The sequence below is a fragment of the Brevundimonas sp. genome, assembly GCF_044336875.1.
Classification (GTDB): Bacteria; Pseudomonadota; Alphaproteobacteria; order Caulobacterales; family Caulobacteraceae; genus Brevundimonas.
In genome coordinates, this window is sequence record NZ_JBIIOP010000013.1 from 1 (window position 1) to 91127 (window position 91127).

Below are 91127 nucleotides of genomic sequence, written 5' to 3' on the forward strand. Positions count from 1 at the left end.
GAGCCGCTTACGCCGTCAGGCGCTTGCGGCCCTTGGCGCGACGGCGCGCAACAATCTTCTGGCCGTTCTTGGTGGCCATCCGGCTGCGGAAGCCGTGACGGCGCTTGCGCACGAGTCGCGACGGCTGATAGGTCCGCTTCACGGTCGGCTCCTGACGTTAAAAGGTTGGGCGACGGGGCAAGAGGCGTCCGCCGCAGGAAGGGCGGGCGTATAAGTCGCATGTCCGCGCGAGTCAACGCTCGGACGGCAATTCGGGGATCAAGGCCAGATGGCGAAACGAACGGCGAAGGAATGGGGCCTGCGGCTGCTGCCGCTCGCGGCCATCGCCGGCCTGGTGGCCGCCTTCTTCGCCCTGGGCTGGAACCGCTATCTGTCGATGGACCTGATCCGCGAGCACGGACTGAACCTTCAGGCCTATGCGCGCGAACACTGGTGGATCGCCCTGGCCGGTTTCGTCGCCGTCTACGCCCTGGCCACCGCCTCGACCATTCCCGGCCCCGTCTTCCTGACCCTGCTGGGCGGGATGATGTTCGGCCCCTATGTCGGCGCCCTGGCCCAGTCGACCGGCGCCACCATCGGCTCGGTCGTCATCTATATGGTCTATCGCACCTCGATCGGGACCTGGCTGCGCGCCAAGTTCGAGGCCGACGCCGGCTTCATGGACCGTCTGGCCAAGGGGATCGACCGCAACGCCTTCACCACGCTTCTGACCCTTCGCATCATCCCCAGCGTGCCCTTCGTCCTGGTCAACGCCACGGCGGGGATGATGGCGGTGCCCCTGCGGCCCTATGTCATCGCCACCTTCGTCGGCCTGCTGCCGTCCACCTTCATCTACACCTGGATCGGGTCGCAGCTGGGCGATCTGCTGCGGGCGGGGGTGCGGCCGGACCTGCCGCTGCTGCTGCACCAGTTCTTCTGGCCGCTGATGGGGGTGGTCTTCCTGTCCCTGCTGCTGCCCATCGGCATCAAACTGTTCCAGATGATCCGCGCCCGGCGCGGCGTGGGGGCGGCGCCGGCATGAGCGCGCTGTTCGACAAGGCGGCCGCGGCGCTGAAACTGTCGCCCGAGGGGATCGAGACCTGGCGCGAGCGGCTGCAGCCCCGCGCGCCCGACGGGCTGTCGTCGCGGCTGCTGCTGCTGACCGTAGCCTTCACCCTGGCGGTGGAGGGGCTGATCATGGCCCCCAATCTGGCGGCCTTCCACGAACGCTGGCTACGGGATCGGTTGCAGGCCGCCGAACTGGCCTCGGTGGGGGTCGAGGCCCTGCCCTATAGCGCGGTCGAGGACGATACGGCGGCGGAGCTGATGCGGATCGGCGGGGTCCAGGCCGTGGCCCTGACCGAACAGGGGGTGCGGCGGCTGTTGCTGCAGGCCCCCAATCTGCCGCGCGCGCCCGAACTGATCGACCTGCGCCAGAGGAACGACTGGGCCCGCCTGACCGACCCCTGGCGCACCCTGTTCGGCCACCCCGACCGGTCGCTGCGGGTCCAGGCCAAGCCGCGCTATCGGTCCGGCGACTTCATCGAGATCGTCACCCCGGCCCAGCCGCTGAAGCTGGAGCTGAAGGCCTTCCTGCTGAACAGCCTTCTGGTGTCCCTGCTGGTGTCCCTGACGGCCGGGGCGCTGCTCTATGGTGGTCTGGCCCTCCTGGTGCTGCGCCCGCTGCGCCGGGTGACCCGGTCGATGGAGCGGTTCGCCGCCGACCCCGAGAGCGAGGCCGAGGCCCCGTCCGACCGTCACGACGAGATCGGCCGCGTCGAGCGCGAACTGTCGCGGATGCAGGAGGAGGTGCGTCAATCCCTGCGCTCGCGCGCCCGTCTGGTGGCCCTGGGCGAGGCGGTGGCCAAGATCAATCACGACCTGCGCAACATGCTGACCTCGGCCCAGATGGCGTCGGAGCGGCTGGCGACCTCGGCCGACCCCCAGGTGGCCAAGGCCCTGCCCCGGCTGGAGCGGGCGCTGAGCCGCGCCGCCAGCCTGTCGCGCAATGTGCTGGAATACGGCAAGAGCGAGGAGCCGGCGCCGCAGAAGACCCGCGTGGTCCTGACCAGCGCCCTGAGCCTGGCGGCCGAGGACGCGGGGCTGGAGCCGGACGGCGTCAAGCTGGTCAAACAGATCCCGGCCCGGTTCGCGGTCGAGGCCGACCCGGACCAGCTGTATCGCATCTTGGTCAATCTGATGCGCAACGCCCGTCAGGCGATCGAGGCCGACGGCGGACGTCCGCCCGAGCGGCGCGGCAAGGGTGCGATCACGGTCAGCGCCTTCGGCGAGGACGGCCTGTGCGTCGTCCGCATCGCCGATGACGGGCCGGGCATTCCGCCGCGCCTGGCCGAACGGCTGTTCGAACCCTTCGTCAGCTCCAAGAGTTCGGACGGCACCGGCCTGGGCCTGACCATCTCGCGCGAGCTGGCGGCCCTGCACGGCGGTGACCTGCGGCTGGTCCCCGGCGAAGGGACGGGCGCGGTGTTCGAACTGCGCCTGCCCGCCTAGGGCCTATTCCAGCCCGTCGTCCGAGACGACGAACGGTCGGTTCTCGGCCTTGGCCTGGGCGGCGAGTTCGTCCTGGACCAGATGCCAGCGCCGCAGCCGTTCATAATCGATGGCGTGTTCGGGCGAGGCGTCCAGCCAGTGGCGGAAATCCTCGATCTGCAGCTTGGCGTTGGGTGCGGCCGTATCGGGCAGGGCCGGGACGTTCGGCAACTGGCGCGCGACCTCGGCGGGGATGGGGAAGTCGCCGGACGTGGTGGTGAGGATCATGGCGTCTGCTCGGTGGCGGGGGCGTCGGAGAGGTCCAGACCATGCCGCGAAGCCAGGCCGCGCGCCACCTTTTCGTTGATGCGGCGTTATTGCGGTCCGGACCGCGACATGGCCAAGGTTCGGCAGGACAGGTCTTGACCCGAGGAGAGCCGCATGGACAGCCGTGTTTCGCTGGCCGCCGTACTGCTGGTTGCGAGCGCCGTTGCGACCCAGGCATTCGCCCAGACGGGGGGACAGACGGCGGGACAGACGGGGGGCCAGGCCGCGCCCTATGCTGCGCCGGACCCCTATCGTGACCAGAGGGCGTTGCCCGATCCCGATGATCCGGCGGCGCGCGAGGCGTTGGAGCGGGCGCGCGGCGAGGCCTATCACCGGGCCGACGACGCGAAACAGACCGAGGACGAGCTGCGGACAACCCGGGCGCTGAACGCCGAGATCGCGGCCCAGAACGGCCTGGCCGATCAGGCCGATGCGGCGGCGCGGCTGGAGCACGACGCGGCCCTGGCCCGCTATCAGATCGAGGTGCGCCAGGGCGAGGAAAGGGCGCGGGCGGACGCCGAGGCGACCCGCGCGGCCCAGGATCAGTACGACCGCGACTACGCCGCCTGGCGCGAGCGGGTGCGGCTCTGCCAGTCGGGGGTGCGGACGGCCTGCGCGCCTCCCGCACCGCGATAAGCCGACGTCGAGCTGAAACCTTCGATGGATCGGACGGTTGTCTCTGGCGAACCCCAGCGCAAGAGAGACACAATGGCCGAAACCACAGCCAATATCGACGCGACCAAACGCTTCGGCGAGATCGTCAACACCGGCGCCCTTGACGCCTTTCACGAGGTGGTCGCCGAAGGCTGCGTCGATAATGACCCCGCACCGGGTCAGGGCGCGGGGCCGGAAGGCTTCAAGGCCTTCTTCACCGAGATGCGGCAGGCCTTCCCGGACCTGAAGGTGGAACCCAAGACCCTGGTCAGCGAGGGCGACCAGGTCGCCTTCGCCTATACGCTGACGGGCACCCATAAGGGCGACTTCCAGGGCGTGGCCCCGACCGGCAGGGCCGTCGAGATTCGCGGCCTGCAGATCGGCCGGTTCGAGGACGGCAAGATGGTCGAACGCTGGGGTAGCTCCGACGAGCTTGGCATCCTCAAACAGATCGGCGCCGCACCGCTTTAGAACGGCGCCCCTGGTCGCGGCTCAGCCCGCGACCAGGCTCATGTCGCGGCGGGCCATCATCCGGTCGAACTCGGTCCAGACGCCGTCGGCGCCGTGCCAGTTCCCCTGCGTCGCCGCCTTGGAATATTCGGTGGCGCGGGCCTCGAAGAAGTTGGCGTGTTCGACGCCCGACAGCAGCGACTGCAGCCAGGGCAGGGGGTTCTCGGTCACGCCATAGACTTCCGGCAGCTTCAGCTGGCGCAGGCGCCAGTCGGCGATGAAGCGGATGTATTGCTTGATGTCCTCGGGCGTCATGCCCTGGACCGAGCCCATTTCGAAGGCCAGGTCGATGAACTTGTCTTCCATGTTCACCACGGTCTTGCAGCAGTCGACGATGTCGTCGGCCACGGTCTTGGTGACGGCGCCCGTCTCCTTGTTGAAGGCGTGGTACAGCTTGATGATGCCCTCGCAGTGCAGGCTCTCGTCGCGCACCGACCAGGACACGATCTGGCCCATGCCCTTCATCTTGTTCTGGCGCGGGAAGTTCATCAGCATCGCGAACGAGGCGAACAGCTGCACCCCTTCCGAGAAGCCGCCGAACATGGCCAGGGTCCGGCAGATGTCGGCGTCGGAATCCACGCCGAACTGGCCCATGTAGTCATGCTTGTCGCGCATGGCCTCGTATTCCATGAAGGCGCCGAACTCGCTCTCGGGCATGCCGATGGTCTCGAGCAGCAGGGCGTAGGCCGCGATATGGATGGTCTCCATATTGCCGAAGGCGGCCAGCATCATCTTCACCTCGGTCGGTTTGAACACCCGGCCGTAGCGCTCCATGTAGTTGTCCTGAACCTCGATGTCCGCCTGGGTGAAGAAGCGGAAGATCTGGGTCAGCAGATTGCGTTCGCCGTCGTTCAGGGTCGAGGCCCAGTCCTTGACGTCCTCGCCCAGCGGCACCTCTTCCGGCATCCAGTGGACCTGCTGCTGCTTCTTCCACATGTCGAAGGCCCACGGATACCGGAACGGCTTGTAGGCGGCGGACGGGGTCAGAAGACCTGCGCGCTCGGGGAGGATGATCGGGGTGATGGCGTTCATCGAACTGGACCTGAGAGAGCGATTCCGGAGAGGGGTTCACCATGCGACTCGGCGGTCCCGGCGCCAAGTCGTAATTCACCTATATGGTGATCACATTTTGTCCTACCCGCTAGATGTTGTGGTTCTGCCTCAGGAAATTGGGGACGGGTCTGGGGATGGACCCATCTTGCCGGCTTGGCCGGAGACCGGCAGCGATTCAGACGCGGGCGCGTTGGCCCTGGGCAGGAGACGACATTCGAGGAGCGTGGAATGAGCTTCACCGTCTATGGCGCGGCGGGGTCGGGATCGGTTCCGGTCGAGGCGACCCTGACCCTGTTGGGCCTGGCCTTCACCGTGGTCGAGGCCCCGACCTGGGAGGGAGACGCCGAGCGGGACAAGGTGGCGCCGGTCAATCCGATGCGGCAGCTGCCGGCCCTGGTCACGCCGGAGGGCGAGGTGCTTACCGAGAGCGCCGCCATACTGATCTGGCTGGCGGACCGTCACCATCCCGCGCGACGGGCCGAGGCCGGCCTGGCGCCGGCGCCCGACGACGCCTGGCGCGGCCAGTTCCTGCGCTGGATGTGTTTCGTGCCGGCGGCCATCTATTCGATGTACTGGGTGCGGGACGCGCCGTCGCGACTGGCGGGCGAGGACGCCGGGGACCAGGCGCGTCTGCTGAAACGGACCGAGGACCGGATCCTGGAGTGCTGGGCGACGATGGACGGACAGGTCGAGCCGGGCCGCTTCCTGCTGGGCGACACCCTGACGGTGCTGGACCTGTATGTGGCGGTCGTCAGCCGCTGGGGGCCGAGGCGCGGTCGTTTCTATCGCGCCGCGCCGAAGATGGCCGAGGTGGTGAAACGGGTCGACGCCCTGCCGGCCCTGCAGGACTTCTGGGCCGAACGCTACCCGTTCGAGACGGGATGGGAGGGGTGAGCATTCGCTCATTCGATAGAATTTCTCTCCACTCGCGACAGCAAACTTGACCCTGGCGATGGATTGACCCGCCGCATCTCCGCCCTGATATGGCCATGACCGCGAGGCGATCCCCCCCTGACCGCGCGGTCGGAGACGACGATGCCCATAGTCCTGCCATATTCGACCCTTTCGCAGGTCGACGGACGATGTAGCGGCTGAGGCCGCTCTCCAGGCCCCCCGTCAGATCCATCCCCATGCCGGACGCCCAGCGCGCCGGCCCGCGCGCTTGTTCGCGCCAAGAACAAACATCAGGAAATCTCTCAATGCGCTCCTCCCTGCGGACGGCTTCGCCCGTCCTTCTCGCCACCGTCTCCGCTGTCGCCCTGCTGGGCGCCGCACCAGCCTTCGCCCAGGACGTCCCGTCGGTCGACGAGGCCACGACGGTGGACGAAATCGTCGTCACCGGCACTCGCGTCGCCAATCGCTCGCGCCTGGACACCCTGGCGCCCGTCGACGTGATCACCGCCCAGAACCTGCAGAACCGGGGCACGACCGAGTTCGCCGCCGCCCTGGCCCAGACCGTGCCGTCCCTGACCTTCCCGCGTCCGTCGGCCAATGACGGCAGCGACTCGATCCGGCCGGCGACCCTGCGCGGTCTGTCGCCCGACCAGACCCTGGTGCTGGTCAACGGCACGCGCCGCCACGCCTCGGCCCTGGTCAACACCAACGGCGTCGTCGGGCGCGGCTCGGCCGCCGTCGATCTGAACACCATCCCGACCGTGGCCCTGGACCGGGTCGAGGTGCTGCGCGACGGGGCCTCGGCCCAGTACGGCTCGGACGCCATCGCCGGGGTAGTGAACCTGCGGCTGAAGGAGGCCTCCAGCGGCGGCGGCGCCAATGTCACCTACGGCCAGTATCTGACCACGGTGGAGACGGCGCGCGGCGAGCGTGACGAACAGGACGGCGGCACGGTGACGGCCTCGGCCTGGCAGGGCTTTTCTCTGGGCGACGACGGCTTCCTGACCCTGTCGGCCGAATATCTGAACCGGGAATCGACCAACCGGTCCGACTATGATCCCCGCGCCGCCGCCAATGGCGCGATCACCGCCCGTTTCGGCGATCCTGACGTCGAACAGTGGACGGTCTTCGCCAACGCCGGCAAGGGGCTGGGGAACGGCTGGGAAGCCTATGGCTGGGCCGGCTATCAGGACCGCGACAGCGAAGGCGCGGCCTTCCCGCGCCTGTCGGACAACATCAACAACGTCACGGCCGTCTATCCGAACGGCTTCCTGCCCAAGGTCGCCGTCAATTCGCAGGACGCGTCCCTGGCCGGCGGCCTGCGCGGCGAGATCGCCGGATGGGACGCCGACTTCAGCCTGGTCTACGGCCGCAACGCCCTGGACTTCCGGACCGAGGACACGCTGAACTCGACCTACGGGGCGGCCTCGCCGACCAGTTTCGATTCCGGCAGCCTGATCTACGACCAACTGGTGCTGGGCGCCGACTTCAGCCGCCAGTTCGAGGCCGGTCTGGCCGGTGGTCCGCTGAATCTGGCCTGGGGCCTGGAGCAACGCTGGGAGAACTACCAGATCGAGGCGGGACAGCCGGAAAGCTACAATCGCGGGCCGCTGGGGGCGAACACCGCCCTGACCGGCGGGGCCCAGGGTTTCCCCGGCTTCCAGCCCTCGAACGAGGTGGACGTCGATCGCGACAATTTCGCCGCCTATGCCGATATCGAACTGCCGATCACCGACAAGCTGACGGTGGCCGGGGCGGTGCGGTTCGAGGACTATTCCGACTTCGGCGACACCCAGACCGGCAAGCTGTCGGCCCGCTATGACTTCACGCCCAATTTCGCCCTGCGCGGCTCGGTCTCGACCGGCTTCCGGGCGCCGTCGCTGCAGCAGTCCTATTTCACCTCGACCTCGTCGGTGATCCAGGACGGCGCCGTGGTGGAGACCGGCACCTTCCCGTCGGTCAGCCCGGTCGGGACGGCCCTGGGCGGACGGCCGCTGAAGCCCGAGACCTCGACCAACTATTCGCTGGGGGCCGTGGTGCGGCTGGGCGGCTTCGACCTGACCGTCGACGCCTACAAGATCGACATCGACGACCAGATCGTCCTGTCGGAGCTGATCCGCGACCCCGCCCTGCTGACGCCGCTGGGCGTGCAGGCGGCGCGCTTCTTCCTGAACGGGGTCTCGACCTCGACGGAAGGGGTGGATGTCGTGGGCCGCTATCGTCTGCCGACCGAGACCGTGGGGGACTTCGACTTCACCGTGGCCGCCAACTTCAACGACGTGTCGCTGGACACCGGCCTGTCGAACACCCTGTTCGGCCGCCAGCGCATCCTGACCGTCGAACAGGGGACGCCGGACACCAAGGTCTCGGCCGCCGCCGACTGGCGTCTGCAGAAGTGGGGCGCGACGCTGCGGGCCACCTATTACGGCGACGTGCTGCAGCCGGGCTCGACGCCGGCGAATGATTACAGCACCGGCGACAAGACGGTGGTCGATCTGGAGGGCCGCTATCAGCTGACCGATCGGGTCGGCCTGGCCCTGGGGGTGGACAATCTGTTCGACGAATATCCCGACGCGACGCCAGCGACGCTGAACTCGAACGGGGTGCTGGGCTATCCCTATAATTCGCCCTTCGGCTTCAACGGGCGGTTCGCCTACGCCCGGGTCAACCTGACCTGGTGATCGGTCGGGACTGAGGGAGACAAGGGCCGCGGGGCTTGCGCCGCGGCCCCTTTTTCAGGCGGCCCTTTTTCAGGCGGCTTGGGCTTCGTCCGCGCGGTCGGCGGCGGCGTCGAGGGCGGCGTTGATGGCGTCGTAAAGCCGGGCCTGGGTGACCGGTTTGGCCAGGTGGGCGTCCATGCCGGCGGCGATGCAGCGCGCGGCGTCCTCGGGCATGGCCTCGGCGGTGACGGCCAGTATGGCGGTCTCGGCGGCCGGGCCGTCCATGGCGCGGATGGCGCGGGTGGCGGCGACGCCGTCCATCACCGGCATGCGCACGTCCATCAGCACCAGATCGAAGTTGGCCGAGGCCACCGCGTTCACGGCCTCCTGGCCGTCGCAGGCCTCGACGGTCTCGCAGTCGGCGGCCTGGAGCATGATGCGCAGAAGGTCGCGATTGGACGGATGGTCGTCGACGATCAGAACCCGCATCCGACGTTCCTCCAGCGGCGCCGACCGGCTCGCCCCGGCGATCTCGACCGGCTCGGCGGGGATGTCGACGGTGAAGGTCGTGCCCTTCCACGGGGCGCTTTCCACGGCGACGGCGCCGCCCAGGCGGTCGATGTGGCTCTTGGCCAGGGCCAGGCCCACCCCGGCGCCCTCATGGACGCGGCTGGTGGTGGCGTCGGCCTGTTCGAACAGGCTGAATATGCCGGCCAGGACGTCTTCGGTCATGCCGCAACCGGTGTCGCTGATGGTGAAGCGAAGCCGCTCTCCGATCCGGTCCGCCTCGATCCGCACGCCGCCCTTGCCGGTGAATTTCACGGCGTTGGCGCCGAGGTGATGCAGGATCTGGCGCAGGCGGCGGCCGTCGGTCAGGACCTGGCCCTCGGCGGCGGGCGTCACGGTCACGGCGAAGTCCAGTCCGCGGACGGTCGCCCATTCGCGGGCGGGGCCCACGGCCTCCTCGATCAGGGCCCGGACATCGACGGGCTTCAACGCCACCTCGTCTCCGCCGCGCGAGACCTCCAGCAGGTCCTCGATCAGGCGCAGCATCGCCTCGCCGCACTGGTGCACGGCCTCGACCTGGCGCAGGCCCTCGACGTCCAGACCCGGACGGCGCGACAGCAGGTCGGCGTAGCCGGTGATGCCGGTCAGCGGGGTGCGCATCTCGTGGCTCATCAGGGCCAGGAAGCGGGACTTGGCGGCGTCGGCCTTTTCGGCGCGGGCCTGGGCGGCGAGGGCGGATTCGGTCCGGGCGCGCAGGCGGGCGACCAGGCGGCGACGCTCGGTCGACATGGTGGTGATCGGCAGGGCCGTGCCCACCACCGCCAGCAGGAACAGGTGGAAGACGTTCATCTGGCGCATCACCGTGGGGATGGCGTCCAGGGCCGTGTCGGGCCTCAGCACGGTCAGGGTCACGGGGCCGTGGCCGGTGACGGTGGCGGCTCCGCCGATCAGGGCGATCAGGATGACGGCCCCGGCGGTCCAGGGCGGCGACAGGCGGAAGGCCAGCAGGATCAGGGGCGGGAAGACGATGAACAATATGGGCGCCAGGGTCTGGCCGAAGGCCCAGGCGGAGGCGACGACCAGCAGACCGACCAGGGCGGCGAACTCGCCGCGCGAGGCGTGGGCGTCGTCGCGGAAACGGTGGTTGCGCGCGAGCAGCAGCAGGGTCGGCGTGACGATCATCATCGCCAGCAGTTCCATGTCGAACAGGTGGTGCATGCGGAAGCTCAGCGTGCCCGGGGGCATGCGGCCCGCCAGTATGGCGATCAGGCCGGCCAGGGCCGTGCTGACGGCGACGGCGGGGACCACGGCGCCGACGGCGAAGCGGAACAGCCGGCCCGGGCGGCGCATGTCCAGGGCGGCGCCGCACAGGCGGCGCGCCAGGACGACGGCGACGGCGACCTGCAGCAGGTTCAGCGCGACATTGGTGACGGCGAAGACGCCGGGGTCGCCGCGGATGATGTTGCTGACCAGATTGATGGCGACGCAGGCGGCCAGGACGCCCATCGCCTTGTGTCGATGCAGTTGCAGCAGGGCGGCCAGAAGTATGGCGTTGGCGGGCCACATGATGGTGGCGTGCAGCACCGAGACGCTCCACTGGCCGAAGATCTGGGCGGCGACGAAGAGCAGCACATAGGCCCAGGCCGGCGGACCCGCCGCCTGACCCGCGTCATGGCGGAAAAACCGCCAGCGCCCACGTCCCAAAGTCTTTCTGACTTTCCCCATGGCCGCAGGGTGGAGCCCAGGTCTTAAGAATCCCGTTCTGTGACAACTAGGTAGAATTCCGGAGACCTCCGTCTGAGGAACCCTCGCCGGGGCGCGTCGTTTTCCTGCCCTCGCCATGGAGGGCGAACCCATGTCCGACGTCATCGCCGAACCGACCTTCGAGCCCCCGCCCGACGCCCTGGCCTTCTACGAGGAGAGCCTGCGACTGCTGAAGGAGAGCGGCATCCCCTTCCTGCTGTCGGGCACCTATGCGGTCACGGCCTATACGGGCATCCGTCGTCCGACCAAGGATCTGGACGTCTTCTGCAAGCCCGGCGACTACCCCCGGATCCTGGCCTTCTTCCAGGCGCGCGGCTACCGGACCGACGTCGAGGACGAGCGCTGGATCGCCAAGGTCTGGAAGGACGAGAAACACTTCTTCGACGTCATCTTCGCCATGTCCAACGGCACCATCGCCGTGTCCGACAGCTGGTTCAGCGAGGATGCGATCACCGTCTACGGCCATGAGGTGAAGATCACCCCGCCCACGGCCCTGATCCTGTCCAAGGTCTTCATCCAGGACCGTTATCGCTACGACGGGGCCGACGTGAACCACGTCATCCTGAAACAGTCGGACGCCATCGACTGGAAGAGCCTGCTGGACCAGATGGACCTCTACTGGGAGGTGCTGGCCAGCCATCTGCTCAACTTCCGCTTCGCCTATCCGACCGAGCGCGATCGGGTGCCGCGCTGGCTGATGGAGGAGCTGACCCAGAGGCTGACGGCCCAGATCGACCTGCCCGCGCCGCGCGTGAAAGTGTGTCGCGGCCGGCTGTTCAGCCCGCGCGACTATGTCGCCGACGTCGCCGAATGGGGCTTCGGCGACGTGGTCGGCAAGGGGCTGGAAGAGCGCCACGACCCGGTTCACTGAACGCCCGGCTCGCTGACCAAAGGAACATCCCATGGCCGATGACCCCCAGACTCCCCAGCCCGGTCTCGACGCCGGCCCCGCCCGGAAGATGCGCGTCGCCGCCGTCGGCGACCTGCATGTCGGCGAGACGTCCCAGCGGCCCTACGCCGAACTGTTCGAACGGGTGTCCGACGACGCCGACGTCCTGTGCCTGTGCGGCGACCTGACCAACTACGGCAAGACGCCCGAGGTCGAGCGGCTGCTCGAGGATCTGCGTCTGTGCAAGATTCCGATGGTCGGGGTGCTGGGCAATCACGAGCACGAATGCGGCCAGCCCGAACACGTCACCCAGATGCTGTGCGACGCCGGGGTGCAGATGCTGACGGGCCAGGCCTATGAGATCGACGGGGTCGGCTTCGCCGGCGGCAAGGGCTTCGTCGGCGGTTTCGGCCGCTATATGCTCAGCTCGTTCGGCGAGGACTCGATCAAGCGGTTCGTGCAGGAGGCGGTGGAGGACGCCAACGCCATCGAGAACTCGATCCGGATGCTGCGCACCGAAAGGTCGGTCGTGCTGCTGCACTATGCGCCGGTGGTCGAGACGGTGATGGGCGAACCGCCCGAGATCCACGCCTTCCTGGGCTCGTCGCGTCTCGCCGAGACCATCGACCGCTACGACAATGTCAGCCTGGTCGTGCACGGCCACGCCCATCGCGGCGGCGCGGAGGGGCGGACCAACAGGGGCGTGCCCGTCTACAATGTCGCCCTGCCGGTTCTGCGGACCCTGGGCGACACGCCCTATCGGGTTTTCGAGGTCTGAGGGAACACGGCGGACCGGTTTCGCGTTACAACCCGCTTGTGCGGCGCCATGGCCGCCCTGTCCGGAGTATCTCCCCGATGCGTCTTCTGTCTTCCGCCGCGGCCGCCGCCGTTCTCGCCTTCGCCGCCCCCGCCCTGGCCCAGGAAACCGTCCCGCCGGCCCCGCCGGCCCAGGCGCCCGCCGCCGCCCCGGCCGAGGCCCCGAAGAGCCCGGAAGAGGCCGCTCTGGAAGCCAAGGGTCAGGCCTTCGAGGCCCAGATCGAACAGATGAGCGCCGAGTTGCAGGCCGTCGTCGAGGACGACAGCAAGGACGCGGCCGCCAAGACCGCCGAGACCAACACCGTCATCGACCGCTATGCGCCGGCCATGACCACCTTCGGCGGCGAGGTCGAAGCCTTCCTGAAGGCCGAGTCCGAAAAGCCCGAGAACGCAGAGAAGAAGGACCAGATGCTCGCCGCTGCGACTACCGTGGGCGAGCGGATCCGCAGCATGCCCGACCAGATTCGCGCCGGCGTTCAGCAGGCCATCGCCGCCCAGGCCGCCGCCCCGGCGGCCGCAGCGCCGGCCGAGGCTCCGGCGACGCCGCAGTAGGGCCGCCCGCGCCTTACCGCGATTTCACTTGAGACGGGGCGGCGTTGGGCGGAGTTTGCACGGGTCATCAACGGGGACTGTTCCCATGATCCGCGCGCTCAGCCTCACCGCCGCCCTGGCGCTTCTGCCCCTGTCCTCCGCGCTCGCCCAGGACGCGGCGCCCGGCCCGCATTCCGCCGAGGCCAGGCTGGAGGCCGCCTCGCAATCCTTCGAGGCGCGGATGGAGACCTTCGGGTCGCGCGCCGAAGCCATTTCCGCGGACGAGAGCCTGAGCGAGAGCGAACGCGGTCGCCGCGTCGCCGCCCTCTGGTCCGAATATGCGCCGGATGTGGCCGCCTTCACCGCCGAGGCCGCCAGACAGGCTTCCGAGATCGCCGCCGCCGCGCTGAAGGACATCGATATCGACGCCCTGGTCGCCGACGCCCTGAACGACCCCGAGGTCCAGCGGGCGATGGAGGAGGGCATGCAGCAGGGCATAGCCGCCGGAACCGGCATCGCCCGCAACAGCGCCTGGACCAATCCCGACCCTGAACAGCTCGAAACCTACGGCCTGATCGCCCAGTACGCCCTCGACCAGGCCGAGCAAGCGGTCGCCCAGGACGAGCAGGCGCCGGAACCGCCGGAAGCCCCCGAACCGCCCGAGGCCCCGGAACGCCCGACCGCTTGATGGCTTGACCGTCGGGCGGATCGCAGCGACACGACGCCGCATGACCGCCCTGCCTGTCGATCCGCACCTCTACACCACCTTCCTGGGCGTGATGGCGGTCATGGCGATCACGCCCGGACCCGCGAACCTGTTCGCGGTCGCCACGGGTGTCGAGAAAGGCCGCGCCTCGGCCCTGATCGGGGTCGTCGGCATGAACTGCGCCACCCTGGTCTGGTTCGGCGCCGCCGCCCTGGGCCTGGGCGCCCTGGTCAAGGCCTTCCCCCAGGCCTTCAAGATCATCGCCGTCCTGGGCGCCCTCTATGTCGCCTGGCTGGGCTTCAAGGCCTTGCGCGGGGCCTTCAGCACCGCCGCCGATCCGGAAAAGGTCGTGGTGCGCAAGGGCCGCAGCGCCTTCGTCGACGGCTTTGCGGTCCAGATCGCCAACCCCAAGGCCATATTGTTCTTCACCGCCGTCCTGCCGCCCTTCGTCGATGTGAACCGGCCGGTCGCGTCGCAGATGGCCCTGTTCGCCGTCGCCGCCATCGGCATGGATATGATGTCGATGAGCGCCTACGCCCTGTCCGGCGCAGCCCTGTCGCGCCGGATGCAGCAGTCCCGGTTCCGGCGCGGTTTCGGGGTCTTCGTCGGCATCCTGTTGATGGCCGCCGCCGTATTGATTGTATCGAGGCTCTAGACGCGGCTCAGCTTCTTCCTAGATTGGCAGGGAACGTGGCCGTTCATGCGCCGTTCAGCCGCCAGCGCGCCCCCATGGGGCGATCAAGGAGTTGATTTCATGAAAGCCCTCCCACTCAAGGCCCTGGCGATGACCATGGTCGCGGGACTGGCCCTGGCCGCCTGCGCCACCGCCACCCCCTATCAGCCCGCCGGCCTGAACGGCCAGCGCGGCGGCTATGCCGAACAGCGGGTCGAGGACAATCGTTACCGCGTCAGCTTTTCCGGCAATTCGGTGACCTCGCGCGAACAGGTCGAGATGGGCCTGTTGCTGCGTTCGGCCGAACTGACGGTAGAGAGCGGCTACGACTGGTTCGCCACGGTCAACCGGGCCACCGACCGCGACACCCGCTACGTCGGCTCGCCGGATCCGTTCGGTCCGCGCTATGGTTTCTACAGCCCCTACTGGGGTCCGTCGTGGCGCTATTATCGCGGCGGCTTCTGGAGCCCGTGGGATCGCTGGGGCAGCCCCTGGGGCGCGGACGATTTCGACGTGCGCCAGATCGACCGGTTCGAAGCCACGTCCGAGATCATCCTGGGACGCGGCCCCAAGCCGGCCAACGACCCCAACGCCTTCGACGCCCGCGAAGTGGTCCAAAACCTCGGCGCGCGCGTGACGCGGCCGGCGGCCTGAGATCAGGTCTCCCGATAGCCGAACCGGCGCTCGGGAGATTCCGCCTCCATCTGCTGGAAACGGGTCGGACTGACGCCTGCGAAGAGACGGAAGTCCCGCCTCAGATGATGGTCGTCGTAGTAGCCGGCGCCTAGCGCCGCCTCCAACCAGTCCTGTTCCGGCCGCTGGTTGCGCAGTCGGATAAGGGCGTCAAAGCGGGCGATGCGGGCGAAAAGCTTGGGCGACACCCCGAGCCTTCCGCCAAAATCACGCCGCATCTGGCGCGGGCTGAGGCCGGCGTTCGACGCCAATCGGTCCAGACCGGCCTCGGGTCGAACAATCAGGCGACTGGCGACCCAATCGACAGCCAGAACTGGCCGGTCGCGCCGCGTCCACAACCGGCCCAGATAGGATTCCGCCGCCTGAATCATGGTCGTCGGGTCGTCCGCATCCTCGATCCTGTGCAACAGCTCGGCGAAGTCGGGCGGGAAGACCGCCTGAGCGTCGACATCCCCGTCAGTCAGTTCCTCCAGCGACAGGCCGATCAGCCGGTACAGCGCGCCCGGCTCGAATTCGATCTGATAGACGCTGAAGTCGCCACCGCCCTGACGCCAGGTCAGGGTCGTCGGCTGTCCGATCACCACGGCTCTGGGTTTGATGCGCGGCGTCGGATCGAGCGGCGACCACAACGTCTCCGGATCGCGCACATAGAAGGCCAGGGCCGCAGCGGGACGGGGCCAATAGGGTTTGACGGGCGTCGCGCCGCCTTCGTCGCCTTGAGAGGCGAAACGTAGTCGAATGACCTGGTGACGCCGGATCAGACCCGCCAGGGCGGGATGAGGCGGGACGAAATGAAAATGCGCCGTCATCTCCTCCCCCTGGACTGGGCCCGCTGCAAGCGGACCGGCCATCATTCCACCGGAAGCGGCGGGCCGACAACCCGCATCCCATGCGCCGAGAACAAGGCCTGGGCCGCCTCCGGCGTGGGCGGACCGGCGCCCATACCCGCCTGGTCACGAAAGAAAGCCTCCATGTCGCCGGCGGGCGTGAACATGAAGACCAGCCGCCCTCGCTCGCTCAACTGGGCGAAGGCGTGAGGCACGCCGCGCGGCAGGAAGATGGTGTCGCCGGCGACCAGACGGCGGCGCTCCTCTCCGACCTGGAACAGGTACTCGCCCTCGCGGACATAGAAGATCTCGTCCTGGTCCTCGTGCAGGTGCAGCGGCGGGCCGCCCTTTACGGCCCCCTCGTATTCGAACAGCGAGAACCGTCCGGCGGTGTCGGCGGCCGAGACCTTCACCGTATTGAGACTGGCGCCGAACAGGACGACCGGCGCCTGTCCCCGGTCCTGGCCGGCGGGGACGACGAAACCTTTCGAAGACCGGGCGTCGGCCTTGGCGGGACTGGTCGCGAAGATCAGGCCCAAGTTAAGCATCAGGGCCGAGGCGGCCCGGCGTGTGGCGGTCATGGTTCATTCCTCCGTCGAGGGAGGCATGATTACCGCCGTCCGGTCAGGGCCGGTGGTAAGGAACGGTCAGCCGATCCGCGGCGCCTTCAGACGGCGCTTGTTCGAATGGGTCTGCGGCGCTGCGCCCAGGTTCTCGGGCAGTTCGCCCTTGAAATAGTAGCGTTGCCAGGCCTCCTTGGCGGCGTCGGGGTCGCCGCCGGCCAGGCGCTGGTTGAAGTCGGTGCGGGCGCGGTTCCAGGCCTCGAACTGGCCCTTCATCACCGGATTGGATTCCAGGGTGCGGATCACCGGCTGGAACTGCTCGACCTTCTTGTGCTCGATCAGATTGATGAAGCAGAAGGGCTCGCCCTTCTCGAACCTGATCCGGCCCGGCCGGGTGAAGATCCAGTTCATCGTGAAGGGGAAGGGCAGCCAGTCGGTCTCGATCAGGCCGACCAGCGGCTGGATTCCGTCCTTCACATGATTGGGCGACCCCGAGCACATCATCCCCCAGCCGGGCGGCGTGCGGAACAGATACTGGGGGTGAAGGGTCAGGACGCCGCGCGAGAAGTGCGAGGTGACGAAATGGTCCAGATCGTGCTGGGGCCGGTCCGGGGTGATGACGATGTCTTCCTGGCGCGGGCCGCCGTTCCATTCGGCCGAGAAGGCGAACGGGCACAGGATTTCCCACCCCGTGGTGTTGGCCATGTTCAGCGGCAGGCAGCGATAGGGGTGGCGACTGATGAAGGCGTCCATCCAGTCGCGCGACTGACGACCAGGCACCAGATCCGGCGGCCGGGCCGACATCGGATAGCATTCCAGTTCCGGCGGGCGTGTCTTGACGGTATCGACCATGGAATCCCTCCTAACGCCCGAAACCCCACGGCTCAACCATGACGACCGAACCCGCCTTCAACCGTGATCGCCTGACCGCCTGGCTGGTCGAGCACGGGGTGGATCACGTCACCCACGACCACCCGGCCGTCTTCCGCGTCGAGGAGGGGCTGGAGCTGAAGGCCGACCTGCCCGGCGCCCATACCAAGAACCTGTTCCTGAAGGACCACAAGGGCCGGCTGTGGCTGATCTCGGCGCGTCAGGACACGGTGATCGACCTGAAGCGGGCGGCGGGGGCCATGGGCTCGGGGCGGCTGTCGTTCGGCAACGAGGCCCTGATGTTCGAGACCCTGGGGGTTCGCCCCGGATCGGTCACGGCCCTGGGCCTGATCAACGACCTGGATCGACGCGTGACCTTCGTGCTGGACCGGCGGCTGTGGGAGGCGGAGACGGTCAACTTCCACCCCCTGACCAATACGGCGACCACTGCTCTGGATCAGGCGGCGTTCCGGCAGGTGCTGGAGTTGCTGGGGCGTGAGCCTGTCGTGGTGGATTTCGAGGCACTGGCGGAGTGAAGCTTGGAGCGGTCCTAGCCGCTCGACAGAGCAAACCTGCCGATCCACAGTCGCAGAAATCTGACTTCGAAGACGGGGGGATCTGTCGTGAGACGAGTCTACGGGATCGGAATCGCTGCGGCCGTGCTCCTGACCGCTGCCCTCGCCGCCAAACTGGTCGGTTCGGTCGTCGTGCTGGATCCAGACCAGAAGGCTGCGTCTGCTCGTTTGGTCACGAGCGATGGTCGGGCTCAACCGCTTCATCGCCTGCCCGGCAACCGATTTTACGCCGTTCCCCGGCTGGAAGGGACCGTCGAAGTGCGCTGCCGAAACGGTGAGGCCGGCCTTGGCGGCTATGTCACCCCGCATGTGGCGACACGGGTCAGCATCCAGCCAGGCGACGGATGTCGTCTGATCGAGATCAGTTGATGGGTGCTGCGCCCCTTTCCGTAGTTTGTTTGATCCGTCCGAAGCGGCGAAAGCGGGCCTGCGCCGTTTTATGCGCTTGATGCCGACGCATCCCGACGCCATCTGAACCGTTGAACCTGACCGACCTCTGCACGGACCCCGCCATGACTCTGCTCGATCCGACCCTGTCCCCCGACCTCTCCGGCGATCTGATCAAGGAGGGCACGGACGCCTCCTTCATGACCGACGTGATCGAGGCGTCGAAAACCCAGCCGGTGATCGTCGACTTCTGGGCCACCTGGTGCGGGCCGTGCCGGACCCTGGGCCCGGCGCTGGAGAAGGCCGTGCGCGCCGCCAAGGGCTCGGTGAAGATGGTCAAGATCGACGTCGACGCCAACCCGGCCTATGCGGGCCAGCTGCGGGTCCAGTCGATCCCGACCGTCTACGCCTTCGTCGACGGTCAGCCGGTCGACGGCTTCCAGGGCGCCATTCCCGACAGCCAGATCAAGGCCTTCATCGACAAGCTGACCGGCGGTCAGGGCGGCTCTACCGAGACGGCCCAGCTGCTGGAGCTGGGCGAGGAATCCCTGGGGCTGAACGACTTCGGCGGCGCGGCCCAGGCCTTCGCCCACGTCCTGTCGATCGAGCCCGAGAACGAGAAGGCCATCGCCGGCATGGCGCGGGTCTATCTGGCGGGCGGCGACGCCGAACAGGCGACCCAGACCATCGCCATGGCCCCCCAGGACTCCAAGGAGCCTGCGGTGCAGAGCGTGCGCGCCCAACTGGCCCTGGCGGCCAAGGCCCCCTCCGGCGCCTCGGCCGAACTGGAGGCCAGGGTCGCGGCCGATCCGAACGATCACCAGGCGCGGTTCGATCTCGCCGAGGCCCAGAGCGCGTCCGGCGACTTCAAGGGCGCGGTCGACAATCTGCTGCACATCATCAAGGCCGACCGCGAGTGGAACGAACAGGCGGCGCGCAAACAGTTGCTGGTCATCTTCGAGGCGGCGGGCGTCAGTTCCGACGTGGCCAAGGACGGCCGCCGCCGCCTGTCGTCGATCCTGTTTTCTTAATAAGACCAACCGGGCCTGAAGTAGCGCCAGGCGCGATAGGTCCACGGAAACGGCCTCAAGTAGCGCCAGGCGCGATAGGCCCACGGAAACGGCCTCAAACAGCCCGAAGGGCGACAGGCCAAGGAGAAAAGATGCCCCAGGGCTATGTCAGGGCGCTCGACCTGCCGCAGGTGATCCCGGTGTTTCCGCTGGGCGGGGCCATCATCCTGCCGCGCGGACAGTTGCCGTTGAACATCTTCGAGCCGCGCTATCTGAACATGGTGGACGACGCCATGGCGGGCGACCGGATCATCGGCCTGGTCCAGCCCACGGGCGGGGTTCCGGCCCTGCCGGGCCTGTCGCCGGTCGGCTGCGCCGGGCGGATCACCAGTTTCGCCGAGACTTCGGACGGGCGGTATCTGATCACCCTGACCGGGGTGTCGCGATTCCGCATCGCCGCCGAACTGCCGTCCAAATCGCCCTATCGTCAGGTGCGCGCCGCCTTCGAGGCCTATGAGTCCGACCTGGCCCCGCCGCCGGAGGAGCCGGACTTCGACCGCCACGCCTTCCTCGACGCCCTGCGGGTCTATATGGCCCACCGGGCGCTGGACATCGACTGGGACACGGCCGAGACCGCCCCGATGGAGGCCCTGGTCAACAGTCTGTCGATGGCCCTGCCGTTCGAGCCGGCCGAGAAACAGGCCCTGCTGGAGGCCATGGGCATGATGCAGCGCGCCGAGGCCCTGACCGCCCTCCTGCGCATCGACGCCGCCGACGCCGGTGACGACGCCGCGCCCTCCATGCAATAAGCGGCCACGCTTTCAGGAAAACGCCATGAGTGACGCCTTCAATACGCCGGTCTCCGTCGATCCCCGCCTGCTCGAGGTGCTGGTCTGCCCGGTCACGCGCGGCAAGCTGACCTATGACCGCGACGCCAACGAACTGATCTCGGCCGGCGCCAAGCTGGCCTATCCGATCCGCGAGGGCGTGCCGATCATGCTGGCCGAGGAAGCCCGTCAGCTGGGCTGATCGCCCACCCCTCACGACACCAAACATCCTGGCCCCGGGCGCTGCGCGCCCATCGGGCCTCAAGTAGCGCGAAGCGCGATAGGCCCAAGAACAATGTCCCTGAAAGTCGCCATCCAGATGGACCCGATCGAGGCGGTCAACATCGCCTCGGACACCACCTTCCTGATGGCCGAGACGGCGCAGGCGCGGGGCCACAGCCTGTGGGTCTACGACTTCCGCACCCTGGCGCTGGAAGAGGGCCGCCTCTATTGCCGCGCCCGCCCGGTGACGGTGCGGCGCACGGTCGGCGACCATGTGACCTTCGGCGACGAGGCGCGTCTGGACCTGGGCAAGGACGTGGACGTGATCCTGATGCGTCAGGATCCGCCTTTCGACATGGCCTATGTCACCGCCACCTATCTGCTGGAGACGGTCCACCCGACGACCCTGGTGGTCAACGACCCGGCCGAGGTGCGGTCTGCGCCCGAGAAACTGCTGGTCACCCGCTTCCCCGACCTGACCCCGCCGACCCTGATCACCTCCGATCCGGTGCAGCTGGCCGACTTCCACCGCCGTCACGGCGAGGTGGTGCTGAAGCCCCTGCACGGCGCCGCCGGCTCGGGCGTGGTGCGGCTGAAGGCCGATGATCCGAACCTGGACGCTCTGGTCGAGATCCACGCCATGGGCTCGCGCGATCCTCTGGTGATCCAGAAATTCATCCCGGCCGTGTCCAAGGGCGACAAGCGGATCATCCTGATCGACGGCGAGCCGGTCGGCGCCATCAACCGCATCCCGGCCAAGGACCAGGTGCGCTCGAACCTGCGGGTCGGGGGCACGGCGGCGCCGGTCGAACTGACCCCGCGCGACCTGGAGATCTGCAAGGCCATCGGCCCGACCCTGAAGGCACGCGGCCTGATCTTCGTCGGCATCGACGTGATCGGCGACTGGATGACCGAGATCAACGTCACCTCGCCCACCGGCGCCCAGCAGCTGAAACAATTCACCGGTATCGACGCCACGGCCCTGATGTGGGACGTCATCGAGAAGAAGCGCGCCGGCTGAGAGGCGCATCAGCAGGGGGATTTCCATGAGGTTCGCCATCGCGGTTCCGGCCGCCGCCGTCGCATCCTGTCTCGCGTTCGCCTCGAACGCGCTCGCCCAGTCCGGGGACGCGCCGCCGCGGCGTCCCTCCGTCGCCGCGCTCGAACAGGTCATCGCCACCCGCACGCCGGAAACCCGTGTCGAAACGCCCGATCAGGACCGGATCACCGCGCGGCGCATCGACATCGTCGACGAGAACGGGGTGATCCGCATGACCCTGGCCGGTCAGACGCCGGCGCCGATCATCGACGGGATCCAGTACAAGCGCGCCTTCAATGTCTCGGGCCTGATCCTCTACGACGAGAAGGGCAGCGAACGCGGCGGCTTCGGCACGGCCGACGTGGACGGCGGGATGGCGGTTCTGGCGCTGGATCATCCGGCGATGGACGCCATCGGCTGGCGCGTCTCCCCGGACGGCGCGGTCAGCTTCTCGATCAACCAGGCCCCGCCGCTGATCCGCGAGCCGGCCCTGGGCGACCGACTCGTTCCCGGCGTCGAGACCGCGACGCGCATCCGGCTGGATGTCGCGGCCGACGGCACGCCCGCCATTGCCCTGGCCGACAAGGCGGACCGCCCTCGACTGCGCCTGACCGTCACGCCGGAAGGCTATGGCGCCATCGAATTCCTGAACGCGGCGGGGGAGGTGATCCACACCCTGGCGCCCGAGGCCGAGCGCCCCTGATCCGACACGGCGCTTGCCAGTCGCCATAGTTCGTGATTTGTTCTCCTGATTGCACGGGAGACGCGTCATGGTTGCTCGAGTCGTCACGGTCGCCTTCGACGGGGTTGAGGCCCGACGCGTGGACGTCGAGGTGCAGCTGGTCGGCCAGAACCGCGAGACGCTGTTCGCCATCGTCGGCCTGCCCGACAAGGCGGTGGCCGAGAGCCGCGAACGGGTGCGCGGGGCCTTTTCCGGCATAGGCCTGGCCCTTCCGGCGGCGCGGATCATCGCCAATCTGGCCCCTGCCGACCTGCCCAAGGAGGGCAGTCATTTCGACCTGCCCATCGCCCTGGCCCTGATGGCGGCCATGGGGGTGATCGCGCCCGACGCCCTGGACGGCTGGGCCGCCATCGGCGAACTGGGGCTGGACGGACAGATCGCGCGGGTGGGGGGCGCGCTTCCCGCCGCCGTCGCCGCCGACGCCATGGGCCTGGGCCTGATCTGTCCCGAGGCGACGGGACCCGAGGCTGCCTGGGCCGGCGGCGCGCGGATCCTGGCGCCGCGCTCGCTGATCGGCCTGGTCAATCATTTCAAGGGGACGCAGGTGTTGCGCGCGCCCGCGCCGGGACCGCTGGCGACCGGAGGCGTCGTCCCCGACCTGCGCGAGGTCAAGGGACAGGAGAGCGCCAAACGGGCCTTGGAGATCGCCGCCGCCGGGGGCCACAATCTGCTGTTCATCGGCCCGCCCGGCTCGGGCAAGTCGATGATGGCCCAGCGGCTGCCCGGCCTGCTGCCGCCCCTGACCTCGCAGGAGTTGCTGGAGACCTCGATGGTCTGGTCCGTGGCCGGCCTGATCGAGCGGGGCGCCCTGACGCGGGACCGGCCGTTCCGCGCCCCCCACCATTCGGCCTCGATGGCGGCCCTGACCGGCGGGGGGCATCGCGCCAGGCCGGGTGAAGCCTCCCTGGCCCACAACGGCGTCCTGTTCCTCGACGAATTGCCCGAATATTCGGCCCAGGCCCTGGATTCGCTGCGGGCGCCGCTGGAGACGGGCGAGATCGTGGTGGCGCGGGCCAACGCTCATATCCGCTATCCGGCCCGGTTCCAGCTGGTCGCGGCGATGAACCCTTGCCGCTGCGGGATCGGCGGTTTAGGCCGGGGCGCCTGCGGCAAGGCCCCGCGCTGCCAGCGCGACTATCAGAACCGCATCTCCGGCCCGATGTTCGACCGGATCGACCTGACGGTCGAGACCCCGCCGGTCACCGCCGCCGACATGACCCTGCCCCCGCCCGCCGAGGGCACGGCCCAGGCCAGGGCGCGGGTCGCCGCCGCCCGCGCGATGCAGGAAGACCGGGCGCGGGCCGCCGGCCTCGATCCTTCGCAGGGGCTGAACGCCCGGGCCTCGGGCGAGGCGCTGGACCGGTTCGCCCGGCCGGACGAGGCGGGGCGGATGCTGATGATGCGGGCGGGCGAGGCCGGGGGGCTGACGGCGCGCGGCTGGACCCGGACCCTGCGTCTGGCCCGCACCATCGCCGATCTGGACGGCTGCGACGGGGTGTTGCGCCGCCATATCGCCGAGGCCCTGATCTATCGCCGCAACACCGTCGGCGCCGAGGCCCAGTTCGACCGCCGCGTCGCCGCCCGGGGCGAGGCGCCGTTCGGGATGCGGGAGGACAGCCCCGTGCAGGCGCCCTTCCTCTATTCCTGAATCTTCCACCTCCGCTTTCGCGGGGATGAGCGGATGGGAGGGATCCTTAACCCGCCGCCTCTAGGCTCGCCGCCAACCAAGAGGCGACCATGGCGCGACGCGCAGCGACCCAGAAGATCGAGACCAGGACGGTCGAAACCCCGGCGGCGGAGGCTGCGGCCCTTCCGGCCGTCGACCCGGCCCAGCAGTTCCTGCGGCTGATGAGCCACGAGATGCGCACGCCCCTGAACGGGGTGTTGGGCATGATCAACCTGCTGCAGCGGACCCGGCTGGACGGGGCCCAGCGCGCCTATGCCGAGAATGCGCGCCAGTCGGCCGAACACCTGCTGGGCCTGGTCAACGACCTGCTGGACTATGCGCGGCTGGAGGCTGGGGCGCTGGAGTTCGATCTGGCCCCGGTCGATCTGGAGGGGCTGGTGCGCGGCGTCGCCGAACTGCTGAGCCCGCGCGCCCACGACAAGGGGCTGGAAATCGTCTGGTCGGTCGCCGCCGACGCTCCGGACGTCATGGCCGACGAGGGCCGTCTGCGTCAGGTCCTGTTCAACCTGGCCGGCAATGCGGTGAAATTCACCGAGACCGGCGGGGTTCTCATCTCGGTCGAGCGCGCCGACGCGGATCCCGCCCGGCCGCGCCTGGCCTTCATCGTCGACGACACCGGTCCCGGCGTGGCGCCCGAGGCCCGCAACCGCATCTTCGAGGAGTTCGGCCATGCGGACTCCTCCGACGCCGTACGCCACGACGGCGCCGGTCTGGGGCTGGCGGTCGTGCGCAAACTGGCCCGCGCCATGGATGGAACGGTCACGGTCGAGGACCGGCCGGACGGGGCGGACCCGCGCGGGGGCGCCCGCTTCCGCTTCGAGGCGGGGTTTCAGGCCGTCGCCCCCCTCTCGGGCGGGACGCGCGACACGCCGTTGAAGGGCCAGGTCGTGACCGTCCTCTCGCCCGAACCCTTCGTCCTCGCCGCGGCCAGGGCCCAGATCGAGGCGTCCGGCGGCAAGGTCGCCGACGGCGCGGCGGTCTGCCTGATCGACCATTCCGGCGCGCCCGCCGGCGAGTTGGCGCCTCTGCCCGACGTCGTGGCTCAAGGCGGGGGGCGGGGCATCGTCCTGCTGAAACCGTCGGAACGCGACCTGATCGCCCGCTATCGCGCCGCCGGCTTTCACGGCTATCTGATCAAGCCGCTGCGCCGCGCCTCCCTGGCCGAGCGGGTGCTGGCCGCCGCCGGCGCCGCCGCCAGCGACCTCGGGGCGCCCAGCGGCGTCGCTCCGCCCGAGGACGACCGGGTCGCCCCCGTCCGCTTCGCCGGGGTGCGGGTGCTGCTGGCCGAGGACAATCCGGTCGGCGCCCTTCTGGCCCGCACCCTGCTGCGCCGCGAGGGCTGCACGGTCGAGACTGCGGCGACGGGCCACGAGGCCGTCGCCGCCCTTCAGCGCGCCCGCTACGACCTGGTCTTCATGGACATGCGGATGCCCGGCATGGACGGCCCCGCCGCCGCCCGCGCCATCCGCGCCGCCGGCGACGCGACCCCCATACTGGCCCTGACCGCCAACGCCTTCGCCGAGGACCGCCGCCTGTGTCTGGAGGCCGGGATGGACGACCATCTGGTCAAGCCGCTGGACGCCGAGGCCCTGCGCGCCGCCCTGGCCCGCTGGACGAAGCGCGACATCCGCGCCAAGGTCGGCTGAGTCTAGGCGACCGCGTTTCCGGCCGCCGCCGGAGCCGTGCATGACCGATCAGCCCACCCCCGCCGCCGAAGTCGCCGCCCTGCGGCCGCAACCCAAGGGACTGGGCGTGCTGAAGGCCGCCTTCCGGGAACGGCGCACCTTGGCGATGCTGCTGCTGGGCTTCTCGTCCGGCCTGCCCTTCGCCATGCTGTTCGGCACTTTGAACGCTTGGCTTTCGGCGGTCGACGTGTCCGTGGCGACCATCGGCGTCCTGTCGTGGGTCGGCCTGTTCGGCGCGTTCAAGTTCCTCTGGTCGCCGGCTGTGGGGTTGCGCCTGCCCGGTATCGGCCGACTGGGACAGAGGCGGTCGTGGATGGTGACGTGCCAGATCGTACTGGCCCTGGCCTTTGTGGTCATCGCCCTGTCCCATCCGGCCACCGGCGCCATCGGCGCCCTAGCGCTGGCTGCGGCTCTGGGCGCCTTCGCCTCGGCGACCCAGGACATCGTCATCGACACCTGGCGGATCGAGGCTGCGGATGACCGTGCGCCGGTTGATCTGTTGTCGGCGGTCTATCAGCTCGGCTTCCGCACGGCGGCCCTGGTCGGCGGCGCCGGCGCCCTGGTCCTGGCGGACAACCTGGGTTGGCCGGCGACCTTCCTGATCGGCGCAGGCCTGATGGGGCTGGGCCTGCTCGGCGCGCTCATCGCGCCCGAGCCCGTTACGGCGGCGGGCCAAGCCATCGCGCGGGAGCGGGTCGCCACGCCCGGCCTGCGGCGGATGGCGTTGATCGTCACCCTCCTGGCCTGGGCCTGGGCGGCTTTCATGCTGGTCCGTTTCATGGTCGTGGCCCTGACGACCACACCCGCGCCCAGCGCAGGCGAGTTCATTCAGACCTGGGGATCGTGGATCGTCGCGGCGGCGGTGCTGCTGCCGGCCGGACTGGCGGGGTTTCTCGTGTGGAGGGGCCGTTCGACATCCACAGAAGCGCCGTCCCACGGCGGCTTGGCCGAACGCTTCTATGACGCCATCCTGGCTCCACTGGTCGAGCTGATGGGGCGGCTCGGCTGGGGCGCGCTGGTCGTTCTGGGGCTGATCCTGAGCTATCGCATCACCGACGGCGTATGGGGCCCGTTCGCCTATCCCTTCTATCTCGGGACAGAAGGCGGCGCCTTGGGGCGGACGATGACCGAGGTCGCGCTCGCGTCTAAGACCTTCGGCGTCGTGATGACTCTGCTGGGGATCGGCCTAGGCGGCTGGGCCCTGCTGGTCATCGGCCGTATGCCCTGCCTGCTGATCGGAGCCGTGCTGAGCGCTGCGACCAATCTGCTGATGATGGATCTGGCCCTGGGCGCGCCCGTCATCGATCCCTTCATGCGCGCCACCGGGCTCTACGGCCTGTTCGCGACCTTCGGAATCGGGGACGCACTCGCGCGGCTGATGGTCGCCATCGCTGGCGAGAACATCGCCGGCGGCTTCGCCGGAGCTGCTTTCGTCGCCTATCTGTCCGCCTTGTCGAACCGATTGTTCGGCGCGGTCCAGTTCGCCGTCTTCACCTCGTTGGCGTTGCTGATCGGCACCCTGGGGCGTGCGCCCCTGGGCGAACTTGTCGACCGCGCCGGTTTCGCGCCGATGTTCCAGTTCGCCGCCGCGATCGGTCTGATCGCAGTCGCCTTCTGCGTGTTCGAGTGGATCAGACTGACCGTCGAGACGCGACGGGCGAGATAGACCCTAGCGCTTCAGGAAACCGCCGATCATGTCGCCGACGCCGCCCGGCAGTTTGGACAGCAGGTCGTCGGCGCCGTCGATCTGACCGCCGGGGGTCAGGCGGTCTATGGCCTCGGGCAGCAGGCCGGCCAGGGTTTCGGACGCCTGCTGCGGCGAGACGCCCAGTTTGGCGGCCAGGTCGGCGATGGGGCCATGGCCGATGACGGCGGCGATCTGTTCCGGCGAGATATTGGCGTTGGCGCCGTTTCCGACCCAGGAGCCGACCACGTCGCTGAGGCCCGCCTGGCCGAACTTCTCCGCCAGGCCGCCGACGCCGCCCTGGCCCTTCAGCAGGTCGCCGATCCCGCCCGCCGCATCGTCGCCCAGGCCGTTCATCACATTGTCGAGGAAGCCCATGGTCCGTCTCCTGAAGGGGGGTGAGGCCGAGGCTAACACCGTCACGCGACGGATACGAGAAAGGCCCGCCGGAAACCGACGGGCCCTTCAGCTCTCGGCTTGGGCCGAAATCAGTTCTTGGCGCTCTCGGCGCCCTGGCTGACGGCCGAGCCGGCGGCCGAGACGTCGCGGCCGACGCCCGAGATGGTGTTGCAGGCCGACACGGCCAGGGCGGCCGCGACGATGGACAGGGCGATGATCTTGCGCATGGTGGGAACCCCTTGTTTATGGTCAAGCTCCCTGCTGAACGCCAAGCGTGGCCTTGGGTTGCATGGCGCCGCGACGAAACGTCTGGAGCCGTTCGAGCGGCTTGCGCGGGGCGGCGACCGCCCTGAAGGTGCGTCGGTGTTTTCCGAGGGGTTTTCCATGCGTCGTCTTCTGATCTCGTCCGCCGCCGTCCTGGCGGTCCTGTCCGCCGTTCCGGCCCTGGCGCAAGCTCCTACTGCGGCGCCTGCGCCCGAAGCCCAGAGCGGGGCCCAGAGCGGGGTCCAGAGCGAGGACGCCCGGCTGAACGCCTTCTTCGAGGAAGCCTTCCAGGCCCGGATCGCCCTGAGCCCGCAGCAGATGACCTCGCTGGGGATGAAGACCGACTACGACAAGCTGGACGACGTCTCGGACGCGGCGGGCGCCCGGTCCCTGGCCCTGCAGGAGGCCCAGCTGGCGCAGATGAAGGCCCAGTTCGATCCCGAGAAGCTGGGGGCCCAGGCCCGGCTGTCGTGGCGGATGTTCGAATACGGCGTGCAGCAGGCGCGGCTGTCGAACCGGTGGCGCGACTGGGGCTTCCAGTTCGCCGCCAACGGCAATCCGACCACCAGCCTGCCGGTCTTCATGATCAACAACCACCGCGTCTCCAGCGTGGCGGACGCCGAGGCCTATGTCGCCCGTCTGGTCGAGGCCGAACGCCAGATGGACCAGGTCGCCGACGAACTGCGCCAGCGCGCGGCGGCGGGCGTGGTCTCGCCCCGTTTCGTGTTCGAACCCTCGATCGAGAACACCCGCAACGTCATTTCGGGCGCGCCCTTCGACGGCGGCGCGGACAATCCGGTCTGGGCCGACTTCCAGAAGAAGGTCGCCGCCCTCGATGCGGATCAGGCGACGAAGGACCGGCTTCTGGCCTCGGCGCGCGCCGCCCTGACCGGCCCCTACAAGGCCGGGTTCGACACGGTGCTGACGGCTTTAGCCGAGGTCCAGCCGATGGCCGACAGCGACGGCGGGGTGTGGCGGCTGCCGCAGGGCCAGGCCTATTACGACGCGCGGCTGAAGCTTTCGACCACCACCGACCTGACCGCCGACCAGATCCACAAGATCGGTCTGGACGAGGTGACGCGCATCCAGGCCGAGATGGAGACGATCAAGGCCCAGGTCGGCTTCACCGGCTCGCTGCAGGACTTCTTCGTCTTCCTGAAGACCGATCCGCGCTTCCAGTATCCGAACACGCCCGAGGGCAAGGAACAGTATCTGACCGACGCGCGCGGCTTCATCGCCCAGGTGATGACGGCGGCGCCCCAGTGGTTCTCGACCCTGCCCAAGGCGGCGCTGGAGGTGCGGGCGGTCGAGCCCTTCCGCGAGGCCACGGCCTCCATCGCCTTCTACAACTCGCCGGCGCCGGACGGATCGCGACCGGGCATCTATTACGTCAATCTGTCGGACATGACCCAGGTGCTGAAGCCCCAGATCGAGGGGATCAGCTATCACGAGGGGGCCCCCGGCCACCATTTCCAGATCGCCTACGCCCAGGAGATCGAGGGCCTGCCGCGCTTCCGCCGCTTCGGCGGCTTCTACGGCGCCTATACCGAGGGCTGGGGGCTTTATGCGGAACAGCTGGGCAAGGAGATGGGCTTCTATCAGGATCCCTATTCCGACTTCGGCCGGCTCTCGACCGAGCTGTGGCGCGCCGTGCGTCTGGTCACCGACACCGGCCTGCACGCCAAGCGCTGGAGCCGCGAACAGGCGATGGACTATTTCCGCCAGAACTCCCTGCTGTCCGAACGCGACATCGAAAAGGAGGTCGAGCGCTACATCACCAATCCGGGCCAGGCGACCAGCTACAAGATCGGCGAGCTGAAGATCGAGGAACTGCGCGCCCGCGCCGAGGCCGCCCTGGGCGACCGCTTCGACATCAAGGACTTCCACGCCGCGGTCCTGGGTTCGGGCGCCCTGCCGCTGGACGTGCTGGAAGACCAGGTCGACGCCTGGATCTCGGCGGGCGGCGGCCCCGCCGCCGGTCAGCCGGCGGGGTGAGGCCTCACCACCAGTCGGCTTCGCGCAGGGTCCGGGCGTAGCGGCGGCTGACGGGAACCCTGACCCCGTCGACCAGGGTCAGGGTGGCGCGGCCGTCGTTGCGGTCGACGCCGCGCACCGCCGCCTGGGCCACCCACCAGCTGCGGTGGGTCTGGGCGCCTTCCAGCCCGTCCAGCTCCTCCACGGCGTCGGACAACCGCATCAGGATCAGGTCGGATCCCCGGTCGGTGTGGATGCGCAGATAATGGTCCTCGGCCTGGACGGCGTGGATCGTCGCCCCCCTCAGCTTCATCGGCAGGCGGTCGAGAAAGCGGGCGGGGCGGGGCGCGGGCTCGGAGGCGGGCGCCGCATGGGTCTGGATCGGCCGGGCGCGGCCCAGGAAGATGTTGACCGCCGTCACCCCCGCCGTCACCGCCAGGACCGGGACCAGCAGCTGGGGCAGGGCGGCCAGCGGATAGAGGCGCTGGTTGAAGAACAGGCCGGTCGCCGCCCAGACGATGGCGCACATGGGGCCGGTGATGACGGCGGTCATGACCGCGACCCCCAGCCAGGGCCGCTCGTCCACGTCCAGGAAACGGGTGACCAGCCGGCCGCACAGATGGCCCCACAGTCCCCCCAGGATCATCAGCACGACCCAGTAGATCAGGCGCTGTCCATAGGGGGCGCCCGCGCTGCCGAAGGCGCCGGTGGTGGCCAGGAAGATTCCGCCCAGGACGGCGACCACCAGGCCGCGCAGGAAGGTTCGGCGCTGTTCGGCGCGGGCGTCGGTCATGATCTTTATCTTCAGGTCTTCGGCGAGGTTCCGGCCACGGCGCGGAAGCCCGCCGCCGCGAACCGGACCATATAGTCGCCGGCGGTCTCCAGATCGCCGGAACGGGCCAGTCCCCCGGACAGTCGGTCCAGACGCCCGGTCTCGCCCAGGGTCAGGGTCAGGGCGCCCGACAGATTGTGATAGCCCCAATAGAGGTCGACCTCGCTGGCCTCGGGCAGGACCACGGCGATCAGCTCGATCAGCCGGCGGATGGCCGGGTCGAAATAGCGGGCCATGGTCTCGCCGCCGAAGGTCGGATTGGCGTTGGTCTGGGCCACCAGGGCGGCATAGTGTTTCCAGCCCGGCCCGCCCTTCAGCGACCATTCGAACGGCGGCCGCAGAAAGGCCTCCAGCAGCCCTTCCAGGGTCATGCCGGCGCCGGCGGTCTCGGCGTAACGGTCGATGGCGGCGACCCGGTCATTGTTCCAGACCTCGGCCCGACGCAGGAAGACGGCGTCGAACAGGTCGCGCTTGGCCCCGAAATAGTAATGGACCAGGGCTGTATCCACGCCCGCCTCGCGCGCCACCTCGCGGATGGTGACGCCGTAGAAGCCGTGTTTGGAGAACAGGTCCTCGGCCGCGTCCAGGATCAGGTTGCGGGTCTCGCCGGCCGCCTTGGCCTGGGTCTTGGGCGGGCGGCCGCGTCGGGCCGGCGTGGGGGCGGTCGCCGCATCCACGCCCGTCCTGCGTCGCGCGGCGGCGACGGGGCGGGGGGCGGCGGTCGAAGCGTCAAGCTTGCTCATGGGGGTGACGCTAGGCGTGCGGCGACGTCGGCGCAACGGCGCCCGCCTTCCGCCGCGGGCGGCGACCGGATGACGCAAGGGAACGGTGATCGTTTGACAGCGGGGCCGATCCGGGTCAGGTTCCGTGAAAATCATTGAACGCTGAATAAAAGCGTCAATCGGGCTGGAAACGACAAAGGGGTTTAGGATCATGAAGCATCATGTGAAGTGCGCGCTGCTGGCCGGCGCGGCGTGGAGCGTGCTCGCGGGGGCCTCGGCCGCCCAGGATACGGAAACGGCGGCCCAGGCCGCCAATAATCAGGCGGCCAACACCCAGGACGCGTCTCAGGTCGACGACATCGTCGTCACCGCGCGGCGCCGGGTCGAAAGCCTGCAGGACGTGCCGGTGGCCGTCACCGCCGTCAGCGGCGAGCAGCTGGAAGCGCGCGGCGCCCAGGACATCACCGAACTGGCGCGCTCGACCCCCAGCCTGACGCTGAACGCGGCGCGGGGGTCGAACTCGACCCTGATCTCCTTCATTCGCGGCGTGGGCCAGCAGGACCCGCTGTGGGGCTTCGATCCGGGCGTCGGCCTCTATATCGACGACGTCTATGTGGCTCGCCCGCAGGCGGCGGTGCTGGACATCTTCGACGTCGAGCGGATCGAGGTCCTGCGCGGTCCGCAGGGCACCCTGTACGGGCGAAACACCATTGGCGGCGCGATCAAATACGTCACCCGCCGTATCGATGCGACCCAGCCGGAAGGCCGGATCCGCGCCTCGTACGGCAGCTATGATCAGCGCGACGTTGTGGCCAGCGCCGAGCTGCCGTTCAGCGACCAGTTCAAGGCCTCGGCCGCCCTGGCCCGGTATCTGCGCGACGGCTACGGCGAGAATCTGAACACCGGAAACGACCACTACAACAAGGACGTCACCGCCTTCCGCGGCAGCGCCGAATGGACGCCGTCGGACCGGCTGTTCTTCCGCCTGGCCGGCGACATCGTCAACGACGACTCCAACGCCCGCCACGGCCATCGCCAGGTCGCCCCCGCGCCGTCGGACCCCTATGACACCAATGCGGGCGCCGGCGACAAGAACAAGGTCCAGACCCGCGGCCTGTCGCTGACGGGCGAGTGGCGGATGAACGACATGCTGACGTTCAAGTCGGTCACCGCCTATCGTGACGGCTATACGCGCGGCAATATCGACTTCGACAACCTGCCGGGACCGATCCTGGACATCCCGGCCGCCTATGACGACGACCAGTTCAGCCAGGAATTCCAGGTCCTGATCGACGCGGGCCGGCTGAACGGGGTCGCCGGCGTCTTCTATATGGACGCCACCGCCTCGGGCGCCTTCGACACCGTCGTCGGCCTGGCCAATCTGACCACCCTGACTTCGGGCTCGGTGGACACCAGGAGCTATGCGGCCTTCGCCGACTTCAGCTACGACCTGACCGACGCCCTGTCGCTGTCGGTCGGCGGCCGGTTCACCAGGGACGAAAAGGAAGGCACGGTCTTCCGTCAGCAGTATCTGGGCATCCGCAGCCCCTATTTCGGCAATATGGCGGCCGTGCCGCTGGGCGGGCCGCGCACCAACTACACCCGCACCCGCGACTTCGAGAAATTCACCCCGCGCGCCTCGATCAGCTACAAGTTCGGCGCGGACCTGACGGCCTACGCCTCGTGGGGGCAGGGCTTCAAGTCGGGCGGGTTCGACATGCGCGGCGACGCGGTCCTCTATCCCGCCACCGTCAACGGCTATGATCCCGAGACCGTCGAGACCTACGAGATCGGGCTGAAGGGCTCGCTGATGGACCGTCGCCTGACCTTCGCCACCGCCGTCTTCGACTCCAGCTACGAGGACCAGCAGATCACGACCCAGTATCCGGCCGGCGCCACCGTCGCCTCGGTGGTGGACAATGTCGGCTCGTCGTCGATCCGCGGCTGGGAGTTCGAGGGCCGGTTCCGCCCGACCGACGCCCTGACCCTGAACGCCTCGCTGAGCTATATCGACGCCCAGTTCGACCAGTTCCTGGCCTATATTCCGACCGGTCCGCTGAACGCGACCTGCCCGACCCAGGTCGGCTGTTTCGTCGACGTCTCGTCCCAGCGCGACTTCCAGAACACCCCGGAATGGACCGGTTCGATCGGCGCGACCTACACCTGGTTCATGGAGAACGGCGCCTCGATCGCGGTCATCCCGTCGATCGCCTATCGCGGCGAATACCAGCAGTTCGAGACCCCGGCCCCCCTGCTCGATCAGGGCGCCTACTGGATGTATGACGCCAGCATCGTCTGGACCTCGGCCGACGATCGCCTGACCTTCGGCGTCCACGGCAAGAACCTGGGCGACGAACGCTACAAGGTCGGCGGCTATACCTTCCCCGGCGCCCTGACCGGCGACTCGATCATCGCCTTCTACGGCCCGCCGCGCACCGTGACCGCCACCCTGGGGCTGAAGTTTTAGGGCGAACCGATCCTGCGGAGCGGTCAATGACGAGGGGCGGCGGTTTCAGGGCCGTCGCCCCTTTGCTTTCGGGCCCGGCCTATGGCTAGGCTGGCCCCAACAATAAGAACGAGACCGAGGGAAAACGCCGATGACGACCGACGCGCCCACCGACGTACCGACGGCCGAACAGGCCCCGCACCGTCCCGGCTACCGCTTCTATGTGCTGGCGGTGCTGATCCTGATCTACATGCTGAACTTCCTGGATCGCCAGATCATCGGCATCCTGGCCGCGCCGCTGAAGGCCGAGTTCGAACTGTCGGACCGTCAGTTCGGCCTTCTGGGCGGGATCGCCTTCGCCTCGGTCTATTCGACCCTGGCCATTCCCCTGGCCTGGCTGGCCGACCGGTTCAGCCGGGTCTGGATCATGACCGGGGCCCTGGCGGTCTGGTCCGGCTTCACCGCCCTGTGCGGCCTGGCCGGGTCGTTCGGACAGCTGTTCCTGTGCCGGATGGGGGTGGGCGTGGGCGAGGCCGGCGGGGTGGCCCCCGCCTATTCGCTGATCTCGGACTATTTCCCGCCGCAGCAGCGGGCGCGCGCCCTGGCCGCCTTCGCCTTCGGCATTCCCCTGGGCACGGCGGCGGGCACCCTGGTCGGGGGCCTGCTGGCGGCGACCTATGGCTGGCGCACCGCCTTCATCGTCGTCGGCCTGATCGGGGTGCTGGTCGCGCCCCTGCTGCGGCTGACGGTCAGGGATCCGAGGCGGGGCGGGACGGATGCGGTCAAGACCGAGGCCCAGATGGCGGCCCTCGCCGCGGCGCCCGAGGTGTCGGACCGCGTGGGCCGGATCGCGGCGCAGATCATGCTCGGCCTGGGCGCCGGCCTGCTGGCGCTGGCCGCCGGCGCCTGGCTGCTGGGGACGTCGCTGGGCAATCCGCTGGTCTTCGGCTTCGCCGGCCTGCTGGCCCTGGTCATCGGGGTGTCGCTGCGGATCGCGCGACGCACCGCCTCCGTGGTCATTCCCAAGCGCAGCTTCTGGCTGCTGGCCCTGGGCGCGGCCTCGTCCTCGGTGTGCGGCTACGGCGTGGCGGGCTGGCTGCCCCTGTTCTTCATGCGCAGCTTCGACCTCAGCCTGCGCCAGACCAGCTGGTACTATTCCGGCATCGCCTTGATCGGCGGCATGCTGGGCATCTGGCTGGGCGGGGCCATCGCCGACCGGCTGTCGAAGAAGGGCAAGGGGGCCTATCCCCTGACCCCGGCCATCGCCTTCCTGATCTCGGCGCCCTGTTTCATCCTGGCGATGAACTCGCCCTGGCTGATCGGCCTGGTCCTGCCGGGCGGCGGGTCCAGCACCCAGCAGCTGGTGCTGGCCTTCTTCATCTTCCTGATCCCGACGGGACTGAACCTGGCCTGGCTGGGGCCGATCACGGCGGCGGTCCAGCATCTGGCGCCGGCGGCCATGCGCTCGACCGCCTCGGCCCTGTTCCTGCTGATCAACAATCTGCTCGGGCTGGCGGTCGGCTTCTATTATTTCGGCTGGATGAGCGATCTTTTGGCCCCGACCTTCGGCGAGGAGAGCCTGCGCTGGGCCATCTATACGGGCATGGGCTTCTATCTGCTGGCGTCGGTCCTGCTGATCGGCGCCTCGCGCACTTTGAAGCGCGACTGGGTCGACTGACCGAAATCGGAGGGGGGACGCCGTCCGCCCCCGCCTCAGCCGATCGGGCTCTGGACCGATAGACGAAAAGCATAACCCCCGGCTGTTGCACCCGCGAACAGCCGGGGACTATAAGCCCGCAACTCTCCCAGCACAGATTGCGGCGGTTTCCATGAATATTCACGAATATCAGGCCAAGCAGGTTCTCAAGGGCTTCGGCGCTCCGGTCGCCGAGGGCGTGCCCATCACCTCCGCTTCGGAGGCGGAAGCCGCCGCCAAGCAACTGCCTGGCCCGCTCTATGTCGTGAAATCCCAGATTCACGCCGGCGGCCGCGGCAAGGGCAAGTTCAAGGAACTGCCGGCCGACGCCAAGGGCGGCGTGCGCCTGGCCTTCTCGATCGAGGACGTGGTCAAGCATTCCGAGGAAATGCTGGGCAACACCCTGGTCACCGCCCAGACGGGCGAGGCCGGCAAGCAGGTCAACCGCCTCTATATCGAGGACGGCGCCGACATCGACCGCGAACTGTATTGCTCGCTGCTGGTCGACCGTGAAGTCGGCCGCGTGGCCTTCGTCGTCTCGACCGAAGGCGGCATGGACATCGAGGCCGTCGCCCACGACACGCCCGAGAAGATCGTCACCATCGCCATCGACCCCGCTACGGGCGTCACCGACGCCGACGTCACGGCCATCAACGCCGCCTACGGCCTGACCGGCGACGCGGCCGCCGACGGCGCCAAGCTGTTCCCGATCCTCTATAAGGCCTTCGTCGAGAAGGACATGGCGATGCTGGAGGTCAATCCTCTGATCGTCATGGAGAACGGCCACCTGCGCGTCCTGGACGCCAAGGTCTCGTTCGACGGCAACGCCCTGTTCCGTCACCCGGACATCAAGGAACTTCGCGACGAGACCGAGGAAGACGCCAAGGAAATCGAAGCGTCCGAATGGGACCTGGCCTATGTCGCCCTCGACGGCAACATCGGCTGCATGGTCAATGGCGCCGGCCTGGCCATGGCGACGATGGACATCATCAAGCTGTACGGCAAGGAGCCGGCCAACTTCTGCGACGTCGGCGGCGGCGCCGGCAAGGACAAGGTCGCGGCGGCCTTCAAGATCATCACCGCCGACCCGGCCGTCCAGGGCATCCTGGTCAACATCTTCGGCGGCATCATGAAGTGTGACGTCATCGCCGAAGGCGTGGTCGCGGCCGTCAAGGAAGTGGGCCTGAAGGTGCCGCTGGTCGTCCGTCTGGAAGGCACGAACGCCGAGCTGGGCAAGAAGATCCTGAACGAGTCGGGCCTGACCATCCAGGCCGCCGACGACCTCGACGACGCCGCCCAGAAGATCGTCGCGGCGGTCGGCTGAGGCTTCGCGCCCAGCCCGCTACCGCCCTGCTGACTGACACATTCCAGAGATCGATAGACCCATGTCCATCCTCGTCAACAAAGACACCAAGATCATCGTCCAGGGCCTGACCGGCAAGACCGGCGGCTTCCACACCGAACAGGCCCTGGCCTATCACGGCACCAAGATGGTCGCCGGCGTGCACCCGACCAAGGGCGGCACGAACTGGACGGGCTCGCACGGCGAAACCCTGCCCATCTACGCCTCGGTCGCCGAAGCCAAGGACGCCACGGGCGCCGACGCCTCGGTGATCTATGTCCCGCCGTCGGGTGCCGCCGCCGCCATCATCGAAGCCATCGACGCCGAGATCCCCTTCATCACCTGCATCACCGAAGGCATCCCGGTGCTGGACATGGTCAACGTCAAGCGTCGCCTGGAAGGCTCCAAGTCGCGCCTGCTGGGCCCGAACTGCCCCGGCGTCCTGACCCCGGACGAGTGCAAGATCGGCATCATGCCGGGCTCCATCTTCAAGAAGGGCTCGGTCGGCATCGTGTCGCGTTCGGGCACCCTGACCTATGAGGCCGTGTTCCAGACCACCAACGAAGGCCTGGGCCAGACCACGGCCGTCGGCATCGGCGGCGACCCGGTCAAGGGCACCGAGTTCATCGACATGCTGGAAATGTTCCTGGCCGATGACGCCACGGAATCCATCATCATGATCGGCGAAATCGGCGGCGGCGCGGAAGAAGACGCCGCCCAGTTCCTGATCGACGAAGCCAAGAAGGGCCGCAAGAAGCCGATGGCCGGTTTCATCGCGGGCCGTACGGCGCCGAAGGGCCGCACCATGGGCCACGCCGGCGCCGTCGTCTCGGGCGGCAAGGGCGATGCGGAATCCAAGATCGCGGCGATGGAAGCCGCCGGCATCCGCATGTCGGAATCGCCGGCCCGCCTGGGCAAGACCCTGGTGGAAGTGCTGAAGGGCTGAGGCCCGCAAGCGGCGTCGAGCCTTTCCCTCCCCGTCCCGGGGAGGGTCGTCGCGCAGCGACGGGGTGGGGGCGGCCGCAAGGCCGCATCCGCCGGAGACGAGACCGGTCCGTGGGCTGTCGATCGGCCGTCCCCACCCGTCCTCGCCTTCGGCTCGGCCACCCTCCCCGAACGGGGAGGGAGAAAAAATGCCGATTAGGCTCTGAACGACGCTCCCGGTTTCGACCGGGGGCGTTTTTCTTTGGGGCTGCGACCAATTTCTCACCGAATTGCCCCGTTTCGGTCATGACCCATAAGGAAAGCGGGCCTATATGACGGGCGCGCCCCTCACGGAGATGTGTCCGGAAGGGTTCTAGGGATTGCGAAACGATGGCGGACGATGCCGGTCGGCTGAACCAGGTCTTTGCCGAGACCTCCTTCCTCTACGGGTCCAACGCGGCCTATATCGAGGAGCTGCACGAGAAATGGGCCAATGATCCCGGCTCGGTCTCGGCGGAATGGAAGGCCTTCTTCGACCAGCTCCGCGACAACGCCGCCAGCGTGAAGGCCTCGGCCGAGGCCGGCGCCTGGGGCCGTGGCGCGGCCACCGAACCCAGCGAGGCGACCGCCGTCTTCGACGGCCGCTGGCCCGCTCCCAAGCCCGATCCCAAGAAGCCCGGCGCCGCTGCTGCGCCGGCCGCCAAGGCTGCGCCCGTCGAGGTTTCGGCCGACGTCATCCGCGCCGCCGCCCATGATTCCATCCGCGCCCTGATGCTGATCCGCAGCTATCGCGTGCGCGGCCACCTGCAGGCCAAACTGGACCCGCTGGGCATCGAACAGCCGGTCGACAACCCGGAACTGACGCCGGAATTCTACGGCTTCACCGCCGCCGACCTGGACCGTCCGATCTTCCTGGACGGCGTCCTGGGCCTGCAGACCGGCAGCATCCGCGAAGTGCTGGAGATCCTGAAGCGCACCTATTGCGGCACGGTCGGCATCCAGTTCATGCATATCGCCGAGCCGGAAGAAAAATCCTGGCTGCAGCAGCGGTTCGAGGGCGCCGACAAGTTCGAGCAGAACGCCTTCTCCAAGGAAGGCAAGCTGGCCATCCTGTCCAAGCTGGTCGAGGCCGAGGGCTTCGAACGCTTCCTGCACAAACGCTTCCCCGGCACCAAGCGGTTCGGTCTGGACGGCGGCGAGGCCATGGTCCCCGCCCTGGAGCAGGTCATCAAGCGCGGCGGTTCGCTGGGCGTCGACGAGGTCGTGCTGGGCATGGCCCACCGCGGCCGTCTGAACGTGCTCGCCGCCGTGATGGGCAAGCCCTACAAGGTCATCTTCCACGAGTTCCAGGGCGGTTCGGCCGTGCCGAGCGACATCGAGGGCTCGGGCGACGTCAAATACCACATGGGCGCCTCGTCGAACCGCGAGTTCGACGGCAACCACGTCCACCTGTCCCTGACCGCCAACCCGTCCCACCTGGAAATCGTCAACCCGGTCGTGCTGGGCAAGGCCCGCGCGAAACAGGCGTTCGACATCCGCGCCGCCAACGAGGGCGTGCCGGAAGGCCAGTGGGCGCTGGACCGTTCCAAGGTCGTGCCCCTGCTGATCCACGGCGACGCCGCCTTCGCCGGCCAGGGCGTCGTGGCCGAATGTTTCGCCCTGATGGGTCTGAAGGGCTACCGCACCGGCGGCACCCTGCATTTCGTCATCAACAACCAGATCGGCTTCACCACCAGCCCGCGCAACTCGCGCTCGTCGCCCTATCCGTCGGATGTGGCCCTGATGGTCCAGGCCCCGATCTTCCACGTCAACGGCGATGATCCCGAAGCGGTCGTCTTCGCCTCCAAGGTGGCCACCGAATACCGGCAGAAATTCCACAAGGACGTGGTGGTGGACATGTTCTGCTACCGCCGCTTCGGCCACAACGAAGGCGACGATCCCACCTTCACCCAGCCGCTGATGTATTCGAAGATCCGCGCCCAGCCCTCGACCCGCGAACTCTATTCGCAGCGTCTGGTCGCCGAGGGCGTGATCTCCCAGGCCGAGGTCGACGCCGAGATCGAGCGGTTCGAAAAATTCCTCGACGAGCAGTTCGAGGCCGGCAAGACTTGGTCCGCCGAGAAGGCCGACTGGCTGGACGGACAATGGCAGGGCTTCCAGGCCCCGAACGCGGAACTGCGCGGCGACACCGCCGTGCCGCTGGCCAGGCTGCAGGACCTGGGTCACCGCCTGACCACCATCCCCAACAGCGTCGACATGCACAAGACGCTGAAGCGCGTCTATGACGGCCGTCGCGACGCCATCACCTCGGGCGAGAACCTGGACTGGGCCACGGCCGAGAGCCTGGCCTTCGCCTCGCTGGTCGACGAGGGCTTCCCGGTCCGCCTGTCGGGCCAGGACTCGGTGCGCGGCACCTTCTCGCAGCGCCATTCGGGCATCATCGATCAGACCACCGAAGAGCGGTACATGCCGCTGAACAACCTGCGCGAAGGCCAGGCCAATTTCGAGGTCATCGACTCGGCCCTGTCGGAAGAGGCGGTCCTGGGCTTCGAGTACGGCTATTCGCTGGCCGACCCCAACACCATGGTGATGTGGGAAGCCCAGTTCGGCGACTTCGTGAACGGCGCCCAGGTGGTGATCGACCAGTTCATCAGCTCGGGCGAACGCAAATGGCTGCGGATGAGCGGCCTGACCATGCTGCTGCCGCACGGCTATGAGGGCCAGGGTCCGGAACACTCCTCGGCCCGCCTCGAGCGCTTCCTGCAACAGTGCGCCGAAGACAATATGCAGGTCGCCAACTGCACCACCCCGGCCAACTATTTCCACATCCTGCGTCGCCAGATGCACCGGCCGTTCCGCAAGCCGCTGATCCTGATGACGCCCAAGTCGCTGCTGCGTCACAAGAAGGCGGTCTCGTCGATGAAGGATCTGGCGGAGGGCTCGTCCTTCCACCGCGTCCTGCACGACGACGCCCAGACGCGCCCCGACGTCGCCGGGATCAAGATCAAGGCGGACAAGGACATTCGTCGCGTCATCCTGTGCTCGGGCAAGGTCTATTACGACCTGCTGGACGCGCGCGAGAAGAAGGCCAAGGACGGCCAGGCCGTCGACGACGTCTACATCCTGCGTCTGGAGCAGTTCTATCCGTGGCCGATCCAGTCCCTGCGCAAGGAACTGGCCCGCTTCCCGAAGGCGGAAGTGGTCTGGTGCCAGGAAGAGCCGAAGAACATGGGCGGCTGGACCTTCGTCGATCCGTGGCTGGAGCTGACGCTCGACAAGCTGGACGTCGCCTCCAAGCGCGCCCGCTACGTCGGTCGCCCCGGCTCGGCCTCGACCGCCGCCGGTCTGATGAGCCGACACCTGAAGGAACTGGAAGCCTTCACGACCGAAGCCTTCGCCTGATACATCCTAAAGACCGATCTAGAGACAGCTGGACCTGACATGGCCGACATCCTGACCCCCGCCCTCGGTGAATCCGTCACCGAAGCCACCATCGCCAAATGGACCAAGAAGGTCGGCGACGCGGTCAAGAAGGACGAACTGCTCGTCGAACTGGAGACCGACAAGGTCTCGCTGGAAGTCGTGGCCCCGGCCGACGGCGTCCTGGGCGCGATCAATGCGGGCGAGGGCGACACCGTCGTTCCCGGCACGGTCCTGGGTTCGGTGACCGAAGGCGGCGCCGCCGCCAAGCCCGCCGCCGCGCCCAAGGCCGAGGCCGCCAAGGCTGAAACCAAGGCCGCCGCTGCTCCGGCCCCCGCCGCCGAAGCCGCCGTCATCGACATCACCGTGCCGGTGATGGGCGAAAGCGTCGCCGAGGGCTCGATGGGCAAGTGGCTCAAGAAGTCCGGCGACGCGGTCAAGAAGGACGAACTGCTGGTCGAGATCGAGACCGACAAGGTCGCCGTGGAAGTCTCGGCTCCGGCCGACGGCGTCCTGACCATCGCCGCCGACGAAGGATCGACCGTCACCCCGAACCAGAAGATCGGTTCGATCTCGGGGTCCGGCGCCGCCGCTGCGCCCGCCGCCGCCGCTCCGGCTCCGGCCGCCGCCCCGGCCAACACCGGTTCGGCCCAGGTCTCGGGCTCGAAGAACGAGACCCTGTCGCCGGCCGTCGCCCGCGTCGTGGGCGAGAACAATCTGGATCCGAAGGCCATCGCCGCCACCGGGCCCAAGGGCAATATCACCAAGGCTGACGCCATCGCCGCCATCGGCGCCGCCGCTCCGGCTCCCGCCGCCGCCGCCGCCCCGTCGGCCCCGCGCGCCGTCGGTCCGCGCGAGGAGCGGGTGAAGATGACGCGCCTGCGTCAGACCATCGCCCGTCGCCTGAAGGAATCCCAGAACACGGCCGCCCAGCTGACCACCTTCAACGAGGTGGACATGACCAATGTCATGGCCCTGCGCGCCCAGTACAAAGAGGTGTTCGAGAAGCGCCACGGCGTGAAGCTGGGCTTCATGTCCTTCTTCACCAAGGCCGTCGTCGCGGCCCTGCACGAGCTCCCGGCCGTCAACGCCGAGATCGACGGCACGGACATCATCTACAAGAACCACTATGACATCGGCGTCGCCGTCGGCACCGACAAGGGTCTGGTGGTTCCGGTCCTGCGCGATGCCGACACCCTGTCGCTGGCCGGTATCGAAAAGGGCATCGGCGCCCTGGGCAAGGCCGCCCGTGACGGCGCCCTGACCATGGACCAGATGCAGGGCGGCACCTTCACCATCACCAACGGCGGCACCTACGGCTCGCTGATGTCGACGCCGATCCTGAATGCGCCGCAGTCGGGCATCCTGGGCATGCACAACATCGTCCAGCGCCCGATGGCCATCAACGGCGAGGTCAAGATCCGTCCGATGATGTATCTGGCCCTCAGCTATGATCACCGGATCGTCGACGGCAAGGAAGCCGTGACCTTCCTGGTCCGCATCAAGGAACTGCTGGAAGATCCCCAGCGCGCCCTGCTGGACCTGTAAGAACGAGAAAGGCGGCGAGGCTCTCGCCGCCTTTTTCTTTGCCCTCGCGACACGGCAGGACCGACCGATGCTGACCCTCTACACCGCCCCCGGAACCTGCAGCCGCGCCAGCCATATCGCGCTGGAGGAATCCGGCCTGGACTTCGAGGTCGCCCTGGTCGACTTCGCCCAGGGCCAGCAGCGCACGCCCGAATTCCTGGCGCTGAACCCCAAGGGCCGCGTCCCCGCGCTCGTGACGCCGCGCGGCGTCCTGACCGAAAGCCCGGCCATCCTGGCCCATGTCGCGGCCCTGGCGCCGGACAAGGATCTGGCCCCGACCGATCCCTTCGACTTCGCCCGGATGCAGGCCTTCAACCTCTATCTGGCCTCGACCGTCCACGTCGCCCACGCCCACCGGCCGCGCGCCGGCCGGTGGAGCGACGACCCTGCGGCCATCCTGACCATGCAGGCCAAGGTGCCCGAGAACATGCACGCCGCCTTCGCCCTGATCGAGGCCGGGCTGGAGGGGCCGTGGGTGATGGGCGAGGCCTACAGCGTCGCCGACCCCTATCTCTTCACCTTCGCCGGCTGGCTGGAGAGCGACGGCGTCGACATCGCCGACTTCCCCAGGGTCGCCGACCACTACGCCCGAATGCAGGACCGCCCGGCGGTCCGGCGCGCCCTGGCCGCCGAGGCGGGCTGAACCTGGGCCGACGGGCGCCGTTCGAATATCGTCGAGTGTGTCTTGCGGGCGTCGGCGCGCACGGATCATGCGTCCCTGTCGATTTCGACAGATTACAGCCGGCTGAAAGAATGGCCATAATCCCGCCATGGAATGGGCGGCGCGCGCGATCGGGATCTTCTATGTCGGGGCGGGGCTGATGCTGATGCATCAGGCCTGGCTGAATTGGCGTCTGCAAAGGGCGCTGTCGGGCCTCATGCCGATCTCGCTGACCGAACATGTGGTGGAGATGGTCACGGCCCTGGGCGGCCTGATGGTGCTGCTGGCGGGGGTGATGCTGTCCCTGCTCAGCGCCTGGGCCGTGGTGGCCTTCATGGCGGGCTGGGCCATCCAGGCCGGCTATCTGCTCTGGGCCAGCCGCTGGGCCTGGCCGCGCGAACTCCTGTCGGCCGCCGGCCGCCGCCATTCGGTCCACGCCTTCGCCGGCTTCACGGCGGTCACGGCCCTGGTCCTGTTCATGCCTCTGATGGGCCTGCTGCGTTAGGCCCCGGCTTCCCTCTCCCTGGGGAGAAGGTGGCTCGCGCAGCGAGACGGATGAGGGTCCGCCCTCTCCGTCGGCGTCAGCCGTCGCAGGCTCGAAGACGCCGCGGCCGCCGACTGACGTCCGTCCCTCACCCTTTCAGGCTTCGCGCCGCCCGATCGGGGTCGATCTTCAGCGTAACGGGGGGAAGGCCGGATCGGGGCGGAGCCTCCGGTCTTGATCCAAGCCCGCTGTTCGCGACGGCCATCGCCAGAATGAAACCGAGCGGAATCAAGCAGAGGCTCACTCTCGCCATTCCGAAGGCGCGCCTTGTTGATGGCGAGTAGTCCGCCGTCTTTTCCTCCAGAATGATCCCGAGCCAGCGGTGTGAAGTCGCCGGATCGAATAGTTCCGGAATGGGCCGGGTGTCGCCTATCCGACGGCGTTCGCGCGGCAGGCGACGGGCCGCAACGGCGATCGAAAGCCAATGGGCCACGACTGGGCCGAGCATGATCGGAATGGCGAGCCACATCTGCATCGCCGGACATTGACATGGCGCCGATGTCCGAACCAGCCGGGCCTTCGCCCTGCAGAGCGATGGGCGCCAGGGCGGCTTGCCTGCAAAACAGGCGTCGCCCAACCGCCCGTCAGCTGAACTCGGCTTCCAGATCGGCCAGCCGCGCCGCCTGGTCCTCGGCGATCAGGGCGTTCAGCAGCGGGTCGATGTCGCCTTCCAGGATCTGCGGCAGGCTGTGCAGGGTCAGGCCGATCCGGTGGTCGGTCACCCGTCCCTGCGGGAAGTTGTAGGTGCGGATCCGCTCGGACCGGTCGCCCGACCCGACCTGGGACTTGCGCGAGTCGGCGCGGGCCAGGTCCTTGGCCTGGCGCTGCATGTCGTACAGCCGCACCCGCAGGTTCCGCATCGCCTTGTCGCGGTTCACGTGCTGCGACTTTTCCGACGAGGTGGCCACGATCCCGGTCGGCAGGTGGGTGATCCGCACGGCCGAGTCCGTCTTGTTGACGTGCTGCCCGCCCGAGCCCGAGGCGCGGAAGGTGTCGATACGGATGTCCTTGTCCAGGATCTCGATCTCGACGTCCTCGACCTCGGGCAGGACGGCGACGGTGGCGGCCGAGGTGTGGATCCGCCCCCCGGCCTCGGTCGTCGGCACCCGCTGCACCCGGTGGACGCCGCTCTCGAACTTCAGCCGGCCGAACACGCCGTCGCCGGTCACCGTGGCGATGATTTCCTTGTAGCCCCCGGCGTCGCCCTCGGTCGCCGAATCCAGCTCGATCCGCCAGCCGCGCGTCGAGGCGTAGCGCGAATACATCCGGAACAGGTCGCCGGCGAACAGGGCGGCCTCGTCCCCGCCGGTGCCGGCCCGCACTTCCAGCACGGCCGAGGCGTTCTCGTCGGCGTCGCGCGGCGCCAGCAGCAGGGCCACGTCCCGTTCCAGACCGGGCAGGCTGTCGTTCAGCGCCTGCAGCTCCTCCTCGGCCATCGCCGCCATTTCGGGGTCGTCGGCCATGGCCTCCAGATCGGCCATCTCGGCGCGGACGCGGGCCAGGCCCTGGACGGCGTCGGCGACCGGCTTCAGTTCGGCGTGCTCCTTGGACAGGCGCACGATCTCGGCGCCGTCGGTGGCCGCGCCCATCCGCGCCTCCACCTGGTGGAAGCGGTCGAGCACCTGATCGAGACGGGCCTGGGGCAGACGCAAGGCGGAAAAATCCTGGAGAACGGGAGGGCCGTCCTTAGCGCGCCGGGGGGCGTGCTGTCGATCACCGCCGCCGTTCAAGGTCCGGCGCCGGGTTTGTGATCCGGGATAACGATGGCGTCAGGCGCGGTTACGAAGCCCGTCTTAACCGTTTAGCTGGCCGCCGAGCAGCCGTGAGGAGGACGCCATGTTCGATCGCCCGCCACCCTCGACGCCCGAAGTCCCGTCCGCCGATGACGTGGCGGACAGCGTCGAACGCCTGTGCCGCCTGTACGACACCCGCCTGGTCGAGACCGGCGGAAACCTTTCACCAGAAGACGCCCGGGAGTTGAACGCCATGGCCGCCATCTATGATCTGGACACCGATCGTCCGTCCACGGAAGTCTGGCGCGACCTGCGCGCCGTCGTCACCCGCCAGGCCCCGCGCCCGGCCGAGGACGCCGTCCTGCGGGGCGAGGTCGAGGCCCTGACCCTGCTGGTGGTCGAGGACGACGCCGAGGTGGCGGCCGACCTCACCGAACTGCTGACCGAGGCCGGTCACAGCGTCGTCGGCCCCTTCCACAGCGCGGCGGCGGCCGAGGCTGCGGCCGCCCTGCACCATATCGACGCCGCCCTGCTGGACATCAATCTGTCGGACGAGATGACGGGGGTCGAACTGGCCAAGGTGCTGACCGGGCGGTGGGACGTGCGGGTCATCTTCATTTCCGGCGACGTCACCGCCGCCGCCCGCCACGCCGACATGGCCGAGGCCCTGGTGCTGAAACCCTATACCGGCCCCCAGATCCTGGAGGCGGTGGCTCGACTGGGCCACAAGGGGTGACGGTCGGGTCGAAGACGGCGCGGTCGACGAACCGCGTCTTGCGTCCGGCGCGCGGGCGCGCGATCACGGCGGATGCTGTCGAACCGGTCCCGCTACGCCCTGCGCGCCATGATCCACCTGGCGAGCCTGCCCGGGGGCGGGCCGGCGACCATAGGCGAGATCGCCGAGGCCGCCACGGCGCCGCGCAAATTCCTCGAGGCCATATTGCTGGATCTGCGACGCCGGCATCTGCTGGTGTCCAGGCGGGGGCGCAACGGGGGCTACGCCCTGGCGGCGCCGGCCGACGCCATCAGTTTCGCCGATGTGATCCGGGCGCTGGAGGGACCGCTGGCCCTGGCGCCCTGCGCGTCCCGCACCGCCCATGGCCCGTGCGAGACCTGCCCGGATGTCGAGACCTGCCCGCTGCAGCCGGTGCTGCAGGACGGGCGCGACGCCATCGCGGCGGTGTTCGAGGCGCGAACCCTTCTGCAAGCGGCGTCGAGTTCTTCTCCTATTGACCCACTAGGAAAATAAAACGCAACCTCGACGACCTTCGGAGCGGCCATGCAAGACTTCATCACCTTCCTGTTCGTCGGGTTTCTGGCCCAGATCGTCGATGGCGCCCTGGGCATGGCCTACGGGGTGATCTCGTCCACCGTCCTGCTGTCGTTCGGCGTGCCGCCCGCAACCGCCTCGGCCAGCGTCCATGCGGCCGAGGTCTTCACCACTGCGGCGTCGGCCGGGTCGCACGCAGCCAACAAGAACGTGAACTGGAAACTGTTCATCCCCCTGGCCCTGGGCGGGGTCGTGGGCGGCGGCTTCGGCGCCTTCGTCCTGACCAGTATCGACGGCGACGTGCTGAAGCCGTGGATCACCGCCTATCTGTCGATCATGGGCGGCGTCATCATCTGGCGCGCCACCAAGAAGACGCGCGACCGGATCTTCCCGACCCGTTTCGCCGGTCCGCTGGGCCTGGTCGGCGGCTTCTTCGACGCCATCGGCGGCGGCGGCTGGGGCCCGACGGTCACCACCACCATGGTCGGCGCCGGCCAGGATCCGCGCATGTCGATCGGCACCACCAATACGGCGGAATTCTTCGTCACCGCGGCCATCTCCGCCACCTTCCTGGCGGCCCTGCTGACGGGCCACTGGGACCAGGCCGAGGGTTTCGCCACCCACGCCACCGCCATCCTGGGTCTGATCCTGGGCGGTCTGGCGGCGGCGCCCTTCGCCGGGATCATCGCCCGCGTCGCCCCGCGCCAGATCCTGACCTACGGCGTCGGCGCCGTGGTGCTTCTGTCGGCCGGCTACCAGGCCCTGCGGCTGTTCAAGATCATCTGAGGCGGCCGAGCCCGCCGCCGGACCCTGCCTATTCGGCGGGTTCCAGCGCGGGGTTCGGCGCCGCCCCGATTTCCGCAGCCGCCCGCGCCGCATCCAGCTCGGCGGCCTTTTCCTCGACCAGACCGACGATGTGGTCGATCATGCCGTCATTGGCCTGTTTGTGGGCGATCTTGCCGTTCAGATAGATCATGCCCGCCCCCTTGCCGCCGCCGGTGAAGCCGATGTCCGTATAGAGGGCCTCGCCCGGACCGTTCACGACGCAGCCGATCACCGACAGGCTCATCGGCGTCGAGATATGGGCCAGCTTCTCTTCCAGCACCGCCACCGTCTCGATGACGTTGAAGCCCTGACGCGCGCAGGACGGGCAGGCGATGATGTTGACGCCCCGGTGGCGCAGGCCCAGCGACTTCAGGATGTCGAACCCGACCTTGATCTCCTCGACCGGATCGGCGGCCAGCGACACGCGGATGGTGTCGCCGATCCCGGCCCACAGCATCGACCCCATGCCGATGGCCGACTTGATCGTGCCGGTGCGCAGCGGCCCGGCCTCGGTCACCCCCAGGTGCAGGGGGCAGTCGATGGCCTCCGCCAGCTGCTGATAGGCGGCCACGGTCAGGAAAGGGTCGGACGCCTTCACCGAGATCTTGAACTCGTGGAAGTCGTGGTCCTGCAGGATGCGGGCGTGGTTCAGGGCGCTCTCGACCATGGCGTCGGGGCAGGGCTCGCCGTATTTCTCCAGCAGCTCCCGTTCCAGCGAGCCGGCGTTGACGCCGATCCGCATCGAACAGCCGTGATCCTTGGCGGCCTGGATCACGTCGCGCACCCGGTCGGGGCTGCCGATATTGCCCGGATTGATCCGCAGGCAGGCGGCGCCCGCCTCGGCCGCCTCGATGCCGCGCTTGTAGTGGAAATGGATGTCGGCGACCAAGGGAACCTTGGCCTCGCGGGCGATGGTCCTGAAGGCCGCCGTCGACTCCACGTCGGGGCAGGAGACGCGGACGATGTCGGCGCCGGCCTCCTCGAGCTGGCGGATCTGGTCGATCGTCGCCGCCGCGTCGGACGTCGGCGTATTGGTCATCGACTGGACGCTGATCGGGGCGTCGCCGCCCACCAGGACGGAGCCGACGCGGATCTGGCGGCTCTTGCGGCGCTCGATATGGCGCCAGGGGCGGACGTGTGTGTGATCGCTCATCGCAGCCACATATAGGCCGATGAAGCCGGCGGGGCCACGGGGCGCCGATCAGTTTGGCGAAGTCGTCGTCGACGTCGGCTGAACGGCGGCCTGCTGGGCCGCCTGCTGGGCCAGGCGGGCGGCGGCGGCCTGGGCCTGAAGGCGGGCCTGGGTCTCGGCCATCTGGTGGGCCATCTGGGCGGCGCGGCTGTTCAGCTGGCTCAGCGGGGTCAGGACGGCCGGAAGAACGCCCCCATGCTCGCCGTTCAGATAGACGTCGAAGGCGGCGGGGTCCGAGACATCGACCGTGGCGGCCACGCCCATGGGCGCGCGCCAGGCCTCGCCGGGCGCCATCTGGCGGGCGAACAGGGCCTGTCCGTCGCCGAGGCGGACGACCAGGGCGCCGGCCTTCTTGGCCTGGATCACGACCTGGGAGGCGGTGGCCGCCGCGCCATAGACGGCGCCGCGCGGGTTGAAGGCCTTCTGGACGGGGGCGTTGTTCGCCGCCTCGATGGCGGCGATCACGGCCGGATCATTGGGATCGACGCCGGTCAGCTCGGCCTCGAGACCGGGGGTGATATAGAGGGCCGGCGTGGTCTGGTCGCGCGGCGCCGCCTCGGGCGCGCCCAGGTCGATCGCTCCGCTCTGGATCGCGCCCTGGCCCGGCACGTCGCCCAGGCGCCAGCTCTCGGGCACGGCGGCGATGTCGGACGGGCGCGGCGCCTGTCTCAGGCTGACGCGCTGGAAGACGTTCCAGCCGATGATGGCCACGGCGACGATGGCGACGCCGGCGATGATGCGCGGCGAATGGCGTTTGACGTCCTCGAAGGCGATGCCGATCGGGGCCTTCAGCGGGGCCGAGGTGTCGGGGCTCTCGCGCTTGAACCGTTCGACGGCCAGCTGTTCGTCCAGGCCCAGGGCCGCCGCATAGCCGCGCACATAGCCGATGGCGAAGACGCGCGAGGGCAGGGACGACCAGTCGTTCTGTTCCAGGGCGGTCAGGAAGCGGGGGTGGACCTTGGTCTCGGCCGACAGTTCCGCCATCGACTTGCCCGACAGGTCCCGCGCCCGACGCAGGCCGTCGCCCAGAGTCGCGGCCTCGGCGATGGAAGGCGCGGCGTCCTTCCAGTCCGGATCAGACTTGAACTCTTCCGGGGCGCGCCCCGCATCCAGCGCCATGACGCCTGACCTCGCACTCGGGACGGGCTTGCGCCGCCCCGTACTCAAAACGGACCCGTCCGATAGCATTCTTCGTGAGCAGGCTCGCCCCGCCCCGGAGGCCGATCCTATGCGTCCTGTGGATAAACCATAATGGCGGCCGGGGCAACGCGTTCGCCGCGTTGCAGCGCGCGCGACGGTTGTCGTCAGGCGACGACGTTGAGCTTGCGCGCCAGGGATTCGATCTCGTTGCGGACCGAGCCGGTGGACAGGTTCAGCAGATTGGTCATGCCGCGCCGCGCCGCCGCCAGATCGGCCGACAGGATCATCCGCTTGACCGGGCCGACGCCGCCGGCCGGGGCCGACAGACGGGTGAAGCCCAGGACGATCAGGGCGAAGGCCTCCAGCGGCCGCCCCGCCAGCTCGCCGCAGATCGAGACCGGGGTGCCGGTGTCGGCGCAGGCCTTCTGGATGGCCTGCAGCGCCCGCAGCGTCGGGGGCGACAGCGGGTCGTAACGGTCCGAGACCAGGGGATTGGTCCGGTCGGCGGCGTACATGTACTGGAACAGGTCGTTGGTGCCGATCGAAACGAAGTCGGTCAGGGGCAGCAGGGCGTCCAGGTGCCACAGCACCGACGGGCATTCGATCATGGCCCCGACGCGCAGCAGGGCCGGCAGGGCCCGGCCGCGCCGCTTGGCCCAGGCGCATTCGATGTCGACCAGCTCCCGCGCCGCGCGGAACTCGTCCACCGTGGCGATCATCGGGAACATGACGCGCAGTTCGCGGCCCGCCGCCGCCGTCAGCAGGGCGCGCAGCTGCATCCGCAGCAGGGACGGCCGGTCCAGGCCCAGGCGGATGGCGCGACGCCCCAGGGCCGGGTTCTCTTCCCGCTCGGCCTCCAGATAGGGCAGGACCTTGTCCCCGCCGATGTCCAGGGTGCGGAAGGTGACGGGTCGGTCGCCGGCGGCGTCCAGCACCAGCTTGTACAGGGCCGTCTGGGCGTCCAGCCGGGGCAGTTCGTCCGAGACCATGAACTGGAACTCGGTGCGGAACAGGCCGATGCCCTCGGCCCCGGTCTCGTTCAGATTCTCCAGATCCACCGCCAGACCGGCGTTGGTCAGCAGGGTGATGCGCTGGCCGTCCAGGGTCACGGCGGGGGTGTCGCGCAGCTGGGCGAACTCGGCGCGGCGCTGGTCGCGCACGGCCATCCGCGACTGGACCGCCTCGATCATGTCGGGGCGGGGGCGCAGATAGGCCTCGCCGGTCTCGCCGTCGGCGATGACCACATCGCCTTCCGACAGCCGGTCGCGCAGACCCATCAGACGGCCGACGCACGGGATCTGCAGGGCGCGGGCGACGATGGCGGCGTGGCTGGCGGCCGAGCCTTCCTCCAGCAACAGGCCCTTCAGCTTGTCGCGGGGATATTCCAGCAGGTCGGCCGGCCCCAGGTTGCGCGCCACCAGAATGGCGTCGTCGGGCAGGGACCGCTCGCCCGGCTTGTCCCCCGCCAGCACCCGCAGCAGCCGGTTGGCCAGATCCTCGAAGTCGTGCAGCCGCTCGCGGATATAGGGGTCGCGGGCCTGGGCGAAGCGGGCGCGGTGTTCGTTGCGGACCCGGTCCACCGCCGCCTCGGCGGTCAGGCCGTTGCGCACCGCCTCCTCCAGCGACCGGTTCCAGCCCCGGTCGTCGGCGAACATCCGATAGGTTTCCAGCACCTCGAACGAGGGGCCGGCCAGGCCCTGGCCCTTGTCCAGCATGGCGTCCAGGCCGGTCTTCAGCGTGGCCAGGGCCAGTTTCAGCCGCGCCTCCTCCATCGCCGGGTCTTCGCTCAGCAGCTTCTCGGGGGCCAGGGGCGCCTCGTGCAGCACCACCTGGCCGACCGCCAGGCCGTCGCCGAACTTCTGGCCCTTCAGCCGTTCGGGCCGGTGGGGCGCCAGTTCGACGTCGCGCAGCTCGTCCTGGTCCAGCAGTTCGCCGGACGACACCGTCTCGGACAGGACCATGGCGATGGTCTGGATGTCCTCGACCTCTTCCTCGTCATAGCGCCGCTCGGTGCGGTTCTGGACGACCAGGACGCCGATGGCCCGGCCGCCGCGCAGCAGGGGGGCGCCCAGGAAGGCGTGATAGGGGTCTTCGCCCGTTTCCGGACGATAGGAGAAGGCCGGATGGGTCGGGGCGTCCGACAGGCTGATCGGCTGGGCCATCCGCGCCACTTCGCCGACCAGGCCCTCGCCGGGCCGCAGCCGGGTGTTGTGCACGGCGTCGGGGTTCAGGCCCTCGGTGGCGAACAGCTCCAGCTCGCCCGAGGCGCGCCGCAGATAGATGGAGCAGACCTCGGCCACCATCGACCGGGCGATGATGCGGACCACCATGTTCAGACGGTCCTGCGCCGGGGTCGCGCCTGCGCCGGCCCCGCCCAGAGCCTCGCGGATCTGGCGCAGGAGGATCCGTGGTCCCCTGGTCATCGCGCCGCCTGCCGGCATCGTGGCTCCCGCGCAGAAAGCGCCCTGTTCAAATCACCTATACAGCGTCCAGGCCGTAAGCCGAATGCAGGGCGCGCACGGCCAGCTCGGCATAGGCCGCATCGATCAGAACGCTGATCTTGATCTCGGAGGTCGAGATGGCCTGGAACTTGACCCCCTTGTCGGCCAGGGCCTTGAACATGGTCTGGGCCACGCCCGCATGGCTTCTCATGCCGACGCCGACGACCGAGACCTTGGCCACGTCCTCGTCGACGCGGATCTCCTCGATGCCGATCTCGGCCTGGGCCGCCTTCATCAGGTCGGCGGCGCGCACGGCGTCGCGGCGTCCCGTGGTGAAGGTCAGATTGACCGCCCCGGCCGTGCGAGACTGGCTCTGCACGATCATGTCGACATTGACGTTGGCCTCGGCCAGGCGGGTGAAGACGTCGGCGGGGGCGTCCACGCGGTCGGACAGGCCCAGCAGGGTGATGCGGGCCTCGTCACGGCTCATGGTCACACCGGACACGATGCGTTTTTCCACGATCTCCTCCTCGTCGCAGATCAGGGTGCCGGCCTCGTGGGGCAGGGCGCCGTTTTCGTCAGGTTCGATAAAGCTGGACAGCACGCGCACGGGCACCTGTTTGGCCATGGCGAGCTCGACCGAGCGGGTCTGCAGCACCTTGGCCCCCAGGGAGGCCATCTCCAGCATCTCCTCGTAGGAGACCCTGTTCAGGCGCCGCGCGCGGCTCTCGATACGGGGGTCGGTCGTATAGACGCCGTCCACGTCGGTATAGATGTCGCAGGGGCATTCCAGCGCCGCCGCCACCGCCACCGCCGAGGTGTCGGAGCCGCCGCGGCCCAGGGTGGTGATCTTGCCCTCGGTCGTCACACCCTGGAAGCCGGGGACGATGGCGATCTCGCCCGCGTCGACGGCGGCGCCCAGTTTCTCGCCGGGAATGTCGATGATGCGGGCGCGGGCGTGGGCCTCGTCTGTGACGATCGGCACCTGCCAGCCCATCCACGACCGGGCGTTCAGGCCCATGTTCCTCAGGGTGATGGCCAGCAGGCCGGCCGTCACCTGTTCGCCCGAGGCGACCACCACGTCATATTCGTCGTCCGACAGGGGCAGGCCCGCAGCGGCCTGTCCGGCGCCGTCGGTCCAGGCGACCAGCTCGTTGGTCTTGCCGGCCATGGCCGAGACGACGACGGCGATCTTCTTGCCCTGGGCGGCCTCGGCGGCGACGATCCGCGCCGCACGACGAATCCGTTCGAGGTCGCCCATGGAGGTGCCGCCGAACTTCATCACCAGTCGTGTCATGGGGGAGGGAACTCGCGAACCGTCTGAATCCCGTGCTTCTACCCAGCCTCGCCCGGCTTAACAATGTCGCCGTTGTCGCTTTGCGGGATTTGAAGTAACTTCATGACCATGAAGAAACATCCCTCCATATCCGATCAGATAAGGAGCCTGTCGGCCCAGGGGATGGATCGGGCCGATATCGCGCGCGCGGTGGACCGGTCGTATCAGCAGGTGCGCCAGGTTCTGGTCGCGGACGAGGCCCGGGCGCGGCGGGCGCGGGCGACCCGGGTTCCGAGCGAGGCGCGGATCGAGGACGTCCGGATCGACGACCTTCCGACCAAGTCCGCCCGCATTCGACGCCTGGCGGCGCACGGCTTCCGCCAGGCCGACATCGCTCGTCGCGTAGGGGTGAAGGACCAGTTCGTCTCCAATGTCGTGCGGGCCGGGGTCGTGCGGGCCGGGCGGGCGGGCGAACCGACGGACGGGAAGCCGGCGACTGCGCGCGGGGTGTCGGAAGACGGCCGTCCCTTCGCCGACCAGGCGACTCCCCTTCCACAGCGCCTGGTGGTCGACGACCAGGGCCGAATTTCATTGCCCGAAGCGTGGAGGGTGCGGCCTGGCGCGGTCTTCGTCGCACGCAATTTCCACGGCGATCTGGTCCTGATGGACGCCGGGGCGGCGGCGGACCGGGCGCGGATCCAGCCCAGCGCCGTCGACGAACTGATCGCCGAGCGGCGACTGGAGGCCATGCGCGAATTCGACGACCGGGGATGAGCGTTCGTCATGTCGTGGACGCCTCCGCCGCCCTGGCCTTTCTGATGGGCGAGCCGGGCGCCGAGGCGACGGCCCCCCATCTGGCCACGGGCCTGATGAGCGCGGTCAATCTGGCCGAGGTGATCGGCTACCTGGTCCGTCGCGGGCTGGATCCGGCGCGCGCCTTCTATCTGGGCTGCGAGATCGCGCCGTTCGAGGCGACCCTGGCGGACCGGGCCGGGCGGCTGGCGCCCCTGACCGCCGCCTTCGGCCTGTCCCTGGGCGACCGGGCCTGTCTGGCCCTGGCGGAAAGGGAAGGCGCGCCCGTCCTGACGGCCGACCGGCTGTGGGCTCGGCTGGATCTGGGGATTGACGTGATCCTGGTGCGCTGACACGACCGCTCCATGCAATCGTCAGAAACCGCTCGCGGCGCATCGATCGACCCGGCCGACGTGGCCCGCTTCTCGGCCCAGGCGGCCGAATGGTGGGACGCGCACGGGCCGTTCGCTCCCCTGCACCGCTTCAATCCGGCCCGGCTGAAGCTGATCCGCGAACAGCTGTGCGCCCGCCTGGGCCGCGACGACAGGACCATCCGTCCGTTCGAGGGCCTGACCCTGCTGGACGTCGGTTGCGGCGGCGGCCTGATCGCCGAGCCGATGCGGCGGATGGGCTTCGCCGTCACCGCCGTCGACGCCTCGACCGAGAACATCGGCACCGCCCGCGCCCATGCCGAGATGGTCGGCCTGGACATCGCCTATCGCCCGGCCACCGTCGAACAGATCGAGGCCGAGGGCGTCGGCCCGTTCGACGTGGTCCTGACCATGGAGGTGATCGAACACGTCGCCGATCCGGAGGCCTTCGTGCGCGCCTGTTCGCGTCTGGTCCGGCCGGGCGGGGTGATGATGGTCGCCACCCTGAACCGCACCCTGAAGTCCCTGGCCCTGGGCAAGATCGCCGCCGAATATGTGCTGGGCTGGGTGCCGCCGGGCACCCACGACTGGCGCCAGTTCCTGAAACCCGACGAGATCCGGTCGATGCTGTCGCAGGAACCGGTCACGGTCGAGGGCCCCTACGGCCTGAACTACGACCCGCTGAACGACCGCTGGAGCCAGAGCGACGATGCGGGCATCAACTATATGATGGTCGCGACCCGACGCTGACCCCGGCTTCTCCCTCCCCGTCCCGGGGAGGGTGGTCGCGCAAGCGACCGGGTGGGGGCGGCCGGCAAGGCCGCACCTGCCTAATCAAAGACAGATCTGTGGGACGTCGCCCTGCCGCCCCCACCCGGCTTCGCCTTCGGCTCAGCCCCCCTCCCCCGCTGGGGGAGGGAGAGGTCTTTAGACCTTCGCCGCCAGCTTCCGCGTCCAGGCGTACAGGCCGAACACGGCCGCCGCGAAGGCCACGATCCCCGCCAGCATGGCCGGCCAGGCCGAACCTTCGGGCAGCATGGCGAAGGGCGCGTCGTCGCGGGTCGCCACGATGACGCCTGCGGTGAAGACCCCGAACAGGCTCTCGCCCACGATCAGGCCCGAGGCCAGCAGCACCCCCATCCGCCGCGCCACATCGGCGTAACGGGTGGACGAGACCGCCTTGTCGTAGATCCATCCCGACACCGCGCCGATCACCAGCATGGTCGTGACCGCAGCCGGCAGATAGAAGCCGATCCCCACCGCCAGCGGCGGCAGCTTGACCTTGCCGTTCGTCGCCTTGGACACGACGGCGTCCAGCACGATGATGACCACGCCGATCACCGCGCCCAGACCGATCAGGTCCCAGCGCAGGTCGCCGCCGATGACGCCGCGCGCCAGGGCCGAGATCAGGGTGGCCTGGGGCGCCGCCAGGGTCTTGGCGCCCTCGACGATGGCCGGCGGGCCGCCCTCGAAGCCGAAGGCCTGGTTCAGCAGGTTCAGGATCAGCGGAATGACGATGGCCCCGGCGCCCACGCCGACGATCAGGGCGATCTGCTGACGCCAGGGCGTGGCCTCGACCAGCTGGCCGGTCTTCAGGTCCTGCAGATTGTCATTGGCGATGACGGCGACGGCGAAGACCACGGCCGTGACGATCAGGGCGAAGGCGATGATCGACGGATCGGCCGGCACGCCCGCGATGGCCATCACCCCCAGCATCAGCAGGGAGGCGATGATGATGGCCAGGATGCCGACGCCCGAGACCGGGCTGTTCGACGAGCCGATCAGCCCGGCCATATAGCCGCAGATGGCGGCGACGGCGAAACCGATCAGCACCACATAGACCAGGCCGCCGATCACCAGCAGCGGGGTCGAACCGGCCAGGGCCGGGGCGCTCTGGGCGAACCAGGCCAGCAGGCCGGCGATCCCGACCAGGCAGACCACCGAGATCGCGCCCACCAGTCTGATGGGCAGGTCTTGTTCCGTCCGCTCCAGCACCTCGCCGTGGGCGCGCTTGGCGTTGGCGGCCAAAGCCGAGGTCAGGCCGCCGATCAGGGGCCCGGCCAGCTTGACCAGGGTCCAGAGGGCGGCGACGCCGATCACGCCGGCCCCCATGAACCGCACTTCGCGGGCCCAGACGGTGCTCGCCAGTTCCTCGGCCGGCGCGCCTGCGGGCAGGGTGGAGGCGATCGACGGAATCCCGTGCGCCGTCAGCCAGGCCACGGTGTCGGGGCTGGTCAGGATCGGCACGGCGATGGCCCAGGCCAGGACCAAACCGAACAGCTGGGCCAGACCCACGGTCAGGCCGATCAGATGCCCGGCGCCCAGAAGCGCGAACTGCATGCCGAAGCCCATGCCGGTGGCGCCCCCGCCGAGCGCGGCGGGCAGTTTGAAGAATTTCGCGGCCTCGCCGGCGAAGACCCGGCCCGCGACCAGCAGGGCGTATCCGGCCGAGACGACGGCGCCGGCGACCACGACCCACAGGCCGGACTTGTTCTCGCGCACCGCGCTCTCGGTCTGTTCGGCCCCGCGCGAGCCGACCTTCAGCACCTCGGCGGCGGCGACGCCCTCGGGATAGGGCAGGCCGCCGTTGGTCACCAGGGCCCGCCGCAGCGGGATCGAGAAGGTCACCCCCAGCACCCCGCCCAGGATGCAGATGGCCACCGACTGCCAGAAGGGAAACTCCAGCCACCAGCCGATCATCACCAGGCCCGGCAGGACGAAGATGATCGAACTCATGGCCCCGCCGACCGAGGCCACGGTCTGGACGGTCATATTCTCCCAGATGGTCGAGGTGCGGAAGGCCCGCAGCACCGCCATCGAGATCACCGCCGCCGGAATGGCCGAGGCGAAGGTCAGTCCGACCAGCAGGCCCAGATAGGTGTTGGCGGCGGTGAAGATCACCGCCAGCAGACAGCCCAGCACCAGGGCGCGGAGCGTCAGTTCAAGCCGGCCCTTCGGGGCGGCGGCGGCGTCAGTCATCGGATAGTCCCCACGTTCGCGGCGGACGTAAGCGCATTCTGTCGCGCGCGGCAACGGGTCTCGGGCGAGGCGCCTCAGGCGGCGGTCAGAAGCGCCGGGCGCGTCCGGCCTCGCCGGATCAGGGCCAATCCGGTCTTCATGCCGCGATACAGCAGGACCAGGACCAGGGCGGTCACCGCCCAGGACAGCAGGACGTCGGACAGGAAATGACCTCCGAAGGCGATGCGGTTGGCCGACAGACTGACCGCATAGGCCAGGGCCAGACCCACCGCGACCGGCCGCCATCGGCGCGGCGCCAGGACCAGGGCGGCGGCCACCATCCAGGCCGCCCCGGCGCCCTCGCCCGAGATGAAGGAGCAGTTGGACTGACAGGCATCGCTGGGCGCCCAGGCGGCGGTGAAGGCGTCGTGACCGCCGAAGACCTGCACGTCCACCGGCCGGGCGCGGCCCCACAGTTCCTTGAAGACGCTGTTCACCACCAGGCCGGGCCCCAGGGCCAGGCCGCCGATGACGAACAGGGCGCGCCGCGCCGCCAGATCGGCCTTGCGCCGCCGCACGACCCGCCAGATCCAGCGCCCGATCGCCGCCAGCAGCATCAGCGACATGACGAAGGTCGAACTCTTCCTCAGGGCGCGCAGGGCCGGATTGTCGGACAGGAAGAAGCCGTCGCGCGACCGGTGGAACAGGTCGCTGACCGCCAGATCGACGCCCGGAAACATCAGGAAGGCGGCGCTCAGCCCGACGATGGTCGCGGCGGCGGCTATGGCCGCCTCCTCGCTGGACAGGCGCGGCAGGCGAGGAAGACCGAGGGCGAAAGCCCGGGCGCCGGACCGGACGGTCTGCGGCGCGGAAACTGCGGTGAAGTCGGTCACGATCGTCCCCCCGGATGGTCGTCGGCGCCCCTCATACCCGCCGCCTGTGTCGTGCGGATGAGGGCGGAGTGTCGGCGGGGTTGCTGTCGATCCGTATACGGAAGATAGGGTGTGGGGTGTGGGGTGTGGGGTTCGGGGCGTGGGGCATGGGGCATGGGGTGTAGGGTGTAGGGCGTGGCGACTGCTTTCCGACGAACCGATTTGTCCCCAAACCCCCCCCCCCACACCCCACCCCCCAAACCCCCGCTTGGCGACGCCCCACAGCCGGTCTATCCCCTCTCCATGCCTGAACTTCCCGAGGTCGAAACCGTCCGACGCGGCCTGACGCCGGTGCTGCAGGGCGCGCGGCTCAGCCATGTGCGGATCAACCGCCCGGACCTGCGTTTCCCCTTCCCCGACCGGTTCGTCGACCGGCTGGACGGGGCGACCGTGCTGCGGGTCGACCGCCGCGCCAAATATCTGCTCATGCCCCTGTCGACCGGCGAGACCTGGATCACCCATCTGGGCATGACCGGCCGTTTCACCCTGGACGGAAGCCAGCTGGGCGAGTTCGAGGAACCGGCCCCCATCGCCGGCAAGCACGAACATTTCAGCGCCTGCGCCACCCCCTCGTCAGGACCGGGCGGCCGCACCCGCATCGGCTACGCCGACGCCCGCCGTTTCGGCTTCATGGGCCTGATCCCGACCGGGGCGGTCGAGGCCCACCCCTGGTTCGCCGGCCTGGGGCCGGAGCCCCTCGGCAACGGCTTCTCCGGCGCCCACCTGTCCGAGGCCTTCGCCGGCAAGGTCCAGAACATCAAGGTCAGCCTGCTGGACCAGCGTATCGTCGCGGGCCTGGGCAACATCTATGTCTGCGAGGCCCTGTACCGCGCCCGCATCTCGCCCCTGACGGCGGCGGGCGAACTGTCGAGAGGCCGGCTAGAAACCCTGACGGCGGTCATCCGCGACGTCCTGAACGACGCCATCGCCGCAGGCGGCTCGACCCTGAAGGACTTCGCCAACGCCGAGGGCGGCCAGGGCTATTTCCAGCACCGGTTCGACGTCTACGGCCGCGAAGGCGAACCCTGCCGGGGCGAGGGTTGCACCGCCGTCGTCGCCCGCATCGTCCAGGGCGGACGGTCCACCTTCTACTGCCCGAGCTGTCAGGGGAGGTGAGATTATAGGGTTTGTGTGATGGAGGTGTTCAGCCTTAAATTGTGAGCGGTTCGTCCATGGCAGCTAGGCTCTCGTCTCTCGAAGTTTCGCATATTCTTTGAGGCCGAGATGGACCTTGAATCGATTGGCGGCGCTATCCCAACCGGCCTCAGGGTCTGTGTATTGGAATGCCCATGAAGATCCGCCATAGCCGCTGCGACGATCATATCCAATAACTGAAAATCTGTAGAGGAGCGCCAAAGCTTCTTCTGCTTCTACCTGATTTTTGCTTGATTTTCTTGATCCATACTCCTTTTCGAACTCTTTTCGTTCGAACGTTATTGTGCTTATTGCTGACAGGGCGCGAAGTGCTTCTTCCCACTCGGGCCAGTGAGATCCTATCTCATCGTCAAGCTCTTGTTTCAGGTATCGTGAATACTCATCCCTAGAATTAACGATATCTGGGTTGGTTAGATGGAGCGGGTCTTCGGTTCGGCGCTTAGCTTCGGCTAGTATTATGTTTAGAAACTGAATAACATCTCTTGGTCTGAGGAATGTACGCGCCAAGATGTGATCCCATTTCTTTTGAGACCCGCGCATCAAATCAGGTTCGGCAATGTCCGTCCACAGCGCATGAGGGCCGAGTTTTGCCTTAAGGCGGGTTTCGACTAGCTCAAGCAGATTGGTGGGATTCCAGGCGATGTGGAGTGCCACCGTTTGCGTGATTTTATTTTTGTCCGAAAACTGCAGCTCTTCCCAGAGGTCGGTTCGTAGGTAGACAATTGGGGAGATGGCAACGTCTTCTGTGCCGCCGTTTCGACGAACATCACGAGCTGCCAATATAAGTCCCACGAGCATGTGTGCCCGGTCGTCTTCTAGTCTAGACATTCCTTGATCAAGTTCGTCGAAATGCAAAGTTAAGTGTCTTTGGCCGGTATCCTTTGCTACCTCGATGACTGAGGTCATGATTGCTGAGGTCAGGGCGTTCATTTCTAGACCGAAGTCTCGATCTTTTCCCTTTCTGTCTAAATCAATGCCGCCAAGTGCGTTTCCCATAACTGATGGAGACAAAGACAGCTTGGATAAAATAAGCTTCGCGGGTCTTAAAATCTCTCCAAGGTTTGGAGTGATTCCGCCGTAGTTATCTTTTAGAAACTGAGCCAATGACTTTGAGTGCAAGCTCCTAAAAGAGTCTGGATGGGCGAGAACCAGTGAGGCTAGTTCTACAGCGATTAAATAGCGCCATGACGACACATACGCCTCAATTTCGGATGCCCCATGATCGATCCGCGCGGCGTGCACTTTCCACGGGTATCCCCTGAGATTCAAAGGCTTAGAAGACTGATGTTTCGCCGCACCTTCGGTGAAATAACGAACTAGTGCCGTTTTACCAGTTCCCTTCCGGCCAAGCGCCATAAACACCGTACTGTTCTCGATGCTCCCAACCGCCTTTGTGGCGAGGAAGTAATCTAGAACGGCGTCGTCTTCGGCGGCGACGTCACCAAATGTGTTGAAGTCTCTAAGCGAAATCTGGGCGTCAGGCATGGAATATCACGTTAATGGTTTGGCCAAGGCGTACCGTGCATCTTTCGTAAGAGCAACTGACAAGAGTTCTCGACCGTGGGAAGTTTCGATCGGTGCTAGTTCGTGGTGGAGTAGGCCGTGCATAGCATCTCGAGATCATTGCCAAAGGTGGCGAGCGAGGCCAAGTGGCGACAACACTCTCTATGTTCTGATTTTCGAATGGTGAGAGCCGGTTGGGCGTCTACAAGAAGGCGATCTGCGTACGCTGGATATGAGCACAGGAAGAGACTGGAAAAGTATGCTGGAGCTGGCCGAAATGGTTGGTCTGTCGGCCTTCCTTCCGCCCCGTCGGTCGTGCCACATCCCCGACATGACCCTGCGCCAGCGCCACCTCTGGATCGCCATCCTCGTCACCGTCGCGGTCTGGGGCCTCTATGCCTGGGTGCTGGTCTCGGCCGTGATCGACGGCGGGCTGAACCGCGAGGGTTTCGCGGGCGAGATGGGCGGCCTGTTCGTCCTGGGCCTGCTGCTGATCGGCGTCGCCGAGGGCGTGCTGAATCTGATCGCCCGGCTGCTGCCGCGCCGCGACCAGCGCGAGGGGGCGGCCGAAAAACGCGCGGCCCTGGAGGCCAGCCATCTGTCGCTGATGGCCCTGATCGGCCTGGTCGCGGCCCTGGCGGCGACCCTGTTCTGTTTCGGTCTGTTCGGCGGCGGGGCGATTCAGGCCCTGCTGCGGGTCGCGATCCCGGCCAATCTGCTGGTCCTGCTGGCCAATCTCCTGATGGGCTGCGTCGTCCTGTCCGAACTGGCCCGGTTCGCGACGACCCTCTATCTGCTGCCGCGCCGCTGAGACGCTGCGACCGGATTTGACGCAGGCGCGCGTCAGGCTTCGGTCCATGACCGATCTCTCGCCGCCGCCTTCGCCGCGTCGCCGTTACGACGCCGACCTCTGGGATCAGGCCCGGAGCCTCTACCAGCAGGGTCATACGGCCGAGACCGTCTGCGCCCGGCTGGGCCTGGGCCAGACCGCCTTCTGGCGTCGCGCCAGAAAGGGCTGCTGGCGCCGCGTCGACGTCCCCGCCGGGCCGGCCCCCGACCCCTATGATCCCCAGGCCCCGGTCCCCGACCGCGCCGCCCTGATGGCCGACGCCTGGAAGCGGGCGGCCCACGCCCAGGCCCAGGGCCGGGTCGCCGAGGCCCTGCGCTGGATGCGCCATCACGCCGCCATGGCCGACGCCGCCCGCGCCGAAGACCGCGAGATCGACCGCCAGAGCGCCGAGCGGATGCGCGCCATGACCCGTTCCGCCCGCGGCGTGGAGGCCGAGGCCTTGGCCGCCCTGCAGCAGGTCCGCAACGAGCGCCGCGCCCGCGTCCTGTCCCGGGCCGACGTCGCCGCCGACGAGCTGGCCGCCCTGACGCAGGTCATGCAGCGGGTGGAGGCGCGCGCCGGATACGAGGCGGCGAAGGGGAGGGAAGGACAGTCGAAATCGGACTCCTCTCCGCTGAACCGCGCCGAACGCCGCCGGGCCGAGCGCGCGGCCCGTCGTCCCGGCGCCGCCGCGACGCTTCCGCCCTGATCCCCGGCCCTGTATGACCGCCGAAACGAAGGAGAAACGCCCATGGCCGACGCCTATTCCACCCTGCTGATCGAGCGGAACGCCGACGGCTATGCGGTCGTCACCCTGAACCGGCCCGAGGCCCTGAACGCCCTGAACTTGACCCTGTTCGGCGAACTGGCCGCCTTCCTTGATGCGGTCGAGGGCGACGACAGCGTCCGCTGCCTGATCCTGACCGGCTCGGGGACCAAGGCCTTCGCCGCCGGCGCCGACATCAAGGAGATGGCGGGCCAGACCTACGCCGACATGACCAAGGCGAACTTCTTCGCCCTGGGCCACGACCGGATCACCCGGTTCAGGAAGCCGATCATCGCGGCCGTCTCGGGCTTCGCCCTGGGCGGCGGCTGCGAACTGGCCATGTTGTGCGACTTCATCATCGCCTCCGAGACGGCGAAGTTCGGCCAGCCCGAGATCAATCTGGGCGTGGCTCCCGGCATCGGCGGCTCGCAGCGCCTGACCCGCCTGGTCGGCAAGTCCAAGGCCATGGACATGATCCTGACCGCCCGGATGATGGACGCGGTCGAGGCCGAACGCGCCGGCCTGGTCAGCCGCGTGGTCCCCGGCGACCGTCTGCTGGACGAGGCCCGCGAGGCGGCGGCCAAGATCGCGGCCCAGAGCCCGCTCGCCGTCATGATGAACAAGGAGATGGTCAACGTCGCCCTTGAGACCAGCCTGGCCGAGGGCGTCCGGTTCGAGCGCCGCCTGTTCCACTCCCTGTTCGCCTTCGACGACCAGAAGGAGGGCATGGCCGCCTTCGTCGAAAAGCGGAAGCCGGACTTCAAGGGCCGGTGATCGGTCAACCGATCGCCGCGATCCCGCGTTAGGGGCGGATCATGATCCGTCTGCTCCTGCCCCTTTTCGCGACCCTGATGGTCGCCCTGCCGTCGCTCGCCGCCGCCCAGACCTCGGCCCAGGCCCAGCCGCCCCTGCTGCAGGGCTTCGCCCCCGCCTTCCGCTCGGACCGGATCATCGTCGAGACGCGCGGCTCCGGCCCCGACATCGTCTTCATCCCCGGGCTGGGCTCGACCGGCGCGGCCTGGCGGTCGACGGCGGACCGGCTGGACGACCGCTACCGGGTCCATCTGGTCACCCTGCGCGGCTTCGGCTCCACCGACATCGGGGCCAACGCCAGCGGCGGTCTGGCCGGCCCGGCGGCGGCCGAGATCGAACGCTTCATCCGCGAGCAGAGGCTGCAGAAGCCGGCTCTGATCGGCCACTCCCTGGGCGGCCAGATCGCCCTGCGGGTGGCGGCCGACCTGGGCGACCGGGTTGGTCGGGTCATGGTGGTCGATTCCGCCCCCTTCTTCCCGGCCCTGGTCGATTCCCGCGTCACGGCGCGCGAGGTCGAGCCCCTGGCCCGGCTGGGCTATCAGGCCCTGATGCTGTTCGGGGACCAGGCGCTGAAGAGCCAGGTCTCGGCCCTGGGCGGCGACCTCGGCCTGGCCGGCGACATGGTGTTCGACGGCCTGGGCCTTCAGGGCGGCGACCGCCGCGTCCTGGCCCAGGGCCTGTACGAGGCCCTGACCGTCGACCTGCGCCGCCGCCTGCGCGAGATCACGGCCCCGGTGACGGTGGTCTATGGCTGGACCCCCGATGCGAACAGCCCGCGCAACCGGCTGGAGGGCCTGTATCGTTACGGCTTCTCCGACCTGCGCCGCCCTGCCCGCTTCGTCCGTATCGAGGGCGCCGACCACCAGGTCATGATCGACCAGCCTGACCGCTTCCAGGCCGCCGTCCGGACGTTTTTGGGATAAGACCTTCCCCCGCCTGCGGGGGAAGTGTCAGGCCTTGGCGCGCAGCGACACGCCTGACGATGGGGGGAGTTCATCTTGCTTCAGCAAGAAGACTTCCCCCTCCGACCCTGGTTCGCTTCGCGAACGCCGGGCCACCTCCCCCGCTGCGCGGGAGAGGGTCTTTTACGAACCGCCCCGCGCCTCGCGCAGGATGTGGTCGGTCACGGCGTCGATGTCGTTCAGGACCGAGCGCGCCGGGATGCGCAGGGTGCGGATGCCCTGGTCCAGCATGAAGGCGTCGCGGCGCGCGTCCTGCGCGGCGCGGCCTTCGTGGCTGTCCCCGTCGATCTCGACCGCCAGTCGGACCCCGGCGCAATAGAAGTCCAGCACATAGGGCGGCATAGGATGCTGGCGGCGGAACTTGAGGCCGCCCAGCTTCTCGCCCCTCAGCGCCTGCCACAGCTGAACCTCGGGCAGGCTCATGTCGCGCCGCAGATCGCGCGCCCGATCGACGATGTCGGACGGCCTCGGCTCGTCGGAATCCTGGCCCCTCGCCAACGTCTCCAGCACCCCCTTGCCGTACCGGTCCAGCTTCGACTGACCGACGCCCGAGATGGCCCCCAGACTGGCCAGGTCGCCGGGTTCGGCGTGGGCGATCTCCAGCAGGGTCTTGTCCTGGAAGATGACATAGGGCGGGACGTGCTGTTCCGAGGCGCGGTCGCGGCGCCAGGCGCGCAAGGCCTCGAACCGGGCGCGGACGTCGGCGTCCATCGTCTCCAGCGCGGCGTTGCGCCCCTCGCCCGAGCGGTCGCGACGACGTGGAGCGGCGTCCGCCCGCAACGGCGCGCGCCGCACCTCGATCTGGCGTTCGGCCTTGTAGACCGCCCGCACCGCCTCGGAATCGCCCAGCCCGACCAGGGGCTTGCCGTCGTTGGGATCCTCGACCAGCAGCCCCTCGAACAGCAGGTGGTCGACGATCTCGCGCCAGCTGGTCAGCGAAATCTCCCGCCCGATCCCCCAGGTGGACAGGTTCTGCTCCCACGGCTGGACGTCCTTGGTCCGGCCGGTCAGGTGGTCGACCACCCGGTTGCGCCCGAACCGGCCGCCCAGACGCTGCACCGCCGCCAGGGCCTTCTGAGCCGGGACGGTGGCGTCATAGAGCTGGGGCGGGTCGCCGCAGATGTCGCAGACGCCGCAGCGGTCGGCGTCGTGCTCGCCGAAATAGCGGCGAACGGCCTGGGCGCGACAGACGGCGCCGTCCAGCATGGCGAACAGCTGGCGGGTCTTGCGCACCTGGACCTGTTTGACCTCCTCGGCCATCGGTCGGCTGTCCAGCCGGCGCAGCGACCAGGCGATGTCGGACGGGCCGTACAGGGTGATCCCTTCGGCCGGTTCGCCGTCGCGTCCGCCGCGTCCGATCTCCTGCCAATAGGCCTCCAGCGACCCCGGCGGATCGGCGTGGATGACGAAGCGGACGTCGGCCTTGTCCACCCCCATGCCGAAGGCGATGGTGGCGACCATGACGGCGCCCTCCTCGGCCAGGAACCGCTCCAGCCGGCGGTCGCGCTCGCGCGTATCCATGCCGGCGTGATAGGCGATGGCGTTGGTCCCGGCGTCGCGCAGGGCCTGGGCCACCCGGTCGCAGCCGTCGCGGCTGCCGCAATAGACCACGCCCGACTTGCCGCGCCGCTCGCGCACCAGTTCGATGACCCGGGCGTCGGTCTTGGCGCGCGAGGCGCTCTCCTTGCGCTCGGCCGACAGCTGCAGGTTCGGCCGGGCGAAACTGTCGACGAAGACCTGGGCCCCCTCCAGCCGCAGCGAACGCAGGATGTCGTCGCGGGTCCGGGCGTCGGCGGTGGCGGTCACCGCGATGCGCGGCACGTCCGGGAACCGCTCGGCCAGCAGACCCAGGTTGCGATAGTCGGGCCGGAAGTCGTGGCCCCACTGACTGACGCAGTGGGCCTCGTCGATGGCGATCAGGCTCAGCGGCAGTTCGGCCAGCCGGTCCATCATGGCCCCCGCCGCCAGACCTTCCGGCGAGACATACAACAGATCCAGATCGCCCGACCGCGCCGCCGCCCAGATGGCCGACCGCTCGTCCAGCGACACGCCGGAATCCAGCCGGGCGGCGGCCACCCCCTGCTGTTTCAGCGCCTCGACCTGGTCGGTCATCAGGGCGATCAGGGGCGAGACCACCAGGCCCAGGCCGGGCCTCAGTATGGCGGGGATCTGATAGCAGACGCTCTTGCCGCCGCCGGTCGGCAGCACGGCGAGTACGTCGCCCCCAGACAGGATCTGCTCGACCACCCGGCTCTGCAGACCCCGGAAGTCGGCATGGCCCCAGACGCGCGACAGCAGGGCCCGTGCGTCGTTAAGGTCGGGCATGTCCGTCGAAGAGGGCTGGGGCTGCGTGTCCGGCATCCTTGAGTTGTGCACTATTTGTTCCCGAAAACGAAGAACCGCCTGCCGCGAATCCGGCCGACGGTCCAATCGAATGGGGACGGATCAGTGGGCGGGCGACTCGGCGAACTGGCCGCCGACGCGGTAGCGCCACAGGTACGACGGCGCGATGGACTCCAGGCTGGTCGGATGGACCACGCCCAGATCGGCCAGGGTCAGGGCGCCCGGCGCGACGACATTGTCGCTTTCCAGCATCGTCACCTGATCGACGGTCAGGGGCGGGGTCAGGCCCAGGAGGCGCACGGTCTGGAACACCGAGCCCAGGATCTTGGCGGCGAAGAAGGGCACGCCGACCAGCAGCTTGTCGCGGCCGGTCTCGCGGCGCACCAGCTCCAGCACGTCGCGCAGGCTGTAGGTGGCGGGGCCGCCCAGTTCGAAGGTGCGGCCGGCCGCATCGGCGCGGGTCGCGCCGCGCGCGATGGCCTCGGCGACGTCGCCGACATAGACGGGCTGGAACTTCGTCGTTCCGCCGCCGAACAGGGGCAGGACCGGGGCTGCGACGGCCAGATTGGCGAACCGGTTCAGGAAGCCGTCGCCGGCGCCGAACACCACCGACGGGCGCAGGATGACGGCGTCGGGATAGACGGCGCGGATCTCGGCCTCGGCCTCAGCCTTGGAGCGGGCGTAGGCGGAGGCGCTGTTCGCATCGGCGCCGATGGCCGAGACCTGGACCAGGCGCTGGACCCCGGCGGCCTTGGCGGCGGCGGCGATGTTCCGGGCGGCCTCGACATGGGCGGTCTTGAAGCCGCGCTTGCCGCCTGCGTCGTGCAGGACGCCGACCAGATTGATCGCCACGTCGGCGCCGCGCAGGGCGGCGGCCACATCGGCGGGATTGGTCACGTCGCAGCGGGTGAACTGGATCTGGCCCGGATCCCCCGAGGTCTGGACCTCGATGGCCTGGACAGGCGCGCGCACGGCGATGCGGACGCGCCAGCCGCGACGGGTCAGGGCGCGCACCGCCTGCGACCCGATGAAGCCCGAACCCCCGAACAGGGTCACGACGCCGGGGGCCAGGTCAGCCATGGGAAAGCTCCAGTGGAATTCAGTGTCGGCGGGATAGCCGATGGGGGTGCGTGCTGCAACGCGATATGGATCCGGCGCAGACCTTCCCCCGCGTGCGGGGGAAGTGTCAGGCCGTGGCGCGCAGCGACACGCCTGACGATGGGGGAAGTTTCCTCTCTAGGAAAGAAGACTTCCCCCCTCCGTCGCTGGATCGGCTGCGCCGATCGCCGCGACACCTCCCCCGCAAGCGGGAGAGGGTCTTTCAACTAAGGCCGTCCTACCAGCTGATCGACCGATCCGGCCGTGACCGGGTGATACAGGGGCCGGGCCTCGGCGTAGATGCGGCGGGCGATGGGGCGGCCCCAGTCGCCCTCGTTCCACAGGGTCTGGAACAGGGGCAGGACGAACTTGCGGCGGCCCTGGCCGGTCAGGAATTTCTCGGCCGTGGCGACCGAGGGCTGATAGCGGTGGGCCAGGGCGATCTGCAGCCAGGCGAAGGTCAGTTCGGTATTGCCCTCGTTGGCCAGGTTCAGGGTCGATTCCAGATCGGCCAGCTGGGCGGCGGTCAGCCAGTCGGCGTTGCTGCGCAGACCCTCGGGGCGCCAGCCCAGGAAACGCTGGCGCTGCTGGGTGTTCCAGTCCGTCCACGGAATGGCCGAGGCCGGGCCCTTGTCCTTGAAGAAGGCGACGGCGGCGGCGTCCACGGGCGTGAAGGCGTCCGACACCGGGGCCTTGGCGTTCGACGGCAGGCCGGGCTGATAGACCCAGGCGTCCAGCTGCAGGGCGTTTTCCAGGGCGGCGTCGCCCTTGACCAGATGGGCGCGGATGTCCTCCAGGAACATGGCCGTGGTCATCGGGCGATAGGCGTTGCGGTCGAAATAGCCGCGCAGCCAGGCGTCGAACTTCTCGCGTCCGGCGGTCTGTTCGATGGTGCGCAGGAAGGCCGAACCCTTGTCATAGGCGATGGTGTTCATGCCGTCGTCGGGATCGCGGCCGGTCAGGTCGAGGTGCAGGCGGGTGTCGGCGGCGGGCAGGGACTTCAGCTCGTCCTGCAGGCCGTCCCAGGCCAGGACCTGTTCCTGAACCGCACGATCATAGCCGTAGATCGACTCCATGATCCGGTTCTCGAAATAGGAGGTGAAGCCCTCGTTCAGCCAGAAGTCGTTCCAGGTGGCGTTGGTGACCAGATTGCCGGACCAGGAGTGGGCCAGTTCGTGCGCGACCAGGGACACCAGCGACCGGTCTCCGGCGATGATGGTCGGGGTGGCGAAGGTCAGTTTGGGGTTTTCCATCCCGCCGAACGGGAAGCTGGGCGGCAGGACCAGCAGGTCGTACCGGCCCCAGCGATAGGGGCCGTACAGTTTCTCGGCCGCATCGACCATGGCCGCCGTGGGCTCCAGCTCCCAGGCGGCGGCCCGCAGGCGGCTGGGCTCGGTCCAGACCCCGGTGCGCTCGTCGAACGGGGCGAAGGCAAGGTCGCCGACGCCGATGGCGATCAGATAGGGCGGGATCGGATTGTTCATCCGGAAGCGCCAGGCCTTCATTCCGGCGCCGGCCGGTTCGCCGTTCGGGGTCAGGTGGTCGGCGCTCATCACCACGGTCAGGTCGTCGCGGGCGACGATCCGGGCCGAATAGGTCTGGCGGATGCCGGGGCTGTCCTGGGTCGGCACCCAGGTGCGGGTCAGGATGGCCTGGCCCTGGCTGAACAGATAGGGCTTCTGGCCGCCCGCCGTCTGGGCCGGGGTCAGCCATTGCAGGGCCGCCGCGTCGGGGCGGGTCGCATAGGTGATGGTGATCTTGCGGCGTTCGTTCGGGGCGAAGGCCGGGAAATAGACGGTCAGGGGCTGGCCCTTGATGGCGTCATCGGCGCCGGTGACGAAGCGCAGCGGCTGGCCGGCGGCGTCGCGGACATCCTTGATGTCCAGGTTCCTGATGTCGAGGATGATCTCGTTGGCGCCGGGGGCGGCCAGGATGTCCAGGGTCGCCGTGCCCGCCAGGGTCTTGGCGTCGAAGTCGGCCGTCAGGTCCAGGGCCACGTCGACGACGCGGGCGATCTCGGGCCGGGCGTAGGTGTGGCTGTCGACGGCCTCGGGCCCGGGCGCGGGGGCGACGGCGGGCGGGATCATGGCGGAGCCTCCTCCGGTCGTGGCGGAACAGGCGCCCAGACTCGCAGATAGGGCGGCGGCGAGGGCGAGGGCGGAGACGAGGGCGAGGGTTTTGCGCTTCATCGCAGTTCCTGACGCTAAGCGGGACAATCGGCCCGGAGAACGCGCGGAAACGACGAAAAGATCAAGCCTTTCGCCCGTCCTTTCAGGCGGTCGCCTGAACCGGCGGCAGATGGTGCGAGCGGAACAGGCGGCCCTTTTCGGCATAGAGGACCACGGCCAGGGCCAGAAGCCCGTAGCCGGTGATGCCGACCATCATCGGCACGGTCGAGCCGTTGAACTGCTGACCCACGGCGAAACCGGCCAGCGAGCCCATGATGGTCGACAGGAAGCCCTGGGCGGACGAGGCGGTGCCGGCGATATGGCCCATAGGCTCCATGGCCATCGAGCCGAAATTGCCCGCCATCAGGCCGAAGCAGAACATGGTCATGGCCTGCAGGATCCCGAAGGTCCAGATGTTCTCGAAGCCCGCCATGGCCACCGCGGCGTGGACGGCGCCGATGACGATGAAGCCGATCAGGGCCGTGTGGGAGATCAGCCGCGACCCCAGCTTCCCGACCAGCCGCGCGTTCAGCAGCGAGGCGATGGCGATGCCGCCCGCGATGGCCGCGAAGACCAGGGGGAAGGCGGCCCGGGCGTGGAAGACGTCGGAAAAGATCTGTTCCGCCGAGTTGATGAAGCCGAACAGCCCGCCCATCAGCGCCCCCATGGCCAGGGTGTAGCCCAGCGACACCCGGTTGGTGACGGCCTCGCGGAAGCCGGACAGGATGCGGCCCATGCGGATCGGCTGGCGGTATTCGGGGTGCAGGGTCTCGGGCAGGCGGATCATGGCCCACAGCATGACCGACAGGCCGAAGGCCATCAGCACGCCGAAGATCCAGCGCCACGGGCCGAACTGCATGATCAGGGCGCCGACCGAGGGCGCCAGGATCGGCACGCCCAGGAAGACCAGGAAGCTCAGCGACATGACCCGCGCCATGTCACGTCCGCTGTAACGGTCGCGGACGATGGAGACGACCAGCACCCGCGTCGCCGCGCTGCCCAGGCCCTGACCGATCCGCGCCGCGATCAGCGCGTCGAAGGTCGGGGCCAGGGTCGCCAGCAGGCTGAAGACCACATAGATGCCGACGCCGATCATCAGCACGGGCTTGCGGCCATAACGGTCGGCCAGGGGGCCATAGACCAGCTGGGCCGCGCCGAAGCCCAGCAGATAGGCGGTCACCACCCACTGCACGCCGTTGGCGGTCTGGACCCCCAGGTCGGCGCCGATGTGCGGCAGGGCCGGCAGCATGGAGTCGATGGCCAGGGCGTTCATCGCCATCAGGGCGGCGACCAGGCAGACGAATTCGACGAAGCCGGGCTTCTGGACGGGCGCAGGCGCGGGGGATGAGGTCATCCGGGCCAGATGCGCCATGCGACCGCCTGCCGCAACCGTCCGTCTGTCATAAATTGCTGCAATGCAGCGAAATCGAGCTTGATCGCGGGCGCCTCGCCAAAGCCGCGAAGCTCCGCTAGAGGAAGTCATGACAGACAAGATGACAGCACAGGCGGCGCTGGACCGCCTCGAAACCCTCTACAATCAATCCGTGACCAACCTGCGCGACGCCGTGCGGGACTTCGTCAACACCGGCGCCCGGCCTGATCCGGTCAAACGCGCCGAAGGATTGTTCGCCTATCCCGAGCTTCGCATCCGCTGGGACGGGGATCGCCCCCAGGACCTGGAGCCGCGCGCCTACGCCCGCCTCTCCAAACAGGGCGTCTATTCCACCACCGTCACCCGGCCGGACCTGTTCCGCCCCTATCTGACCGAACAGCTGGACCTGCTGGAGCGGGAATACGAGGCGACGTTCGAGGTCGAGATCTCGCGTCAGGAAATCCCCTTCCCCTATGTGACCGACGGGCTGGAGGTCGCGCTGGACCGGTCGATGACGGCGGCCCTGGCCCGCTGGTTCCCGACCACCGACCTGGCCCATATCGGCGACGAGATCGCCGACGGCCTGTTCGACCCCAGCGAGGATCTGCCCCTGTCGCTGTTCGACGGGCTGCGGACCGACTTCTCCCTGGCGCGACTGCGGCACTACACCGGCACGCCGGTCGACGACGTCCAGTCCTATGTCCTGTTCACCAACTATAATCGCTATGTCGACGAGTTCGTGCGCTGGGCCATCGAACAGCTGAAGACGCCGGGCAGCCCCTACGAAACCCTGTCCTGCGCCGGCGGCGTGGTCATCACCCGCGACACCCCCAACCCCGAGGCGGCGATCAGCGACACGGCCTGGAAGAAGCACCAGATGCCGGCCTATCACCTGACCGCGCCGGGCCATAAGGGCGTGACCCTGGTCAATATCGGCGTCGGCCCGTCCAACGCCAAGACCATCACCGACCACCTGGCCGTGACCCGCCCCCATGTCTGGCTGATGATCGGCCACTGCGGCGGCCTGCGCGCCAGCCAGACCATCGGCGACTATGTCCTGGCCCATGCCTATCTGCGCGACGACCATGTGCTGGACGCGGTCCTGCCGCCGGACATCCCGATCCCGTCGATCGCCGAGGTCCAGCGCGCCCTCTATGACGCGACCAAGTCGGTCAGCGGAATGCCGGGCGACGAGGTCAAGCTGCGTCTGCGCACCGGCACGGTGGTCACCACCGACGACCGGAACTGGGAGCTGCGCTATTCCAAGTCGGCGCTGCGCTTCAACCAGAGCCGCGCCGTCGCCATCGACATGGAAAGCGCCACCATCGCGGCCCAGGGCTACCGCTTCCGCGTCCCCTACGGCACCCTGTTGTGCGTCTCGGACAAGCCGCTGCACGGCGAGATCAAACTGCCGGGCCAGGCCAACCGCTTCTATGAAGGCTCGATCTCGGAACACCTGCAGATCGGCATCCAGGCGGTCGACCTGATGCGCGACGAGGGGGCGAAGCTCCACTCCCGCAAGCTGCGCGCCTTCGACGAGCCGCCGTTCCGGTGATCGCCTGGGGCGTCTCCTCCCCGCTTTGCGGGGAGGTGGCTCGGAGCGCAGCGGAGAGACGGAGGGGCTCTTGAAGCCCCACGGACTTCCGTTCTTCGCGCGTGAAGAACCCCTCCGTCACGGCGCTGAAGAAGCGCCGCGACACCTCCCCATTTCATGAGGAGGAGACTGCTCTCAAAAAGCACTTTACAAAATAAAGTAATTCATCCACCCTGAGATCATCGGATTTCAGGAGGAGGGCGCCATGACGCGCGAGACGCAGGCTATCCAGGACGACATCGCCTATATGCGGGCCCTGGCCCACGAGGGTCGGCACGCGCCGCTGCTGGCGGGACGTTTCCTCGTCGCGGCGGCGGTGATCTTCGGGTCCGCCAATGTCGGCCAGTGGGCGATCCAGTCGGGTCTGATCGACGTCAATCCCTGGGCGCAGCTGTGGCTGTGGATCGGGGCCGGCGTGGTCTTCGCCGTCGCTCTGGCCGTGCTGACCAACCGGCAGAAGGGCCAGCCGGGCAGCCAGTCGGCGGGCAACAAGGCGGTCGGCGCGGCCTGGACCGGCGTCGGCTACGGCATTTTCGTCACCTGGCTGGGCCTGGTGGCCCTGTCGGTGAAGAGCGGCGACTGGGGCTGGATGGCGGCGATGCCGACCGTGGTGCTGGTCGCCTATGGCTCGGCCTGGATGGTGGGGGCGGCCATGACCCGGACCCGCTGGATGAATCTGACCGCCCTGCTGTCCTATGCCGGCGCGGTCGGCGTGGCCTGGTTCATCGACAGTCCGGCCATCTATCTGGTCTTCACCGTCGTGCTGATGGCCGTGGCCCTGATCCCCGGCCTGATCCTGATGCGGCAGGAACCATCGGAGATCGTCTGATGGCCGACGACTTCGACATCGGCCGGATCGACGAGGTGATCCACGGGCGGATCCGGCTGGGCATAATGGCCTATCTGTCCGGCGCGGACTCCGCCGACTTCAATACGCTGAAGGCCAGGCTGCAGACCACGGACGGCAATCTGTCGGTCCATCTGCGGAAACTGGAAGACGCGGGCTTCGTCGCCGTGACCAAGAGTTTCGCAGGGAGAAAGCCCCTGACCGAGGCCAGTCTGACCGAGACGGGGCGCGCCGCCTTCGTGGCCTATCTCGACGCCATGGCGGGCCTGCTGCCGGCGCGCTAGACCGAAATCGGATCAGTTGGCCGCCGGCCAACTGATCTCAGATTTCGGTCCAGCATGACTCTGGAGCCTGATTCACGGCGTCAGCGGAATCGCGAAGCGATTCCACTTCAGCCGATCAGGCTCTAGAAGGCGGGCATGAGCCCCCGTCTCCACGCCTTCGAGGCCATCGACAACTTCCGCGACTATGGCGACTACGCCACGGCGGCCGGGCGACGCGTGCGTCCCGGCCGCCTGCTGCGTTCGGGCCATCACGCCCGCGCCAGCGAAGCCGACCTGCAGGCCCTGGCGGTCTTCGACCTGGGCGCGGTGGTCGACCTGCGCCGCCCCGGCGAACGGCGCGACCAGCCGTCGCGACGACCCGAGGGCTTCGACGCCCTGGTGATCGAGGGCGGCGTCGACGACGGGGCCGAGGCGCCCCACATCGCCTTCCTGAAGACCGAGGAATTGACGCCCAATTCCGGGCGACGGTTCATGGACAGCACCTATCGCCGCCTGCCGTTCGACGCCGCGCATCTGGAGGTGTTCGGCCGCTACTTCCAAGCCCTGGGCGACCAGGACCGCCCCGTGCTGATCCATTGCGCGGCGGGCAAGGACCGGACCGGCTTCCTGGCGGCCCTGACCCATCATCTGCTGGGCGTGCATCGCGACGACATGGTCGAGGACTATCTGCTGACCAATACGGCGGTCGATCTGGTCGGGCGGGCGCCGGCCATCGCCAAGCAACTGCACCAGCGAACCGGACGTCTGGCCTCTGACGACGCCGTGGTCGCCTTCCTGGGCGTCGAGGCGGCCTATCTGGAAGCCGCCTTCGCCGAGGTGGAGGCGCGGCACGGTTCGCTGGACGCCTATCTGCGCGACGCGGTCGGGGTGGACGACGCCCTGCGCCAACGCATCGAGGCGCGGCTGTCGGCGTGAGCGACGTTCTGGCCCATGTCGTGGTTCGCGATCATCCGTGGACGGAACCTCTGTCCGTCGCGGCCGGAATCGGTGGGGAAGACGGCGCTCTGGCCCTGCTGTCCGACGGTGGACCGGGCGGGCGCTGGTCCCATGTGGCGGCGACGCCGGACCGGGTCCATGTCGGCGCGCGGGAAACGGCCCTGTTCGATCCGCTGCGCGACCCGGCCTGGGGCGCGGGCACGGTCGGTCTGGCCGGCTATGACGCCGGGGCGCGACCGGCGACGGGGGACCGCGACGCCGTCTGGCCCGACCTGATGCTGGCCCGCTATCCGGCCCTGCTCAGTTTCGACCATCACGCGGCCCGGGTCCGCGTCGTCGGCCGGGGCCGCTCCCGGGCCGAGGCCGAGGCCGCCGCCCACCGCGCCGTCGGCTGGCTGTCCGCCGCCCGCCCGCCCGAAACCCCGCCGGCGCCGGCGCAGGACTTCACGGCCGAGGCCGGGGACCAGGCCTACCGCGACGCCGTCGCCGAGGTCGTGGTCCGCATCGCCGCCGGAGAGCTGTTCCAGGCCAATATCGCCCGCGCCTGGGGCGGCGCGTTGAAGCCCGGGGCCGATCCGTTCGACGTCTTCCTGCGTCTGCAGCAGGGGCGGGCCTCGCCCTATGGCGCCTTCTGGCGGATCGGCGACCGGGCCCTGGTGTCCAATTCGCCGGAATTATTCCTGTCGCTGGACGGCGAGAGCCGCCGCATCGAGGCCCGGCCGATCAAGGGCACGCGGCCCCGGTCGACCGATCCGGTCCGGGACGCGGCCCTGGCCGCCGACCTCCTGTCCAGCGCCAAGGACCGGGCCGAAAACCTGATGATCGTCGACCTGATGCGCAATGACCTGGCCCGCGCCTCGCGCGTCGGCTCGGTCGCGGTCGAGCGGCTGTTCGCGGTCGAGAGCCATCCGACCGTCCATCATCTGGTCTCGACCGTCGTCGGCCGGGCCGCGCCGGGGGTCGCGCCCGCCGATCTGCTGGCGGCGACCTTCCCGCCCGGATCGATCACCGGCGCGCCCAAGCATCAGGCCATGAAGGTCATCGCCGCCCTGGAGCCGCCGCGCGGCGCCTGGTGCGGTTCGCTGTTCATCCTGGAGGAGGGCGGCGGCCTGACCGCCTCGGTCCTGATCCGCACCGCCGCCTTCGAACATCAGGGCGAAGGCTGGACGTTCCGCACCCTGGCCGGCGCGGGCATTGTCGCCGACAGCGATCCGCAGGCGGAACTGGCCGAAACCGAGGCGAAGATTTCGGCCCTGCGCCGCGCCCTGACGGATCAGCAGTCCGAACAGGTGATGACGGTCGTGTCGCGCGGGTTCAGATAGGCGCGACGGGTGAACTCCGCGGCCGGAAGGAATTTCTGGAACGGCGACGAATATTTGTAATAGCTCTCGGCGACGATGACCGACGCGCCGTTCGTGGCCAGCATGTCGGTTGGAATCTTGGCGTCCGATATCACCAGGGGCTTGTTCAGCTTGCTTCCGGTCGAACCGCTCGGAACCCAGCTGCGGCTCCAGTTCAGCGTATATTGGGTCGCCGACACGCGCGAGACGCTGCTGACCCTCTGCTCCATCGAGGTCTGGCCGAAGGGCGCCATGATCAGGGGGCCGACCTCGAAGATCTTGCCGATCTCCGCCTTGGTGATGGTCGAAGACTGCGACACCAGATCCGCGACCGCCGCGGCGACATGGCTGGTCCGCTTGAACGCCATATAGCCCTGACAGAGGTCCGCAGCCCCGGCGTAGAGCAGCACCATGACGGGCGCGATCAGGGCGAATTCCACCGCGGACACGCCTCTGTCGTCCCTGGCCAGTCGGGCGATCGTGGACCGGTTCATCAGAAGGGCTCGTTGCGGAAGGCGGTGGCCGTGGAAATCAGTATCTGACCCGCCCCGGCGCTCGTGACGGCCTGGGTCAGGGAGGGGACGATCATCGGCTGTTTGTACCAGATCCGCACCACGACCAGATCCTGGGCCTTTCCGCCGTCGTAGTTCATCTGTGACAGGTCCAGCTCCCCGTTTTCCTTTCTGGGGGGATCGGTGTTGTCAGAGAAACGGGCGACCACGCGCACGTCGATCGTGGTGCGGCTGGCGCAGTCGCTCTTGAAGACGCTCATCTCGTCGCAGAAGGCCTGTTTGAACTTGCCGGCGTCAAACCCCTGGGCCTGGGCCTGGCCCGTTCGCACCAGGCGGCTGGCCTTGAGCACGGCGTTTTCCGCGATCGCGTCGATGACGAAGACCAGGCCGAGCTGGAAGATCGAGAACAGCAGCAGGAAGAAGGGGGTGGCGATCAGGGCGAACTCCAGCGCGGCGGCGCCTTCGCGCGCCTTGCGCGCGCGGCTCATCCCGCCGCCCTGCCGAGGTTCACGAGACACGGCGATCAGGGCGCGACGGGCGATGCGCCGGTCGAAGCGGTGGCGCGGACGCTGGGAACACATGAGGCGCCGCACGCCATTTCCGTCGCCTGACCGCCCCGCCAGACGCGAACGGAACCGGTCGATCCGCCGGTCACGACCACTTCTCGCTGAAACAGGGTGCGGCCGACGCCGTCGACGGCGACGACTTCCGTCACCCCATAGCCCTTGCCCACGATGAACAGGGTGTTGGCGTCGACGACGGTGACGTCGGCGATCTGCGGGTTGCCGACAATGACCGACGAGGCCGAGCCGCGGAGCTGGACACGCGCCGAACGGTCGATCTCGACATTGAGGGCGCCGCTCTGGGCGAGCGCGGCGACGGGCGCGGCGATCGACGCCGAAGCCAGGGCGACGGCCGTGAGGACGAGGAGGGGGCGGGGCATCGGCGGCTCTTCTCAATTGCGCGCTTGAGCGCGAACGCCCGCATGATGACCCGAGGTTCCTCAACAAAGGCTGAAGCGGTCTCAGGCAAATTTTCTTTGGTAAATCCGTGGGTAACCACGACTTGTGACTCAGCCTTAACGCGCGTCGGGCATTTTGATCCTGCGTTTGGGGGTCAAGCGGGCTACCGGCTCCCCCCGCCAAGTTGCTCGCTGGACTTTTTAATCAAAGGAAATACCCATGACCAAGTTTGTTTCGCGCTTCGCCAAGGACGAATCGGGCGCCACGGCCATCGAATACGGCCTGATCGCCGCCCTCATCTCGGTCGCCATCATCTCGGCCGTCACCCTGCTGGGCGGTAACCTGAAGACCGTCTTCAGCAACCTCGCCGGCACGCTGACCGGCAAGGGCACCGCCGGCTAAGCCAGCGCCGACTGTCTGATGCGGGAAGGGGTCGAGGCGAAAGCCTCGGCCCCTTTTCTTTTGCGGGCGCGGCAACCTGAACTTAACGCGGCAGGGCGATGTTGGGCGCATGGACCTTCTGGCTCTTCCCCTTATCGGCGCCTTCCCGATCCTGATGATTGTGACCGGGCTGCACGACCTGATCACGATGCGGATTCCCAACTGGATATCCCTGATCCTGTTGGCGGCCTTCTTCCCTGCGGCCCTGCTGGTCGGGCTGCCCCCGATGGAGATCGCCGTTCACCTCGGCGTGGGCCTGGCCGCCCTTGTCGTCGGCATGGCCATGTTCGCCTTGAACTGGATCGGCGGCGGCGACGCCAAGGCCTTGGCGATCGCCTGCCTGTGGCTGGGCCTGGGGAGCGTCGCGCCGTTCATCCTGTGGACCGGCGTCGTGGGCGGACTGTTCTGCCTGCTGCTTCTCGCGGCGCGTCAATATTATCCGATGGTCGAGACTTTCACCCCGGCCTCGGGCTGGGTCGCCCGGCTGCTGGAGCCTAGAGGCGATATTCCGTACGGCGTGGCCATCGCCATCGGAGCCCTGATCGCCTTCCCGGAAAGCGCGCTTCTGCTGAAGGCCCTCGGATAGAGGCCGCAAAGAGCCGGATGCGGCTGCTTAGGAAGCATTAACCCGCCGGCCTCATGATCGTTAACGGTAGGGCGACGGAGATCGTGTCCGGGTTTCCACGCCTGCCGGAGACCTTTGGATGAAGCCCGCTCGTATCGCCGTCATCTGCATCGCCGCCGTCTCGGCCCTGGGCCTCGCCCTGGTCGTCCGTGCGATGGGCAACGGTTCCGAACCCGCGGCGCCCGCCGCCGCCGCGCCTGTCGAGACACGGCCTATGGCCAAGGTTCTGGTCGCCGCCAAGGATCTGGAGCCGGGCGCGCGCCTGACCGAGGCGGATCTCGCCTGGAAGGACTGGCCCGTCGACCAGGTCAATCCCGTCTTCATTACCGACGGCGCCACCCCCATTCCCCCCAAGCCGGCCCCCACGACCGCCTCCGAAAAGGCCGAGGGCGCGGTGGAGCGTGTCGCCCAGGCGGCGACCCAGCTCGCCGGCCCGGGCGCCAAGTCCGACTACCTCGGCTCGGTCGTGCGCGAACCCATTCTGGCCGGAGAGCCGATCGTGGCGCGCAAGATCGTCCGCGCCGGCGACAGCGGTTATCTGGCGGCCTATCTGGAGCCGGGCATGCGCGCCATGGCCATCGCCGTGACGGTGGAATCCGCCGCAGGCGGCTTCATCCTGCCCGGCGACAGGGTCGATGTGGTGCTCACCACGCAGAACGAGGCCAACGCCGCAGGCGTGGACGGCGGCGCCAGCGCCCGGGCGAAATTCTCCTCGGCCACCGTGATGCAGAACGTCAAGGTTCTGGCCATCGACCAGTCGACGCGCGCCGCCGACGAGGAACAGGCCGTGGTCGGTGCGACCGCGACGCTTGAGGTTCGTCCCCAGGACGCGGTGGTCCTGGCCCAGGCCAAGTCCGAGGGCGAACTCTCGCTCTCCCTGCGCTCCTATGCCGACACGGCCGGCCCGTCGGGTGCGGCCCGATCGCCCCGGGGCCAGCCCCACAGCGTCCGCGTCTATCGCGGCGGCGACCCCGAAGTCGTGGTGACGCCGTGAGAAAGAATCCCATGCGCAAGACCGCCGCCCTCGCCTGCGTCCTGCTGGCCGGCCTCGCCGCCGTCCCGGCGCCCGGCGTCGCCCAGACCCGCGCGGCGGTGTCGATGGGCGCCGCGCCGCAACTGATTAATCTGCCCCGCGGCACCTCCTTCGCCGTGGATCTGCCGGCCGACGCTCGCGACGTGATCGTGTCCAATCCGCAGGTGGCCGAGGCCATGCTGCACTCGCCGCGCCGCATCACCGTCATCGGCGTCGCGCCGGGCGAGACGGACGCCGTCTTCCTGGACGCCGCCGGCCGCACCATCCTGAGCCTGCGCGTCCGCGTCGACGCCGGCACCAGCGCCCTGCAGGATACGCTGGGCCGTATCGCGCCGGGCGGCCAGATCCACGCCGAGGCCGTCAACGACACGGTGATCCTGACCGGCGTCGCCGTCTCTCCGACCCAGGCCGCCCAGGCCGCCCAGGTGGCCCGCGCCTTCGTCTCCGCCCCGGAGAAGGTGATCAACATGATCAGCGTCGCCGGATCGGACCAGGTGACGCTGAAGGTTCGCGTGGTCGAGGTTCAGCGCAGCAGCCTGAAGCAACTGGGGTTCAACGCCGATATCCTGAAGGGATCGGGCATCCATTCCTACGGCTTCAACCGGGCCAACACCTACGGCGTCAACGGCACGGCGGCCGGGGGCGGTTCGCTTTGCTACGGTCAGGCGGGCGGTCGGACGACGAACTACTCGAATAGCAATTCGACGGGCAGCCAAACTGGATCCAGCTCTACTCGGACGGACACGCAGGCCTGGCAGGGCGCGCCTTTTCCGACCACAGTCGATGTGACCGATGTGAATGGCAATATCATCACGGTTCCCGGCACCTCGTCCGTAGGGTCCAGCCTCGGATCGAGCATTGGAAGCTCGGTCTCCAATGCCATCCAGAGTGTGGCCTCGACGGCCTTCCAGACCATGACGGGCACAAACGCGACCGGGTGCCTCGAAGCTTTCGAGCGCGTGGGTCTCGCGCGGACCTTGGCCGAGCCGAACCTGACGTCGGTGAACGGTGAATCCGCCAACTTCCTGGCAGGCGGAGAATTTCCATTGCCGACCGGTCGTGACCGGGACGGCACCATCACCGTGACCTATAAGCCCTATGGCGTGGGCCTGTCCTTCCGGCCGGTGGTTCTGTCCGAAGGTCGCATCTCTCTGCAGGTCAAGGTCGAGGTGTCGGAGCTGACGGAACAGGGCGGCTTCACCATCGGCGCTGGCACGCCCTCGTCGATCACCCTGCCGGGCCTGACTGTCCGGCGTAGCGAAAATACCGTCGAGTTGCCGTCCGGCGGGTCGATGATGATCGCCGGTCTGCTTCAGGAAAGCACTCGCCAGACCGTGGACTCCCTGCCGGGCGTCACCAATCTCCCCGTGCTGGGATCGCTGTTCCGGTCGCGGGACTTCCTCAATGGCGAGACCGAACTGGTGGTGATCGTCGAGCCCTATATCGTCAGCCCGACCTCGCCCGACCGTATGCAAACCCCCGCCGACGGCCTGCGCATCGCCAGCGACTCGCAGACCATTCTGTTCGGCCAACTGAACCAGATCTACGGATCGCCAGCCCCCTCCGCCCAGCAGGGCGCCGCGTGGCAGGGCGCCGTCGGCTATATGATCGAGTAGGCCCATGATCCGATCCTCCAAGACGATCATTTCCTCGCTGGCGATCGCCGGCGCCCTGGCCGGCCTGACCGGCTGCGTCGGCGGCCCGGCCAGTCTGGGCGGCGCGGCGCCGCTGACGCCGACGTCCCGCTACGGCTTGCAGGTCGAGGCCGACCTGGATCGGATCGCCCTTTCCGTCCATGACGACGGTCTGTCGGCTAACCAGAACGCCGCCCTGCGCGACCTGGCGCAGCGCTTCTCCCTCGCAGGGGCCGGAACCCTCGTGATCGAGGCGCCTGCGGGCGGGGATCCCGTGGCCGGCCAGCGGGCCTATGACATCCGCGCCGCTCTCGAACGGATGGGGCTGCCGGCCCAGAGCCTGCGGATGGCCAGCTATGTGGGGCCGGACCCCCGCGCGCCGGTTCTGGTCGGTTTCGAAACCGTCCAGGCGGTCGTGCCCCGCTGCGGCCAGACCTGGGGCAACCTCAGCCGCACGGGCGACAATATGTCGGGTTCCAACTTCGGCTGCGCCGTGACGGCCAACCTGGCCGCCCAGATCGCCGACCCGCGCGACATCGTGGCGCCGCGCGCCATGACGCCCGCCGACGCGGGACGCCGCACCGTGGTCTTCGACAAGTATCGCGCCGGGGAGCAGACGGCGGCGGTTGTAGAGACATTGGTCGACAGCGCGCGCGTCGCGACGGCCGTGGATTAGGTTCATGAGCACCTCCACCCCTCGCACCTTCGAAACCTTCGACGACGCCTTCGACGTCGACATGGACTTCTCGGACCCGGACGCCTTCCCCGCCGAGGCGGAAGAGACGCCGCTGCAGTTCACGACCTCTGCGGTCGAGCCCGCCCCGATCCAGCCGTCTGTCCAGCCCGCCGCGGCGCCGGGGTTCAATCCCGTCGGCGAAATGGTGGCCCAGGCCCAATCGACCCTGGCCCCGACCCTGGCGTCTGAGACCGGCCTGACCTCGGCCGGCCTGGCCTCGACCGGCCTGGCCCCGGCCAGCGCCATCGGCGAGGTGTCGGTGCCGCGCATCGCCATCCACGTCTTCGCCGAGCGTCAGGACACCCTGGCCGCCGCCGAGCGCGCCGCCCAGGATCGCCGCCTGTCGCGCGCCACGACCCAGATCCGCATCGGCGGCGTGCTGGCGGCCGTCGAGGCCTATCATCACGAGCCGACGCCCCCGCTGATCATCGTCGAATGCCTGAAGGATCCCGAGGGCCTGCTCTGGGAGGTCGACCAGCTGGCCGAGGTCTGCGACGCGGGCACCAAGGTCATCGTCGTCGGCCCGACCAACGACATCCTGCTGTTCCGCGAACTGATGCGGCGCGGGGTCAGCGAATATCTGGTCGGTCCGCTGCAGCCGCTGCAGCTGATCGCGGCCATCGGCGGCCTGTTCAACGACCCGGCCCAGCCCTTCGTCGGCCGCTCGATCGCCTTCGTCGGCGCGCGCGGCGGGGCCGGCGCCTCGGCCGTGGCCCACAACACCGCCTATGCGATTTCGGAACGGATCGGCGCCAATACGGTCATCGTCGACTACGACCTGCCGTTCGGCACCGCCGGTCTGGACTTCAACCAGGATCCGCTGAACGGCGTCGCCGACGCCCTGGGCCAGCCGGACCGGCTGGACTCGACCCTGCTGGACCGGATGATGGTCCGCTGCACGGACAAGCTCAGCCTGTTCGCCGCCCCGGCCACCCTGGACACCGACTGGGACATCTCGGCCGACGCCTTCGAGGAGGTCACCACCCGGATCCGCTCGACCGCGCCCTTCGTGATCCTGGATCTGCCGCACCTGTGGTCGCCGTGGATGCGCCAGACCCTGATCAGCGCCGACGAGGTGGTGATCGTGGCCACGCCGGACCTGGCCTCGCTGCGCAACGCCAAGAACATGATCGACCTGATCAAGACCGGCCGCCCGAACGATGCGCCGCCGCGCCTGGTGCTGAACCAGGTCGGGGTGCCCGGGCGCCCCGAAATCCCGGCCAAGGACTTCGGCGCCGCCCTGGGCGTTCATCCCAGCCTGATCATCCCGTTCGACGCCAAGACCTTCGGCGCGGCCGCCAACAACGGCCAGATGATCCTGGACGCCGGGGCCAAGACCAAGGCGGCCGAGGCCTTCCAGACCCTGGCCCAGATCGTGTCGCGTCGCGAACTGCCGGTCGTCGCCGGTCCCAAGGCCAAGCCGGGCAAGGCGGCGAAATCCGCCAAGCCGCCCAAGACGGCGTCCACGACCGAATCCAAGTCTCTCTTCGCCTCCATGTTCAGGAAACGCTGACGCGTGTTCGGCAAGCGTACAGGTCAGCCCGGCGTCGCCTCGGCGCCGATGCGTCCCGCCCCCCAGAAGGCGGGTGCGTCCGAGAGCGCGCGCGCTGCGGCGTTCGGCGACGTGCGCCAGCCGCAGCAGGGCGTCCAGGCCGAGGCCTTCGCCTTCGTCGGCGAGGATGATTTCGAACCCGACGCCCAGGCCTTCGCCCGCGCCGACGCGCCCGCCCAGACGGGAGCCCCCGCCGCCGCGCCCACGGCCGACCGGCTGGACGCCCTGGCCGCACGGCCCAAGCCCAAGCCGGAAGCGCCGCGTCCGGCCGCCGGCGCGCCCGGCCCCAAGGCCACGGCGGGCCTGGACCAGCTGAAGAAGGCCCAGGCGGTCGCCGAGATCGTCCGCGAACAGAGCGACTATTATCACGCCACGAAGACCACCATCTTCAACGCGCTGATGAACACCATCGACCTGGCCCAGCTGGCCCAGCTGGACACCAAGGCCGCGTCGGAAGAGATCCGCGACATCGTCGCCGAACTGGTGGCGATCAAGAACGTCTCCATGTCGGTCGCCGAGCAGGAGCATCTGGTCCAGGACATCGTCAACGACGTCCTCGGCTATGGTCCGCTGGAGCCGCTGCTGGCCCGCGACGACATCGCCGACATCATGGTCAATGGCGCCGGCCGGGTCTTCATCGAGGTCAACGGCAAGGTTCAGCTGACCAATGTCCGTTTCCGCGACAACGCCCAGCTGATGAACATCTGCCAGCGGATCGTGTCCCAGGTGGGCCGCCGCGTCGATGAATCCAGCCCCATCTGCGACGCCCGTCTGCCCGACGGTTCGCGCGTCAACGTCATCGCCCCGCCCCTGGCGATCGACGGCCCGACGCTGACGATCCGGAAGTTCAAGAAGGACAAGCTGACGATGAAGAATCTGGTGGAGTACGCCTCCATCAGTCCCGAGGGCGCGCGCGTCCTGGGCGTCATCGGCGCCTCGCGATGCAATCTGGTCATCTCGGGCGGCACGGGGTCGGGCAAGACCACCCTGCTGAACACCCTGACGGCCTTCATCGACCCGACCGAGCGGGTCATCACCTGCGAGGACGCCGCCGAACTGCAACTGCAGCAGCCGCACGTGGTGCGTCTGGAGACCCGGCCGCCGAACCTGGAAGGCCAGGGCATGATCACCATGCGCGACCTGGTCAAGAACTGCCTGCGGATGCGTCCCGAGCGGATCATCGTCGGCGAGGTGCGCGGCCCCGAGGCCTTCGACCTGCTCCAGGCCATGAACACGGGCCACGACGGCTCGATGGGCACCCTGCACGCCAACTCCCCGCGCGAGGCCATCAGCCGGATGGAGTCGATGATCACCATGGGCGGCTACGGTCTGCCGTCCAAGACCATCCGCGAGATGATCGTCGGCTCGGTCGACGTCATCGTCCAGGCCGCCCGCCTGCGCGACGGTTCGCGCCGCATCACCCACATCACCGAGGTCGTGGGTCTGGAAGGCGATGTGATCGTGACCCAGGACCTGTTCGTCTACGACATCACCGGCGAGGACGAGCACGGCAAGGTCGTCGGCCGTCACCGCTCGACCGGCATCGCCCGTCCCCGCTTCTGGGACCGCGCCCGCTACTACGGGCTGGAGCGCGAGCTGGCCGACGCCCTCGACGCGGCGGAGTAGGGGCCATGCTTCCGATCCTCGCGGCGGTCCTCGCCTTCATCACCATCGGCGGCCTGGGCTGGGTCTTCGTCGGCGGTGAGGATTCGTCCAATCAGGCGGTCAAGCGCGCCCAGGCCCTGGGCGAGGGCAAGAAGAATCCGGCGCTGGCGCGCAAGGCGGCTGCGGCTGCGGCCAATACGCCCGAAGCCCGGCGCAAGCAGATCATGGCCCAGCTTCAGGAAGCGGATCGCCGCGACCGCAAGGCGCGTGCGAACATGGCGGCGAAGCTGCGCCAGGCCGGGCTGACGATCAGTGTGCGGACCTTCTACATCATCAGCGGCGTGGTCGGGCTCGTCGCCGCGATCGCGGCCCTGGCGTTCGGCCTGCACATCCTCCTGGCGCTGGGGCTCGGCTTCGGCGTGGGCCTGGGCTTGCCGCGCTGGGTTGTGGGCTTCATCGCCAAGGGACGGATGAAGAAATTCTCCCTCGAATTCCCCAATGCGGTGGACGTCATCGTGCGCGGCATCAAGTCGGGCCTGCCCGTCCACGAATGTTTCAAGATCATCGGCCGCGAGAGCCCCGCCCCCCTCGGCCCGGAGTTCAAGAAGCTGGTCGAGGCCCTGGGCGTGGGCATGACCCTGGAACAGGCCCTGGAGAAGATGTTCGAACGGATACCGACGCCGGAACTGCGCTTCTTCACCATCGTCATCGCGATCCAGCAGAAGACCGGCGGCAATCTGGCCGAGGCCCTGGGGAATCTGTCGACGGTGCTGCGTGCGCGCCGGATGATGGGCGAGAAGGTCAAGGCCCTGTCGTCCGAAGCCCTGGCCTCCGCCGGCATCATCGCCTGCCTGCCGCCGGCCGTCATGGGCATGGTCATGTTCACCAGCCCCGCCTATATGATGGCCCTGTTCACCGACATCCGGGGCAATGCGCTCCTGCTCCTGGCGGCCTTGATGATGGCCACCGGCGTCTTCGTCATGAAGCGCATGATCTCGTTCAAGATCTGAGGCGGCGTCATGAACGGCTTCATTCGCTTCATCACCGACCCGCAGAACCTGCTCAGCATCGGCGTGGGGATTCTGGTGTTCGCCACCGTCCTGACCCTGCTGTCGTCGATGACGGGCGGGGTGAAGCTGGACAAGCGGATGAAGGCCGTCTCGGAACGGCGCGACGAGTTGAAGCGCCGCTCGCGCGCCGCCATCCAGTCCGGGCCGGGCGGTCTGCGCCACACCGACGATGAAGGCTTCAAGAAGCGGGTCGTGGACCGGCTGAACCTGACCCAGTTGCTGGAAGACCCCAAGGTGGCGGATCAGATGGCTCAGGCCGGCTACCGCGGGCCGCGACCGCTGACGACCTTCTACTTCTTCCGCTTCACGTCGCCCTTCGTCTTCCTGCTGGTCACGGCCTTCTACATGTTCGTGATGAAGATCGTGGACTGGCCGACCATGCTGAAGGTGACCGCCTGCATGTTCGCGGCGGTCGCGGGCTTCTACGCGCCCAACCTCTATGTGAAGAACCGCATCGACAAGCGCCGCGCCTCGATCATGCTGGCGTTTCCGGACGCGCTGGACCTGCTGCTGATCTGCGTCGAGGCCGGCATGTCCATCGAGGCGGCGATCACCAAGGTCAGCCAGGAGATGGGGTCGTCCTCGATCGAACTGGCCGAGGAGCTGTCACTGCTGTCGGCCGAGCTCAGCTATCTGCCGGATCGCCGCATCGCCTATGAAAACCTGGGCAAGCGCACCAATCATCCCGGCGTGAAGTCGGTCACCGTGGCCATGACCCAGGCCGAGGTCTATGGCACGCCCCTGTCTTCGGCCCTGCGGGTCATGGCCAAGGAAAACCGCGACCTGCGTCTGTCGGCGGCGGAGAAGAAGGCGTCCGCCCTGCCGGCCCAGCTGACCGTGCCGATGATCCTGTTCTTCCTGCCGGTCCTGTTCATCGTCATCCTCGGGCCGGCGGTCCTCAACATCATCGACACGATGGCCAAGAACTAGGTTTCAGCCGCCGTCTTCAGCCCGTCGACGATGGCCTGATGCGCCTCGCGCAGGGCCGGGCGGTGCTTGTCGTGGAACAGCTCGCCGCGCAGGCCCGCGAACTTGTGGCCGGACGAGACGATGCATTTGCCCTTCTCCAGCTCCTCGATGTCGATATAGCGCAGGGTGCGGAACAGGAAGCCCCGGTTCTCGGTCCAGACCAGCCGCACATAGGGCCGCCATTCGGCGACGGCGGCCGCTGCCTGACGCTGGGGCTGGCCGGGAAAGGCCTCGGTCATCGACAGCCGGCCGCCATAGGCGATGGCGCCCTCGACCTCGGTCTCGTAGGGGTTCCATTCGTTCCAGCGCGACAGGTCCGACACCAGCTCCCAGAGCCGGTCGGAGGTCGCCTGCACGCCGGCGCGTTTCTCGATCTTGGTGTCGTCCATGACGCCGATCTGGCACGGCTTGGCGGCGGAAGGAAGACGTTCAGTCCCGCTGGCCGTCCGGCTGGACCAGCTTCAGCCGTCGTCCGTCGTCCAGACCCAGCCGCGTCTTGACCTCGAACAGGTCGGCGCCGGCGGGAATGATCAGCAGCTTCTTGGGCTGGGCCGTATTGACCGCGACCACCCCGCCCTTGGGGCAGATGTCGAAACAGTCGGCGCCGGTGACGGTCAGACCGCTCTTGCGGCCTTTCTTGCCCTTCTTCAGGTGCAGATATTTCCGCAGCGCCTTCTTCAGCGTCATGTCGCCGTCGGGACCGAAGCCGCCGTCCAGCTTCTTCGAACATTTGCGGCAGACCAGGACCACGTCCTTCCACTCGGTCTTCGCGCTCTTGAAGTCTTCGACAGCCATGATTCGATGATCGTCGAGCGCGGGTCGTTGCACAAGCGAGGCGGGCGCCCTCTGATGGCCGGGAACGCAATTTCACGGGAGCTTCACATGCGCCGCCTGATCGCCGCCCCGATCCTGGTCTCGACCCTGGCCCTGATGTGCGCGACCGGCGGCGCCCATGCTCAGGAAACGGGGGCCCATACCGTCGACGCGGCGACCGTGGACGCCGCCGTCCAGGCGGTCCTGCCCGAGGTGGTCGAATGGCGCCGCGACTTCCACCAGCATCCCGAACTGGGCTTCGCCGAGACCCGCACGGCCGAGACCATCGCCGCCCATCTGCGGTCCCTGGGGCTGGAGGTCCGCACCGGGGTCGGCAAGACCGGGGTGGTCGGCGTCCTGCGCGGCGCCCGGCCGGGCCGGGTCGTGGCCCTGCGCAGCGACATGGACGCCCTGCCGGTGCAGGAGGCGACGGGGCTCAGCTTCGCCTCGACCGCGACCGGGACATACATGGGCAATACGGTCCCCGTCGCCCACGCCTGCGGCCACGACATGCATATGGCCATGCTGATGGGGGCGGCCGAGGTGCTGGCCGGGATGAAGGACCGGATCTCCGGCACGGTGGTCTTCATCTTCCAGCCGGCCGAGGAGGGCGCCCCTCCCGGCGAGCCCAAGGGCGGCGCCGCCCTGATGATCGAGGAGGGGGTGCTGAACGATCCGAAGCCCGAGGCCGTCTTCGGCCTGCATGTCGTGCCGGGCGAAGCGGGCACGGTCTTTTACCGGCCCCAGGGCTTCATGGCCGCCTCCGACCGGATCGATATCGCTCTGAAGGGCAAACAGACCCACGGCGCCTGGCCCTGGCGCGGGATCGACGTGGTGGCGGTCGCCGGCCAGGTGATCGAGACGGTCAACACCCTGACCGCCCGCACGGTCGACCCGACCACCACCCCGACGGTGTTCACCATCTCCACCGTCAATGCGGGCGTCCGCTACAACATCATCCCCGACAGCGCGACCTTGTCCGGCACGCTGCGCACCTTCGACACGGCCCAGCGCGCGGCCCTGATCGAACGGGCCGACGCCGCCATCGACCATGTGGCGGCGGCCTATGGCGCCACCGCCGACTTCCAGGTCAGGATGACCGCCCCCCTGGTCTTCAACGACCCGGCCCTGTCGGCCTGGCTGGCGCCGGTCCTGACCGAGGCGGCGGGCGAGGGCAGGGTCGACCCCGCCACGCCCCCGACCACGGTGGCCGAGGACTTCAGCTATTATCAGCAGGCCCTGCCGGGCGTCTTCTACCACCTGGGCGCCAGCCCGGACGGCGTGGCCCCGGCGACCTCTGCGCCCAACCATTCACCGGAGTTCTCGCCGAACGAGAAGGTCCTGCCCCTGGGGGTGAAGACCCATGTGCTGACGGCGCTGCGGTTTCTGGAACGGACCTAGGGGCGCCGCCTCGACGTCTCCTCCCCATCGCAGATGGGGAGGGGGACCGCGAAGCGGTGGAGGGGCTCTTGAAGCCCCACGGACTTCCGTTCTTCGCGCTCTAAGAACCCCTCCGTCACGGCGCCGAAGACGCGCCGCGCCACCTCCCCATCGCTACGCGACGGGGAGGAGACACAGTGGATGGTTCGCGAAGGCCATCTCTCAACGGGGGAAGGAAGGTGTCAGCGCGAGCGATTGAGCCAATGTCCAGTTTGGGGCGGACGCCTATTTCGCCAATCGACCCTTAGCGGCTCTTGCGATGGTCCGTTTCCGGGCGAAGTGCCCATTGGAAAGGCCAAATGTCGTCTTTCCGGCGTCCGCACCCTACGCAGTTTTCAGGCGTTCGTAGCCAAGGCGCGACGTAGCCCTTCCCTGTGTCCGTGATGTGCTTTCGACAGCGGGGACACCGAAGCGAGTTTCCCATCACCATCCAGAAAAGCGGGCCGAGAAAAAGCAGCGGCCAAAAAAGCTGTGCGAGGGCGACGCCTACAAGGAGAAGGACAGCCGCACAGGCGAAGAGAGGATAATACCAGCGCATTTCACTCTGCCGCTTCGGGTCCCGAACGCCTACCGCGATCAACGTCCGCTAACCACGGTGGGCTCAACCGGTGACCGCAACACGCTAACTTTTCTTCGGAGATGGAGCGTGGGCGATGAAGCAGCGGCGGCGGATCTATTACTCGGCGGCCCAGCGGGCTGAAATCTGGGATCGCTGGAAGG

Annotated in this window: 86 protein-coding genes and 1 pseudogene; 57 read left to right on the plus strand and 30 right to left on the minus strand. The window is 68.4% G+C overall.

The window, feature by feature from the left end:
* Positions 1-7: 7 nt before the first annotated feature.
* The gene (rpmH, locus tag ACIQ1T_RS13910) at positions 8-142 is read right to left on the minus strand and encodes a 50S ribosomal protein L34 (RefSeq protein WP_003164000.1); all 135 of its coding nucleotides are present in this window, start codon (positions 140-142) and stop codon (positions 8-10) included.
* 126 nt (positions 143-268) lie between these two features.
* Between rpmH and ACIQ1T_RS13915 the strand changes: the two genes are divergently transcribed.
* A complete protein-coding gene (locus tag ACIQ1T_RS13915) occupies positions 269-1021 on the plus strand; it encodes a TVP38/TMEM64 family protein (protein ID WP_395945141.1) in 753 nt (250 codons plus the stop codon).
* On the plus strand, positions 1018-2490 hold the full coding sequence (locus ACIQ1T_RS13920; RefSeq protein WP_395945142.1) for a sensor histidine kinase: 1473 nt from the start codon (positions 1018-1020) through the stop codon (positions 2488-2490). Before ACIQ1T_RS13915 ends, ACIQ1T_RS13920 begins: the two co-directional genes overlap by 4 nt.
* Before the next feature lie 3 nt (positions 2491-2493).
* Here the strand turns inward: ACIQ1T_RS13920 and ACIQ1T_RS13925 are convergent, their stop codons facing one another.
* Positions 2494-2757: a hypothetical protein gene (locus ACIQ1T_RS13925; RefSeq protein WP_395945143.1), complete on the minus strand. Its 264-nt coding sequence runs from the start codon at positions 2755-2757 to the stop codon at positions 2494-2496.
* Positions 2758-2910: 153 nt separating this feature from the next.
* Between ACIQ1T_RS13925 and ACIQ1T_RS13930 the strand changes: the two genes are divergently transcribed.
* Together ACIQ1T_RS13930 and ACIQ1T_RS13935 are read left to right on the plus strand one after the other, a co-directional pair.
* On the plus strand, positions 2911-3432 hold the full coding sequence (locus ACIQ1T_RS13930) for a hypothetical protein (protein ID WP_395945144.1): 522 nt from the start codon (positions 2911-2913) through the stop codon (positions 3430-3432).
* 72 nt (positions 3433-3504) lie between these two features.
* Positions 3505-3921 carry an ester cyclase gene (locus ACIQ1T_RS13935; protein WP_395945145.1) on the plus strand — a complete coding sequence of 139 codons (417 nt, stop codon included), beginning with the start codon at positions 3505-3507 and terminating at the stop codon, positions 3919-3921.
* Between the two features lie 21 nt (positions 3922-3942).
* Here the strand turns inward: ACIQ1T_RS13935 and ACIQ1T_RS13940 are convergent, their stop codons facing one another.
* Positions 3943-4992, minus strand: coding sequence for a ribonucleotide-diphosphate reductase subunit beta (locus ACIQ1T_RS13940; protein ID WP_395945146.1), 1050 nt, complete (start codon positions 4990-4992; stop codon positions 3943-3945).
* 249 nt (positions 4993-5241) lie between these two features.
* Here ACIQ1T_RS13940 and ACIQ1T_RS13945 point away from each other — a divergent pair, with 249 nt between their 5' ends.
* Together ACIQ1T_RS13945 and ACIQ1T_RS13950 are read left to right on the plus strand one after the other, a co-directional pair.
* Positions 5242-5907, plus strand: a complete 666-nt coding sequence (locus tag ACIQ1T_RS13945; RefSeq protein ID WP_395945147.1) for a glutathione S-transferase family protein — start codon at positions 5242-5244, stop codon at positions 5905-5907.
* Between the two features lie 305 nt (positions 5908-6212).
* Positions 6213-8588: a TonB-dependent receptor plug domain-containing protein gene (locus tag ACIQ1T_RS13950; RefSeq protein WP_395945148.1), complete on the plus strand. Its 2376-nt coding sequence runs from the start codon at positions 6213-6215 to the stop codon at positions 8586-8588.
* A 69-nt stretch (positions 8589-8657) separates the two neighbouring features.
* Here ACIQ1T_RS13950 and ACIQ1T_RS13955 read toward each other — a convergent pair whose 3' ends face one another.
* Positions 8658-10778, minus strand: coding sequence for a response regulator (locus ACIQ1T_RS13955; protein ID WP_395945149.1), 2121 nt, complete (start codon positions 10776-10778; stop codon positions 8658-8660).
* Between the two features lie 151 nt (positions 10779-10929).
* Here ACIQ1T_RS13955 and ACIQ1T_RS13960 point away from each other — a divergent pair, with 151 nt between their 5' ends.
* The 6 genes from ACIQ1T_RS13960 to ACIQ1T_RS13985 all read left to right on the plus strand — a co-directional run bounded on the left by ACIQ1T_RS13960 (position 10930) and on the right by ACIQ1T_RS13985 (position 15107).
* On the plus strand, positions 10930-11709 hold the full coding sequence (locus ACIQ1T_RS13960) for a hypothetical protein (protein WP_395945150.1): 780 nt from the start codon (positions 10930-10932) through the stop codon (positions 11707-11709).
* Positions 11710-11740: 31 nt separating this feature from the next.
* On the plus strand, positions 11741-12505 hold the full coding sequence (locus ACIQ1T_RS13965; protein ID WP_395945151.1) for a metallophosphoesterase: 765 nt from the start codon (positions 11741-11743) through the stop codon (positions 12503-12505).
* A 77-nt stretch (positions 12506-12582) separates the two neighbouring features.
* Entirely contained in the window at positions 12583-13095 is a 513-nt protein-coding gene (locus tag ACIQ1T_RS13970) for a translation initiation factor IF-2 (RefSeq protein ID WP_395945152.1), read from the plus strand.
* Between the two features lie 85 nt (positions 13096-13180).
* Positions 13181-13762, plus strand: a complete 582-nt coding sequence (locus ACIQ1T_RS13975) for a hypothetical protein (protein WP_395945153.1) — start codon at positions 13181-13183, stop codon at positions 13760-13762.
* A 40-nt stretch (positions 13763-13802) separates the two neighbouring features.
* Positions 13803-14435, plus strand: a complete 633-nt coding sequence (locus ACIQ1T_RS13980; RefSeq protein WP_395945154.1) for a LysE family translocator — start codon at positions 13803-13805, stop codon at positions 14433-14435.
* 99 nt (positions 14436-14534) lie between these two features.
* Complete coding sequence (locus tag ACIQ1T_RS13985; protein ID WP_395945155.1) at positions 14535-15107, plus strand: CC0125/CC1285 family lipoprotein; 573 nt, start codon at positions 14535-14537, stop codon at positions 15105-15107.
* Positions 15108-15109: 2 nt separating this feature from the next.
* On the opposite strand, the gene ACIQ1T_RS13990 is transcribed toward ACIQ1T_RS13985, so the two are convergent.
* The 3 genes from ACIQ1T_RS13990 to ACIQ1T_RS14000 form a co-directional block, all read right to left on the minus strand.
* The gene (locus tag ACIQ1T_RS13990; protein ID WP_395945156.1) at positions 15110-15955 is read right to left on the minus strand and encodes a helix-turn-helix domain-containing protein; all 846 of its coding nucleotides are present in this window, start codon (positions 15953-15955) and stop codon (positions 15110-15112) included.
* A gap of 41 nt (positions 15956-15996) precedes the next feature.
* Positions 15997-16554 (minus strand): cupin domain-containing protein, encoded by a 558-nt coding sequence (locus ACIQ1T_RS13995; protein ID WP_395945157.1) that lies wholly within the window; start codon positions 16552-16554, stop codon positions 15997-15999.
* A gap of 66 nt (positions 16555-16620) precedes the next feature.
* Complete coding sequence (locus ACIQ1T_RS14000; protein WP_395945158.1) at positions 16621-17388, minus strand: DUF6065 family protein; 768 nt, start codon at positions 17386-17388, stop codon at positions 16621-16623.
* A 38-nt stretch (positions 17389-17426) separates the two neighbouring features.
* Here ACIQ1T_RS14000 and ACIQ1T_RS14005 point away from each other — a divergent pair, with 38 nt between their 5' ends.
* From ACIQ1T_RS14005 to ACIQ1T_RS14050, 10 genes are all read left to right on the plus strand, one after another.
* Entirely contained in the window at positions 17427-17942 is a 516-nt protein-coding gene (locus tag ACIQ1T_RS14005) for a prolyl-tRNA synthetase associated domain-containing protein (RefSeq protein WP_395945159.1), read from the plus strand.
* Between the two features lie 87 nt (positions 17943-18029).
* Positions 18030-18350 carry a hypothetical protein gene (locus ACIQ1T_RS14010; protein ID WP_395945160.1) on the plus strand — a complete coding sequence of 107 codons (321 nt, stop codon included), beginning with the start codon at positions 18030-18032 and terminating at the stop codon, positions 18348-18350.
* 143 nt (positions 18351-18493) lie between these two features.
* Positions 18494-19399 (plus strand): thioredoxin, encoded by a 906-nt coding sequence (trxA, locus tag ACIQ1T_RS14015; RefSeq protein WP_395945161.1) that lies wholly within the window; start codon positions 18494-18496, stop codon positions 19397-19399.
* A gap of 131 nt (positions 19400-19530) precedes the next feature.
* On the plus strand, positions 19531-20187 hold the full coding sequence (locus tag ACIQ1T_RS14020; protein WP_395945162.1) for an LON peptidase substrate-binding domain-containing protein: 657 nt from the start codon (positions 19531-19533) through the stop codon (positions 20185-20187).
* 25 nt (positions 20188-20212) lie between these two features.
* Positions 20213-20407 carry a Trm112 family protein gene (locus tag ACIQ1T_RS14025; protein ID WP_292223225.1) on the plus strand — a complete coding sequence of 65 codons (195 nt, stop codon included), beginning with the start codon at positions 20213-20215 and terminating at the stop codon, positions 20405-20407.
* A gap of 93 nt (positions 20408-20500) precedes the next feature.
* Positions 20501-21448: a glutathione synthase gene (gshB, locus tag ACIQ1T_RS14030; RefSeq protein WP_395945163.1), complete on the plus strand. Its 948-nt coding sequence runs from the start codon at positions 20501-20503 to the stop codon at positions 21446-21448.
* A 25-nt stretch (positions 21449-21473) separates the two neighbouring features.
* Positions 21474-22169 (plus strand): hypothetical protein, encoded by a 696-nt coding sequence (locus ACIQ1T_RS14035; protein ID WP_395945164.1) that lies wholly within the window; start codon positions 21474-21476, stop codon positions 22167-22169.
* A gap of 67 nt (positions 22170-22236) precedes the next feature.
* Positions 22237-23856 carry a YifB family Mg chelatase-like AAA ATPase gene (locus ACIQ1T_RS14040; RefSeq protein ID WP_395945165.1) on the plus strand — a complete coding sequence of 540 codons (1620 nt, stop codon included), beginning with the start codon at positions 22237-22239 and terminating at the stop codon, positions 23854-23856.
* A gap of 89 nt (positions 23857-23945) precedes the next feature.
* The gene (locus ACIQ1T_RS14045; protein WP_395945166.1) at positions 23946-25541 is read left to right on the plus strand and encodes a response regulator; all 1596 of its coding nucleotides are present in this window, start codon (positions 23946-23948) and stop codon (positions 25539-25541) included.
* Between the two features lie 40 nt (positions 25542-25581).
* On the plus strand, positions 25582-27246 hold the full coding sequence (locus ACIQ1T_RS14050) for an AmpG family muropeptide MFS transporter (protein ID WP_395945167.1): 1665 nt from the start codon (positions 25582-25584) through the stop codon (positions 27244-27246).
* Between the two features lie 3 nt (positions 27247-27249).
* On the opposite strand, the gene ACIQ1T_RS14055 is transcribed toward ACIQ1T_RS14050, so the two are convergent.
* Both ACIQ1T_RS14055 and ACIQ1T_RS14060 read right to left on the minus strand, forming a co-directional pair.
* Entirely contained in the window at positions 27250-27642 is a 393-nt protein-coding gene (locus ACIQ1T_RS14055) for a YidB family protein (RefSeq protein ID WP_395945168.1), read from the minus strand.
* Between the two features lie 110 nt (positions 27643-27752).
* Positions 27753-27890: an entericidin A/B family lipoprotein gene (locus ACIQ1T_RS14060; RefSeq protein ID WP_395945169.1), complete on the minus strand. Its 138-nt coding sequence runs from the start codon at positions 27888-27890 to the stop codon at positions 27753-27755.
* Between the two features lie 157 nt (positions 27891-28047).
* Between ACIQ1T_RS14060 and ACIQ1T_RS14065 the strand changes: the two genes are divergently transcribed.
* A complete protein-coding gene (locus tag ACIQ1T_RS14065; protein ID WP_395945170.1) occupies positions 28048-29922 on the plus strand; it encodes a DUF885 domain-containing protein in 1875 nt (624 codons plus the stop codon).
* A 4-nt stretch (positions 29923-29926) separates the two neighbouring features.
* On the opposite strand, the gene ACIQ1T_RS14070 is transcribed toward ACIQ1T_RS14065, so the two are convergent.
* Positions 29927-30694, minus strand: coding sequence for a LytTR family DNA-binding domain-containing protein (locus ACIQ1T_RS14070; RefSeq protein ID WP_395945171.1), 768 nt, complete (start codon positions 30692-30694; stop codon positions 29927-29929).
* An 11-nt stretch (positions 30695-30705) separates the two neighbouring features.
* Positions 30706-31476, minus strand: coding sequence for a TetR/AcrR family transcriptional regulator (locus ACIQ1T_RS14075; RefSeq protein WP_395945172.1), 771 nt, complete (start codon positions 31474-31476; stop codon positions 30706-30708).
* Positions 31477-31666: 190 nt separating this feature from the next.
* On the opposite strand from ACIQ1T_RS14075, the gene ACIQ1T_RS14080 reads away from it, so the two are divergent.
* From ACIQ1T_RS14080 to ACIQ1T_RS14115, 8 genes are all read left to right on the plus strand, one after another.
* Positions 31667-33922 carry a TonB-dependent receptor gene (locus ACIQ1T_RS14080; protein ID WP_395945173.1) on the plus strand — a complete coding sequence of 752 codons (2256 nt, stop codon included), beginning with the start codon at positions 31667-31669 and terminating at the stop codon, positions 33920-33922.
* 130 nt (positions 33923-34052) lie between these two features.
* A complete protein-coding gene (locus ACIQ1T_RS14085) occupies positions 34053-35579 on the plus strand; it encodes a spinster family MFS transporter (RefSeq protein WP_395945174.1) in 1527 nt (508 codons plus the stop codon).
* Positions 35580-35730: 151 nt separating this feature from the next.
* Positions 35731-36921 (plus strand): ADP-forming succinate--CoA ligase subunit beta, encoded by a 1191-nt coding sequence (sucC, locus tag ACIQ1T_RS14090; RefSeq protein ID WP_395945175.1) that lies wholly within the window; start codon positions 35731-35733, stop codon positions 36919-36921.
* 61 nt (positions 36922-36982) lie between these two features.
* A complete protein-coding gene (gene sucD / locus ACIQ1T_RS14095) occupies positions 36983-37885 on the plus strand; it encodes a succinate--CoA ligase subunit alpha (protein ID WP_395945176.1) in 903 nt (300 codons plus the stop codon).
* 368 nt (positions 37886-38253) lie between these two features.
* On the plus strand, positions 38254-41265 hold the full coding sequence (locus ACIQ1T_RS14100) for a 2-oxoglutarate dehydrogenase E1 component (protein ID WP_395945177.1): 3012 nt from the start codon (positions 38254-38256) through the stop codon (positions 41263-41265).
* Positions 41266-41304: 39 nt separating this feature from the next.
* A complete protein-coding gene (gene odhB, locus ACIQ1T_RS14105; RefSeq protein ID WP_395945178.1) occupies positions 41305-42831 on the plus strand; it encodes a 2-oxoglutarate dehydrogenase complex dihydrolipoyllysine-residue succinyltransferase in 1527 nt (508 codons plus the stop codon).
* Between the two features lie 67 nt (positions 42832-42898).
* On the plus strand, positions 42899-43513 hold the full coding sequence (locus tag ACIQ1T_RS14110; RefSeq protein WP_395945179.1) for a glutathione S-transferase family protein: 615 nt from the start codon (positions 42899-42901) through the stop codon (positions 43511-43513).
* A 127-nt stretch (positions 43514-43640) separates the two neighbouring features.
* A complete protein-coding gene (locus tag ACIQ1T_RS14115) occupies positions 43641-44036 on the plus strand; it encodes a hypothetical protein (protein ID WP_395945180.1) in 396 nt (131 codons plus the stop codon).
* A gap of 127 nt (positions 44037-44163) precedes the next feature.
* Here the strand turns inward: ACIQ1T_RS14115 and ACIQ1T_RS14120 are convergent, their stop codons facing one another.
* Together ACIQ1T_RS14120 and prfA are read right to left on the minus strand one after the other, a co-directional pair.
* Positions 44164-44544, minus strand: a complete 381-nt coding sequence (locus tag ACIQ1T_RS14120) for a hypothetical protein (protein WP_395945181.1) — start codon at positions 44542-44544, stop codon at positions 44164-44166.
* A gap of 115 nt (positions 44545-44659) precedes the next feature.
* A complete protein-coding gene (gene prfA / locus ACIQ1T_RS14125; protein WP_395945182.1) occupies positions 44660-45727 on the minus strand; it encodes a peptide chain release factor 1 in 1068 nt (355 codons plus the stop codon).
* A 184-nt stretch (positions 45728-45911) separates the two neighbouring features.
* Here prfA and ACIQ1T_RS14130 point away from each other — a divergent pair, with 184 nt between their 5' ends.
* The 3 genes from ACIQ1T_RS14130 (at position 45912) to ACIQ1T_RS14140 (ending at position 47864) form a co-directional block, all read left to right on the plus strand.
* On the plus strand, positions 45912-46544 hold the full coding sequence (locus ACIQ1T_RS14130) for a response regulator (protein ID WP_395945183.1): 633 nt from the start codon (positions 45912-45914) through the stop codon (positions 46542-46544).
* A 72-nt stretch (positions 46545-46616) separates the two neighbouring features.
* On the plus strand, positions 46617-47057 hold the full coding sequence (locus ACIQ1T_RS14135; protein ID WP_395945184.1) for an RrF2 family transcriptional regulator: 441 nt from the start codon (positions 46617-46619) through the stop codon (positions 47055-47057).
* A gap of 30 nt (positions 47058-47087) precedes the next feature.
* Positions 47088-47864: a sulfite exporter TauE/SafE family protein gene (locus tag ACIQ1T_RS14140; RefSeq protein WP_395945185.1), complete on the plus strand. Its 777-nt coding sequence runs from the start codon at positions 47088-47090 to the stop codon at positions 47862-47864.
* A 28-nt stretch (positions 47865-47892) separates the two neighbouring features.
* On the opposite strand, the gene ispG is transcribed toward ACIQ1T_RS14140, so the two are convergent.
* The 4 genes from ispG to ACIQ1T_RS14160 all read right to left on the minus strand — a co-directional run bounded on the left by ispG (position 47893) and on the right by ACIQ1T_RS14160 (position 53973).
* Complete coding sequence (ispG, locus tag ACIQ1T_RS14145) at positions 47893-49056, minus strand: flavodoxin-dependent (E)-4-hydroxy-3-methylbut-2-enyl-diphosphate synthase (RefSeq protein WP_395945186.1); 1164 nt, start codon at positions 49054-49056, stop codon at positions 47893-47895.
* A gap of 48 nt (positions 49057-49104) precedes the next feature.
* A complete protein-coding gene (locus ACIQ1T_RS14150; protein ID WP_395945187.1) occupies positions 49105-50214 on the minus strand; it encodes a helix-turn-helix domain-containing protein in 1110 nt (369 codons plus the stop codon).
* A gap of 185 nt (positions 50215-50399) precedes the next feature.
* Entirely contained in the window at positions 50400-52658 is a 2259-nt protein-coding gene (ptsP, locus tag ACIQ1T_RS14155) for a phosphoenolpyruvate--protein phosphotransferase (protein WP_395945188.1), read from the minus strand.
* Between the two features lie 55 nt (positions 52659-52713).
* Positions 52714-53973, minus strand: coding sequence for an aspartate kinase (locus ACIQ1T_RS14160; RefSeq protein WP_395945189.1), 1260 nt, complete (start codon positions 53971-53973; stop codon positions 52714-52716).
* Between the two features lie 102 nt (positions 53974-54075).
* Here ACIQ1T_RS14160 and ACIQ1T_RS14165 point away from each other — a divergent pair, with 102 nt between their 5' ends.
* The 3 genes from ACIQ1T_RS14165 to ubiG are packed head-to-tail and all read left to right on the plus strand — an operon-like array spanning position 54076 to position 55865.
* Positions 54076-54726 carry a hypothetical protein gene (locus ACIQ1T_RS14165; protein WP_395945190.1) on the plus strand — a complete coding sequence of 217 codons (651 nt, stop codon included), beginning with the start codon at positions 54076-54078 and terminating at the stop codon, positions 54724-54726.
* On the plus strand, positions 54723-55097 hold the full coding sequence (locus ACIQ1T_RS14170; protein WP_395945191.1) for a type II toxin-antitoxin system VapC family toxin: 375 nt from the start codon (positions 54723-54725) through the stop codon (positions 55095-55097). Before ACIQ1T_RS14165 ends, ACIQ1T_RS14170 begins: the two co-directional genes overlap by 4 nt.
* A gap of 12 nt (positions 55098-55109) precedes the next feature.
* Positions 55110-55865, plus strand: coding sequence for a bifunctional 2-polyprenyl-6-hydroxyphenol methylase/3-demethylubiquinol 3-O-methyltransferase UbiG (gene ubiG / locus ACIQ1T_RS14175; protein ID WP_395945192.1), 756 nt, complete (start codon positions 55110-55112; stop codon positions 55863-55865).
* Between the two features lie 177 nt (positions 55866-56042).
* Here the strand turns inward: ubiG and ACIQ1T_RS14180 are convergent, their stop codons facing one another.
* Positions 56043-58094: an OPT family oligopeptide transporter gene (locus ACIQ1T_RS14180; RefSeq protein ID WP_395945193.1), complete on the minus strand. Its 2052-nt coding sequence runs from the start codon at positions 58092-58094 to the stop codon at positions 56043-56045.
* A 74-nt stretch (positions 58095-58168) separates the two neighbouring features.
* Positions 58169-58966 (minus strand): phosphatase PAP2 family protein, encoded by a 798-nt coding sequence (locus tag ACIQ1T_RS14185; protein ID WP_395945194.1) that lies wholly within the window; start codon positions 58964-58966, stop codon positions 58169-58171.
* Positions 58967-59248: 282 nt separating this feature from the next.
* On the opposite strand from ACIQ1T_RS14185, the gene mutM reads away from it, so the two are divergent.
* A complete protein-coding gene (mutM, locus tag ACIQ1T_RS14190) occupies positions 59249-60121 on the plus strand; it encodes a bifunctional DNA-formamidopyrimidine glycosylase/DNA-(apurinic or apyrimidinic site) lyase (protein WP_395945195.1) in 873 nt (290 codons plus the stop codon).
* 63 nt (positions 60122-60184) lie between these two features.
* Here the strand turns inward: mutM and ACIQ1T_RS14195 are convergent, their stop codons facing one another.
* A complete protein-coding gene (locus tag ACIQ1T_RS14195; protein WP_395945196.1) occupies positions 60185-61645 on the minus strand; it encodes a P-loop ATPase, Sll1717 family in 1461 nt (486 codons plus the stop codon).
* Between the two features lie 277 nt (positions 61646-61922).
* Between ACIQ1T_RS14195 and ACIQ1T_RS14200 the strand changes: the two genes are divergently transcribed.
* The 4 genes from ACIQ1T_RS14200 to ACIQ1T_RS14215 are packed head-to-tail and all read left to right on the plus strand — an operon-like array spanning position 61923 to position 64994.
* Entirely contained in the window at positions 61923-62474 is a 552-nt protein-coding gene (locus ACIQ1T_RS14200; protein WP_395945197.1) for a hypothetical protein, read from the plus strand.
* A gap of 46 nt (positions 62475-62520) precedes the next feature.
* The gene (locus ACIQ1T_RS14205) at positions 62521-63201 is read left to right on the plus strand and encodes a hypothetical protein (protein ID WP_395945198.1); all 681 of its coding nucleotides are present in this window, start codon (positions 62521-62523) and stop codon (positions 63199-63201) included.
* Between the two features lie 42 nt (positions 63202-63243).
* Positions 63244-64032, plus strand: coding sequence for an enoyl-CoA hydratase-related protein (locus ACIQ1T_RS14210; RefSeq protein ID WP_395945199.1), 789 nt, complete (start codon positions 63244-63246; stop codon positions 64030-64032).
* 41 nt (positions 64033-64073) lie between these two features.
* Entirely contained in the window at positions 64074-64994 is a 921-nt protein-coding gene (locus tag ACIQ1T_RS14215) for an alpha/beta fold hydrolase (protein ID WP_395945200.1), read from the plus strand.
* 162 nt (positions 64995-65156) lie between these two features.
* Here the strand turns inward: ACIQ1T_RS14215 and ACIQ1T_RS14220 are convergent, their stop codons facing one another.
* The 5 genes and pseudogenes from ACIQ1T_RS14220 to ACIQ1T_RS14240 form a co-directional block, all read right to left on the minus strand.
* Positions 65157-65543 (minus strand): endonuclease domain-containing protein, encoded by a 387-nt coding sequence (locus ACIQ1T_RS14220; RefSeq protein ID WP_395945224.1) that lies wholly within the window; start codon positions 65541-65543, stop codon positions 65157-65159.
* A pseudogene (gene recQ, locus ACIQ1T_RS14225) lies at positions 65529-67394 on the minus strand (DNA helicase RecQ); the annotation flags it as partial. The pseudogene recQ and the gene ACIQ1T_RS14220, both read right to left, overlap by 15 nt.
* Positions 67395-67478: 84 nt before the next feature.
* Complete coding sequence (locus ACIQ1T_RS14230) at positions 67479-68456, minus strand: complex I NDUFA9 subunit family protein (RefSeq protein WP_395945201.1); 978 nt, start codon at positions 68454-68456, stop codon at positions 67479-67481.
* A 245-nt stretch (positions 68457-68701) separates the two neighbouring features.
* On the minus strand, positions 68702-70663 hold the full coding sequence (locus ACIQ1T_RS14235) for a M1 family metallopeptidase (protein WP_395945202.1): 1962 nt from the start codon (positions 70661-70663) through the stop codon (positions 68702-68704).
* Between the two features lie 82 nt (positions 70664-70745).
* A complete protein-coding gene (locus ACIQ1T_RS14240; protein ID WP_395945203.1) occupies positions 70746-72014 on the minus strand; it encodes a multidrug effflux MFS transporter in 1269 nt (422 codons plus the stop codon).
* 109 nt (positions 72015-72123) lie between these two features.
* Here ACIQ1T_RS14240 and ACIQ1T_RS14245 point away from each other — a divergent pair, with 109 nt between their 5' ends.
* From ACIQ1T_RS14245 to ACIQ1T_RS14265, 5 genes are all read left to right on the plus strand, one after another.
* The gene (locus ACIQ1T_RS14245; protein WP_395945204.1) at positions 72124-73569 is read left to right on the plus strand and encodes an AMP nucleosidase; all 1446 of its coding nucleotides are present in this window, start codon (positions 72124-72126) and stop codon (positions 73567-73569) included.
* A 244-nt stretch (positions 73570-73813) separates the two neighbouring features.
* Positions 73814-74437, plus strand: a complete 624-nt coding sequence (locus tag ACIQ1T_RS14250; RefSeq protein ID WP_395945205.1) for a hypothetical protein — start codon at positions 73814-73816, stop codon at positions 74435-74437.
* A complete protein-coding gene (locus ACIQ1T_RS14255) occupies positions 74437-74739 on the plus strand; it encodes a winged helix-turn-helix domain-containing protein (RefSeq protein ID WP_395945206.1) in 303 nt (100 codons plus the stop codon). The genes ACIQ1T_RS14250 and ACIQ1T_RS14255 overlap by 1 nt, the downstream gene beginning before the upstream one ends.
* A 135-nt stretch (positions 74740-74874) precedes the next feature.
* On the plus strand, positions 74875-75654 hold the full coding sequence (locus ACIQ1T_RS14260; RefSeq protein WP_395945207.1) for a tyrosine-protein phosphatase: 780 nt from the start codon (positions 74875-74877) through the stop codon (positions 75652-75654).
* Positions 75651-76997, plus strand: coding sequence for an anthranilate synthase component I family protein (locus ACIQ1T_RS14265; protein WP_395945208.1), 1347 nt, complete (start codon positions 75651-75653; stop codon positions 76995-76997). The genes ACIQ1T_RS14260 and ACIQ1T_RS14265 overlap by 4 nt, the downstream gene beginning before the upstream one ends.
* On the opposite strand, the gene ACIQ1T_RS14270 is transcribed toward ACIQ1T_RS14265, so the two are convergent.
* The 3 genes from ACIQ1T_RS14270 to ACIQ1T_RS14280 are packed head-to-tail and all read right to left on the minus strand — an operon-like array spanning position 76949 to position 78470.
* Positions 76949-77509 (minus strand): TadE/TadG family type IV pilus assembly protein, encoded by a 561-nt coding sequence (locus tag ACIQ1T_RS14270; RefSeq protein WP_395945209.1) that lies wholly within the window; start codon positions 77507-77509, stop codon positions 76949-76951. The two genes, ACIQ1T_RS14265 and ACIQ1T_RS14270, sit on opposite strands and share 49 nt — an antisense overlap.
* Positions 77509-78015, minus strand: coding sequence for a TadE/TadG family type IV pilus assembly protein (locus ACIQ1T_RS14275; protein ID WP_395945210.1), 507 nt, complete (start codon positions 78013-78015; stop codon positions 77509-77511). The genes ACIQ1T_RS14270 and ACIQ1T_RS14275 overlap by 1 nt, the downstream gene beginning before the upstream one ends.
* Positions 78016-78050: 35 nt before the next feature.
* Positions 78051-78470 carry a pilus assembly protein N-terminal domain-containing protein gene (locus ACIQ1T_RS14280; protein WP_395945211.1) on the minus strand — a complete coding sequence of 140 codons (420 nt, stop codon included), beginning with the start codon at positions 78468-78470 and terminating at the stop codon, positions 78051-78053.
* A 238-nt stretch (positions 78471-78708) separates the two neighbouring features.
* Between ACIQ1T_RS14280 and ACIQ1T_RS14285 the strand changes: the two genes are divergently transcribed.
* The 9 genes from ACIQ1T_RS14285 (at position 78709) to ACIQ1T_RS14325 (ending at position 88115) form a co-directional block, all read left to right on the plus strand.
* Positions 78709-78891, plus strand: a complete 183-nt coding sequence (locus tag ACIQ1T_RS14285) for a Flp family type IVb pilin (protein ID WP_395945212.1) — start codon at positions 78709-78711, stop codon at positions 78889-78891.
* Between the two features lie 109 nt (positions 78892-79000).
* Entirely contained in the window at positions 79001-79516 is a 516-nt protein-coding gene (locus ACIQ1T_RS14290) for a prepilin peptidase (RefSeq protein WP_395945213.1), read from the plus strand.
* A 118-nt stretch (positions 79517-79634) separates the two neighbouring features.
* Positions 79635-80549, plus strand: a complete 915-nt coding sequence (gene cpaB, locus ACIQ1T_RS14295) for a Flp pilus assembly protein CpaB (protein ID WP_395945214.1) — start codon at positions 79635-79637, stop codon at positions 80547-80549.
* An 11-nt stretch (positions 80550-80560) separates the two neighbouring features.
* A complete protein-coding gene (locus tag ACIQ1T_RS14300; protein ID WP_395945215.1) occupies positions 80561-82204 on the plus strand; it encodes a type II and III secretion system protein family protein in 1644 nt (547 codons plus the stop codon).
* A gap of 4 nt (positions 82205-82208) precedes the next feature.
* A complete protein-coding gene (locus tag ACIQ1T_RS14305; protein ID WP_395945216.1) occupies positions 82209-82898 on the plus strand; it encodes a CpaD family pilus assembly protein in 690 nt (229 codons plus the stop codon).
* Between the two features lie 4 nt (positions 82899-82902).
* Positions 82903-84471 (plus strand): cellulose synthase operon protein YhjQ/BcsQ, encoded by a 1569-nt coding sequence (locus tag ACIQ1T_RS14310; RefSeq protein WP_395945217.1) that lies wholly within the window; start codon positions 82903-82905, stop codon positions 84469-84471.
* A 3-nt stretch (positions 84472-84474) separates the two neighbouring features.
* Positions 84475-86136: an ATPase, T2SS/T4P/T4SS family gene (locus ACIQ1T_RS14315; protein WP_395945218.1), complete on the plus strand. Its 1662-nt coding sequence runs from the start codon at positions 84475-84477 to the stop codon at positions 86134-86136.
* A gap of 5 nt (positions 86137-86141) precedes the next feature.
* The gene (locus ACIQ1T_RS14320) at positions 86142-87125 is read left to right on the plus strand and encodes a type II secretion system F family protein (protein ID WP_395945219.1); all 984 of its coding nucleotides are present in this window, start codon (positions 86142-86144) and stop codon (positions 87123-87125) included.
* 9 nt (positions 87126-87134) lie between these two features.
* Entirely contained in the window at positions 87135-88115 is a 981-nt protein-coding gene (locus ACIQ1T_RS14325) for a type II secretion system F family protein (protein ID WP_395945220.1), read from the plus strand.
* Here ACIQ1T_RS14325 and ACIQ1T_RS14330 read toward each other — a convergent pair.
* On the minus strand, positions 88112-88543 hold the full coding sequence (locus ACIQ1T_RS14330) for an SRPBCC domain-containing protein (RefSeq protein WP_395945221.1): 432 nt from the start codon (positions 88541-88543) through the stop codon (positions 88112-88114). The two genes, ACIQ1T_RS14325 and ACIQ1T_RS14330, sit on opposite strands and share 4 nt — an antisense overlap.
* Before the next feature lie 40 nt (positions 88544-88583).
* Positions 88584-88949, minus strand: a complete 366-nt coding sequence (locus tag ACIQ1T_RS14335; protein ID WP_395945222.1) for a hypothetical protein — start codon at positions 88947-88949, stop codon at positions 88584-88586.
* 87 nt (positions 88950-89036) lie between these two features.
* Between ACIQ1T_RS14335 and ACIQ1T_RS14340 the strand changes: the two genes are divergently transcribed.
* Positions 89037-90368 carry an amidohydrolase gene (locus tag ACIQ1T_RS14340; protein WP_395945223.1) on the plus strand — a complete coding sequence of 444 codons (1332 nt, stop codon included), beginning with the start codon at positions 89037-89039 and terminating at the stop codon, positions 90366-90368.
* Positions 90369-91127 lie beyond the last annotated feature (759 nt).

Bases quoted from the DNA above. Each gene is read 5' to 3' on its own strand.
- ACIQ1T_RS13915 (WP_395945141.1), top strand. From the start codon at position 269: ATGGCGAAACGAACGGCGAAGGAATGGGGCCTGCGGCTGCTGCCGCTC.
- ACIQ1T_RS13920 (WP_395945142.1), top strand. From the start codon at position 1,018: ATGAGCGCGCTGTTCGACAAGGCGGCCGCGGCGCTGAAACTGTCGCCC.
- ACIQ1T_RS13925 (WP_395945143.1), bottom strand. From the start codon at position 2,757: ATGATCCTCACCACCACGTCCGGCGACTTCCCCATCCCCGCCGAGGTC.
- ACIQ1T_RS13930 (WP_395945144.1), top strand. From the start codon at position 2,911: ATGGACAGCCGTGTTTCGCTGGCCGCCGTACTGCTGGTTGCGAGCGCC.
- ACIQ1T_RS13935 (WP_395945145.1), top strand. From the start codon at position 3,505: ATGGCCGAAACCACAGCCAATATCGACGCGACCAAACGCTTCGGCGAG.
- ACIQ1T_RS13940 (WP_395945146.1), bottom strand. From the start codon at position 4,992: ATGAACGCCATCACCCCGATCATCCTCCCCGAGCGCGCAGGTCTTCTG.
- ACIQ1T_RS13945 (WP_395945147.1), top strand. From the start codon at position 5,242: ATGAGCTTCACCGTCTATGGCGCGGCGGGGTCGGGATCGGTTCCGGTC.
- ACIQ1T_RS13950 (WP_395945148.1), top strand. From the start codon at position 6,213: ATGCGCTCCTCCCTGCGGACGGCTTCGCCCGTCCTTCTCGCCACCGTC.
- ACIQ1T_RS13960 (WP_395945150.1), top strand. From the start codon at position 10,930: ATGTCCGACGTCATCGCCGAACCGACCTTCGAGCCCCCGCCCGACGCC.
- ACIQ1T_RS13965 (WP_395945151.1), top strand. From the start codon at position 11,741: ATGGCCGATGACCCCCAGACTCCCCAGCCCGGTCTCGACGCCGGCCCC.
- ACIQ1T_RS13970 (WP_395945152.1), top strand. From the start codon at position 12,583: ATGCGTCTTCTGTCTTCCGCCGCGGCCGCCGCCGTTCTCGCCTTCGCC.
- ACIQ1T_RS13975 (WP_395945153.1), top strand. From the start codon at position 13,181: ATGATCCGCGCGCTCAGCCTCACCGCCGCCCTGGCGCTTCTGCCCCTG.
- ACIQ1T_RS13980 (WP_395945154.1), top strand. From the start codon at position 13,803: ATGACCGCCCTGCCTGTCGATCCGCACCTCTACACCACCTTCCTGGGC.
- ACIQ1T_RS13985 (WP_395945155.1), top strand. From the start codon at position 14,535: ATGAAAGCCCTCCCACTCAAGGCCCTGGCGATGACCATGGTCGCGGGA.
- ACIQ1T_RS13990 (WP_395945156.1), bottom strand. From the start codon at position 15,955: ATGACGGCGCATTTTCATTTCGTCCCGCCTCATCCCGCCCTGGCGGGT.
- ACIQ1T_RS13995 (WP_395945157.1), bottom strand. From the start codon at position 16,554: ATGACCGCCACACGCCGGGCCGCCTCGGCCCTGATGCTTAACTTGGGC.
- ACIQ1T_RS14000 (WP_395945158.1), bottom strand. From the start codon at position 17,388: ATGGTCGATACCGTCAAGACACGCCCGCCGGAACTGGAATGCTATCCG.
- ACIQ1T_RS14005 (WP_395945159.1), top strand. From the start codon at position 17,427: ATGACGACCGAACCCGCCTTCAACCGTGATCGCCTGACCGCCTGGCTG.
- trxA (WP_395945161.1), top strand. From the start codon at position 18,494: ATGACTCTGCTCGATCCGACCCTGTCCCCCGACCTCTCCGGCGATCTG.
- ACIQ1T_RS14020 (WP_395945162.1), top strand. From the start codon at position 19,531: ATGCCCCAGGGCTATGTCAGGGCGCTCGACCTGCCGCAGGTGATCCCG.
- ACIQ1T_RS14025 (WP_292223225.1), top strand. From the start codon at position 20,213: ATGAGTGACGCCTTCAATACGCCGGTCTCCGTCGATCCCCGCCTGCTC.
- gshB (WP_395945163.1), top strand. From the start codon at position 20,501: ATGTCCCTGAAAGTCGCCATCCAGATGGACCCGATCGAGGCGGTCAAC.
- ACIQ1T_RS14035 (WP_395945164.1), top strand. From the start codon at position 21,474: ATGAGGTTCGCCATCGCGGTTCCGGCCGCCGCCGTCGCATCCTGTCTC.
- ACIQ1T_RS14040 (WP_395945165.1), top strand. From the start codon at position 22,237: ATGGTTGCTCGAGTCGTCACGGTCGCCTTCGACGGGGTTGAGGCCCGA.
- ACIQ1T_RS14045 (WP_395945166.1), top strand. From the start codon at position 23,946: ATGGCGCGACGCGCAGCGACCCAGAAGATCGAGACCAGGACGGTCGAA.
- ACIQ1T_RS14050 (WP_395945167.1), top strand. From the start codon at position 25,582: ATGACCGATCAGCCCACCCCCGCCGCCGAAGTCGCCGCCCTGCGGCCG.
- ACIQ1T_RS14055 (WP_395945168.1), bottom strand. From the start codon at position 27,642: ATGGGCTTCCTCGACAATGTGATGAACGGCCTGGGCGACGATGCGGCG.
- ACIQ1T_RS14060 (WP_395945169.1), bottom strand. From the start codon at position 27,890: ATGCGCAAGATCATCGCCCTGTCCATCGTCGCGGCCGCCCTGGCCGTG.
- ACIQ1T_RS14065 (WP_395945170.1), top strand. From the start codon at position 28,048: ATGCGTCGTCTTCTGATCTCGTCCGCCGCCGTCCTGGCGGTCCTGTCC.
- ACIQ1T_RS14070 (WP_395945171.1), bottom strand. From the start codon at position 30,694: ATGACCGACGCCCGCGCCGAACAGCGCCGAACCTTCCTGCGCGGCCTG.
- ACIQ1T_RS14075 (WP_395945172.1), bottom strand. From the start codon at position 31,476: ATGAGCAAGCTTGACGCTTCGACCGCCGCCCCCCGCCCCGTCGCCGCC.
- ACIQ1T_RS14080 (WP_395945173.1), top strand. From the start codon at position 31,667: ATGAAGCATCATGTGAAGTGCGCGCTGCTGGCCGGCGCGGCGTGGAGC.
- ACIQ1T_RS14085 (WP_395945174.1), top strand. From the start codon at position 34,053: ATGACGACCGACGCGCCCACCGACGTACCGACGGCCGAACAGGCCCCG.
- sucC (WP_395945175.1), top strand. From the start codon at position 35,731: ATGAATATTCACGAATATCAGGCCAAGCAGGTTCTCAAGGGCTTCGGC.
- sucD (WP_395945176.1), top strand. From the start codon at position 36,983: ATGTCCATCCTCGTCAACAAAGACACCAAGATCATCGTCCAGGGCCTG.
- ACIQ1T_RS14100 (WP_395945177.1), top strand. From the start codon at position 38,254: ATGGCGGACGATGCCGGTCGGCTGAACCAGGTCTTTGCCGAGACCTCC.
- odhB (WP_395945178.1), top strand. From the start codon at position 41,305: ATGGCCGACATCCTGACCCCCGCCCTCGGTGAATCCGTCACCGAAGCC.
- ACIQ1T_RS14110 (WP_395945179.1), top strand. From the start codon at position 42,899: ATGCTGACCCTCTACACCGCCCCCGGAACCTGCAGCCGCGCCAGCCAT.
- ACIQ1T_RS14115 (WP_395945180.1), top strand. From the start codon at position 43,641: ATGGAATGGGCGGCGCGCGCGATCGGGATCTTCTATGTCGGGGCGGGG.
- ACIQ1T_RS14120 (WP_395945181.1), bottom strand. From the start codon at position 44,544: ATGTGGCTCGCCATTCCGATCATGCTCGGCCCAGTCGTGGCCCATTGG.
- ACIQ1T_RS14130 (WP_395945183.1), top strand. From the start codon at position 45,912: ATGTTCGATCGCCCGCCACCCTCGACGCCCGAAGTCCCGTCCGCCGAT.
- ACIQ1T_RS14135 (WP_395945184.1), top strand. From the start codon at position 46,617: ATGCTGTCGAACCGGTCCCGCTACGCCCTGCGCGCCATGATCCACCTG.
- ACIQ1T_RS14140 (WP_395945185.1), top strand. From the start codon at position 47,088: ATGCAAGACTTCATCACCTTCCTGTTCGTCGGGTTTCTGGCCCAGATC.
- ispG (WP_395945186.1), bottom strand. From the start codon at position 49,056: ATGAGCGATCACACACACGTCCGCCCCTGGCGCCATATCGAGCGCCGC.
- ACIQ1T_RS14150 (WP_395945187.1), bottom strand. From the start codon at position 50,214: ATGGCGCTGGATGCGGGGCGCGCCCCGGAAGAGTTCAAGTCTGATCCG.
- ptsP (WP_395945188.1), bottom strand. From the start codon at position 52,658: ATGACCAGGGGACCACGGATCCTCCTGCGCCAGATCCGCGAGGCTCTG.
- ACIQ1T_RS14160 (WP_395945189.1), bottom strand. From the start codon at position 53,973: ATGACACGACTGGTGATGAAGTTCGGCGGCACCTCCATGGGCGACCTC.
- ACIQ1T_RS14165 (WP_395945190.1), top strand. From the start codon at position 54,076: ATGACCATGAAGAAACATCCCTCCATATCCGATCAGATAAGGAGCCTG.
- ACIQ1T_RS14170 (WP_395945191.1), top strand. From the start codon at position 54,723: ATGAGCGTTCGTCATGTCGTGGACGCCTCCGCCGCCCTGGCCTTTCTG.
- ubiG (WP_395945192.1), top strand. From the start codon at position 55,110: ATGCAATCGTCAGAAACCGCTCGCGGCGCATCGATCGACCCGGCCGAC.
- ACIQ1T_RS14180 (WP_395945193.1), bottom strand. From the start codon at position 58,094: ATGACTGACGCCGCCGCCGCCCCGAAGGGCCGGCTTGAACTGACGCTC.
- mutM (WP_395945195.1), top strand. From the start codon at position 59,249: ATGCCTGAACTTCCCGAGGTCGAAACCGTCCGACGCGGCCTGACGCCG.
- ACIQ1T_RS14195 (WP_395945196.1), bottom strand. From the start codon at position 61,645: ATGCCTGACGCCCAGATTTCGCTTAGAGACTTCAACACATTTGGTGAC.
- ACIQ1T_RS14200 (WP_395945197.1), top strand. From the start codon at position 61,923: ATGCTGGAGCTGGCCGAAATGGTTGGTCTGTCGGCCTTCCTTCCGCCC.
- ACIQ1T_RS14205 (WP_395945198.1), top strand. From the start codon at position 62,521: ATGACCGATCTCTCGCCGCCGCCTTCGCCGCGTCGCCGTTACGACGCC.
- ACIQ1T_RS14210 (WP_395945199.1), top strand. From the start codon at position 63,244: ATGGCCGACGCCTATTCCACCCTGCTGATCGAGCGGAACGCCGACGGC.
- ACIQ1T_RS14215 (WP_395945200.1), top strand. From the start codon at position 64,074: ATGATCCGTCTGCTCCTGCCCCTTTTCGCGACCCTGATGGTCGCCCTG.
- ACIQ1T_RS14230 (WP_395945201.1), bottom strand. From the start codon at position 68,456: ATGGCTGACCTGGCCCCCGGCGTCGTGACCCTGTTCGGGGGTTCGGGC.
- ACIQ1T_RS14235 (WP_395945202.1), bottom strand. From the start codon at position 70,663: ATGAAGCGCAAAACCCTCGCCCTCGTCTCCGCCCTCGCCCTCGCCGCC.
- ACIQ1T_RS14240 (WP_395945203.1), bottom strand. From the start codon at position 72,014: ATGGCGCATCTGGCCCGGATGACCTCATCCCCCGCGCCTGCGCCCGTC.
- ACIQ1T_RS14245 (WP_395945204.1), top strand. From the start codon at position 72,124: ATGACAGACAAGATGACAGCACAGGCGGCGCTGGACCGCCTCGAAACC.
- ACIQ1T_RS14250 (WP_395945205.1), top strand. From the start codon at position 73,814: ATGACGCGCGAGACGCAGGCTATCCAGGACGACATCGCCTATATGCGG.
- ACIQ1T_RS14255 (WP_395945206.1), top strand. From the start codon at position 74,437: ATGGCCGACGACTTCGACATCGGCCGGATCGACGAGGTGATCCACGGG.
- ACIQ1T_RS14260 (WP_395945207.1), top strand. From the start codon at position 74,875: ATGAGCCCCCGTCTCCACGCCTTCGAGGCCATCGACAACTTCCGCGAC.
- ACIQ1T_RS14270 (WP_395945209.1), bottom strand. From the start codon at position 77,509: ATGAACCGGTCCACGATCGCCCGACTGGCCAGGGACGACAGAGGCGTG.
- ACIQ1T_RS14275 (WP_395945210.1), bottom strand. From the start codon at position 78,015: ATGAGCCGCGCGCGCAAGGCGCGCGAAGGCGCCGCCGCGCTGGAGTTC.
- ACIQ1T_RS14280 (WP_395945211.1), bottom strand. From the start codon at position 78,470: ATGCCCCGCCCCCTCCTCGTCCTCACGGCCGTCGCCCTGGCTTCGGCG.
- ACIQ1T_RS14285 (WP_395945212.1), top strand. From the start codon at position 78,709: ATGACCAAGTTTGTTTCGCGCTTCGCCAAGGACGAATCGGGCGCCACG.
- ACIQ1T_RS14290 (WP_395945213.1), top strand. From the start codon at position 79,001: ATGGACCTTCTGGCTCTTCCCCTTATCGGCGCCTTCCCGATCCTGATG.
- cpaB (WP_395945214.1), top strand. From the start codon at position 79,635: ATGAAGCCCGCTCGTATCGCCGTCATCTGCATCGCCGCCGTCTCGGCC.
- ACIQ1T_RS14300 (WP_395945215.1), top strand. From the start codon at position 80,561: ATGCGCAAGACCGCCGCCCTCGCCTGCGTCCTGCTGGCCGGCCTCGCC.
- ACIQ1T_RS14305 (WP_395945216.1), top strand. From the start codon at position 82,209: ATGATCCGATCCTCCAAGACGATCATTTCCTCGCTGGCGATCGCCGGC.
- ACIQ1T_RS14310 (WP_395945217.1), top strand. From the start codon at position 82,903: ATGAGCACCTCCACCCCTCGCACCTTCGAAACCTTCGACGACGCCTTC.
- ACIQ1T_RS14320 (WP_395945219.1), top strand. From the start codon at position 86,142: ATGCTTCCGATCCTCGCGGCGGTCCTCGCCTTCATCACCATCGGCGGC.
- ACIQ1T_RS14325 (WP_395945220.1), top strand. From the start codon at position 87,135: ATGAACGGCTTCATTCGCTTCATCACCGACCCGCAGAACCTGCTCAGC.
- ACIQ1T_RS14330 (WP_395945221.1), bottom strand. From the start codon at position 88,543: ATGGACGACACCAAGATCGAGAAACGCGCCGGCGTGCAGGCGACCTCC.
- ACIQ1T_RS14335 (WP_395945222.1), bottom strand. From the start codon at position 88,949: ATGGCTGTCGAAGACTTCAAGAGCGCGAAGACCGAGTGGAAGGACGTG.
- ACIQ1T_RS14340 (WP_395945223.1), top strand. From the start codon at position 89,037: ATGCGCCGCCTGATCGCCGCCCCGATCCTGGTCTCGACCCTGGCCCTG.